The organism is Pseudomonas sp. B21-021 (genome assembly GCF_024749205.1).
Taxonomy (GTDB): Bacteria; Pseudomonadota; Gammaproteobacteria; order Pseudomonadales; family Pseudomonadaceae; genus Aquipseudomonas; species Aquipseudomonas paraglycinae.
Map to the genome: position 1 here is coordinate 127501 of NZ_CP087192.1, position 115343 is coordinate 242843.

80 protein-coding genes, 3 tRNA genes and 4 rRNA genes (2 of these 87 only partly in view) are annotated in these 115343 nt (G+C 61.9%); 63 read left to right on the top strand and 24 right to left on the bottom strand.

Translation table 11 applies throughout. The annotated features are described in order from the left end of the window. The 6 genes from LOY31_RS00620 to rrf (LOY31_RS00645) all read left to right on the top strand — a co-directional run. A 16S ribosomal RNA gene (locus tag LOY31_RS00620) occupies positions 1 to 86 on the top strand; it begins 1451 nt to the left of the window's first position. An 81-nt stretch (positions 87 to 167) separates the two neighbouring features. Further along, positions 168 to 244, top strand: a tRNA-Ile gene (locus LOY31_RS00625). 30 nt (positions 245 to 274) lie between these two features. Continuing rightward, positions 275 to 350 (top strand) — tRNA-Ala (locus LOY31_RS00630). A gap of 244 nt (positions 351 to 594) precedes the next feature. Continuing rightward, a 23S ribosomal RNA gene (locus tag LOY31_RS00635) occupies positions 595 to 3485 on the top strand. 168 nt (positions 3486 to 3653) lie between these two features. Then, a 5S ribosomal RNA gene (gene rrf, locus LOY31_RS00640) occupies positions 3654 to 3769 on the top strand. A gap of 106 nt (positions 3770 to 3875) precedes the next feature. Further along, positions 3876 to 3991 (top strand): 5S ribosomal RNA (gene rrf / locus LOY31_RS00645). Together the 16S, 23S and 5S rRNA genes with 2 tRNA genes alongside form the textbook arrangement of a ribosomal RNA operon. A gap of 73 nt (positions 3992 to 4064) precedes the next feature. Here the strand turns inward: rrf (LOY31_RS00645) and LOY31_RS00650 are convergent. The 4 genes from LOY31_RS00650 to LOY31_RS00665 all read right to left on the bottom strand — a co-directional run bounded on the left by LOY31_RS00650 (position 4065) and on the right by LOY31_RS00665 (position 9410). Next, on the bottom strand, positions 4065 to 5243 hold the full coding sequence (locus LOY31_RS00650; protein ID WP_221535753.1) for a PepSY domain-containing protein: 1179 nt from the start codon (positions 5241 to 5243) through the stop codon (positions 4065 to 4067). A 76-nt stretch (positions 5244 to 5319) separates the two neighbouring features. Beyond that, positions 5320 to 7821 carry a TonB-dependent siderophore receptor gene (locus tag LOY31_RS00655; RefSeq protein ID WP_221535752.1) on the bottom strand — a complete coding sequence of 834 codons (2502 nt, stop codon included), beginning with the start codon at positions 7819 to 7821 and terminating at the stop codon, positions 5320 to 5322. A gap of 87 nt (positions 7822 to 7908) precedes the next feature. After that, positions 7909 to 8910 carry a FecR domain-containing protein gene (locus LOY31_RS00660; protein WP_221535751.1) on the bottom strand — a complete coding sequence of 334 codons (1002 nt, stop codon included), beginning with the start codon at positions 8908 to 8910 and terminating at the stop codon, positions 7909 to 7911. Continuing rightward, positions 8910 to 9410 carry a sigma-70 family RNA polymerase sigma factor gene (locus tag LOY31_RS00665; protein ID WP_221535750.1) on the bottom strand — a complete coding sequence of 167 codons (501 nt, stop codon included), beginning with the start codon at positions 9408 to 9410 and terminating at the stop codon, positions 8910 to 8912. Before LOY31_RS00665 ends, LOY31_RS00660 begins: the two co-directional genes overlap by 1 nt. 311 nt (positions 9411 to 9721) lie before the next feature. Here LOY31_RS00665 and LOY31_RS00670 point away from each other — a divergent pair, with 311 nt between their 5' ends. Continuing rightward, the gene (locus LOY31_RS00670) at positions 9722 to 11602 is read left to right on the top strand and encodes a methyl-accepting chemotaxis protein (RefSeq protein WP_258712702.1); all 1881 of its coding nucleotides are present in this window, start codon (positions 9722 to 9724) and stop codon (positions 11600 to 11602) included. Between the two features lie 58 nt (positions 11603 to 11660). On the opposite strand, the gene LOY31_RS00675 is transcribed toward LOY31_RS00670, so the two are convergent. The 5 genes from LOY31_RS00675 to LOY31_RS00695 form a co-directional block, all read right to left on the bottom strand. Continuing rightward, complete coding sequence (locus tag LOY31_RS00675) at positions 11661 to 12128, bottom strand: SRPBCC family protein (RefSeq protein WP_085608524.1); 468 nt, start codon at positions 12126 to 12128, stop codon at positions 11661 to 11663. Between the two features lie 23 nt (positions 12129 to 12151). Beyond that, positions 12152 to 15541 (bottom strand): non-ribosomal peptide synthetase, encoded by a 3390-nt coding sequence (locus LOY31_RS00680; protein ID WP_258712703.1) that lies wholly within the window; start codon positions 15539 to 15541, stop codon positions 12152 to 12154. Between the two features lie 13 nt (positions 15542 to 15554). Then, positions 15555 to 16484 carry a diiron oxygenase gene (locus tag LOY31_RS00685; RefSeq protein ID WP_258712704.1) on the bottom strand — a complete coding sequence of 310 codons (930 nt, stop codon included), beginning with the start codon at positions 16482 to 16484 and terminating at the stop codon, positions 15555 to 15557. Continuing rightward, the gene (locus tag LOY31_RS00690; RefSeq protein WP_085684382.1) at positions 16481 to 17254 is read right to left on the bottom strand and encodes a DUF3050 domain-containing protein; all 774 of its coding nucleotides are present in this window, start codon (positions 17252 to 17254) and stop codon (positions 16481 to 16483) included. Before LOY31_RS00690 ends, LOY31_RS00685 begins: the two co-directional genes overlap by 4 nt. Before the next feature lie 755 nt (positions 17255 to 18009). Beyond that, on the bottom strand, positions 18010 to 18720 hold the full coding sequence (locus LOY31_RS00695) for a GntR family transcriptional regulator (protein WP_230734589.1): 711 nt from the start codon (positions 18718 to 18720) through the stop codon (positions 18010 to 18012). A gap of 193 nt (positions 18721 to 18913) precedes the next feature. Between LOY31_RS00695 and lapG the strand changes: the two genes are divergently transcribed. After that, positions 18914 to 19606 (top strand): cysteine protease LapG, encoded by a 693-nt coding sequence (gene lapG / locus LOY31_RS00700; protein WP_258712705.1) that lies wholly within the window; start codon positions 18914 to 18916, stop codon positions 19604 to 19606. A gap of 14 nt (positions 19607 to 19620) precedes the next feature. Next, positions 19621 to 21567: a cyclic di-GMP receptor LapD gene (gene lapD, locus LOY31_RS00705; RefSeq protein WP_258712706.1), complete on the top strand. Its 1947-nt coding sequence runs from the start codon at positions 19621 to 19623 to the stop codon at positions 21565 to 21567. A gap of 157 nt (positions 21568 to 21724) precedes the next feature. Here lapD and LOY31_RS00710 read toward each other — a convergent pair whose 3' ends face one another. Next, the gene (locus tag LOY31_RS00710) at positions 21725 to 22063 is read right to left on the bottom strand and encodes a hypothetical protein (RefSeq protein WP_007960236.1); all 339 of its coding nucleotides are present in this window, start codon (positions 22061 to 22063) and stop codon (positions 21725 to 21727) included. A 144-nt stretch (positions 22064 to 22207) separates the two neighbouring features. Continuing rightward, positions 22208 to 39340 (bottom strand): immunoglobulin-like domain-containing protein, encoded by a 17133-nt coding sequence (locus tag LOY31_RS00715; RefSeq protein ID WP_258712707.1) that lies wholly within the window; start codon positions 39338 to 39340, stop codon positions 22208 to 22210. A 359-nt stretch (positions 39341 to 39699) separates the two neighbouring features. On the opposite strand from LOY31_RS00715, the gene LOY31_RS00720 reads away from it, so the two are divergent. The 11 genes from LOY31_RS00720 to LOY31_RS00770 all read left to right on the top strand — a co-directional run bounded on the left by LOY31_RS00720 (position 39700) and on the right by LOY31_RS00770 (position 53741). Further along, positions 39700 to 41052, top strand: coding sequence for a TolC family outer membrane protein (locus LOY31_RS00720; protein WP_192563030.1), 1353 nt, complete (start codon positions 39700 to 39702; stop codon positions 41050 to 41052). A gap of 34 nt (positions 41053 to 41086) precedes the next feature. Further along, positions 41087 to 43243 carry a type I secretion system permease/ATPase gene (locus tag LOY31_RS00725; RefSeq protein ID WP_085608532.1) on the top strand — a complete coding sequence of 719 codons (2157 nt, stop codon included), beginning with the start codon at positions 41087 to 41089 and terminating at the stop codon, positions 43241 to 43243. Then, the gene (locus LOY31_RS00730) at positions 43233 to 44600 is read left to right on the top strand and encodes an HlyD family type I secretion periplasmic adaptor subunit (RefSeq protein WP_007957729.1); all 1368 of its coding nucleotides are present in this window, start codon (positions 43233 to 43235) and stop codon (positions 44598 to 44600) included. Before LOY31_RS00725 ends, LOY31_RS00730 begins: the two co-directional genes overlap by 11 nt. Positions 44601 to 44887: 287 nt before the next feature. Further along, positions 44888 to 45784, top strand: coding sequence for a TauD/TfdA family dioxygenase (locus LOY31_RS00735; RefSeq protein ID WP_085608533.1), 897 nt, complete (start codon positions 44888 to 44890; stop codon positions 45782 to 45784). Positions 45785 to 45802: 18 nt separating this feature from the next. Beyond that, positions 45803 to 46828, top strand: coding sequence for an ABC transporter substrate-binding protein (locus LOY31_RS00740; protein WP_007957722.1), 1026 nt, complete (start codon positions 45803 to 45805; stop codon positions 46826 to 46828). A 5-nt stretch (positions 46829 to 46833) separates the two neighbouring features. Then, positions 46834 to 47694: an ABC transporter ATP-binding protein gene (locus LOY31_RS00745; RefSeq protein WP_221535755.1), complete on the top strand. Its 861-nt coding sequence runs from the start codon at positions 46834 to 46836 to the stop codon at positions 47692 to 47694. 20 nt (positions 47695 to 47714) lie between these two features. After that, on the top strand, positions 47715 to 48581 hold the full coding sequence (locus LOY31_RS00750; protein WP_085608535.1) for an ABC transporter permease: 867 nt from the start codon (positions 47715 to 47717) through the stop codon (positions 48579 to 48581). Between the two features lie 58 nt (positions 48582 to 48639). Then, the gene (locus LOY31_RS00755) at positions 48640 to 49557 is read left to right on the top strand and encodes a LysR family transcriptional regulator (RefSeq protein ID WP_007957716.1); all 918 of its coding nucleotides are present in this window, start codon (positions 48640 to 48642) and stop codon (positions 49555 to 49557) included. 102 nt (positions 49558 to 49659) lie between these two features. Further along, entirely contained in the window at positions 49660 to 51195 is a 1536-nt protein-coding gene (locus LOY31_RS00760) for an MFS transporter (protein ID WP_258712708.1), read from the top strand. An 18-nt stretch (positions 51196 to 51213) separates the two neighbouring features. Next, complete coding sequence (locus LOY31_RS00765) at positions 51214 to 52284, top strand: HlyD family secretion protein (RefSeq protein ID WP_007957704.1); 1071 nt, start codon at positions 51214 to 51216, stop codon at positions 52282 to 52284. After that, positions 52281 to 53741, top strand: a complete 1461-nt coding sequence (locus LOY31_RS00770; RefSeq protein WP_221535784.1) for an efflux transporter outer membrane subunit — start codon at positions 52281 to 52283, stop codon at positions 53739 to 53741. Before LOY31_RS00765 ends, LOY31_RS00770 begins: the two co-directional genes overlap by 4 nt. Here the strand turns inward: LOY31_RS00770 and LOY31_RS00775 are convergent. Then, positions 53722 to 54411, bottom strand: coding sequence for an NYN domain-containing protein (locus LOY31_RS00775; RefSeq protein WP_221535785.1), 690 nt, complete (start codon positions 54409 to 54411; stop codon positions 53722 to 53724). The genes LOY31_RS00770 and LOY31_RS00775 overlap by 20 nt on opposite strands. Before the next feature lie 479 nt (positions 54412 to 54890). Here LOY31_RS00775 and LOY31_RS00780 point away from each other — a divergent pair, with 479 nt between their 5' ends. Genes LOY31_RS00780 through LOY31_RS00795 form a run of 4 tightly spaced genes read left to right on the top strand, consistent with a single transcriptional unit; the run spans position 54891 to position 59583 of the window. Beyond that, positions 54891 to 55670 (top strand): efflux RND transporter periplasmic adaptor subunit, encoded by a 780-nt coding sequence (locus LOY31_RS00780; RefSeq protein WP_085608539.1) that lies wholly within the window; start codon positions 54891 to 54893, stop codon positions 55668 to 55670. Continuing rightward, a complete protein-coding gene (locus LOY31_RS00785; protein WP_221535786.1) occupies positions 55667 to 56986 on the top strand; it encodes an efflux RND transporter periplasmic adaptor subunit in 1320 nt (439 codons plus the stop codon). Before LOY31_RS00780 ends, LOY31_RS00785 begins: the two co-directional genes overlap by 4 nt. Then, positions 56987 to 59083 carry a biotin/lipoyl-binding protein gene (locus tag LOY31_RS00790; protein ID WP_258712709.1) on the top strand — a complete coding sequence of 699 codons (2097 nt, stop codon included), beginning with the start codon at positions 56987 to 56989 and terminating at the stop codon, positions 59081 to 59083. Between the two features lie 11 nt (positions 59084 to 59094). After that, positions 59095 to 59583: a GNAT family N-acetyltransferase gene (locus LOY31_RS00795; protein WP_408980460.1), complete on the top strand. Its 489-nt coding sequence runs from the start codon at positions 59095 to 59097 to the stop codon at positions 59581 to 59583. A gap of 9 nt (positions 59584 to 59592) precedes the next feature. Here LOY31_RS00795 and LOY31_RS00800 read toward each other — a convergent pair whose 3' ends face one another. Together LOY31_RS00800 and LOY31_RS00805 are read right to left on the bottom strand one after the other, a co-directional pair. Then, entirely contained in the window at positions 59593 to 59904 is a 312-nt protein-coding gene (locus LOY31_RS00800) for a DUF6916 family protein (RefSeq protein WP_221535789.1), read from the bottom strand. A gap of 56 nt (positions 59905 to 59960) precedes the next feature. Further along, a complete protein-coding gene (locus tag LOY31_RS00805; RefSeq protein ID WP_085608544.1) occupies positions 59961 to 60548 on the bottom strand; it encodes a phage tail protein in 588 nt (195 codons plus the stop codon). A gap of 243 nt (positions 60549 to 60791) precedes the next feature. On the opposite strand from LOY31_RS00805, the gene LOY31_RS00810 reads away from it, so the two are divergent. The 7 genes from LOY31_RS00810 to LOY31_RS00840 all read left to right on the top strand — a co-directional run bounded on the left by LOY31_RS00810 (position 60792) and on the right by LOY31_RS00840 (position 73712). Then, complete coding sequence (locus LOY31_RS00810; RefSeq protein WP_258712710.1) at positions 60792 to 62387, top strand: glycosyltransferase family 39 protein; 1596 nt, start codon at positions 60792 to 60794, stop codon at positions 62385 to 62387. A 137-nt stretch (positions 62388 to 62524) separates the two neighbouring features. Next, positions 62525 to 63370 carry a sulfotransferase gene (locus LOY31_RS00815; RefSeq protein ID WP_221535791.1) on the top strand — a complete coding sequence of 282 codons (846 nt, stop codon included), beginning with the start codon at positions 62525 to 62527 and terminating at the stop codon, positions 63368 to 63370. 55 nt (positions 63371 to 63425) lie between these two features. Then, a complete protein-coding gene (locus LOY31_RS00820) occupies positions 63426 to 69818 on the top strand; it encodes an Ig-like domain-containing protein (protein WP_258712711.1) in 6393 nt (2130 codons plus the stop codon). A gap of 46 nt (positions 69819 to 69864) precedes the next feature. Then, entirely contained in the window at positions 69865 to 71379 is a 1515-nt protein-coding gene (locus tag LOY31_RS00825; RefSeq protein ID WP_007957681.1) for a TolC family protein, read from the top strand. Further along, positions 71363 to 71968: an adenylyl-sulfate kinase gene (cysC, locus tag LOY31_RS00830; protein ID WP_221535455.1), complete on the top strand. Its 606-nt coding sequence runs from the start codon at positions 71363 to 71365 to the stop codon at positions 71966 to 71968. Before LOY31_RS00825 ends, cysC begins: the two co-directional genes overlap by 17 nt. After that, positions 71965 to 72750 (top strand): aspartyl/asparaginyl beta-hydroxylase domain-containing protein, encoded by a 786-nt coding sequence (locus LOY31_RS00835; protein ID WP_221535456.1) that lies wholly within the window; start codon positions 71965 to 71967, stop codon positions 72748 to 72750. Before cysC ends, LOY31_RS00835 begins: the two co-directional genes overlap by 4 nt. Then, positions 72738 to 73712: a sulfotransferase family protein gene (locus LOY31_RS00840; protein WP_221535457.1), complete on the top strand. Its 975-nt coding sequence runs from the start codon at positions 72738 to 72740 to the stop codon at positions 73710 to 73712. Before LOY31_RS00835 ends, LOY31_RS00840 begins: the two co-directional genes overlap by 13 nt. Here LOY31_RS00840 and LOY31_RS00845 read toward each other — a convergent pair. Beyond that, positions 73678 to 74436, bottom strand: a complete 759-nt coding sequence (locus LOY31_RS00845; RefSeq protein WP_007957673.1) for a slipin family protein — start codon at positions 74434 to 74436, stop codon at positions 73678 to 73680. The two genes, LOY31_RS00840 and LOY31_RS00845, sit on opposite strands and share 35 nt — an antisense overlap. A gap of 2 nt (positions 74437 to 74438) precedes the next feature. Continuing rightward, positions 74439 to 74966 carry an NfeD family protein gene (locus LOY31_RS00850; RefSeq protein WP_221535458.1) on the bottom strand — a complete coding sequence of 176 codons (528 nt, stop codon included), beginning with the start codon at positions 74964 to 74966 and terminating at the stop codon, positions 74439 to 74441. Between the two features lie 196 nt (positions 74967 to 75162). Here LOY31_RS00850 and LOY31_RS00855 point away from each other — a divergent pair, with 196 nt between their 5' ends. From LOY31_RS00855 to pgaD, 15 genes are all read left to right on the top strand, one after another. Beyond that, positions 75163 to 75624, top strand: coding sequence for an aminoacyl-tRNA deacylase (locus LOY31_RS00855; RefSeq protein WP_221535459.1), 462 nt, complete (start codon positions 75163 to 75165; stop codon positions 75622 to 75624). A gap of 129 nt (positions 75625 to 75753) precedes the next feature. Further along, positions 75754 to 75996, top strand: a complete 243-nt coding sequence (locus tag LOY31_RS00860; RefSeq protein WP_221535460.1) for a DUF2789 domain-containing protein — start codon at positions 75754 to 75756, stop codon at positions 75994 to 75996. A gap of 95 nt (positions 75997 to 76091) precedes the next feature. Beyond that, positions 76092 to 76337, top strand: a complete 246-nt coding sequence (locus tag LOY31_RS00865) for a type II toxin-antitoxin system Phd/YefM family antitoxin (protein ID WP_039773014.1) — start codon at positions 76092 to 76094, stop codon at positions 76335 to 76337. After that, positions 76327 to 76608 carry a type II toxin-antitoxin system RelE/ParE family toxin gene (locus LOY31_RS00870; protein ID WP_115076110.1) on the top strand — a complete coding sequence of 94 codons (282 nt, stop codon included), beginning with the start codon at positions 76327 to 76329 and terminating at the stop codon, positions 76606 to 76608. The genes LOY31_RS00865 and LOY31_RS00870 overlap by 11 nt, the downstream gene beginning before the upstream one ends. A gap of 124 nt (positions 76609 to 76732) precedes the next feature. Continuing rightward, positions 76733 to 77161: a MarR family winged helix-turn-helix transcriptional regulator gene (locus tag LOY31_RS00875; protein ID WP_011331882.1), complete on the top strand. Its 429-nt coding sequence runs from the start codon at positions 76733 to 76735 to the stop codon at positions 77159 to 77161. Continuing rightward, on the top strand, positions 77158 to 79221 hold the full coding sequence (locus tag LOY31_RS00880) for an FUSC family protein (protein ID WP_221535461.1): 2064 nt from the start codon (positions 77158 to 77160) through the stop codon (positions 79219 to 79221). Before LOY31_RS00875 ends, LOY31_RS00880 begins: the two co-directional genes overlap by 4 nt. Further along, positions 79218 to 79427 (top strand): DUF1656 domain-containing protein, encoded by a 210-nt coding sequence (locus LOY31_RS00885; protein ID WP_007957657.1) that lies wholly within the window; start codon positions 79218 to 79220, stop codon positions 79425 to 79427. The genes LOY31_RS00880 and LOY31_RS00885 overlap by 4 nt, the downstream gene beginning before the upstream one ends. Continuing rightward, the gene (locus tag LOY31_RS00890; protein ID WP_007957655.1) at positions 79424 to 80311 is read left to right on the top strand and encodes an HlyD family secretion protein; all 888 of its coding nucleotides are present in this window, start codon (positions 79424 to 79426) and stop codon (positions 80309 to 80311) included. Before LOY31_RS00885 ends, LOY31_RS00890 begins: the two co-directional genes overlap by 4 nt. Beyond that, positions 80308 to 81750, top strand: coding sequence for an efflux transporter outer membrane subunit (locus LOY31_RS00895; protein WP_085608556.1), 1443 nt, complete (start codon positions 80308 to 80310; stop codon positions 81748 to 81750). The genes LOY31_RS00890 and LOY31_RS00895 overlap by 4 nt, the downstream gene beginning before the upstream one ends. Before the next feature lie 93 nt (positions 81751 to 81843). Then, positions 81844 to 82479 (top strand): NADH:ubiquinone oxidoreductase subunit N, encoded by a 636-nt coding sequence (locus LOY31_RS00900; RefSeq protein ID WP_085608557.1) that lies wholly within the window; start codon positions 81844 to 81846, stop codon positions 82477 to 82479. 199 nt (positions 82480 to 82678) lie between these two features. Next, positions 82679 to 84184, top strand: a complete 1506-nt coding sequence (locus LOY31_RS00905) for a YdgA family protein (protein ID WP_085608558.1) — start codon at positions 82679 to 82681, stop codon at positions 84182 to 84184. Between the two features lie 258 nt (positions 84185 to 84442). Continuing rightward, the gene (gene pgaA / locus LOY31_RS00910) at positions 84443 to 86923 is read left to right on the top strand and encodes a poly-beta-1,6 N-acetyl-D-glucosamine export porin PgaA (protein ID WP_258712712.1); all 2481 of its coding nucleotides are present in this window, start codon (positions 84443 to 84445) and stop codon (positions 86921 to 86923) included. A gap of 12 nt (positions 86924 to 86935) precedes the next feature. Continuing rightward, positions 86936 to 88933: a poly-beta-1,6-N-acetyl-D-glucosamine N-deacetylase PgaB gene (pgaB, locus tag LOY31_RS00915; RefSeq protein WP_258712713.1), complete on the top strand. Its 1998-nt coding sequence runs from the start codon at positions 86936 to 86938 to the stop codon at positions 88931 to 88933. Position 88934: 1 nt separating this feature from the next. After that, positions 88935 to 90290, top strand: a complete 1356-nt coding sequence (gene pgaC / locus LOY31_RS00920) for a poly-beta-1,6-N-acetyl-D-glucosamine synthase (RefSeq protein WP_007957644.1) — start codon at positions 88935 to 88937, stop codon at positions 90288 to 90290. Beyond that, entirely contained in the window at positions 90287 to 90820 is a 534-nt protein-coding gene (pgaD, locus tag LOY31_RS00925) for a poly-beta-1,6-N-acetyl-D-glucosamine biosynthesis protein PgaD (RefSeq protein WP_085608561.1), read from the top strand. The genes pgaC and pgaD overlap by 4 nt, the downstream gene beginning before the upstream one ends. On the opposite strand, the gene LOY31_RS00930 is transcribed toward pgaD, so the two are convergent. Continuing rightward, positions 90813 to 92342: an FAD-dependent oxidoreductase gene (locus LOY31_RS00930; protein WP_221535465.1), complete on the bottom strand. Its 1530-nt coding sequence runs from the start codon at positions 92340 to 92342 to the stop codon at positions 90813 to 90815. The genes pgaD and LOY31_RS00930 overlap by 8 nt on opposite strands. 139 nt (positions 92343 to 92481) lie before the next feature. On the opposite strand from LOY31_RS00930, the gene LOY31_RS00935 reads away from it, so the two are divergent. The 5 genes from LOY31_RS00935 (at position 92482) to LOY31_RS00955 (ending at position 96334) form a co-directional block, all read left to right on the top strand. Further along, positions 92482 to 93042: a YbhB/YbcL family Raf kinase inhibitor-like protein gene (locus tag LOY31_RS00935; protein WP_129973830.1), complete on the top strand. Its 561-nt coding sequence runs from the start codon at positions 92482 to 92484 to the stop codon at positions 93040 to 93042. 88 nt (positions 93043 to 93130) lie between these two features. Next, positions 93131 to 94822 (top strand): VWA domain-containing protein, encoded by a 1692-nt coding sequence (locus LOY31_RS00940; protein ID WP_258712714.1) that lies wholly within the window; start codon positions 93131 to 93133, stop codon positions 94820 to 94822. Between the two features lie 29 nt (positions 94823 to 94851). Beyond that, positions 94852 to 95433 (top strand): RNA polymerase sigma factor, encoded by a 582-nt coding sequence (locus LOY31_RS00945; protein WP_258713582.1) that lies wholly within the window; start codon positions 94852 to 94854, stop codon positions 95431 to 95433. Further along, positions 95430 to 96044, top strand: coding sequence for a hypothetical protein (locus LOY31_RS00950; protein WP_258712715.1), 615 nt, complete (start codon positions 95430 to 95432; stop codon positions 96042 to 96044). The genes LOY31_RS00945 and LOY31_RS00950 overlap by 4 nt, the downstream gene beginning before the upstream one ends. A 20-nt stretch (positions 96045 to 96064) precedes the next feature. Further along, positions 96065 to 96334, top strand: a complete 270-nt coding sequence (locus tag LOY31_RS00955; RefSeq protein WP_011331897.1) for a hypothetical protein — start codon at positions 96065 to 96067, stop codon at positions 96332 to 96334. 65 nt (positions 96335 to 96399) lie between these two features. Here the strand turns inward: LOY31_RS00955 and LOY31_RS00960 are convergent. Continuing rightward, positions 96400 to 96476: transfer RNA gene (locus LOY31_RS00960), tRNA-Arg, on the bottom strand. Between the two features lie 443 nt (positions 96477 to 96919). Between LOY31_RS00960 and gabD the strand changes: the two genes are divergently transcribed. The 3 genes from gabD to LOY31_RS00975 all read left to right on the top strand — a co-directional run bounded on the left by gabD (position 96920) and on the right by LOY31_RS00975 (position 101179). After that, the gene (gene gabD / locus LOY31_RS00965; RefSeq protein ID WP_127796572.1) at positions 96920 to 98362 is read left to right on the top strand and encodes an NADP-dependent succinate-semialdehyde dehydrogenase; all 1443 of its coding nucleotides are present in this window, start codon (positions 96920 to 96922) and stop codon (positions 98360 to 98362) included. 186 nt (positions 98363 to 98548) lie between these two features. Beyond that, a complete protein-coding gene (gabT, locus tag LOY31_RS00970) occupies positions 98549 to 99826 on the top strand; it encodes a 4-aminobutyrate--2-oxoglutarate transaminase (protein ID WP_007957613.1) in 1278 nt (425 codons plus the stop codon). 141 nt (positions 99827 to 99967) lie between these two features. Further along, positions 99968 to 101179 carry a response regulator gene (locus LOY31_RS00975; RefSeq protein WP_085608567.1) on the top strand — a complete coding sequence of 404 codons (1212 nt, stop codon included), beginning with the start codon at positions 99968 to 99970 and terminating at the stop codon, positions 101177 to 101179. Between the two features lie 27 nt (positions 101180 to 101206). Here the strand turns inward: LOY31_RS00975 and LOY31_RS00980 are convergent, their stop codons facing one another. Together LOY31_RS00980 and desA are read right to left on the bottom strand one after the other, a co-directional pair. Then, on the bottom strand, positions 101207 to 102196 hold the full coding sequence (locus LOY31_RS00980; protein WP_085608568.1) for a sensor domain-containing diguanylate cyclase: 990 nt from the start codon (positions 102194 to 102196) through the stop codon (positions 101207 to 101209). Positions 102197 to 102342: 146 nt separating this feature from the next. Continuing rightward, positions 102343 to 103527, bottom strand: a complete 1185-nt coding sequence (gene desA, locus LOY31_RS00985) for a delta-9 fatty acid desaturase DesA (protein WP_085608569.1) — start codon at positions 103525 to 103527, stop codon at positions 102343 to 102345. A 146-nt stretch (positions 103528 to 103673) separates the two neighbouring features. Between desA and dibA the strand changes: the two genes are divergently transcribed. From dibA to LOY31_RS01015, 6 genes are all read left to right on the top strand, one after another. Then, positions 103674 to 105593 carry a phosphodiesterase DibA gene (dibA, locus tag LOY31_RS00990; RefSeq protein WP_085608570.1) on the top strand — a complete coding sequence of 640 codons (1920 nt, stop codon included), beginning with the start codon at positions 103674 to 103676 and terminating at the stop codon, positions 105591 to 105593. Positions 105594 to 105783: 190 nt separating this feature from the next. After that, complete coding sequence (oscA, locus tag LOY31_RS00995; RefSeq protein WP_007952821.1) at positions 105784 to 105966, top strand: sulfur starvation response protein OscA; 183 nt, start codon at positions 105784 to 105786, stop codon at positions 105964 to 105966. Positions 105967 to 106098: 132 nt separating this feature from the next. Beyond that, entirely contained in the window at positions 106099 to 107112 is a 1014-nt protein-coding gene (locus LOY31_RS01000; protein ID WP_007952819.1) for a sulfate ABC transporter substrate-binding protein, read from the top strand. Between the two features lie 70 nt (positions 107113 to 107182). Continuing rightward, positions 107183 to 108001: a sulfate ABC transporter permease subunit CysT gene (gene cysT / locus LOY31_RS01005; protein ID WP_007952818.1), complete on the top strand. Its 819-nt coding sequence runs from the start codon at positions 107183 to 107185 to the stop codon at positions 107999 to 108001. Positions 108002 to 108014: 13 nt separating this feature from the next. After that, the gene (gene cysW, locus LOY31_RS01010; RefSeq protein ID WP_007952817.1) at positions 108015 to 108887 is read left to right on the top strand and encodes a sulfate ABC transporter permease subunit CysW; all 873 of its coding nucleotides are present in this window, start codon (positions 108015 to 108017) and stop codon (positions 108885 to 108887) included. A gap of 3 nt (positions 108888 to 108890) precedes the next feature. Beyond that, on the top strand, positions 108891 to 109880 hold the full coding sequence (locus LOY31_RS01015; protein WP_064382696.1) for a sulfate/molybdate ABC transporter ATP-binding protein: 990 nt from the start codon (positions 108891 to 108893) through the stop codon (positions 109878 to 109880). Positions 109881 to 110003: 123 nt separating this feature from the next. Here the strand turns inward: LOY31_RS01015 and LOY31_RS01020 are convergent, their stop codons facing one another. Next, positions 110004 to 110528, bottom strand: a complete 525-nt coding sequence (locus LOY31_RS01020) for a DUF962 domain-containing protein (protein WP_085608571.1) — start codon at positions 110526 to 110528, stop codon at positions 110004 to 110006. Positions 110529 to 110613: 85 nt separating this feature from the next. Between LOY31_RS01020 and LOY31_RS01025 the strand changes: the two genes are divergently transcribed. Beyond that, positions 110614 to 111297, top strand: coding sequence for a Crp/Fnr family transcriptional regulator (locus LOY31_RS01025; protein ID WP_207984673.1), 684 nt, complete (start codon positions 110614 to 110616; stop codon positions 111295 to 111297). A 123-nt stretch (positions 111298 to 111420) separates the two neighbouring features. Here LOY31_RS01025 and uraH read toward each other — a convergent pair whose 3' ends face one another. Further along, a complete protein-coding gene (uraH, locus tag LOY31_RS01030; protein ID WP_221535472.1) occupies positions 111421 to 111831 on the bottom strand; it encodes a hydroxyisourate hydrolase in 411 nt (136 codons plus the stop codon). 16 nt (positions 111832 to 111847) lie between these two features. Next, positions 111848 to 112330, bottom strand: coding sequence for a heme-binding protein (locus tag LOY31_RS01035; RefSeq protein ID WP_221535473.1), 483 nt, complete (start codon positions 112328 to 112330; stop codon positions 111848 to 111850). 137 nt (positions 112331 to 112467) lie between these two features. Here LOY31_RS01035 and LOY31_RS01040 point away from each other — a divergent pair, with 137 nt between their 5' ends. After that, positions 112468 to 113148: a heavy metal response regulator transcription factor gene (locus tag LOY31_RS01040; RefSeq protein WP_007952810.1), complete on the top strand. Its 681-nt coding sequence runs from the start codon at positions 112468 to 112470 to the stop codon at positions 113146 to 113148. Next, entirely contained in the window at positions 113138 to 114523 is a 1386-nt protein-coding gene (locus LOY31_RS01045) for a heavy metal sensor histidine kinase (protein WP_221535474.1), read from the top strand. The genes LOY31_RS01040 and LOY31_RS01045 overlap by 11 nt, the downstream gene beginning before the upstream one ends. Positions 114524 to 114656: 133 nt before the next feature. Here the strand turns inward: LOY31_RS01045 and LOY31_RS01050 are convergent, their stop codons facing one another. Beyond that, positions 114657 to 115343 carry the 3' portion of an AraC family transcriptional regulator gene (locus LOY31_RS01050; protein ID WP_085608575.1) on the bottom strand. It continues 318 nt past the right edge of the window, so 687 of the gene's 1005 nt are visible here — the last part of the coding sequence; its start codon lies beyond the right edge, outside the window — the gene reads right to left on this strand; it ends in the stop codon at positions 114657 to 114659.

Genomic DNA, 115343 nt, shown 5'->3' on the forward strand with positions numbered 1-115343 from the left:
GGACGGTTACCACGGTGTGATTCATGACTGGGGTGAAGTCGTAACAAGGTAGCCGTAGGGGAACCTGCGGCTGGATCACCTCCTTAATCGACGACATCAGCTGCTCCATAAGTTCCCACACGAATTGCTTGATTCATTGAAGAAGACGAAAGAAGCAGCCCGAAATTGGGTCTGTAGCTCAGTTGGTTAGAGCGCACCCCTGATAAGGGTGAGGTCGGCAGTTCGAATCTGCCCAGACCCACCAATTTTGTGTGGGAAACGCCTGTAGAAATACGGGGCCATAGCTCAGCTGGGAGAGCGCCTGCCTTGCACGCAGGAGGTCAGCGGTTCGATCCCGCTTGGCTCCACCACTACTGCTTCTGAAGTAAGAGCTTAGAAATGAGCATTCCATCGTTGTGATGGTGAATGTTGATTTCTAGTCTTTGACTAGTTCGTTCTTTAAAAATTTGGGTATGTGATAGAAAGATAGACTGAGATCCACTTTCACTGGTGGTGATCAGGCTAAGGTAAAATTTGTGAGTTCTCTTAGTTGAGAAATTCGAATTTTCGGCGAATGTCGTCTTCACAGTATAACCAGATTGCTTGGGGTTATATGGTCAAGTGAAGAAGCGCATACGGTGGATGCCTTGGCAGTCAGAGGCGATGAAAGACGTGGTAGCCTGCGAAAAGCTTCGGGGAGTCGGCAAACAGACTTTGATCCGGAGATGTCTGAATGGGGGAACCCAGCCATCATAAGATGGTTATCTTGTACTGAATACATAGGTGCAAGAGGCGAACCAGGGGAACTGAAACATCTAAGTACCCTGAGGAAAAGAAATCAACCGAGATTCCCTTAGTAGTGGCGAGCGAACGGGGACTAGCCCTTAAGTGGCTTTGAGATTAGCGGAACGCTCTGGAAAGTGCGGCCATAGTGGGTGATAGCCCTGTACGCGAAAATCTCTTAGTCATGAAATCGAGTAGGACGGAGCACGAGAAACTTTGTCTGAATATGGGGGGACCATCCTCCAAGGCTAAATACTACTGACTGACCGATAGTGAACTAGTACCGTGAGGGAAAGGCGAAAAGAACCCCGGAGAGGGGAGTGAAATAGATCCTGAAACCGTATGCGTACAAGCAGTGGGAGCAGACTTTGTTCTGTGACTGCGTACCTTTTGTATAATGGGTCAGCGACTTATTTTCAGTGGCGAGCTTAACCGAATAGGGGAGGCGTAGCGAAAGCGAGTCTTAATAGGGCGTCTAGTCGCTGGGAATAGACCCGAAACCGGGCGATCTATCCATGGGCAGGTTGAAGGTTAGGTAACACTGACTGGAGGACCGAACCGACTACCGTTGAAAAGTTAGCGGATGACCTGTGGATCGGAGTGAAAGGCTAATCAAGCTCGGAGATAGCTGGTTCTCCTCGAAAGCTATTTAGGTAGCGCCTCATGTATCACTGTAGGGGGTAGAGCACTGTTTCGGCTAGGGGGTCATCCCGACTTACCAAACCGATGCAAACTCCGAATACCTACAAGTGCCGAGCATGGGAGACACACGGCGGGTGCTAACGTCCGTCGTGAAAAGGGAAACAACCCAGACCGTCAGCTAAGGTCCCAAAGTTATGGTTAAGTGGGAAACGATGTGGGAAGGCTTAGACAGCTAGGAGGTTGGCTTAGAAGCAGCCACCCTTTAAAGAAAGCGTAATAGCTCACTAGTCGAGTCGGCCTGCGCGGAAGATGTAACGGGGCTCAAACCATACACCGAAGCTACGGGTATCACGTAAGTGATGCGGTAGAGGAGCGTTCTGTAAGCCTGTGAAGGTGAGTTGAGAAGCTTGCTGGAGGTATCAGAAGTGCGAATGCTGACATGAGTAACGACAATGGGTGTGAAAAACACCCACGCCGAAAGACCAAGGTTTCCTGCGCAACGTTAATCGACGCAGGGTTAGTCGGTCCCTAAGGCGAGGCTGAAAAGCGTAGTCGATGGAAAACAGGTTAATATTCCTGTACTTCTGGTTATTGCGATGGAGGGACGGAGAAGGCTAGGCCAGCTTGGCGTTGGTTGTCCAAGTTTAAGGTGGTAGGCTGGAATCTTAGGTAAATCCGGGATTCCAAGGCCGAGAGCTGATGACGAGTTGCCTTTAGGCGACGAAGTGGTTGATGCCATGCTTCCAAGAAAAGCTTCTAAGCTTCAGATAACCAGGAACCGTACCCCAAACCGACACAGGTGGTTGGGTAGAGAATACCAAGGCGCTTGAGAGAACTCGGGTGAAGGAACTAGGCAAAATGGCACCGTAACTTCGGGAGAAGGTGCGCCGGTGAGGGTGAAGCACTTGCTGCGTAAGCCCACGCCGGTCGAAGATACCAGGCCGCTGCGACTGTTTATTAAAAACACAGCACTCTGCAAACACGAAAGTGGACGTATAGGGTGTGACGCCTGCCCGGTGCCGGAAGGTTAATTGATGGGGTTAGCTAACGCGAAGCTCTTGATCGAAGCCCCGGTAAACGGCGGCCGTAACTATAACGGTCCTAAGGTAGCGAAATTCCTTGTCGGGTAAGTTCCGACCTGCACGAATGGCGTAACGATGGCGGCGCTGTCTCCACCCGAGACTCAGTGAAATTGAAATCGCTGTGAAGATGCAGTGTATCCGCGGCTAGACGGAAAGACCCCGTGAACCTTTACTATAGCTTTGCACTGGACTTTGAATTTGCTTGTGTAGGATAGGTGGGAGGCTTTGAAGCGTGGACGCCAGTTCGCGTGGAGCCATCCTTGAAATACCACCCTGGCAACTTTGAGGTTCTAACTCAGGTCCGTTATCCGGATCGAGGACAGTGTATGGTGGGTAGTTTGACTGGGGCGGTCTCCTCCTAAAGAGTAACGGAGGAGTACGAAGGTGCGCTCAGACCGGTCGGAAATCGGTCGTAGAGTATAAAGGCAAAAGCGCGCTTGACTGCGAGACAGACACGTCGAGCAGGTACGAAAGTAGGTCTTAGTGATCCGGTGGTTCTGTATGGAAGGGCCATCGCTCAACGGATAAAAGGTACTCCGGGGATAACAGGCTGATACCGCCCAAGAGTTCATATCGACGGCGGTGTTTGGCACCTCGATGTCGGCTCATCACATCCTGGGGCTGAAGCCGGTCCCAAGGGTATGGCTGTTCGCCATTTAAAGTGGTACGCGAGCTGGGTTTAGAACGTCGTGAGACAGTTCGGTCCCTATCTGCCGTGGACGTTTGAGATTTGAGAGGGGCTGCTCCTAGTACGAGAGGACCGGAGTGGACGAACCTCTGGTGTTCCGGTTGTCACGCCAGTGGCATTGCCGGGTAGCTATGTTCGGGAAAGATAACCGCTGAAAGCATCTAAGCGGGAAACTTGCCTCAAGATGAGATCTCACTGGAACCTTGAGTTCCCTGAAGGGCCGTCGAAGACTACGACGTTGATAGGTTGGGTGTGTAAGCGCTGTGAGGCGTTGAGCTAACCAATACTAATTGCCCGTGAGGCTTGACCATATAACACCCAAGCAATTTGCATGCTCCGAGCTGAAAAGCGAGAGAGACCAGATTGCGGTGTGTGAAGACGAAAATGAACCGAAAGTTCGATGCTCACAAAACACCATAGCTGTCACATACCCAATTTGCTGAAGCGAGGCCTCTGGTCACGACTCAGTACCCGAATTTCTTGACGACCATAGAGCGTTGGAACCACCTGATCCCATCCCGAACTCAGAAGTGAAACGATGCATCGCCGATGGTAGTGTGGGGTTTCCCCATGTGAGAGTAGGTCATCGTCAAGATTAAATTCCGAAACCCCAATTGCGAAAGCAGTTGGGGTTTTGTTTTAGTAGAAGTCACCGATTTTTGCCGGAACGTTACTGCGGTAACGGGCTGGTCACAGAATTTCTTGACGACCATAGAGCGTTGGAACCACCTGATCCCATCCCGAACTCAGAAGTGAAACGATGCATCGCCGATGGTAGTGTGGGGTTTCCCCATGTGAGAGTAGGTCATCGTCAAGATTGAATTCCGAAACCCCTGTCTGCTAACGCAGACAGGGGTTTTGTCGTTTCAGTACCCACAAAAATCCGATTTTCAAACCGCTCTGCGTGCCTTGCTGCTCCGACGAGCCTGCCATTTGCGCCACCAGATGTAGACGCCAGTCCCCGACAATCCCGCAATCAGAACACCCAATACCGCGATCATCACTTGTCCGGTGAAGCCTATGATCCGTCCCCCGTGTATCGGCAACTGCAACCGATAAAACCGCTCTCCCAACGTCCCTTTTCCTGCGATCTCCTGCCCCAGTAATCGTCCGTCAGTACCGTGGAAGAACAACCAGGATTTACCGTGGGCCTCGGTGTCATGCTGTCCAAACCCCGCACCGTAGAAGTTGTATTCAAAGCTGTAATACAACTCGCCGATCGCCGCTGTCAGCCCCAACCTTTTCCCCTCCTGCTGTGCCCTTTCGTATGCTTGTTGATAACTCAATCGGGTGATCCCCAGCTCTTCGGCAGGCATCCGCCCTCGAGCCTCATACACGCTCGGTTCAATCGGAGAAAACAGCGACACCGCGGGTTTGAAGACCTGGCTCGGCAGGTTCATCGCCACGCTGCTGACGGCTATCGGCAGCAACAACAACCACAGCCACAAGCCCCCTGCCCGATGCAGATCGAAGTTGAGTCGATAGGCATGCCCGCCCTTGATCTTCCAGGCCTTCGACCACTTCTTCCAGAACGGTTTACCCCGCGGTAACGTCAGCCAGAGGGCGATGAAGCAATCGATTACCCAGGCGATGGCCACCAACCCCATCAACAGCAAACCCCAGTTACCGGGCAGTGTCAGGTTGTAGTGAAACTCGAGAATGAACGGAACGAAGTTCTCACGCTGGAAACAGCACTCGCCCCAGTAACGCTGACCTTTTTGCTCTCCGCTGACCGGGTCGAGGTAGAACACTTCATTGCGTTCTTTGAAGGGTTCACCCGTCGCCGGATCATTTCGCGGAACCGCCGCCAGCAATGCCGTGTGGCCTGCCTCATTCGGGTACTCCATGTACCAGACCTGCAACTTCGGATGGGCCGATTGCACCGCATCAACCAGCCCACCTGGCGGCAGACGCTCCCCCTCGGCCGAAGCCGCGTAAAACTCCGGATTCAACCACTCATCCAGCTCATGGTTGAACGCCAGAATGCTGCCCGTGATCCCGGCCAGCAGCAGAAAAACCGCCGTGGCCAACCCGATATACCGGTGCAATAAAACCAGAAACGAACGCATGAAAATTTCCCCCACAGATACCACAAAGCCAGCCCCTGAAATCAGGGGCTGGCTTTTTTATGCACAAGACAAAGGCTTAGAACTGGTAACTGACCGTCGCGGCGACGTTGCGCTCTTCGCCCATGTAGCAGAAGTCCAGACTGGCGCAGGAGGCCACGTAGGATTCGTTGGTCAGATTGTTTGCATTCAGGCGTACGTCGACACCCTTCAGACCGACCTTGCCGAGGTCATAGCCAATCGATGCGTCGAACAATGTGTAGGACGGCACCTTCATGGTGTTCTCTGCATCCGCCCAGCTATAGCCGACATAACGCACACCGCCGCCCAGTCGCAGACCATCGAGTGCCGCGCTGTCGAACTTGTAGTCGGCCCACAAGGACGCCATATGTCGCGGTGCCTGAGTTGGCGAATTGCCTTTGTTCTCGATCACATTGGTCGGTGTGCTCAAGGTGCTGGTCATCGACTTCGAGTATTCAATGTCGGTGAAGGTGTAGCTGCCGAGCACTTTCAGGTTGTCGGTCAACTGCATGTGCGCTTCCAGTTCCAGACCCTGAGAGCGGACAGCGCCTACAGCGCGATAGAAGTTTTCCTGCGGCAGTTTGGTTGCCAGGTTCTCCTGATCGATGCGGAACAACGAGGCGGTGAACAGATTGTCGGTACCTGGCGGCTGATACTTCAGGCCCATTTCCCACTGCGTTCCATCGGTCGGTGCGAGCGGATTGCCGGCGCTGTCCGCGTAGGAATTCGGGTTGAACGACTCGGAATAGCTGACGTACGGCGCGAGGCCGTTATCGAACAGATACAGCGCGCCGGCACGACCGGTGAGCTTGGTGCGTCGATCGTTGATCTCGGTGCCGACCGGACGGCCCGCTTCGGCGATACGGTTTTCGTCGGAGGTTTCCACCCAGTCCTGGCGCAGTCCCAGCGAAAAGCGCCACTTGTCCATCTCGATCAGGTCTTGCAGGTATACGCCGGTCTGCTCCAGGCGCCGCAGATAGCTGGTCTCGCCGTATGGCGTAATAGCCGAATTGCCATACACCGGGTTGAACGCATTGATTGGCGCCAGGCCACCACTGGTCCAGTCAACCACGGTTTTGCGTCGCTGGTAATCCGCCCCCATCAGCACCGTGTGCTTGGTCGCGCCGGTGAAGAATTCAGCCTGGAGCATGTTGTCGACGATAAACGCGTGCAGACGCTCGTCACCGCCGGTGTAGTAGCGATTGAGCTCATTGCTGGTCGGTGACGTCCAGCCATAGGCGTACACCTGATCCATGTTCACTTTGGAGTCGAGGTAACGGAAGTTCTGCCGCGCGGTGAAGACGTCGTTGAAGCGGTGTTCGAACTGATAACCGAACGACTGCTGATCACGGGAGTAACCGTCGATACCCGGCTCGCCTTCGAAGAAGTGCGGCGAGATGCGATTGCCGTTGCGCTGATGAATCGTGCCGTCGGCCGGCACGCCACCGTGGTAGCCGCCATCCGGGTCATGCTGCAGATACGCTTGCAGCGTCAGCGAGGTGTCCTCGCTGAAATCGATGCTGACGGTTGGTGCGAGGGCGAAGCGCTTTTCCTTGTTGTGGTCGAATTGCGTGTCGGACTGATCCGTCAAACCGATCAGACGATAGGCGATACGCTTGTCGTCATCGACCGGTCCGCTGAAGTCAAAACCGACACCGCGCTGGCCCTGAGTGCCGACGGTGGCCTGTACCTGATGATAGGCCTCGTACAGCGGTTTCTTGCTGGTCAGTGCCACCAGACCGCCCGGCGAGCTACGGCCGTAGAGCACCGACGAAGGGCCCTTCAGAATATCGACACGCTCAAGGAAATATGGGTCCACCTGCATAGTGCTGTAGGTGCCGCTGTCGCCCATCGACTTGAGGCCGTCGAGGTAGATGTTGTCCACCGAACCGTCGTTGAAGCCGCGCATCGCCACATAGTCGTAACGGTGCGTGGCGCCGTAAGGGTTGGTCAGCACACCGGGGGTGTAACGCATGGCCTGGGACACGGTTTGCGAGCCCTGGTCGTCCATTTGCTCACGGGTAACCACGGACACGCTTTGCGAAGTTTCCAGCAGCGCGGTACTGGTCTTGGTGGCGATCTGGCTGTGCGTCGCGTTGTAGCCGTCCATGCTGCCCAGCGCGTTGCCGAGGGCGAAGCCTTTGATGTCGGTGGTCGGCAGGGCCAGTGCTTCGGTTTCTGCGACGGAGCGCAACACATAGCTGCTGCCGTCCTGGCTGACCGCCTCCAGACCTGATCCGCCGAGCAAGTGGCTCAAGGCCTGATCGGTCGAATACTCACCCTGTACACCCGGTGACTGCCGGCCTTGGGTTTGCTGCGGCGTCATCGACAACGTGATGCCCGCCTGGCGTGCGAACTGGTTGAGCGCATCGCCCAATGGCCCTGCGGCGATGTTGTAGCGGTGGCTGCTGACCTCGCTGGCATTGGCCGCGACGCTCAGGTTCGGCAACACGCCAACACCCAGGGCGGTAGAAAACAGCGCCGCCCGAACGGCGTGGCGCAACAGGCCCGATTCGGCAGAGAAATTCAGAGGGTTCTTACAGGTAACGCGTGCAGTCATTGTAGGTTTCCGTAGGCAGTCGCGAAGGCTGAGTTGAAGTGCTTACTGACTAAGCCGGACTTGCCACGAAACCCCGCCAAAATAATTTCAGGCCACAGACTCCAGCGTCACCCACCAACGGGTGCGGTAGCGCAATTGCACCGGCAGGGTCTGCGGCAGGATCGCCAGCAGCTTGTCGGTGTCCTCAAGACGGAACACGCCGGACAGGCGCAAATCCGCAATGTCCGACGCACAGCTCAGAAATCCCTGACGATACCGGCCGACTTCGCTGAGAAAGTCGCCCAGCCGCATGTTGCGAGTCACGATCAGCCCGTCGACCCAGGCACCGGCGTCCATGTCCAGCGGCGGCGCCGGGCGAATTTGATGGTGATCGATCAAGTAGCTCTGACCGGCGATTGCTTCCGTCGAGTTGCCGGCGGAGTGAATCGCGACCCGGCCACTGGTGACGCTCAGGCGCGTGCATCCATCTTCCTGGCGCAGAATGAATCGCGCCTTGAACGGCTCGTAACTGCCATGACGACTCTGCACCCGCAGTGGTCGGTCAAAGGACGCACCTTCATCGGCACCGCCACAGGTGACGATGATTTCGCCACGGGTCAGTTTGATCAGTCGTTGCTGCGCGGTGTAATCGAGATCCACGCTGCTGGCAGTGTTGAGTTCGATCCGTGTGCCGTCCGGCAACTGGAAGCCACGGCGCTCGCCGGTGGCGGTGGCGTAGTCGGCGCTCCACTGTTGCCAGGCGGAAGTGTCGCTGGCCAGCCATCCTGCGGAGCCCATCAGCAGCGCGCCGGACAACAGCTTCAACGCCTGACGTCGACCCAACCCCTGCGCACTGTTTTCCAGCGTGTTGAACGCCACCTGCGCAGCGGGCACGGCGCGCAGATTGTGGGTCAGTTCGGCCTGCAGTGACTGCACCCGTTGCCAGGCCAGTTCGTGATCATGGTGTTCAGCGCGCCATTGTTCGCACTGGCGATTCAGGCGCGGATTGCCATGGTTGTTGCGCAGGCGCAGGAGCCAGTGAATGGCCTGTCGGACGACTTGTTGCGGTGGCTCGGCGCGTCGGCCAAGCGAGAGGTTATCCACCGGCATCAGTTTTCGTACCGCAGCACGTAGCAGTGATACAGCGCATCGGCGACGTAGCGTTCCACCGAGCGCAAGGACAGGCCCATTTGCTCGGCGATCTGCTTGTGGGTCAAACCTTCGCACTGCGCCAGCAGAAATGCCTGACGCACTTTCGGCTTCAAGCCTTCAAGCATGCGGGCAATGCTTTCGAGCAGTTCGATCACCAATGCGCGGGATTCGGCACTCGGGGTTTCGGCTTCAGGCAAATGGGCGATGGTTTCCAGATAGGCGCGTTCAATTTCTTCACGGCGCCAATGATCGATCAACAAACCCCGAGCAACCGTGCGCAAGAATGCGCGAGGTGCCTTGAGTTCCAGACGCTCGGTGCGTTGCAGCAAACGCACGAACGTGTCCTGGGCCAGATCCGCCGCATCGGCGGCATTGCCCAGCCGCGCGCGCAACCAGCCGTTGAGCCAGCCGTGATGACTACTGTAAAGCGCCTGTACTGCAAACTCAGGAGAGGACATGAACGCGACAGCCCGAACGTCACAAATGATAATTAGTCGCATTGTCATCAAGGGTTACAGAATTTGCAACCGGCGCTGCAAAACAGTCATCAAAAAATGACAGGCGAACGCTCTGGCACGCCGTTCGGCGGGAATCTGGCAGAAATGCCGTCCATTTCCTGCAAAGCCCTAAGTTTTCTCCAAAGCGTGCCGACAGACTGGTGAGACATGCGTGCACCAAAGTAGAGCAGCCCTCAGAACGCTGCCTGCGCTGTACATGGAATGTTGCATCCGGAACGCATCCCCACTTTTCGCATAAGAAGTCCCATGAAATGAATCTCAAGTTCAGCCATAAAATCCTGCTGGCCGCCTCGGGCGTCGTGGTCCTGGCGTTCGCGCTGTTCACTTTGTACAACGACTATCTGCAGCGAAACACCATTCGCCAGAACCTACAGTCCTCGGTCCAGCAGGCCGGTGACCTGACCGCCAGCAGTGTGCAGAACTGGATGAGCGGGCGGATTCTGGTACTGGAAAACCTCGCGCAGAACGTCGCCCATCAAGGCAAGAATGCCGACTTCCCGGGCCTGGTCGATCAACCGGCCTTCACCTCGAACTTCCAGTTCACCTACGTCGGCCAGGCCAACGGTGTGTTCACCCAGCGCCCGGACGCGAAGATGCCGGACGGCTACGACCCGCGTCAGCGCCCGTGGTACAAGCAGGCCGTGGCCGCTGACCAGACCATGCTGACCCCGCCATACATGGCCGCCGTTGGCGGTCTGGTGGTGACCATCGCCATGCCGGTGAAAAAGAGCGGCGAGCTGCTCGGTGTGGTGGGTGGTGACCTGAGCCTGGAAACTCTGGTGAAGATCATCAACTCGGTGGACTTCGGCGGCCTGGGCCACGCGTTCCTGGTCAGCGGTGACGGTCAGGTGATCGTCAGCCCGGATAAAGACCAGGTGATGAAGAACCTCAAGGACATCTACCCGAACGCCGATGTGCGTATCCAGAAGGGCAACCAGAACGTGGTGCTCAACGGCCAGGAACGCATCCTGTCGTTCACCCCGGTCACCGGTCTGCCGAATGCCGAGTGGTACATCGGTCTGTCGATCGACCGCGACAAGGCCTACGCCGCACTCAGCCAGTTCCGCACCTCGGCACTGATCGCAATGTTCGTCGCAGTGGGCGCGATTGCGGTGTTCCTGAGCCTGTTGATCACCGTACTGATGCGTCCGCTGATCACCATGGGCCGCGCGATGCAGGACATCGCTCAGGGTGAAGGTGACCTGACCCGTCGTCTGGTAGTGGAAAGCAAGGACGAGTTCGGTGAGCTGGGCAGTTCGTTCAACCAGTTCGTGGAGCGGATTCACGCTTCGATCTCCGAAGTGTCTTCCGCGACTCGCCATGTACACGACCTGTCGCAACGGGTGATGGCATCGTCCAACGCCTCGATCATCGGCTCCGACGAGCAAAGCGCGCGCACCAACAGCGTGGCCGCCGCGATCAATCAATTGGGTGCCGCCACCCAGGAAATCGCCCGCAACGCCGCCGATGCTTCGCAACACGCCAGCGGCGCGAGCGAGCAGGCTGATGATGGTCGTCAGGTGGTCGAGCAGACGATTCAGGCGATGACCGAGCTGTCGCAGAAGATCAGCCTGTCGTGCACCCAGATCGAAACCCTGAACGCGAGCACCGACAACATCGGCCACATTCTCGATGTGATCAAAGGCATCTCCCAGCAGACCAACCTGCTGGCGCTCAACGCGGCCATCGAAGCGGCCCGTGCCGGTGAAGCCGGACGCGGTTTTGCGGTGGTGGCGGACGAAGTGCGTAACCTCGCTCACCGCACCCAGGAGTCGGCGGAAGAGATCCACAAGATGATCACTTCGCTGCAGGTCGGCTCCCGCGAAGCGGTGACCACCATGAACGCCAGTCAGGCGTCCAGCGAGGAGACCGTTGAAGTGGCGAACCAGGCCGGTCTGCGCCTGGTCAGCGTGACCCAGCGCATCGGCGAAATCGACGGCATGAACCAGTCGGTGGCAGCCGCTACCGAAGAGCAGACTGCGGTGGTGGAAACCCTCAACGTCGACGTCAACCAGATCAACCTGCTGAACCAGCAGAGCGTGGCCAACCTCAATGAAACGTTGAAGGATTGCGATGCGTTGTCGCAGCAGGCCAACCGTTTGAAACAGCTGGTGGACAGCTTCAAGATCTGATCGCTTGCGGTCAAAAACAGCCCGCTGCGGAGTAATCCGCAGCGGGCTTTTTCATGCCTTACACAAACAGCTTCAGCACATTGCTCATCGCATCATCGGCGAACCCCTGCACGAAATCCTTGAACCCCGGCAGTGCCTCGGGCCCGCCGCTTGCCGGCTCGGCGATGATCGTCCAGGTCGCCCGCGATTTGCCCGCGCCCAGCGATTCCACATTCATCGCCGCCCACAGGTTGGCCACGCCCAGCGTGTTGTAGATTGTGGTCCAGGTCATGCTCAGCGCCTGGTCGTCCCGGGAGTTGAGTTGCTCGACCACCACGTTGCCATCCTTGAAGAACTTCTTGCGCAGCGAAGACACGCCTTCGCCGGTCATTTCGATGTGCGACAGGGCCGGAATGAAACGGTCGAAACCGTCGAACTTGCCGACGACCGCCCACGCTTGTCTGGCGTCCACCGGCACTTCCACCGAAGACACGACGTGGCAGCCGTGAGGGTTTTTGATCAGGGTGTCGGGTTGAAGATCGCTCATGGTGTTGCTCCTTGGTGGTTGAGTCAGATGAAGTTGATTTCTTTCAGGTAGTCGCAGCCGCGACGCAGCAGCGCCGGGGATTTTTCCGGGTAGTGCGCGCCCATTTGCTGCACGCCGGCCTGGGCATTGGCGTGGCCGATCAGGGAGATGTCGCCGATGTCTTCCTCGAAGCCGTTGAGGTAGAAACCAAGCACGCCGAACAGCGCGTTATCGGCATCGACCCGGCCCAGTTGCTGTTGCCAGTCGGCGACGCTGACCAGCGAAAATTCGCTGCCGGTTTCGCGGAACGACGCAACGTAGGCATCCCAGCTCAGGGGCTCCGGGTTGTGCAGGTTGAACACCGCCCGTTCGGCCGAATAACGGCTGGCGTGGAAGGCGATGAAGCGGGCGAGAAAGTCCACCGGCATCAGGTCGAAATTCAGCGCGAAGGCCGGCACCTGACCGAGCTGGATCGAGCCCTTGAGCATCAGCATCAAACGGTTCTTGTGCGGCTGGCACACGCCGCTGAGGCTGTTGAAACTGATGTTGCCGGGCCGATACAGATTGACCCGCCCCCCACGCTCCCGCGCCCGTTCGAGGATGCGTTCGCCGACCCATTTCGACAGGTTGTAGCCGTTGCGGATGTAGATCGGCGGCGTCGGTGCGGCCGGCAGTTCCAGCACCCGGCCTGCGTCGTCGACGGTGCTGGAGGCCGACAGTGTCGAGACGAAATTGAACACCTTCTTGCTGCGCCCTTCGCACAGTCGAAGCAGTTCGAAAATCGGCTCGACGTTGTCCGCCGCCAACGACTCGTAATCGAGCACGTGATTGACGTTGGCCGCGTTGTGCACCAGTGCGCCGAACTCGCGATCCAGTCGCTCGAAATCGTCATCGGCCAGGCCCAGTTGCGGCCGTGCGATGTCCGCCGAATAGACCCGCACCCGACTCAGGTCCAGATGCTCCAGCCGGTTCTCTCGCAACGACTGGGCAAAGCGCTGCGCCGCCGTTTGCCCGTCGCCATCGCGCACCAGACACGCCACCTCGCTGGCGCCCCATCCCAGCAACGCCTCGACGATGTGCACGCCGACAAAACTGTTGGCGCCGGTGACGATCACCTTGTGCACATCGCCCATGCGGCTGATCGGCAACGGCTCGATGTCCAGCGCTCGCTCGGCGTCGGCCATCGCCTGGGCGCTGAGCACCGCGCTGTCATCGGTGCCGCGCACCAGGGTGGCGAGCTTGATGATGGTCGGCAGTTCAATGAAGCGGTTGATCGAAATGCTGCGGCCGAATTCCTCCCGCAGACGCAGGAGCATGCGTGACAGCAGAATCGAATGACCGCCGAGATTGAAGAAACTTTCATCGGTGGAAATGTCGCTGGTCGGCAGCTCCAGCAACTCGCCCCAGATCTCCAGCAGCAGCGCTTCGTCGGCGTTGGCCGGCAGGCATTTCGGGCCGCTGTCCTGCACGCTGACCGGCAGTTCCAGCAAGGCCTTGCGGTCGACTTTGCCATTGGCGGCGAACGGCATGTTCGGCAATTCCATCCACGCCACCGGTTGCATGTAGTCGGGTAAGAACTGCTGTGCGTGAGCTTTCAAAGACTCGCGCGCGGCATCCGATTGCGGCTGGGCGAGGAACGCCAGAATCCGTCGCTGACTGTCGATCACCACGGCGATTTGCCGATACAGCTGACTCTCGCGCAGGCAGCGCTCGATCTCTTCCGGCTCGACCCGGAAGCCGCGGATCTTCACCTGATTGTCGCGGCGCCCGCACAGCTCGATGCCATCCTCGCCCCACTTGGCCATGTCGCCGCTGCGGTAGGCACGCAGGCGCTGGCCGTCCGGTAATTCCAGATCCAGATAGCGCTCCGATGTCTGCTGTGGATTGTTCAGGTAACCCAGGCATACGCCGGGGCCGACGATGAACAATTCGCCCACCGTTTGCTCCGGCACCGGTTGCAGATCGTCATCGAGGATCAGCACCTGACTGTTGGCAATCGGCCGGCCGAGGGTGCGATTGCTGTCGCCCGGTTGCAGTTGCCGCGCGGTGATCAGCACCGTGGCTTCGGTGGGGCCGTAGAGGTTGTGCAGCTTGCCCTGGCGCGTCAGTTGCTCGATCACGAACGGCTCGCAGACGTCGCCGCCAGTCATGATTTGCCCGACGCTTTGCAGTTGCTCCAGCGGCAGGATGCTCAACAGTGCCGGCGGCAGGAACGCGTGGGTCAGTTGCCGACGGCGAATCAGCGCCACCAGTTGCAGCGGATCACGGCGCTGGTTGTCGTCGGGCACCACCAATTCTGCGCCTTCGAGCAGGGTCGGGAAGATGTCGATCAGCGACGAGTCGAAGCTCAGCGATGAGAACTGCAACACCCGGCTCTCGGCGCGCAACTGCACATAGTCGGCGTACCACGCGGTGAAGTGCGCGAGGTTCGCCTGACTCAGCAGCACACCTTTCGGATGCCCGGTAGTACCCGAGGTGTAGAGCGCCATGCACGGCGCATCGAGCTCGGGCCGACGACGCATCAACGGTTGCGACAGATCGGCGTCGGTGCGGTTGATGCGACAGACATCCAGCCCTGGCATCGAACCGCTCAGCGGATGTTCGCCGTCGTGCAGCAACAGCACCGCCCCGGCGTTTTCCAGAATGTACTGCTGGCGCTGAAGCGGATGGCTCGGTTCCAGCGGCAGATACACCGCGCCGCTGCCGAGAATGGCCAGAATCGAAGCAAACAGCGCATCGCATTTCGGCAGGCAAATCCCCACCACCCATGGTTGCGGTTGTGTCTCCAGCATTGCCAGCAAGCGTTGCTGGATTGCACGGCTGTGAGCATGCAACTGGCGGTAGCTGATCGACTGCTCGGCGAGGTGCAGCGCCGGGCGTTCAGCGTGCTCGATCAAGCTCTGTTGCAGCCGCTCGATCACCGGGATCTGTGCCTGTTGCAGCAACCCCGGATTGGCCGTGGCATTCAGGCGATGGACGTAGGCCAGGCTGTCGAGAAACAACAGGTTTTCCACCTGTTCGAAGTCCGGCGCACGGGCCGTCGTCGCATGCTGGAAATACTCGGCATCGCGGGAAAAGCGGCTGACCAGCAGCGCCACCTCGTCCACCACCTGCGCCAGTGTTCGCTGGCGCAGGGCCTGACCGTTGCCGGACGGTTCGTCGGCGATCGGCACGCGGCTCAGCAACGTCGAGTTGTACAGGCACAGCAGATCAAGCACCGGCAAACCGCCGGCGCCCGTTGCACCGATTCCCAGGCGCAAAGTCAGGTGCGGTGTCACGCCGTGATCCTGCGGCGCAAGACTGCCGTCATCGATCACCAGATCCACCGACGGAGCAGTCCCTGTCAGCAATGAATGACCGTGTTGTTCGAGCTCCTGCGCCAGGTCGGTCAAGGCCTGGCTGCGGCCCCTCAGCAAAATGTCGAGACGTCTCATGTCAGCCTCCTTGTCAAACCAGGTAGTCGCGCAGGGCGTGCTGCACGCACGGTGTGTCGAGCAGCGAGCTGTTGTGGAAAAACCGCACGATGTTGCCCACCAGCGGGTGGTGGCGATTGATCGGGAAGGCCAGCCCGGCCATCTCGTCTTTCAGTGCGCGGCGGGTTGCCTCGTTGACTGGCAGGGCGTCGATCAGGCGCAGGTCGAAGGACTTCTGGATGTCGTTGGTCAGGTAGTGGCCGATGAACACCGGCAGGATCTGCGCGATGCATTCGCGATCCGCATCGCTCGCGGTGTGCCAGTAGATGCGCACCATCCGCGCCCAGAAACTCGAGTGCCGGCCCTCGTCGAGCAAGTGGTCGGCCATCAGGCCCTTGATCGACGGCTTGACCGTGTCGTCCCGGGCGAACGCCGCGACATCGCCGGTCACGGTGTTTTCGGCGATGGCGACGCAGATCAGTTCCACGGCGCTGCGCAGATGTTGCGGGGCCAGCTCGACGGCGGCCGGAATCGCCCGGCTCAGTTCGATTTCATTCGGCAGCTCGATCGGCTCGATGCCGGTCATGGCCACCGTTTGCTGCATGAAATCCATCGCTACCAGTGCGTGGTAATCCTCGTCCACGACCACGGTCATGGCGTCGTAGCGACAGGCGAACGGGAAGGGCACAGCGAAGCGGTTCTTGGCGATGCTGCGCGCGGTCTTGTCGACGATCTCGGTTTCGAAAATCACCACGTCGTTGATGAACTTGTACAGCGTCTGCACCAGGGCGAAATCACGCTGTTCCGGGCATTCGCGCAGGAAGGTTTCGCTGAGCACCAACGGCTGGCGGCTGAGCGGATAGATCAGCCGCGCGTCATCTTCCAGCACGCGGCGCGGCCGGGTGCGAATGGTCGCGCGGCTTTCCCAGGCATCGGCGAAAGAATGGTAGTCGGCGGCGTTCATTGGGCCACCTCCGCCAGCGGTTCGCGCATGCTCAGGCGCAGGCCGTCCCACAGGGCGATGCGGCTTTCCACGGCGGCGATGGCGCTGGCGTAGACCTCGGCTTCGCGCTGCGGATCGCCGTCCACCAGTCGGTCCAGCAGTTGTTCTGCGGCCGGGCCGTGGTCTTCGGAGTCGACTTCGATGTGTCGCTCGAGGTAGTAACGGAAGGTCGGCGCCTGTTCGACGCCGATGCCCCAGGCATCGAGCATGCGCTGGAACATGGTCGGAATCACGCTCTCGCGACCGTGCAGGAAGGCGGCGGCGACGCTGTGACCGGGTGCATGTAGCGCGGTGTGCAAAGTGTCACGGACGAACCGCGCAGCCGCCGGATCGACCTCGACGCTTTGCAGGGCGACGTCGTAACTCACGCCTTCCTGCTGCAGCGTCACGAAGCGCTCCACCGCTGTCGTGTCCGCACCGACTTCGCGCATCGCATCGAGGTACAGTTCGAAGTGACTGTAATGCCCGTGTGACAGCCGATCGTCAGATTCTTCCCCGAGCACGATTTCGTTGATCAGTCGTGCCGCGTGCGGATCTCGTGGCGGCAACCACGGCAGACGCGTGCAAGTCAGTTCCTGCTGCAGGCGCTTGGTCAGCGACATGAAGTCCCAGACAGCAAATACATGGGACTCCATGAAACGGCGCAATGTCGCCAAAGAATCGATTTCGGAGAAGATCGGATGAACGCTGAGTTCGGCTTTCTTTAGTGTAAGTTGCTCTTTAGTTGGCATGGTTGCGAGACTCTGGCTAATAGGGAAGTAGGGATTGCTCAATCAATCGCTAATAACGCTGAACAAGTTTCTCCAGGCGAACGACAGCCTCATTCGGTTTCGATGAAAGCAGGCAATGTCTGAAGGGCCCGAGACAGCAGCGGACGGTCAAACCGTCGCAATCGAGGCCGTACTGCAAGGTTGTGCCGGGTTTGTCATTTCGGATCCAAACTCGGCGAAGAAAAACTAATACATCGCAAAACAACTTAACAAGTTTATTTTTAATTATTTTTAGTTGACTGTTTTTGAAGTATGAGTGGGTCTGATAAAACTTATAAGTTAAGTTTTATTTGGGCGTAGTTACTCCTTTCGGCGTTTAATGGCCAAAATTGAACGACAAGAGTGAATGCCTCACTCGAAGCAACTTTCCAATTGAGTAATTGAATGAATATGAGGGGATGAAGTCGGGCTGTAACGGCGCCGTTTCTTCCTGTTCCCGTGACAAGGCTCCTTCCGTAGGTTCCTGGTGCGGGGACTGCTGCCGGGGCGGCGCGTCCCCGTTCTATATTGGGTTGGCGATTCAAGGGTGCGCGTAAATCGGCGCCGCGGCTATCGTCGAAAATGACTTCCTTGCGGTGCAAATTCCGGGCTGTTCAAAGCAGGGGGGAGGTTAGAGCGCAGGCGCCGATGTGCCACGGCAAATGACCGTGACCGGTGGGGGGATTTGTAAGCGGGTTATTCGCCGGGTGAGTGGAGGCTCACCCGGGAGGGAGGATTCAGCGCGCCGCTTTGCGGCTTTGGCCGGCGGAGCTGGCGAGGTAACGGGTGATCACTTCGACACCGCGATTGAGGTGCTGCTCCAGCAGTGTCACGGCGTGCGGGGTGTCACGCTCTTTCACGGCCTGCAACAACGCACGGTGATCGTCCTGGGAGAGCTTGCCCAGGCCCATGGCCTCGAGGTTGAAGCGCAGGAAGCGTTCTTCTTCATTCAGGCCGTCTTCCACCAGCCGCAACAGCCGGCCATTGGGCGCCTTGCTGTAGAGCGCCATGTGAAACAGACGGTTGAGCCGACCGATTTCGGTGTAGTCGTGTTCGATTTCCAGCTCTTCGATGTAGCCGGCCGCGCGCTCGTGATCGGCCGGGGTCAGCAACGGGATCGACTGGCGCAGTGCTTCGGACTCCAGCAGGATGCGCAGTTCGTAGGTTTCCGTTGCATCGCCCTGGATCAGCGGCGCCACCACCGCGCCTTTGTGGGCAATCACGCTGAGCAGGCCCTGAGCCTCGAGCTGACGCAAGGCTTCGCGCACCGGCATGCGGCTGACACCGAACAGGTCGGCCAGATCCTGCTGGCGCACGGCGGTGCCGCAGGGCAGACGCCCGTCGAGAATCGCGGCGCGCAGGGTTTCTTCGATGACCGAGCGCGCCAGATGCGCGGGAATCGGGCCGTCGACTTTGATGCTGTGGAGTGGCTTGGGCTTCTGGGTCACAACTGCACACCCTATGACTGCGGATTTGGATCCAAAGGACACTAGTGATTGCTCTACAGGTTGTCAAACCGTGTAGAAGAACCCTGTCACATCTGAAGTTTAGCGCGCCAGCGATGATCTCAGGGTGCCATTGTTTTTTGCTGGGCTAACCTTCACCATCAAGCGCTTTCCTCTCTGCCCTGGATGCCTTGCATTGGCGGTACGTTTCGCAATCCCACGGATTGCGCGCTGGCTTGCCTGCGCGCTGCTGCTGGCCGGCATCATGCTGGGCGGCCTGCATGCCGATTGGGATTTTTCCGCGATCAGCCGCAAGGCCACGGCACTGTACGGGCCGTTGGGCGCGGGGCAACAGCGGATCGATGCCTGGCAGAATCTGCTGGCCACGCAGAAGCAGGTCAGCGAGATGGAAAAGCTCAAAGTGGTGAACCTGTTTTTCAACAAACAGATGCGCTACGTCGAAGACATCGATCTGTGGCACGAGGTCGATTATTGGGAAACCCCCATCGAAGCCTTGTGGAAAGGCGCCGGCGACTGCGAAGACTATGCGATCGCCAAGTATTTCAGCCTGCGCCACCTCGGTGTGGCCAGTGACAAGTTGCGCATCACCTACGTAAAGGCGCTGCGCCAGAAACGCGCGCACATGGTCCTGACTTACTATTCCAGCCCTGACGCCATGCCGCTGGTGCTCGACAGCCTGATCGATCCGATCAAACCGGCCGCCGAGCGAACCGATTTGCTGCCGGTCTACTCTTTCAATGCCGAGGGTTTGTATCTGCCGGGAGCGAAGGGCAACAAGAAGGTCGGTGACACCAAACGCCTGTCACGCTGGCAGGATGTGTTGAAGAAAATGCAGGCCGAAGGATTTCCGGTCGAGACGACTAACTAGGAGCACGCGCTCAGATGTCTTTGTTCAAACAGCTGTTGATCGCTATCTGTCTGTTCCTGGTGGTCGCCTTCACCGGCAGCTTCATGGTCAGTCTGGAGAGCTCGCGCACCCAGTACGTCAACCAGTTGCGCTCCCACGCCCAGGATGCGGCCACGGCGCTGGCGCTGTCGTTGACGCCGAACATCGATGACCCGGCGATGGTCGAGCTGCTGGTCAGTTCGATCTTCGACAGCGGTTATTACTCGAGCATCCGCGTGGTCGACCTGAAGACTGACCAGACCATCGTCGAGCGCAATGGCATTCCGGCGGTCACCAACGTGCCGGACTGGTTCGTCAAACTGATCGGCCTGGAGCCGGCCGGTGGCGATGCGCTGGTCAGCCGTGGCTGGGAGCAGGCGGCGCGGGTCGAGGTGGTCAGCCACCCGATGTTCGCCCTGGCCAAACTCTGGCAGAGCGCACTCGGCAGCCTGGGCTGGTTGCTGGTCTGTGGTGCGGTGAGTGCGGTGCTCGGCGCGTTGTTGCTGCGCCGGCAATTGAAGCCGCTGGATTACATGGTCAAGCAATCCCACGCCATCGCCCGTCGTGAATTCCTCAGCCTGCCGGACCTGCCGCGCACGCCTGAATTGCGGCGCGTAGTGCTGGCGATGAACCAGATGGTCGAGAAGCTCAAGGCACTGTTTCAGGAGCAGGCCGAGCGCAGTGAAAAACTGCGCACCGAGTCTTATCAGGACAACCTCACCGGGTTGGCCAACCGGCGTTATTTCGAGATGCAGTTGAATGCGCGGGTCAGCAACCCGGAGCAGGCCAGCTCCGGATATCTGCTGCTGTTGCGGGTCAAGGATCTGGCTGGGCTGAACCAGCGCCTTGGCGGTCAGCGCACCGATGAATTGTTGAAAGCGGTTGGCGAGCAACTGTCCCGCGAGTGCGCCAAATACCCGGAAACCCAGAACCTCGTCACCCGGATTCGCGGTGGTGAATTCGCCGTGCTGGCGCCGGGGCTGACCCGCGAAGAAGCGCTGCAACTGGCGCAGAGTCTCGACAGTGCGCTGAGCAGTCTGCACGCGACAGGCGCCACCGACGTGGCCGCCGTGGCCTCCATCGGCCTGGCACCGTTCGCTCACGGAGATTCGCCGCAAGCGGTCCTCAGCCTTGGTGATCAGGCGCTGGCCCAGGCCGAAGGGCAGGGCGAGCAGAACTGGGCGTGCCTCGATCAAAGCCTGGTGGCGGACGTCGGTGACGATCACCACGCCTGGCATCGCTTGCTCGATCAGGCGCTGAACCAGCGGCGTTTCGAGCTGTTCTTCCAGCCGGTAGTGGCGGCGCAGGACACGCAACTGGTGCTGCATTACAAAGTGCTGTCGCGCTTGCTCGACGAGCAGGGCCAGACCATCCCCGCCGGGCGCTTCCTGCCTTGGCTTGAACGCTTCGGCTGGACTGCGCGACTGGACCGGTTGATGCTCGAGCGGGTGCTGGAGCAAATGGCCGTTCATGAAGAATCCCTGGCGCTGAATCTGTCGTCGGCGACCCTGGCCGATCCGCAGGCGTTGAACAAAGTGTTCGAGATCCTGCGGGCGCATTCCAACCTCGGTGCGCGCCTGACCCTGGAAATCGGCGAGGAACAATTGCCGGAGCAAGCGGTGCTGGAACAGCTGACCCGGCGCCTGCGCGAACTCGGTTTCTCCCTGAGCCTGCAGCGCTTCGGCGGACGCTTCAGCATGATCGGCAACCTGGCGCGGCTGGGGCTGGCGTACCTGAAGATCGATGGCAGCTACATCCGGGCGATCGATCAGGAAAGCGACAAGCGCCTGTTCATCGAAGCGATCCAGCGCGCGGCGCACAGCATCGATCTGCCGTTGATTGCCGAGCGGGTCGAGACGGAAGGGGAATTGTCGGTGATTCGCGAGATGGGGTTGTATGGGGTGCAGGGGCAGCTCTTCGGTGAGCCCAAGCCTTGGCGGTGAGCCTGATCGTTCCCACGCTCTGCGTGGGAATGCCGCCCGTGACGCTCCGCGTCACAACGGTGTCCGACGCAATGCCGATGGTGTGACTGGAACGCGGAGCGTCCCTTGATGCATTCCCACGCGGAGCGTGGGAACGATCAACTCGACTTCAAACGGATCAGATCAACCCGCCCTCATCCTCATCAATCAACTGACTCAACCCGCCCAGCGCTTCCCGCGCCTGGGTCCGGTCCATCAACTTGGCCTGGGCTGCCGGCGGCAGGTCGGTGACGCGGATCACGCCTTTGCTGGTCAGCACCTGAATCAGGTCGTCGAGTACCCGGATCATTTCCAGGTCGCTCTGCTTGAGCTGTTTGAGGCTGTTCTCCACGGCCTCGTTGGCGTACCAGGCCTGGATTTCGTGGTGGTCGGCCGGCAGCGTTTCCGTGGCCTCGGCGTAGGCCGCAGCTTCCACGCGAATCAACTGACCCTGCGCATCGCGTTGCACGTAAAACATTGAGCATCCCTCGGAAATGGACCAGCGTCATGCTGTCAGCATAGCCAACTGCGCGCGAGTATGCGGTGCGCCGACGCAATCGTCACCGGTTCAAGCACCGCAAACGTGACGGCCGCCCCAAGTGGGGCGGCCGTTGTTCACGCATCAGCTGTTGTTGTGGTCGACCTTGATGGTCGGATCGCTGCCGGCAATCAGGTTGTGAATGTTGGCCGTGGACCAGTTGTTGCCTTCCAGCTTGATCGTCACGTCCGGTGTGGCGGCTGCGGCATCGCCCGAGTTGAACTTGCCGCCCGAGCTGACTTGCAGCGACGACACGCCGTCGACCGTGGTGATCTTCAGGAAGTTGTCGATGGTGCTGCCGGTCTCGCCCTGCAATAGGTCGCGCAGGTCGATGCGGTCGCCTTCGCTGGCCTTGAAGTCCTTGATCACGTCGTTGCCGGTGTCGCCCGCTTTCCAGACGAAGGTGTCGGCACCCGAACCACCGATCAGGATGTCGTTGCCCTGACCACCGATCAGCGTGTCGTTGCCGGTACCGCCGAGCAGGATGTCATTGCCCTTGCCGCCGTCGAGCAGGTCGTTGCCGCCCGAGCCGAACAGGATGTCGTTGCCCGCGCCGCCCAGCAGTGTGTCGTTGCCATCGTGGGCACCAGACACATCAAACGCCTGATAGTGCTCGGTGATGTACTGGTGCACGTTGCTGGTGGTGACTTTACTGACGTCGACCCCGGTTTCCTTGGCCACGAACGCCTGCATCGCCTGATAACCCTCGCCGGCAATGCCGTTGAAGCTCACCAGGTCGCCGAACAGGATGTCGTTGCCGTCGCCACCGCTGACGGTGTCGTTGCCCGGCATCGTCGCTTCGGTGTGGCCGATGATCGAGTTGGCCAGGTCCTTCGGATCGATGTTGGTCTGCGGCGCGTGGTCCGAGTCATACGGCTTCAGGTCGTTGAGGCTGACGCCGTTGTTGATGCCGATGGCCTCGACGGTCGACAGTTTGTCCAGCAGTGCGAAGCTGCTGGTGGAGTTGTCGGTGGTGGTCGAGCCGGTACTGTTGCCCGAACCTGCCAGGCTTGAGAACTCGTAAGTACCGTCGCCCTGGGCATGCAGGGTGCCGAAGTTCTGGTACGACCAGCTGCCGCCGGACTTGGTCCAGACCGTCACGTAGCCCGAGGCACTGATGTCGATCTGGTGCGTGCTGTCCGGGTACAGGCTGATGGCTTTGCCCAATTGATAGTTGCTGGTCGTGATCAGGCTATCGAGGGTTTTGTTGCCGTACAGCGTCGGGTTGGTCGCCTCGTTGCTCTGGTAGTAGGTCGGCTGGCCGTCGGTGATGAAGTACGTAAGGTTCTTCGCCCCGGTATTGGCCACGGCCTCGGCACTCTGGAACCAGTTGGCGGTGGTCTTGAACACGTCTTCGTAGTTGGTGCCGCCGCCGGACGACATCGAGTCCAGCACGGCCTTGAGCAAGGTCAGCGCGTTCGGGTCGTTGAGGTTCACCGACACCGACTTGTTGACCTGGGTATCGAAGTCCACCAGGAAGATGTTCACCGTGCCGGAGTTGCTGCCCAGGCTCTGCTTGAGGGTATTGAACACCGACGTCAGCGAGTCCTTGGCGGCGTTGATCGACGAGGCGCTCATACTGCCCGAGCTGTCGACCATGAACGCGATGTTGTAGTTGGTGCCCGGCACCACGGTCAGGCCGCCGATGTCGGCGACGATGATGTCGTTGCCGTCGGTGCCGGTGACGGTATCGTCGGCCGAGGTGGCGACAATCGAGTTGTAGACCGCCGGCACCACGGTGACCGGAATGGTCGCGGTGGTGCTGGCCGAGCCGCCCACGGCCTCGGTGGAAGTCGAGGTCACGGTCAGGTTGAACTGGCCGTTGTAGTAGGTCGGCGGGGTCACGGTTAGGGTGCCGAGGTTCCAGCCGGTGACGTTGGCGTCGCCGCTGGTGGCGGTCACGGTGAAGCTGTGGCCTGCGCCGTCGCTGAGCACCGAACCGACCGGTGCGCCGCTGATCTTGATGCTCAGGGTTTCCGAGCCGTCGGTGTCGGTCAGCGCGGTGCTGATCGACGACAGTTTCACCGTGGTGCCTTCGGCGCCGGTGTTGAGTTTGTAGCCGTCGTAATAGCCTTCGCCGTTGTTGCCGTGCAGATCGGAGACGGTCACGCCGGCATTCACCAGATCCTGCACGCCGGTGTAGATCGGCACGCCGGCACTGCTCAGGTCGATCGGCGTGCTGCCGTTGACCGACAGGTTGACGTCGTAGCTGCCCGGGCCGCTCTGGTTGTGGTGGTAAATGTCCAGGGTGTAGTAACCGCTGGTGGTCGGGGTGAACGAACCGTTGAGGTTGCCGCCCGCGCCCCACGTCGTGGACGCCACGTTCTTGCCGCCGATGGTCACCAGCAGGCTGTCGTCACCGGTACCGCTGAAGGTGTAGGTCTTGCCGGCTTCCAGATAGATCAGGCCCGAGGTTTTCGACGCAGTACCGGCGGTCACGCTGCCGTCGGACTGCACGTTGTTCACGGTGCCGCTGGTGTTCGGCTTGCCCGCGCCGTCGATCACGTTTTTCAGGGTGGTCGAATTCGCGCCGCTGCCGTCGGTGCCCAGGCCCGACAGACCGGTCCAGACTTCCTTGATCAGCCCGGTGGACTTCACGCTGTTGTCGGCGACCGACAGGGTCGGTGCATCCGCCACCGGCGTGATGTCGATCTTCACGGTGCCGGTGTTGCCCAGCAACTGGCCGTCGGTTGGCTGGAACTTGATCTGCGCGTAGTCAGCCTGGTTGTTGCCCAGGCCGGTGCCGCCGTAACCGTTCACGCCCGACTCGTTGGCATCCGGCAGGAAGCGCAGCTTGCCGGCGTCGATATCGGCCTTGCTGAAGGTCTGGTTGGTGGCGACGTCTTTCCAGGTCGAGCCGTCCAGGTACTGCAGTTTGCCTTCGCCCGGCAGCTGGGTGATTTTCACGCCCAGGCTGCTGGCCGGGCTGTCGACGTCGCTGACGCCGAAGGTCGACCAGCCGAGAACCAGCGGGGTGTCTTCGGTGCCGGTGACGTTAACCGGTGCAGCGACCGGCGCATCGTTGACTGCCACCACGTTGACCGTGGTGGTCGCAGTGTTGGAGTAGTTGCCGCCATCGGTCACGGTCACGGTGATGATCCGCGGCACGGTGCTCGGGTCTTCACTGCTGTTGGTGAAGCTGATGTTCTTGATGGCCTGCATGTAGTCGGCGAGCGTTGCGTTGCCGGACAGGGTCAGGGTGACGGTGCCGTTGGTGCTGTTGGCATTGATGGTGATGCCGTTGACGCTGTTGCCCAGGTTCAGCGCATCGCCGTCCTGACGGTTGGTCAGCACGACGGTGGCGCCGGTCAGCATGGTGCTGTCCGGGTCGGTGATCTTGATATCGGTGTCGGCAATTGATACGCCTGCGCCCGGGGTGTTCTCGGTGAAGGTCACCTTGTAGTCGGCACCCGTTGCACCGCTGGAGTTGTTGGCGTCGAGGTCGATGACCGGCGGTGCATCGTTGTCGATGATCGAGGTGCTGACGCTGCCATTGGTGCTGCTGACCGCCAGGTTTTCGAAGTTGCCGCCGGTGGCCGAGTCGATCTTGACCACGAAGTTTTCGGTGCCTTCGGTGATCTTGTCGTCGATGGTCGCAACGTTGAACTGCGCGCTGCTGGCACCGGCCGGGATCTTCACGGTGTACACGCCGGTGAAGTCCGAACCGTCGGCGGCGGTGCCGCTGTAGACGATTTTCAGGGTCACTTCGGTCTGCGCCGGGTGGGTCAGGCTGACGGTGTAGCTGGCGGTCTGGCCTTCGGTCACCGAGGTGCTGCCGGTGATGCTGACGGTGGTGGTGTCGATGGTATCGGTGACGCTGGTCACGGCTGGTGTGTTGCTGGTCACCAGGTTTTCGAAATTGCCGCCGGTGGCGTTGGTGATCGTGGCCTGCACGTTGCCGGCGTCCTTGTAGACGTCGTCGGCTGGCGCAGGAACGGTCACGGTGCCGGTGGTCTTGCCCGCTTCGATGGTGATCACCGAGCCGTTGCTCAGGGTCACGGTCACTGGTGAACCAGCGGCGTTGGTCAGGGTTGCGGTGTAAGTGATCGAACCACCTTCAGCCACGGTGCCGGTCGCGCTGAGCGACAGGTTGGTGGTGTCGATGGTGTCGGTGACGGTGGTGCTGACTGGAGTCTTATCAGCCACCAGATTCTCGTAGTTGCCGCCAGAAACGTTGGTGATCGAGTTGGTCAGCGGCGCGTGGCCGGTCAGCGCGTCGTTCGGCGCGGTGGTGGTCACGGTGCCGGTGGTTTTACCCACTTCGATGGTAATCGACTGACCGTTGGCCAGATTCACGGTTACCGGCGAGCCAGTCACCGGCGCACCCACGGTAGCGGTGTAGGTGACGGTTCCACCTTCAGCTGCCGTCGTGGTCGCGGTCAGTTTCACGGTGGTGGTGTCGATGGTGTCGGTGACGCTGGTCACCGCTGGCGTGGTGCTGGTGACCAGGTTCTCGAAATTACCACCGCTGGCGTTGGTGATCGTGGCCTGCACGTTGCCGGCGTCCTTGTAGACGTCGTCGGCTGGTGCAGGAACGGTCACGGTGCCAGTGGTTTTGCCCGCTTCGATGGTGATCACGGCGCCGTTGCTCAAGGTCACGGTCACCGGAGTGCCCGCAGCGTTGGTCAGTGTCGCGGTGTAAGTGATCGAACCACCCTCGGCCACGGTGCCGGTCGCGCTGAGCGTCAGGTTGGTGGTGTCGATGGTGTCGGTGACGGTGGTCGAGACCGGTGTCTTGTCGGCTACGAGGTTTTCGTAGTTGCCGCCAGAAACGTTGGTGATCGAGTTGGTCAGCGGCGTGTGGCCGGTCAACGCGTCGTTCGGCGCGGTGGTGGTCACGGTGCCGGTGGTTTTACCCACTTCGATGGTGATCGACTGACCGTTCGACAGATTCACGGTCACAGGCGAGCCAGTCACCGGCGCACCGACGGTGGCGGTGTAGGTGACGGTGCCACCTTCGGCCGCCGTCGTGGTCGCGGTCAGCTTCACGGTGGTGGTGTCGATGGTGTCGGTGACGCTGGTCACTGCTGGTGTGGTGCTGGTGACCAGATTCTCGAAGTTGCCACCGGTGGCGTTGGTGATGGTGGCCTGCACGTTGCCGGCGTCTTTGTAGACGTCGTCGGCTGGTGCTGCGACGGTCACGGTGCCCGTGGTTTTGCCGGCTTCGATGGTGATCACGGCGCCGTTGCTCAAGGTCACGGTCACCGGGGTGCCCGCAGCGTTGGTCAAGGTCGCGGTGTAAACGATCGAACCGCCCTCGGCGACCGAATTGGTGGCGCTGAGGGACAGGTTGGTGGTGTCGACGGTGTCGGTCACGGTGGTGCTGACCGGGGTCTTGTCGGCCACCAGATTCTCGTAGTTACCGCCGCTGACGTTGGTGATCGCGTTGGTCAGTGGCGCATGACCATTCAACACGTCGTTAGGCGCGGTGGTGGTGACGGTGCCGGTGGTTTTACCCACTTCGATAGTGATCGACTGGCCGTTGGACAGGTTTACGGTCACTGGCGAGCCAGTCACCGGCGCCCCCACGGTAGCGGTGTAGGTGACGGTGCCACCTTCAGCAGCTGTCGCGGTCGCGGTCAGCTTCACGGTGGTGGTGTCGATGGTGTCGGTGACGCTGGTCACCGCTGGTGTGGTGCTGGTGACCAGGTTCTCGAAGCTGCCACCGCTGGCGTTGGTGATCGTTGCCTGTACGTTGCCGGCGTCCTTGTAGACGTCATCGGCTGGCGCAGGAACGGTCACGGTGCCGGTGGTTTTGCCGGCTTCGATGGTGATCACGGCGCCGTTCGACAAGGTCACGGTCACTGGCGAGCCAGCGGCGTTGGTCAGGGTTGCGGTGTAGGTGATCGAACCACCTTCTGCCACGGTGCCAGTCGCGCTGAGCGACAGGTTGGTGGTGTCGACGGTGTCGGTGACGGTGGTCGAAACCGGGGTTTTATCAGCCACCAGATTTTCGTAGTTACCACCACTCACGCCGGTGATTGCGTTGGTCAGCGGCGCATGACCGGTCAACACGTCGTTCGGCGCGGTAGTGGTCACGGTGCCGGTAGTTTTGCCGACTTCGATGGTGATCGACTGACCGTTCGACAGGGTCACGGTGACTGGCGAGCCAGTTACTGGCGCGCCGACGGTGGCGGTGTAGACAACGTTGCCACCTTCAGCAGCTGTTGCGGTTGCAGTCAGCTTCACCGTGGTGGTGTCGATGGTGTCGGTGACGCTGGTCACCGCTGGCGTGGTGCTGGTCACCAGGTTTTCGAAGTTGCCGCCCGTCGCGTTGGTGATCGTGGCCTGCACGTTGCCGGCGTCTTTGTAGACGTCATCGGCTGGCGCTGCGACGGTCACGGTGCCCGTGGTTTTACCGGCTTCGATGGTGATGACAGCGCCATTGCTCAAGGTCACGGTCACCGGGGTGCCCGCAGCGTTGGTCAGGGTCGCGGTGTAGGTGATCGAACCACCTTCGGCCACGGTGCCGGTCGCGCTCAGCGACAGGTTGGTGGTGTCGACGGTGTCGGTCACGGTAGTGCTGACCGGGGTCTTGTCGGCCACCAGATTTTCGTAGTTGCCGCCCGTCACGTTGGTGATCGCGTTGGTCAGCGGCGTGTGGCCGTTGAGCGCATCGTTAGGCGCCGTGGTGGTCACGGTGCCGGTGGTTTTACCCACTTCGATGGTGATGCTCTGGCCATTCGACAGGTTCACGGTCACTGGCGAACCGGTCACAGGCGCGCCCACGGTCGCGGTGTAGGTGACAGTGCCGCCTTCAGCCGCCGACGCGGTCGCGGTGAGTTTCACCGTGGTGGTGTCGATGGTGTCAGTGACACTGGTTACTGCTGGCGTGGTGCTGGTGACCAGGTTTTCGAAGTTGCCACCGCTGGCATTGGTGATCGTCGCCTGCACGTTGCCGGCGTCTTTGTAGACGTCGTCGGCTGGCGCGGCAACGGTCACGGTGCCAGTGGTTTTGCCGGCTTCGATAGTGATCACGGCGCCGTTCGACAGAGTCACGGTCACTGGCGAGCCAGCGGCGTTGGTCAGGGTCGCGGTGTAGATGATCGAACCGCCCTCGGCAACCGAATTGGTGGCGCTGAGGGTCAGGTTGGTGGTGTCGACCGTGTCGGTGACAGTGGTCGAAACCGGGGTTTTGTCGGCGACGAGGTTTTCGTAGTTGCCGCCCGTCACGCCGGTGATCGCGTTGGTCAACGGCGTGTGGCCGGTCAGCGCATCGTTCGGTGCGGTGGTGGTGACGGTGCCAGTGGTCTTGCCCACCTCGATGGTGATCGACTGACCGTTCGACAGAGTCACGGTGACTGGCGAGCCGGTCACAGGCGCGCCCACGGTGGCGGTGTAAGTGACAGTGCCGCCTTCTGCCGCCGACTCGGTCGCGGTCAGTTTGACCGTGGTGGTGTCGATGGTGTCGGTGACTTCCGTTACGGCTGGGACAGTGCTCGGAACAAGGTTCTCGAAGTTGCCACCGGTGGCGGTCGAAATGGTTGCTTCGACTTTGCCGGCGTCTTTGTAGACGTCGTCCTTCGGCGCATCGACGGTCACAGTGCCGGTGGTTTTACCCGCCTCGATGGTGATCACGGCGCCGTTGCTCAAGGTCACGGTCACCGGGGTGCCCGCAGCGTTGGTCAGGGTGGCGGTGTAAGTGATCGAACCGCCTTCGGCCACCGAGTTGGTGGCGCTGAGGGTCAGATTGGTGGTGTCGACGGTGTCAGTGACGGTGGTCGAAACCGGAGTCTTGTCGGCTACGAGGTTTTCGTAGTTGCCGCCAGTCACACCCGTGATCGAGTTGGTCAGCGGCGTATGGCCGTTGAGTGCATCGTTCGGCGCGGTGGTGGTGACGGTGCCAGTGGTTTTACCCACTTCGATGGTGATCGACTGACCATTGGCCAGGGTCACGGTCACAGGTGAGCCGGTCACTGGCGCGCCAACAGTCGCGGTGTAAGTGACGGTGCCACCTTCAGCGGCCGTTTCGGAAGCGGTGAGCTTCACGGTCGTCGTGTCGATGGTGTCGGTGACTTCCGTTACGGCTGGAACGGTGCTCGGAACCAGGTTCTCGAAGTTGCCACCGGTTGCGTCCTTGATGGTCACTTCGACTTTGCCGGCGTCTTTGTAGACGTCATCGGCTGGCGCGGCAACGGTCACGGTGCCGGTGGTTTTACCGGCTTCGATGGTGATGACGGCGCCGTTCGACAGAGTCACGGTCAGCGGGGTGCCGGCCGGGTTGGTCAGGGTCGCGGTGTAAACGATCGAGCCACCTTCGGCCACGCTGTCGGTCGCGGTCAGCGACAGATTGGTGGTGTCGACGGTGTCGGTCACGGTGGTGCTGACCGGAGTCTTGTCGGCTACGAGGTTTTCGTAGTTTCCGCCAGTCACGCCCGTGATTGCGTTGGTCAGTGGTGCGTGACCATTCAACGCATCGTTCGGCGCGGTGGTGGTGACAGTGCCGGTGGTTTTGCCCACTTCGATGGTAATCGACTGACCGTTGGACAGCGTTACGGTGACTGGTGAACCGGTCACAGGCGCGCCCACGGTGGCGGTGTAAGTGACGTTGCCGCCTTCAGCTGCCGATTCAGTCGCGGTCAGTTTGACGGTGGTGGTGTCGATGGTGTCGGTGACTTCGGTCACGGCCGGAACGGTGCTCGGCACCAGGTTCTCGAAGTTGCCACCGGTGGCGGTCGAAATGGTTGCCTCGACTTTGCCAGCATCTTTGTAGACGTCGTCTTTCGGTGCATCGACGGTCACGGTGCCGGTGGTTTTGCCGGCTTCGATGGTGATCACAGCGCCGTTCGAAAGGGTCACGGTCACCGGAGTGCCGGCCGGGTTGGTCAGGGTCGCGGTATAAACAATCGAACCGCCCTCGGCCACCGAGTTGGTGGCGCTCAGGGTCAGGTTGGTGGTGTCGACGGTATCAGTGACGGTGGTCGAAACCGGCGTTTTGTCGGCCACGAGGTTTTCGTAGTTGCCGCCAGTCACGCCAGTGATCGCGTTGGTCAGCGGCGCGTGGCCGTTGAGCGCATCGTTCGGCGCGGTGGTGGTGACGGTGCCCGTGGTCTTGCCGACTTCGATCGTGATCGACTGTCCGTTGGACAGCGTCACGGTCACAGGCGAACCGGTCACAGGTGCGCCGACGGTAGCGGTGTAAGTGACGTTTCCGCCTTCAGCCGCCGACTCGGTCGCGGTCAGTTTCACCGTGGTGGTGTCGATGGTGTCGGTGACGTTGGTCACGGCCGGAACGGTGCTCGGCACCAGGTTCTCGAAACCGCCACCGGTGGCGGTCGAAATGGTTGCCTCGACTTTGCCGGCGTCTTTGTAGACGTCGTCTTTCGGCGCATCGACGGTCACGGTGCCGGTGGTTTTACCGGCCTCGATGGTGATGACGGCGCCGTTCGACAGGGTCACGGTCACCGGCGTACCCGCCGGGTTGGTCAGGGTCGCGGTGTAAGTGATCGAACCGCCCTCGGCAACCGAATCGGTGGCCGTCAGGTTCAGGTTGGTCGTGTCGACAGTGTCCGACACCGAGGTGTCGGCGGACTTGCCGTCCACCGCCAGATGTTCGTAGTTGCCACCGGTGGCCTTGTCGATGGTCACGCTCAGCGAGCTGCCGCCCGCCAGCGGGCTGTTCGGCGCGACGAAGTTCACGGTGCCGGTGGTCTCGCCGACGGCGATGGTGATGGTCTGGCCGTTGGACAGGGTCACGACGACCGGCGAGCCCGTCACTGGCGCCGTCACGGTCGCGGTGTAGACCACGGTTTCGCCTTCGGCGACGTTGGCGGTGGCGGTCAGCGACACGGTGGACGTGTCGATGGTGTCATTGACGGTGGTGACCGCCGGGGCGGTGCTGGTGACCAGGTTTTCGAAGTTGCCACCGGTGGTGGTCGAAATGGTCGTCTCGACTTTGCCGGCGTCCTTGTAGACGTCGTCCTTCGGTGCATCGACGGTCACGGTGCCGGTGGTTTTGCCGGCCTCGATGGTGATCACGGCGCCGTTGCTCAAGGTCACGGTCACCGGAGTGCCGGCGGCGTTGGTCAGGGTCGCGGTGTAGGTGATCTGGCCACCTTCGTTGACTTCCGGCGTGGCGCTCAGGGTCAGGTTGGTGGTGTCGACGGTGTCGGTCACGGTGGTGCTGACCGGCGTTTTGTCGGCCACGAGGTTTTCGTAGTTGCCGCCGCTCACGCCGGTGATCGAGTTGGTCAGCGGCGTATGGCCGTTGAGTGCATCGTTCGGTGCGGTGGTGGTGACGGTGCCGGTGGTCTTGCCGACTTCGATGGTGATCGACTGACCGTTGGCCAGGGTCACGGTCACAGGCGAACCGGTTACCGGGGCGCCGACGGTGGCGGTGTAAGTGACAGTGCCACCTTCAGCCGCCGACTCGGTCGCAGTCAGTTTCACCGTGGTGGTGTCGATGGTGTCAGTGACTTCGGTCACGGCCGGAGCAGTGCTCGGCACCAGGTTCTCGAAGTTGCCACCGGTTGCATCCTTGATGGTCACTTCGACCTTGCCGGCGTCTTTGTAGACGTCGTCTTTCGGCGCATCGACGGTCACGGTGCCGGTGGTTTTGCCGGCTTCGATGGTGATCACGGCGCCGTTCGACAGGGTCACGGTCACCGGCGTACCCGCCGGATTGGTCAGAATCGCGGTGTAGATGATCGAACCGCCTTCGGCCACCGAGTCAGTGGCGCTCAGGGTCAGGTTGGTCGTGTCGACGGTGTCGGTGACGGTGGTCGAAACCGGGGTCTTGTCGGCTACGAGATTCTCGTAATTGCCGCCAGACACGCCAGTAATCGCGTTGGTCAGCGGGGTGTGGCCGTTCAACGCGTCGTTCGGCGCAGTGGTGGTGATGGTGCCGGTGGTTTTGCCCACTTCGATGGTGATCGACTGACCGTTGGCCAGGGTCACGGTCACAGGCGAACCGGTTACCGGGGCGCCAACGGTGGCGGTGTAAGTGACAGTGCCGCCTTCAGCTGCCGACTCGGTCGCGGTGAGTTTCACCGTGGTGGTGTCGATGGTGTCGGTTACATCGGTGACAGCCGGAACAGTGCTTGGCACCAGATTCTCGAAGTTGCCGCCAGTTGCATCCTTGATGGTGACTTCGACTTTTCCGGCGTCTTTGTAGACGTCATCTTTCGGCGCATCGACGGTCACGGTGCCGGTGGTTTTACCGGCCTCGATGGTGATGACGGCGCCGTTGCTCAGCGTCACGGTCACCGGGGTGCCGGCCGGGTTGGTCAGGGTCGCGGTGTAAACGATCGAACCGCCCTCGGCCACCGAGTCAGTGGCGCTGAGGGTCAGGTTGGTCGTGTCGACGGTGTCGGTGACGGTGGTCGAGACCGGCGTTTTGTCGGCTACGAGGTTTTCGTAGTTACCGCCAGACACGCCAGTAATCGAGTTGGTCAGCGGGGTGTGACCGTTCAGCGCGTCGTTCGGCGCAGTGGTGGTGATGGTGCCGGTGGTTTTACCCACTTCGATGGTGATCGACTGACCATTGGCCAGGGTCACGGTCACAGGCGAACCAGTGACAGGTGCGCCAACAGTGGCGGTGTACGTAACGGTACCGCCTTCAGCTGCCGACTCGGTTGCGGTGAGTTTCACCGTGGTGGTGTCGATGGTGTCAGTGACTTCGGTAACGGCCGGAACATTGCTCGGCACCAGGTTCTCGAAGTTGCCACCAGTCGCATCCTTGATGGTGACTTCAACCTTGCCGGCGTCCTTGTAGACGTCGTCTTTCGGCGCATCGACAGTCACGGTGCCGGTGGTTTTACCGGCCTCGATGGTGATGACGGAGCCGTTGCTCAACGTCACGGTCACTGGAGTGCCAGCCGGATTGGTCAGGGTGGCGGTGTAGGTGATCGAGCCACCTTCGGCCACGGTGCCGGTCGCGGTCAGTGTCAGATCGGTGGTGTCGACGGTGTCGGTCACGGTGGTGCTGACCGGCGTCTTGTCGGCCACCAGGTTTTCGTAGTTGCCGCCGCTCACGCCAGTGATCGAGTTGCTCAGCGGTGTGTGACCGTTGAGTGCATCGTTCGGCGCGGTGGTGGTGATGGTGCCGGTGGTCTTGCCGACTTCGATGGTGATGGTCTGACCGTTGGCCAGGGTCACGGTGACCGGCGAACCAGTCACTGGCGCACCAACAGTGGCGGTGTAGGTGACGGTGCCACCCTCAGCCACCGACGTATCGGCGCTCAGCTTCACGGTCGACGTATCGATGGTGTCAGTCACTTCAGTGACGGCCGGAACGGTGCTCGGAACCAGATTCTCGAAGTTGCCGCCGGACGCATCCTTGATGGTCACTTCGACCTTGCCGGCGTCTTTGTAGACGTCATCGGCCGGAGCCGGAACGGTCACGGTGCCGGTGGTTTTACCCGCTTCGATGGTGATCACCGAGCCGTTGCTCAGAGTCACGGTCACTGGCGTGCCAGCTGGATTGGTCAGCGTGGCGGTGTAAACGATCGAACCGCCTTCGGCCACGGAACCTGTAGCGCTCAAGGTCAGGTTGGTGGTGTCGACGGTGTCGGTGACTGACGTCACGGCCGGAGTCTTGTCGGCGACCAGGTTTTCGTAATTGCCGCCGCTGGTGCCGTCGATCTTCACGCTCAGCGTGTTGCCGCCGGCCAGTGCATCGTTCGGTGCGGTGTAGTTGACGCTGGCGCTGCTGGCGCCGACCGGGATGGTGATGGTCTGGCCGTTGGACAGGGTCACGACCACTGGCGAACCGGTCACCGGTGCGGTGACGGAGGCGGTGTAAACCACCACGCCGCCTTCAACAGTGCTGGCCGTGGCGCTCAGGGAAACGGTGCTGTTGTCGATGGTGTCGGTGACGTCGGTCACCGCCGGGGTCTTGTCGACCACCAGGTTTTCAAAATTGCCGCCCGTGGTCTTGGTGATGCTGGCGTCGACTTTGCCGGCGTCCTTGTACACGTCGTCGCCCGGTGCGGCGACGGTGATGGTGCCGGTGCTCGCGCCTTTGGCGATGTTGATCACCGCGCCGTTGCTCAGGGTCACGGTCATGGCCGTGCCGGCCGGGTTGGTCAGGGTCGCGGTGTAGACGATCGAACCGCCCTCGGCGACCGAACCGGTGGCGCTCAGGCTGATGTTGGTGGTGTCGACGGTGTCGGTGACCTTGGTCACCACAGCCGTACGGTTGGCATCGACCTGTTCGAAGTTGCCGCCGCTGTGGCTGGCAATCGCGGTCTGCACCTTGCCGCCATCGATGTAAGGCGTGTTGGCCGGCGCAGGGAAATTCACCGAACCGCTAGTGGCACCGGCGGCGATGTTGATCACCGCGCCGTTGGCCAGGGTCACGGTCATGGCGGTGCCGGCCGGGTTGCTCAGGGTCGCGGTGTAGGTGATCTGGCCACCTTCGCTGACGGTGTCGCTGGCGCTCAGGGTCAGCGTGGTCTTGTCGATGGTGTCGTTGACCGTGGTGCTGACCGGCGTCTTGCTGACGTCGAGTTTCTCGAAGTTGCCACCGCTGGCATCGGTCATGGTCACGGTGAGCTTGCTGACATCCTTGTAGACGTCATCGCTCGGCGCCGGGATGGTCACCGAACCGCTGGTCTTGCCGGCCTCGATAACGATCGTCTGGCCGTTGCTCAGATTGACGGTCACCGGCGTCTGCGCGGCGTTGGTCAGGGTCGCGGTGTAAGTGATCGATGTGCCTTCGAGCACATAGCTTTCGGCGCTGAGAGTCAGGTGCGTGGTGTTGATGGTGTCGGCGACGTTGGTCACCGCTGGTGTCGGGTTGGCCACCAGGTTTTCGAAGTTGCCGCCGGAAGTGTCCTTGATGGTCACTTCGACTTTGCCGGCGTCTTTGTAGACGTCATCGGCTGGTGCGGGAACGGTCACGGTGCCAGTGGTTTTGCCGGCTTCGATGGTGATGACGGAGCCGTTGCTCAACGTCACGGTCACCGGGGTGCCGGCCGGGTTGGTCAGGGTGGCGGTGTAGACGATCTGCCCGCCCTCGTTGACGTTGCCGGTGGCGGTCAGCGATACGGTGGTGGTGTCCACGGTGTCGGTGATGGTGGTGCTGACCGGGGTTTTGTCGGCCACGAGGTTTTCGTAGTTGCCGCCGCTGACGTTGGTGATCGAGTTGGTCAGCGGTGCATGGCCGGCCAGTACGTCGTTCGGCGCTGTGGTGGTCACGGTGCCGGTGGTTTTACCGACTTCGATGGTGATCGACTGACCGTTGGCCAGGGTCACGGTCACCGGCGAGCCGGTTACCGGGGCGCCGACCGTCGCGGTGTAAGTGACGGTGCCGCCTTCAGCCGCCGATTCGGTCGCGGTCAGTTTGACGGTCGAAGTGTCGATGGTGTCGGTGACCTGGGTCACGGCCGGAACAGTGCTTGGCACCAGGTTTTCGAAGTTGCCGCCGGTTGCGCCGGAAATGGTCGCTTCGACTTTGCCGGCATCCTTGTAGACGTCATCTTTCGGTGCATCGACAGTCACGGTGCCAGTGGTTTTGCCGGCCTCGATGGTGATGACCGCGCCGTTGCTCAAGGTCACGGTCACCGGAGTGCCGGCCGGATTGGTCAGCGTCGCGGTGTAGATGATCGAGCCGCCCTCGGCCACGGAATCGGTGGCGCTCAGGGTCAGGTTGGTGGTGTCGACGGTGTCAGTGACGGTGGTCGAAACCGGAGTTTTGTCGGCGACCAGATTCTCGTAGTTGCCGCCGCTCACGCCGGTGATCGCGTTGGTCAGCGGTGCGTTGCCGGCCAATGCGTCGTTCGGTGCGGTGGTGGTGACGGTGCCGGTGGTTTTGCCGACTTCGATGGTGATCGACTGACCGTTAGCCAGGGTCACGGTGACCGGCGAGCCGGTTACCGGGGCGCCAACTGTCGCGGTGTAAGTAACGGTGCCACCTTCAGCTGCTGACTCGGTCGCGGTCAGTTTGACGGTGGTCGTGTCGACGGTATCGGTCACGTCGGTAACAGCCGGAACGGTGCTTGGCACCAGGTTCTCGAAGTTGCCGCCGGAGGCGTCCTTGATGGTCACTTCGACTTTGCCGGCGTCTTTATAGACGTCATCGGCAGGGGCCGGAACGGTCACGGTGCCAGTGGTTTTGCCCGCTTCAATGGTAATGACGGAGCCATTGCTCAACGTCACGGTCACCGGGGTGCCGGCCGGATTGGTCAGGGTCGCGGTGTAAACAATCGAACCACCCTCGGCGACGGTGCCGGTGGCGCTCAGGGTCAGGTTGGTGGTGTCGGCAACGTCTGTCACCGTGGTCGAAACCGGAGTCTTGTCGGCCACCAGATTTTCGTAATTACCGCCGGAAACGCCGGTGATCGAGTTGGTGAGTGGTGCATTGCCGGTCAACGCATCGTTCGGCGCAGTGGTAGTCACGGTACCGGTGGTTTTGCCCACTTCGATGGTGATCGACTGACCGTTGGCCAAGGTCACGGTGACCGGCGAACCGGTCACTGGCGCGCCGACAGTAGCGGTATAAGTGACAGTGCCACCTTCAGCTGCCGACTCGGTCGCGGTGAGTTTCACCGTGGTGGTGTCGACGGTGTCAGTGACTTCGGTAACGGCCGGAACAGTGCTTGGCACCAGGTTCTCGAAGTTGCCGCCGGTGGCGTCCTTGATGGTGACTTCGACTTTGCCGGCGTCTTTGTAGACGTCATCGGCTGGTGCCGGAACGGTCACGGTGCCGGTGGTTTTGCCAGCCTCGATGGTGATGACGGAGCCGTTGCTCAACGTCACGGTCACCGGGGTGCCAGCAGGATTGGTCAGGGTTGCGGTGTAGACGATCGAACCGCCTTCGGCCACGGAACCGGTAGCGCTCAGCGACAGGTTGGTGGTGTCGATGGAGTCGGTGACGGTGGTGGTCGCTGGCGTCGTGTTCGGCACCAGATTCTCGAAATTGCCGCCGGTAGCACCGGTAATAGTGGTGCTGACGGTGCCGCCGTTGTTGTAGACGTCATTCGGTGCGGTCGGCACGTTGACGCTGCCGGTGGTCTGACCGGCGCCGATGGTGATGGTCGAGCCGTTCGACAGGGTGACGGTCACCGGCGTCTGCGCCGGGTTGGTCAGGGTCGCGGTGTAGGTGATCTGGCCACCTTCGACCACGGTGCCGGTAGCGGTCAGGGTCAGGCCGGTGGTGTCTCGCGAATCGACGATCGTGGTAACGGCCGGTGTCGGGTTCGGCACCAGGTTCTCGAAGTTGCCGCCGGTGGCACCGGTGATGGTGGTGGTGACGGTGCTGCCGTTGTTATAGACGTCATTCGGCGCGGTCGGCACGTTGACGGTGCCGGTGGTCTGGCCGGCGCCGATGGTGATGGTCGAGCCGTTGGACAACGTGACGGTCACCGGCGTCTGCGCCGGGTTGGTCAGCGTGGCGGTGTAGGTGATCTGACCGCCCTCGGTCACGCTTGGCCCCGCCGTCAGAGTGACGGTGGTGGTGTCGATGGTGTCGGTGACCTGGGTCGTGGCCGGGGTGGTCGGCGGGGTCACGGTGATGCCGCCGCCGCCGGTGGTGCCGGTGACCGTCACGTCGATCTGGGTCGGGTCGTTATAAACAGTGTCGTTCGGTGCCAGTGGCACGTTGACGGTGCCGGTGGTGGAACCGGCCGGTATCACGATCACCGCGCCGTTGGACAGGGTGATGGTCAGGTCGGTCAGCGGCGCCTGGGTCAGGGTCGCGGTGTACACCAGCACGCCGCCGGCTTCGGTGATGCTCGGCGTGGCGCTGAGGCTCAGGGTCGATTCGCGCAGGGCATTGGCGTTGGTGTCGGTGGTCTGGCCGCCGGTGATGTTCTGCGCGGCTTGGCCGGCAGCGTTGATGCCCGCAGTCGGGAAACCGATGGTTGGGTCGACGCGGCCGGCGGTCGCATCGAGCATCACGAAGCTGTGACCGCCACCGGCGGCACCGCCAGTCCCCGCGGCGCTCGGGCCGGCAGCGGTGGCATCAAGAGCGGTGGTCGGGTCGACGCCCGCGGCGATGGCTTGTTGCAGTTCTTCTACCGACGGCGCGGCTTGCGCGGTGGCTTCGGCCAGGTCGGTGCTGGAGTCCGGGGTATCGGCGCTCCACTGGGTGTCACGGCCCAGATCGATCGTGCGGCCATCGGCCAGTTCCAGGGACACGGCGCCGGAAACGCCGGTGTCGACCTGATCGCCGGCAAACAGTCGGTCGCCTTCAACGAGTACGCGACGGACGCCCTCTGGGGACACCACGAAAACCTGACCGACAATGCTTTTGACGATGGCAACAACACTGCTCATTGAAGACTCTCCGGGTGTCACGTTCAGTTGACTTCCATAGACCTGATGGCTGTCTGCGCCGATTCAGTCTGGACGTACTTTTTAAAAAAGATGAAACAAAGTTGACGCTGCTGTTCGTCAATATTTTGGCTAGATTCTTTCGCTATTAACTTTATGCCAAACTATTGACCTTCTGGGTGCCATCCTAAACAATCGTCCCAGTAATGTCACATTGATATTTATGCGGCGACCTGCCCTTCAGCGTGTGATCCAGTTCCGGTTTTAAACTTTCCGACATACGGTCATTCCGGTTGCCATCTTCCGACGCAGCTCACCAATTTGCTGTGATTCAAGACAAGAAGTTCTGGGAAATCTTTACCATGCGTTCGCACCTGTTCAAGGCTCTACCCTTCGCTCTCGCCGCCTCTTTCGTACAAGCACAATCCTTACCAGAAGCCATGCAGCAGGCGCTGGATGTCCATCCGGAAATCCAGGCAGGGGTCAACAGTCGGCTGGCCGCGGATTATCAATTAAAGGCTGCAAAAGGTGGATACCTGCCCAAGGTCGATCTGCTGGGCGGTTATGGTCGTGAAGGCACCGACAGCGTGACCACCCGCGCCAATGGTGGCGGCAATCACTGGGAAACCCTGAACCGCAGCGAGTCAAGTTTACGTCTGTCGCAAATGGTTTTTGACGGTTTTGCGACGTCCAGCGAAGTCGGGCGTCAACAAGCCACCGTCAACTCCCGCGCGTATTCCCTGCTCGGCACTTCCGAACGCACCGCGCTGACCGTGGCCCAGGTTTATCTGGATGTGCTGACCCGTCGCGAATTCGTGCGTCTGGCCGAAGAAAACCTCAAAAGCCACCAACGCATCTACGACCAGATCCAGCTGCGCACCCAGCGCGGCGTCGGCAGCGGTGCCGACCTCGATCAGGCCGAAGCGCGGATGGCCCAGGCCCGCAACAACCTGATCACCGAGCAGACCAATCTCGCCGACTCGGAAACCAACTTCCTCAGCGCCGTCGGCCAGATGCCCGATCAACTGGAGCGTCCGGCGCCGTTCATGGCGATGATGCCGGCCAACCTGAATGAAGCCCGCGCGCAGATGCTGGAAAACAGCCCGATCCTGCGCTCGGCCGAGTCCGATATCGCCGCTGCCGAGAAGCAGTACGAGACCGCCAAGTCGACCTTCTACCCGCGCTTCGACGCCGAGCTGGGCCGCACTGCCGACAACGACCTCGACGGCCAGAACGGTCACAACAACGAATGGCAGGCCATGTTGCGCATGCGCTTCAACCTGTATTCGGGCGGCAGCAACAAGGCGGATCTGGAATCCAAGTCCTACCTGTCGAACCAGGCGCTGGACATCCGCAACAACGCCTTGCGCCAATTGAATGAAGAACTGGGCCTGGCCTGGAACGCCCTGAACAACGCCAATGCCCAGGTGCCGATCGCTCAGCAGTACGTTGATCACAGCACCTCGGTGCGCACTGCTTACCAGCGCCAGTTCAGCCTCGGCGAACGGACCCTGCTGGATTTGCTCGACAGTGAAAACGAGCTGTTCACCGCTTCGCGGCGTCTGGCTGAAATCAAAAACATTCAGTTATTTACTCAGTATCGAATCAAGGCGACCATGGGCGAATTGCTCAAGAGCCAGGGAGTGGTCGCACCATTGGCATCCGTTGTGCAGAACGACGTGAAGCCCAAGGTCCAGCTGCCTGGGATGAATTGAGTTGTCCCTTTTCAACTGCTAAAGAGTGTCGAGCGTGGAATCAGAAGTCAGTCGAGTTCATCTCAGTCATGATCCACGCGCGTTGCACGACGATCCGTTACTGGATGGTCTGCTCGCTCTTTGCATGCTCCACCAGAAACCCGCCAGCGCGGCGATGCTGACCACCGGCCTGCCGCTGCCCAAACAACGCCTGAGTGTCGAGCTGTTGCCCCGTGCAGCGGCGCGCGCCGGGCTGCAAGGGCGGGTGCTGCAGCGCAAGCTGGAAGAAATTCCGACGATTGCCATGCCGGCGCTGTTGCTGCTCAAGGATGGCCGCAGCGCTGTCCTGCTCGGCTGGCAGGGTGAGAACGACGCGCGGGTGCTGCTCAGCGAAAGCGACGGCGGCGAGTCCCTGGTCAGCCGCGAGCTGCTGGCCGACGACTACACCGGCAAAGTGTTCTTCGCCCAGCCCCAGCACAAATTCGACGTCAACCACGGCACGCTGATCCCGCGTGCGCGCTCGTGGTTTCGCGACACCCTGAAGCGTTCGCGCTGGCTGTACGCCGACGCCATCGCCGCCAGTTTCCTGATCAACATCATCGCCATGGCCGCGCCGCTGTTCGTGATGAACGTCTACGACCGCGTGGTGCCGAACCAGGCCGAAGCGACCCTGTGGGTGCTCGCGCTGGGCATCACCGGCGCCTATATGTTCGACCTGATCCTCAAGAGCCTGCGCAGCCTGTGCCTGGATCTGGCCGGCAAGAAAACCGACCTGATCATCTCCGCCACGCTGTTCGAACGCATCGTCGGCATGGCCATGAAATACCGCCCGGCGCGGGTCGGCAGCTTTGCCCAGAACATCCACGAGTTCCAGAGCCTACGCGACTTCCTCGCCTCGCTGACCCTGACCAGCCTGATCGACCTGCCGTTCACCATCCTGATCTTCATCGTCATCGCGATTCTCGGCGGGCATCTGGTGTGGATTCCGGTGCTGGCCTTCCCGATTGCGCTGCTGATCGGCTACGCCTTGCAGAAGCCGCTGGTGGCAACCATGGAACGCACCATGGCCCTCGGCGCCGAGCGTCAGTCGAGCCTGATCGAAACCCTCGCCGGCCTCGACGCGGTGAAGGTCAACAACGCCGAAAGCGAACGCCAGTATCAGTGGGAACAGACCATCGGCACCCTCAGCCGTCTCGAGCTGCGGGTGAAAATGCTCTCCGGTCTGGCGATGAACATCACCCTGCTGATCCAGCAACTGGCCGGGGTGATCATGATCGTCTTCGGCGTGTACCAGATCATCGCCGGCAACCTGAGCATGGGCGGCCTGATCGCCTGCTACATGCTCAGTGGCCGCGCCCTCAGCCCGCTGGCATCGCTGTCCGGTCTGCTGACCCGCTACCAGCAGGCGCGGGTCACCATGACCTCGGTCGACCAGATGATGGAGTTGCCGCAGGAGCGCAATTTCGAAGAGCGCCCGTTGAGCCGCAAGGTTCTGCAAGGCGCCATCGAATGCCGCCAGCTCAACTTCACCTACCCGGAACAACAGAACCCGGCGCTGAAGAACATCAACCTGGTGATTCGTCCCGGCGAGAAGATCGGCATCATCGGCCGCAGCGGTTCCGGCAAAAGCTCACTGGCGAAACTGCTGGTCGGCCTGTATCAGCCGGACGACGGCGCGTTACTGGTGGATGGCGTCGACATCCGCCAGATCGACGTCAGCGAGCTGCGCTACAACATCGGCTATGTGCCGCAGGACATCCAGCTGCTGGCCGGCACCCTGCGCGACAACCTGGTTTCCGGCGCCCGTTACGTCGAGGACGAGCTTGTCCTGCAGGCCGCCGAATTGGCCGGCGTCCACGAATTCGCCCGTCTGCACCCGCAGGGTTATGAGCTGCAAGTCGGCGAGCGCGGGCAGAACCTGTCCGGCGGTCAGCGCCAGAACGTCGCCCTGGCCCGGGCGCTGTTGCTCAATCCGCCGATCCTGTTGCTCGACGAACCGACCAGTGCGATGGACAACACCGGCGAAGAACGCCTCAAGCAACGCCTCGCGGCGGTGGTGGAAAACAAGACCGTGGTGCTGGTGACGCACCGGGCATCGCTGCTGTCGCTGGTCGATCGCCTGCTGGTGGTCGACCGTGGACAGATCCTCGCCGACGGCCCGAAAGCGGCCGTCATGGAAGCGTTGAAGAAGGGGCAGATCAGTGTTGCTTAAGTCGGGTTTCAAGGATTCGATCCGCCGCTACTTCAAGGGCTCGGCATCGCTGCAGGGCCAGCCGCTGCCGGAGGTCAACAAGGCCTTGATCGAGGACGCGCCGCGCGTGGTGCGGCTGACGATCTGGGCGATCATCGGTTTCTTCGTGTTCCTGATGCTCTGGGCCAACTTCGCCGTCATCGACGAAGTGACCAAGGGCGACGGCAAAGCGATTCCCTCGTCGAAGATCCAGAAAATCCAGAACCTCGAGGGCGGGATCGTCTCCGAGCTGTTCGTCAAGGAAGGCCAGATCGTCGAAGCCGGCGCGCCGCTGGTTCGCCTGGACGACACGCGATTTGCGTCCAACGTCGGTGAGACCGAGGCTGATCGACTGTCGATGTTGCTGCGGGTCGAGCGTCTGAGCGCCGAGGTCGATGACCGGCCGCTGAATTTCCCCGAGGACGTGCTCAAAGCCGTGCCGGGTCAGGCGAAAAGTGAAGAATCGTTGTACATCAGCCGTCGTCAGCAATTGCACGACGAGGTCGGTGGTTTGCAGGAACAGTTGATCCAGCGTCAGCAAGAACTGCGCGAGTTCACCTCGAAGCAGGCGCAATATCGCCAGCAACTGGGCCTGCAACGCCAGGAAATCAACATGTCCGAGCCGCTGGTGGCCCAGGGCGCGGTGTCGCCGGTGGAAGTGCTGCGACTCAAGCGTGCCGAAGTGGAAACCCGTGGTCAGCTCGACGCCACCACCCTGGCAATTCCGCGCGCCGAATCGGCGATCAAGGAAGTGCAGCGCAAGATTGACGAGACTCGCGGCAAGTTCCGCAGCGAAGCCCTGACTCAGCTCAACGAAGCGCGCACCGACCTGAACAAGGCCCAGGCCACCGGCAAGGCGCTGGAAGACCGGGTCAGCCGTACGCTCGTCACCTCGCCGGTGCGGGGCATCGTCAACAAGATGCTGGTCAACACCATCGGTGGCGTGATCCAGCCGGGCAGCGACCTGCTGGAAATCGTGCCGCTGGATGACACTCTGCTGGTCGAAGCGAAGATCCGCCCGCAGGACATCGCGTTCCTGCATCCGGGCCAGGAAGCCACGGTGAAATTCACCGCGTATGACTACACCATCTACGGTGGTCTGAAGGCCAAGCTGGAACAGATCGGCGCCGACACCATCACCGACGAAGACAAGAAAACCACCTACTACATCATCAAACTGCGCACCGAACGCAGCCATCTCGGCACTGACGAGAAACCGTTGCTGATCATCCCCGGGATGGTGGCGTCGGTGGACATCATCACCGGCAAGAAGACGGTGCTGAGCTATCTGCTCAAGCCGATCATCCGGGCGCGGGCAGAGGCGCTGCACGAGCGGTAAATCTTCACGGACGCCTTCGCGGGACTCGCGGAGGCGTTCGTCGCACCAACACATTCCGTCCAGAAGTGACATAAATGGTCACTCACCATCCAGTCCATTCCTAAGCAATCGCCATATCGTTATTCGTTAACAGTATTTAAATTCCGCTTCTTATAGCTATAAAGTCAGCCTCCTGCGTACCTGCCGACCAATCGGCGCGCCGCACGACACGAACCAACACGCAATCCAGCGTGAGTTTCTGATCGACGCGCGCGCCCTTGAGCGCGCCGTGCGTGGGAGATTGATTGATGTCCGCAGCTACTGCTACCCCAAGCGCCGCGACTGTCGCGACGCAAACTTTCGAGATCCGCCCGTTCAGCGGTGCCGTCGGCGCCGAAATCATCGGCCTCGACCTGACCCGCCCGGTCAACGATGAAGACTTCGCCCGCATCCACCGCGCGCACCTCGATCACCACGTCGTGGTGTTCCGCGACCAGCGCATCACCCCGCAACAGCAGATCGATTTCAGCCGCCGCTTCGGCGTGTTGCAGATCCACGTGCTCAAGCAGTTCCTGCTGGCCAATCACCCGGAAATCCTCATCGTTTCCAACATCGTCGAGAACGGCCAGAACATCGGCCTCGGTGATGCCGGCAAGTTCTGGCACTCGGACCTTTCCTATAAAGAGCTGCCGAGCCTCGGCTCGATGCTGCACGCCCAGGAGCTGCCGTCCGAAGGCGGCGACACCCTGTTCGCCGACATGCACAAAGCCTGGGACAGCCTGCCCGACGCGCTGCGCAAAGCCGTCGAAGGCCGCTCGGCCGCGCATTCTTACACCGCGCGCTACAGCGAAACCAAATTCGAAGGCAACTGGCGCCCGACCCTGACCCCGGAGCAATTGGCTCAGGTCGCCGAAGTCGTGCACCCGGTGGTCCGTACCCATCCGGAAAACGGCCGCAAGGCGTTGTTCGTCAGTGAAGGCTTCACCACTCGCATCGTCGGCCTGCCGGAAGACGAGAGCAAACAACTGCTCGACGAGCTCTACGCCCACAGCGTGCTGCCGCAGAACATCTATCGCCATCAATGGCAGCCCCACGACATGGTGTTCTGGGACAACCGCTCGCTGATCCACCTTGCCGCCGGTTGCCCTGCGCACCTGCGCCGCAAGCTGTATCGCACCACCATCCAGGGCGACGCGCCTTTCTGATTTGCCGGAGATCCGATCATGTCCAAACGTCTTCCATTCGCACCGCTGGCGGCGGCCATCGGCCTCGGTTTCAGCCTGATCGCCGGCAGCCTGGTGGCGCCGACCGTGGCCCATGCCGAAGGTGAAATCCGTATCGCCGAACAGTTCGGTATTGTCTATTTATTGCTCAATGTGGTGCGCGATCAGGGACTGATCGAGAAGTACGGCAAGCAGGAAGGGCTCGACATCAAGGTGGACTGGACCCAGCTGTCTGGCGGCGCGGCAGTCAATGATGCGCTGCTCTCCGGTTCCATCGATATTGCCGGCGCCGGCGTCGGGCCGTTGCTGACCATCTGGGATCGCACCCATGGCAAGCAGAACGTCAAAGCCGTGGCCTCGCTCGGCAACTTCCCGTACTACCTCGTCAGCAATAATCCCAAGGTCAAAACCATCGCCGACTTCACCGAGAAGGACCGCATTGCGGTGCCGGCGGTAGGGGTGTCGGTGCAGTCGCGGTTCCTGCAATACGCGGCGGCCAAGCAGTGGGGCGACAAGGAATTCAATCGCCTCGACAAGTACACCATCGCCGTTCCGCACCCGGACGCCACTGCTGCGCTGATTGCCGGCGGCACCGAGCTGACCGGGCATTTCTCCAACCCGCCGTTCCAGGATCAGGCGCTGGAAAATCCGAACGTGCACGTGGTGCTCAACTCCTATGACGTGCTCGGCCCGAACTCGCCGACCGTGCTGTTCGCCACCGAGAAATTCCGCAACGAGAACCCGAAAACCTACAAGGCGTTCGTCGAAGCCCTGACCGAAGCCGCGCAATTTGCGCAGAACGATAAAGGCGCGGCGGCGGACACCTACATCCGCGTGACCAAGGCCAAGATCGACCGCGCCGCGTTGCTGAAAATCATCGACAACCCGCAGTTTGAATTCAGCGTCACGCCGAAAAACACCTACCCGCTCGCCGAATTCCTCTACCGCGTCGGCGCGATCAAGAACAAACCCGAATCGTGGAAGGACTACTTCTTCCAGGACGCCAAACCGTTGCAGGGGAGCTGATCGACATGAACGCCCCTTTGCAAGGCCACGCGGCCAGCAACCCGATCGCCACCGCGCAAGCGCTGTTGGCGGTCGACCAGGTCAGCCTCGAATACCGCACGCCGCAGCGCGTCGTGCGCGCCACCCACCAGGTCAGTTTTGAAGTCGATCAACAGGATCGCTTCGTGCTGCTCGGCCCGTCCGGCTGCGGTAAATCCACCTTGCTCAAAGCTGTCGCGGGGTTCATTGCGCCGTGTGAGGGCGAGATCCGTCTGCAGGGCCAGCGCGTCGACGCGCCGGGGCCGGACCGGATCGTGGTGTTTCAGGAGTTCGATCAGCTGCCACCGTGGAAAACCGTCAAACAGAACGTGATGTTTCCGCTGCTGGCCTCGCGCACTTTGAAGAAAAAGGAAGCCGAAGAGCGTGCGCTGCACTATCTGGAAAAGGTCGGTCTGGCGGCGTTCGCCGATGCCTATCCACACACCTTGTCCGGTGGCATGAAGGCGCGGGTGGCGATCGCCCGGGCGCTGGCGATGCAGCCGAAAATCCTGCTGATGGACGAGCCGTTCGCCGCGCTGGACGCCCTGACCCGGCGCAAGATGCAGGAGGAATTGCTGCTGCTCTGGGAGGAGGTGCGTTTCACCTTGCTGTTCGTCACCCACTCGATCGAAGAAGCGCTGGTGGTCGGCAATCGCATCCTGCTGTTGTCGCCGCACCCGGGCCGGGTGAGGGCGGAAGTGCACAGCCATCAGTACGATCTGCACAGCCTTGGCGGCGTGGCGTTTCAAGAGTCGGCACGGCGCATTCACCGTTTGCTGTTCGATGAAGGGCAGTCGCTGGAAACCGAGCGCGAGCACGATTTCAACGACATTCGCATCGCTTATTGAGCCACCCGGAGGATTGCCCGATGAGCCATTCATCATCCGTACGTCAAGAATTCGAAAATGATCTGCAACCGCTGACCAGCGTCCCGGTGGAGCGCGAGCTGCCGCTGGGCCAGCGCCTGTGGCAACAGGGCTGGCTGCGTAAAAGCGTGATTCTGATTTTGCTCGCTGTGCTCTGGGAAGTGGTGGCCCGGGTGCAGAACAACGATCTGCTGCTGCCGAGCTTTTTGCAAACCAGTCATGCGCTGTACGACGGCCTGCTCAGTGGCGAACTGCTGGGCAAGGTGTGGATCTCGCTGGTGGTGCTGCTCAAGGGTTATCTGATCGGCATCGTCCTGGCCTTCGCCCTGACCACGCTGGCGGTCTCGACCCAATTCGGCCGGGACTTGCTGAGTACGCTGACCTCGATGTTCAACCCGCTGCCGGCCATTGCGCTATTGCCGCTGGCATTGCTGTGGTTCGGGCTGGGACAGAACAGCCTGATTTTCGTGCTGGTGCATTCGGTGCTGTGGGCGCTGGCGCTGAACACGTATGCCGGATTTCTCGGCGTCTCGGAAACCTTGCGCATGGCCGGCCGGAACTACGGTTTGAAGGGCATGCGCTTCGTGCTGTTCATCCTGATTCCGGCGGCGCTGCCGTCGATCCTCGCCGGGCTGAAAATCGGCTGGGCCTTCGCCTGGCGCACCCTGATCGCCGCCGAACTGGTGTTCGGCGCCACCAGCGGCAAGGGTGGTTTGGGCTGGTACATCTTCCAGAACCGTAATGAGCTGTACACCGACAAGGTGTTTGCCGGTCTGGCGGTGGTGATCCTCATCGGTTTGCTGGTGGAGAACCTGGTGTTCGACACGCTGGAGCGGGTGACGGTGAAACGCTGGGGCATGCAGCGCTGATTTTCTGATCTGCTAGCATTGCGTGCGAATCAATCCTGATCGGTCACGAGTGCTCAGCATGCAACTCCCGGACATGAACCTGTTGGTCGCCCTCGACGCCTTGCTCGACGAGGGCAGTGTGGTCGGCGCCGCGCGGCGGATGAACCTCAGTTCGGCTGCCATGAGCCGCACGCTGACGCGGATTCGCGAAGCGATTGGCGATCCGATTCTGGTGCGCGCCGGTCGCGGTCTGGTGCCGACGCCCAAGGCGCTGGAGTTGCGCGAGCAGGTGCGCGATGTGGTCGAACAGGCGGCGTTGCTGTTCCGCTCGGCGGACGCCGTGGAATTGGGGACGTTGCGCCGGCGCTTCAGCATTCGCGCCAACGACTTCTTCGTTGGCGTGTACGGCGGCAAGCTGTTCGACACCCTCGATCAACTGGCGCCGCACTGTGAGTTGCGTTTCGTCCCCGAGGGCGACGGCGATGATGAAGCCCTGCGCGAAGGGCGGATCGACCTGAGTGTCAGCAACACCCGCCCGGTGACCCCGGAAGTCAAAATACAGAACCTGTTTTCCACCCACTTCGTCGGCCTGGTACGCGAGGATCACCCGCTGCTGGATGGCGAGATCACCGCCGAGCGCTATGCCGGGTTCTCCCACATCAGCATGTCCCGCCGGGGCATCGCCCGTGGGCCTATCGACACCGCTTTGAATGCCTTGGGGTTGGAGCGGCGAGTCGCGGTGATCGCGCCGAGTTTCCATGCGGCGATGTTCGCCCTGCCGGATTCCGACCTGATTCTGCCAGTACCCAAGGAAGCGTTGCTCAGCGTGCGGCGGCTGGGCTTGAAGCTGCGCTCGTTCGACCTGCCGATTCCGCTTCCGACCCTGATGCTGACCCAGGCCTGGCACCCGCGCTTCGACAAGGATCCGGCCCACCGCTGGCTGCGCGAAACCCTCAAGACCTGCTGCGACGAAACCTGGCTGGCGGCACAGCCCTGACGATTGCGTCTGATGCACTTATAAACTGCCGAGAAGTCAATTTTCGTCAGCACTAAGCCCTACTACTATGCTCCGGTATTTTTCCCTCCGGAGTTTGCCTGCATGACATCCCTGACGGTCACGGCGCCGATGGCCGCTGCCGCTCCGATGGCAGCCGCGCCACCGGTGTTCGGGGCGCGGATCATCATCGGTCTGGTCGGCGTGCTGCTGGCGGTGCTGGTGTCGGGTCTCAACGAGATGGTGACCAAGGTCGCCCTCGCCGACATTCGCGGCGCCCTGAGCATCGGCTACGACGAAGGCACCTGGCTGGTCGCCAGCTACACCGCGACCTCGGTGGCGGCCATGGCATTCGCGCCGTGGTGCTCGGTGACCTTTTCCCTGCGTCGTTTCACCCTGTGCGCCATCGGCGTGTTCACCCTGCTCGGGGTGCTCTGCCCGTTCGCCCCGAACTACGAAAGCCTGCTGCTGATGCGCATCCTGCAAGGCCTGGCCGGCGGTGCGTTGCCGCCGATGTTGATGACCGTTGCGCTGCGGTTTCTGCCGGCCAACATCAAGCTTTACGGTCTCGCCGGTTACGCCCTGACCGCCACCTTCGGCCCAGGTCTTGGTACGCCGCTGGCCGGGTTGTGGACCGAATACGTCGGCTGGCAGTGGACGTTCTGGCAAATCATCGTGCCGTGCCTGATCGCCATGGCCGCTGTCGCCTATGGCTTGCCGCAGGATCCGCTGCGTCTGGAACGCCTCAAAACATTTAACTGGAAAGGCCTGCTGCTGGGGTTTCCGGCGATCTGCATGCTGGTGATCGGTCTGTTGCAGGGCAATCGGCTGGACTGGTTCGAGTCGAACCTGATCTGCGCTTTGCTCGGTGCCGGTTCGCTGTTGCTGGTGGCGTTTCTGATCAATGAATGGTCGCAGCCGATTCCGTTTTTCAAGTTGCAGATGCTCGGCATTCGCAACCTGTCGTTCGCCCTGATGACCCTGGCCGGCGTGCTGGTGGTGCTGCTGGCAGTGGTGCTGATTCCGTCGAGTTACCTGGCTCAGGTGCAGGGTTACCGACCGGTACAGACCGCGCCGATCATGCTGATCGCGGCATTGCCGCAGTTGATCGCGCTGCCGCTGGTGGCGGCGTTGTGCAACTTGCGTTGGGTCGATTGCCGCTGGGTGCTCGGCATCGGTTTGAGCATGTTGACGCTTTCGTGCCTCGGCGGCTCGCAGCTGACCTCGGAATGGATTCGCGACGATTTCTACGTGCTGCAATGGCTGCAGATTTTCGGCCAGCCGATGGCGGTGCTGCCGTTGCTGATGCTGTCGACCGGCAGCATCCAGCCGCAGGACGGGCCGTTCGCTTCGGCGTGGTTCAACACCGTGAAAGGCCTGGCGGCGGTGGTCGCCACCGGCGTTATCGAAGCGCTGACCACTTCGCGCCTGCATTTTCACTCGACGATGCTGGTCGATCGCCTCGGCAACTCGCCGCTGGCCGCGAGCAACGACCCCGGCCTCGCCCATCGCCTGCACGAACAGGCGGTGGTGCTGACTTCTTCGGATCTTTATCTGTGCATGGCTGGCGTCGCGGTGGCGCTGATCCTGCTGATTTTCTGGCTGCCGACGCGGATCTTTCCGCCGCGCGCGCCGACCTGACTGAAATAGAAGGTTCTTATGACGACTCAAGCAAAGCAAAAACTCGCGGTGGCTGTGGCCGCTGCGCTGGCGGTCGGTGTGCTGGTGTATCTGGCGATGCCCGGCCTGTTCGGCAAGCGTACTCAGCAGAACACCAACGATGCGTTCGTCTCCGCCGATTTCACCCTGGTGGTGCCGCGTGTGGCCGGGTTTATCAAAGAGGTGTTGGTGGAAGACAACCAGCAGGTCAAGGCCGGGCAGTTGCTGGCGCTGATCGATGACCGCGACCTGCGCGCTGCTGCCGAGGCCGCCGACGCGCAAACCCTGGTTGCCCGCGCGCAGTTGCAGAACGCCAAGGCCACGCTGGAGCGCCAGACTTCGGTGATCGCTCAGGCGCAGGCTTCGGTGGTTTCGGCCAAGGCTGAAATGGCTTTCGCCCAGCAGGAATTGAACCGCTACAACCACTTGGCCGGCGTCGGTGCCGGCACCGTGCAGAACGCGCAACAGGCGCGGACCCGGATCGATCAGGCCTCTGCGCGGCTGGACACGGCCACCGCGAAACTGGCGGCGGAACGTAAACAGGTCGAGATTCTGACGGCGCAACGCGATGCCGCCGAGGGCAGTTTGAAACACGCTCAGGCTGCGCTGGAAATCGCCAGTTTCGAGCTGTCCTACACGCGCATCACCGCGCCCCAGGACGGCATGATCGGCGAGCGCGCGGTGCGGGTCGGCGCCTATGTGACACCGGGCAGCAAACTGCTGGCGGTGGTGCCGTTGAAGCAGGCCTATGTGGTCGCCAACTTCCAGGAAACCCAGCTCACCGACGTACAGCCGGGGCAGGACGTTATCGTGCGGGTCGACAGCCTCGGCGGCGAAGCCCTCACCGGCCGCGTCGAGAGTATTGCCCCGGCCACCGGCGTGACCTTCGCGGCGGTCAAACCGGATAACGCGACCGGCAACTTCACCAAAGTCGTGCAGCGGATTCCGGTGAAGGTTTTGCTGGATCCGGGCCAGCCATTGGCCGAACGCTTGCGGGTGGGCATGTCGGTGGAGGCGAGCATCGACACCGAAAGCTCGATGACGTCGGTGCGTGAGGTGACGCAGCGATGAAGCGCTTTCAGTCCATGACGGTTGTCCTGAGTCTGTCGGCGTTGGCGGCCTGCACCGTCGGCCCGGATTTCCAGAAACCCGAAGCCACCCAGATTGCCGAGTGGGCCAAACCGTCAAAAAGCGCCCCCAGCCAGGCCGTCAGCGAACCCTTGAACGAGCGCTGGTGGGAGGTCTTTAACGACACGCAGCTCTCGGCCCTGACCCAGCGCGCCTTGCGCAGCAACCTTGACCTGCAACTGGCCAGCAGCCGCCTGCAACAAAGCCGCGCCGCCCGTCAGGTGATCAGCGCCGACCGCTATCCGACGACCGCCGCCACCGGCAGCTACGCCCGCAAACGCAACAGTGGCGAAGGCCTGAACGACCCGTCCGGGCACAACGGCGATTCCGCGTTCAACCTGTGGGATGCCGGTTTCTCGGCCTCCTGGGAGCTGGACTTCTGGGGTCGCGTGCGCCGGGAAACCGAAGCCGCCGACGCCAACCTCGAAGTCGCGGAAAACGACCGTCGCGGCGTGCTGCTGGCGGTACTCGCGGACACCGCGCAGAACTACATCCAACTGCGCGGCGTGCAAAACACCCGCGCGGTCACCGAGCAGAACCTCGATGTGGCGCGGCACAGCCTGAAGCTTTCGCAACTGCGCCTCAACGATGGCGTAGCCACCGATCTCGACGTCGCCGAAGCGGCCGCGCAAGTGGCGGCCATCGAATCGCGGCTGCCGGCACTGGAGCAGCGTCAGGCGCAACTGATCAATGCCATCAGCCTGTTGATGGGCGAACCGCCGCAGGCGCTGGCGAAAGAGTTATCCACAGATGCGCCGGTGCCACAGTCGCCGCTGACCGTCGCCATCGGCCTGCCGTCGCAACTGGCCGAGCGCCGGCCGGATATCCGCCAGGCCGAAGCCCGATTGCATGCCGCCACCGCCAACATTGGCGTAGCGAAGGGCGATTTCTATCCGCGCATCACCCTGTCCGGCAATCTCGGCTCGCAAGCCATGCAGCTCAGTGATTTCGGCTCCTGGGGCTCACGCGCCTTCGGCATCGGCCCGCAATTCAGCCTGCCGCTGTTCGACGGCGGCCGCCTGCGCGGCGTGCTGCAACTGCGCGAAGCCCAGCAACAGGAAGCGGCCATCGGTTATCAACAGACCGTCCTGCGCGCCTGGCACGAAATCGACGACCAGTTGACCGCCTACAATGCCAGCCAGCGCCGCCGCGACAGCCTCGCTGAAGCCGTGCGCCAGAACCAGATCGCCCTGCGCACCGCGCAACAGCAATATGTCGAAGGCGTGGTCGACTTCGTCAACGTCCTCACCGTGCAAGGCGCACTGCTCGCCACCCAGGAACAATGGGTGGAAAGCTCCACCGGCGTTTCACTGGCGATGGTCGGGTTGTACCGGGCGTTGGGTGGGGGATGGGAGTCGGTGTATCCGGAGGGCGCTCTCGCTACCAGTAATCCGGTTTGATTGCTGGTTTTTTATGAGTTGCGACGCGATTTGGAAATTGGTGAAGCAACAATTCCTCAGTTGTGATGACGCGTCGTAACCAGTGAGAATGATCTTTCAGTGATCCGGGAGGTGGCCGGGTAGATCCTGCGCGATGGGGAAGGATGATCCCGAGAACCATGTCGGGAAAGTCGGCACGTATAGCTTTCAGCACGGGCGTCATGTCGGTATCGCTGGACACAAGAATAATTTGTTCGATGCGCTCGTGAATATCAAACATAGTCTGTCGGCTTGCTGTGCGGTACATGCTGATTGCGATATGAACGTCTGTCTCCTTCTCCTCAAGCTTCCAGATATCAACTTTGTCTTGGCGGGAAACATCAGTATTTTTGTCTATAAATCGGGGTGCTTTTGCGGGCTTAAGCTGATGGCGACCAAAATGCACCGTGATATTGGAGGCACGCAATGCTCTTACATAAGAATCTTGCGCCTCTTTGGAGACTCGGCCCCGAGTTGCAAGTTGGGGTTTGATTGGCGAAGTGAAGTAATCAATGGAGACAACCGCATTCCGTGGGTTTTCCACATGCGCGATATGTGTGAGCAGGCTTTTAAGATCCAGCCATTTATAGGGCGTACCAGCAAGCAGTCCATAGAAAATGTTGTAGCCATCAACAAAAAAAGCTGTGCGCACAAAAATAATTCCTCAGAAACGAAAAAACCGGCCTTGGCCGGTTTCTTCTTCCCCAACTGCCAGCGAACTGAATCGCTACGTACGGGGCTGAGTAAGGCAATCCTAGATTGAGTACATCATGTTGGTCAACCTTGGTCTGATCATCACCTCGCTCGTCTGGTGAGTTTCCAGCGCCGGCTCTTCAGTGTTGTTAATTTATCTCGGCAACGGTCAAGTCCTTTGGACGCTGCTGTATTAGCGATTGTTGCAATGTAGGCAGATGATTCGGTCAGTTCGTCGTAGCGTTCGCATTTCACCGAGAGATTGTTTCCTCTGCTTCTGTAGGAAAAATTCGTAGGCTTAAACTCTTGTACGAACGCGAGAGATGAGGGGAAAAGTACGGCATTTTTGAAACAATGTATTTCCAGACGTGATGGCCTTTCGCTTGACGCTAATCCCCGCTGTCGTAGACTCCGAGCATCCGTCAGGGAGTAACGGTTATGCGGCGTTTTCGTGGTTGGGTTGTCGGATTGACCTTTGTAACGTGTGCAGTTCAGGCTCAAACGCCCGCGCCAGACGATCCGCTGCTGGATAACGGCGGGGCGGCGAATGCGTCGGCCAGCAGTGAAGCGCGCGGTGTGTTGCGGGCGCGGGATCAGGCGACGCTGGCCAGCGAGTTGTCGGGGCGGATTGTCGAGTTGCCGTTCAGCGAGGGCGAGTCGTTCAAGAAGGGCGATACCCTGGCGCGGTTCGACTGTTCGGCTTATCAGGCCCAGTTGAATGCCGCGCAAGCGGCCAGCCGTGGCGCCGGTGAAGAGTTGGCGCACAACCGGCAACTGGCGGCGCTCAATTCCGTCGGGCGTTTCGAAGTGGCCCGGGCCGAGGCCAAGGTCAGCGAGACCCAGGCGCAATCTCAGGTTTATCAAGTCCAGGTCAAACGCTGCAGCGTGGTCGCGCCGTTCGACGGGCAAGTGGTCGAGCGTAAGGTGCAGCGTTATGAAAGCGTGCCGGCCGGTGCGCCGCTGCTCGATGTGGTCGACAACCGCACCCTGGAAATCCATCTGCTGGTGCCGTCGCGCTGGATGGCCAGGCTCAAGCCCGGTCAGTCGTTCAGCTTCGTGCCTGATGAAACCGGTCAGGCCATCGACGCCACGGTCAAACGTCTCGGTGCGCGGATCGATGAAGGCAGCCAGACCCTGTTGCTGGTCGCCACACTCCCCGAAGCCAAAGGCTTGCTCGCCGGCATGAGCGGCACCGCGCGTTTTCCGGAGCTTAAGTGAACGCCCCGGTGAGCGGCGCCGCCGAGCAAGTTTTCGCGCGGTTTCTCGATCTCGAACGGCAGACCCGCGCCGCCCATGATATTTCGCAACTGGCCTACAGCCTGGTCAATGACGGCCAGTCGTTGTTCGGTTTTCGCCATGCCGCGCTGCTGATCGCCGGCAAGGTGCAGGCGGTGACCGGGGTCAGCGCAGTGGAGCCGAATGCGCCGTTCGTGGCGTTCGTCGAGCAGGCCGTGGCGCAGTTGTTCAAGCAGGATGTGCTGAAACAGGCGCGGGTGATCACGCCGGAAATGGTCGGCGAATCGATCCAGGCCGACTGGCGCAGTCTATCGGCCATGCAAGTGTTCTGGTTGCCGTTGATTGATCGTCAGGGTCAGGTGTTCGGCGGTTTGTGGCTGGCCCGTGATCTGCCGTGGAACCCTTCTGAACAAGTGTTGCTGTCGCAGCTGGGCGACACCTACAGCCATGCCTGGCTGGCGCTGCAACCGCGCAAGCCATGGCGGCTGCGCTGGACCCGCAAACGCCAGGTGGCGCTGGTCGCCGTGTTGTTGCTCGGGCTGTTGATCCCGGTGCGCCAGTCGGTGCTGGCGCCTGCCGAAGTGGTGCCTCAGGGCGGGCGGGTTGTCGCCGCGCCGCTGGACGGAGTAATCGCAGAGTTTCTAGTCAAACCCAACCAGAGCGTGAAAACCGGTGATTTGTTGCTGCGCTTTGAAAGCACGACGCTGAAGGCTCAGGCCGATGTCGCCGAGCGTGCACTCGGAGTTGCCGAGGCGGAACTCAAAGCCAACTCCCAACGCTCGTTCGTTGACGCCGAATCCAGCTCCCGGGTCGATCTGCTGGCCGCCCGCGCCGAACAGAAACGCGCCGAACGCGACTACGCTCGCGAACTGCTCAACCGCAGCGAAGTGCGTGCCGAGCGCGACGGTATTGCGGTGTTCGCCGATGCTGAGCGCTGGACCGGCAAACCAGTGCAGACCGGCGAACGGCTAATGGAAATCGCCGACCCGAGCCAGGCCGAACTGCGTATCGAACTGGCCGTGGGCGACGCGATCTCGCTGGAACCGGGCGCTGAGGTTGCATTGTTTCTCGACAGCGATCCGCTGCAACGCCACCTCGCCAGCCTCGAACGTTCGGCCTACGAGGCGCAGCCCACCGCCGGCGGCCAATTGGCCTATCGACTGGACGCCAATTTCACCGACGCCCCGCCGCGCATCGGCCTGCGCGGCACCGCGAAAATTTTCGGTGACCGCGCGCCGTTGGCCTTGTACCTGCTGCGGCGTCCGCTCGCCGGGCTGCGCCAGAGCGTAGGCCTTTAAATGACCCTGCCGAGCCTGCGTGCCGACCTGCAATTGTCGCCCGCGGCGCCGGCATTGGACGGTTCGCCTCGCTGGACCCTGGCCGACCCGGTGCGCGGGCGCTACTTCAAACTCGGCGCGGCAGCGATGCGCCTGTTGCGCCACTGGTCGCTGGGCGATCCCGAACAAGTACTGCGGGCCGCCAATCGTGAACCGGGTTTACCTCTGGACGGCAACGAGCTGGCGCAACTGCTGGAGTTCCTGCGCGGTCACGATCTGATCAGCGCCCTTGATGAGCAACAGCGTGCCAGTTATCGGCTCAAGGCCCTCGTGCAACGCCAGAGCCTGTGGAAAATCCTGCTGCATCAATACCTGTTCTTCCGCATTCCCCTGTGGCGGCCGGACGCTTTTCTCAACCGTGCCTGGCCGTGGCTGGAACGCTTCGGTCCGAAGGTTTTGCGCTACGGTCTGCCGGCGACGCTGGCGCTCGGGGTGTTTCTGGTGTCGCGGGACTGGCAGCGGTTCGTCGGCACTTTTCCGCACCTGTTTAGCCTCGGCGGCGCGATCGCGTTCGGCATCTCGCTGTTTTTCGCCAAGCTCTGTCACGAGTTCGGTCATGCATTCATGGCCAAGCGCGCCGGGTGTCGGGTGCAGAGCATGGGCGTGGCGTTCATGGTCTTGCTGCCGATGTTCTACACCGATGTCAGCGATGCCTGGCGGGTCAATGATCGACGTGCGCGACTGTTGATCGGTGCCGGTGGGGTGCTGGCGGAATTGCTGCTGGCGAGCGTCGCGCTGCTGGTGTGGTCGTTCCTGCCGGACGGGCCCGGTCGCACGGCGGCGTTCATGCTCGCCAGCGCGACGTGGATCACCACGCTGGTGGTCAATCTCAACCCGTTCATGCGTTTTGATGGGTACTTTCTGCTCAGCGACTTATGGGAAGTCGACAATTTGCAGGGCCGGGCCTTTGCCCTGTGTCGCTGGCGGCTGCGGGAATTTCTGTTCGGCTATGGCGCTCCGGCGCCGGAGCCTTGGTCGCCGAAGATGCAACGGCGTTTGCTGATCTGGGGGTATGGCTCGTGGTTATGGCGTGCGGCGTTGTTTTTCGGGATCGCGCTGGCGGTCTATCACCTGTTCTTCAAGGTGTTGGGGATCTTCCTGATGCTGGTGGAATTGGTGTGGTTCATCTTTCTGCCGATCATGAGTGAGTGGCGCCAGTGGTGGAGCCGCCGCGAACAGGCTCACGGCCCCCGGGTGTTGCTCAGCAGCCTGGCGGTACTTGGCCTGTTGCTGGTGCTGATCGTGCCGTGGCGCAGCTCGGTCGAGTTGCCGACGATGCTCGAGGGCGGTCGCGCCAGTGCCTTGCACGCACCGACGGCGGCGCGGGTCAAAGCCGTGAAGGTGGAGGATGGTCAGACCGTTGCTCAGGGCGACGTGCTGATCGAACTGGAATCGCCTGATCTCGATTCGCGGCAGGCCATCGTCCGCCGGGAAATCCGCATCCAGCAATTGCTGATGCGCCGCCAGGCTGGTCGCAGTGAAACCGCTGCCGACGCCGGCATCGTCGAACAGCGTCTCGCCGAAGCAGTGGCGGAATATCGCGGCCTGACCGCCCAACGCGAGCGCCTGCTGTTACGTGCGCCCCACGCCGGCACCGTGCGTGACCTGCTGCCGAACCTGACGCCGGGCCGCTGGCTGTCGAGCAAGGATGCGCTGGCGCGGGTGGTCGAGGACGGCACGCGACTGCGCGGTTACTTGGCCGAAGCCGAACTGTGGCGGGTCAAGCCCGGTGCCACTGGGCGGTTTATCGCCGACGACCCGATGCATACCGCTATCGCGGTGCAACTCAATGAAATCGACACCAACGGTGTGGCCTATGTCGATCAGGAGGCGCTGACTTCCGATCACCACGGGCCGATTGCCGTGCGCCGCGATCAGCAGCAACGGGCGGAACCGGTGCAGGCGCAATACGGCGTACGTTTGACTACGCTGGATCAGGCACCGACCCCGGTGCAGCCGCTGCGCGGCGTGGTGGTGTTGCAGGGCAGCGGCGAATCGGTGCTCGGCGTGGCCTGGCGCCGGATGGCGGCGCTGGGGGTCAGGGAAAGCGGTTTCTAGGGAGCATGAAGATGACGGACAACCTGGCGGCGGACGGATTGGTGGTGCGGCCTTCGCGGGCGACTGACGGACCCTTTCTGCAGAGCCTGTATCAATCGGCGCGGCCGGATCTGCAATGGATCGACGGCGAGCAGGAACAGGTGCAGCAAATCGTTGCCCAGCAGTTTCAGGTGCAGGAGCAGGGCATGGGTGAAAACCATCCGAATGCCATGCACTACATCGTGGAAAAACTCGGCACGGCCATCGGCGCACTCAGCACCGATTTCGGCGTCAATGAAATCCGCGTGTTGTACCTCGCGTTCATTCCACAGGCGCGGGGCAAAGGTTACGGACGAACCGTGCTGCAAGGCGTGCAAAAAGCCGCGCAGCAAGTGCGCTGCCCGGTGGCGACGGTGGTCTGGGCCAACAACCCTCATGCGCGCCAGCATTACCTGGCGCTGGGGTTTGCCGTGGAGGAGTGCAATCCGGCGGCGGAGCGGTTGGTGTGGTACCCGCAGTGAGGCGGGATGTCAGTTGAAGGAAATGCAGAAATAACCCAGTTGCGGATCCCGCCCCATCGCCGGCACCCGCGACACGAAAATGTCCTCCACCCGGCCGAGTTCCGGCAGCTCCAGCGCGCATAAACCGTCGACGAACTCGGTCGGCACCAGGCTGTTGAATTCGAGGCAGAAGGGCATGCGTTCGCTGTAGCGGGTTTTCGCCGCGGGGACCTCATCCAGGTGTTCGATCCGGATCGGCAATGCCGTGCCATCGGGCAGGTGCAGCGTGCGTTGCTGTCCGAGCAACGGCTGGACGTGTTGAATCTGAACCGCTTGCAGCATGGTTTGACTCCAGTGAAAAAAGAACGGCCGGGGGCGGTGAAGCCCCCGGCGTTTGCTCAGTTGCGCGACGGGAACAGGCCGTTCAGGGCAACGCTGAAGTTGAGGACCAGGGCCGGGTTCAAGACTTGCAGTGGCTGACTGCCGCCGGTGGAGGAAATGTCCCCGGTGACGGTGGTGGTCACACCCTTGAGTGGCACCGGTGTGGCGCCTTGGGCGTCGGAGTAAATGTTCGCCGAACCCGGGCCGCCGCCGGACGCGCCGAGGTACGAGTTGGTGGCGGTCGGCACGGTCGCCGGATTGCTGGCGGGTACTGCCAGGGACAAGGCCGTGTTGGCGGTGAGGCCGGTCATCGCGTGAGTGTGGTTGGGCATGTTGGCGATGGTGGCGGTGACGCTTTCGGTGCCGTACACCTGACCGATGACGCGCGGCGTCAGGCCCAGTCCGGTGCCTTGTGCGACGGGCACGCGACCTTGCAGGTTGGGCAGTTGAAAGTTGGTCGTGCCATTGCCGCCGTAGTAAGTGCCGAGCAAGGCGAACAGCGCCTGGTATTGCGAGATGCCCAGGATTTGCCCGTTGCACAAGGCCCAGCCACTCGGGGCGAAGTTGAAGGCGAACGGTTGAATCGTACCCATAAAGACTTCCATGGTTCCTCATCCTTCTGTTGTGTGGTCGGCGCGCCGCGCGGTCGCCCTTGTTGTCGGGCCGGTCGAAACGTTTTTGCTGACTCCTTCCTTTTGCGCGGGCAGGTCACGCCAAGCCGTAGCGTAGACCCGGATCGACGGACTTGCCGGACGTCGTCACGGCCGCGCGTCGACTTCGGCGCTGGCCTACAGTGTTCGCAGTCAATGACGCAAATCGAGTTCGCAAAAAACGCTGAGGGGAGGTTGATGGAGGTCCTTCGCGAGACGCCGCTGGGGGATACCCAGGATCCGTTCGCTGCACCGAATGCCGGTGTCCGGCGCCTGTTGCGCTGGGCGCGCGAGCATTGGCTGATACCGATCCTGTTGCTGGCTACGGTGGTGCGTTTTTATGACCTGACCGCTGCCGCGATCTGGGGCGATGAAGGTTCGAGCCTGCTGCTGGCGCGCTATTCGCTGGGCGGAATCTGGGAGCACGCCGCGTTCGACGTGCACCCGCCGCTGTACTTCATGCTGCTGCACGGCTGGATCGGCGTGTTCGGCGACGGCCTGCTGGCCATCCGCAGTTTCAGTGCACTGGCCGGTATCGCCACGGTCGGGCTCGGCGTGAGCCTGGTCGACCGGCTGGCCACCCGCCGCGCTGCGATCATCGCCGGGGTGTTGCTGGCGCTGTTACCGACGGCGGTGCGCTACAGCCAGGAAGTGCGCATGTATGCGTTGCTTGGCTTGCTACTGATTGGCGCGACGCTGGTGCTGGTCAAGTGGATCCGGCGCCCGCAGCGTCACCGCTATCTGCTGATCTACGCGCTGCTGATGACGGCGGCGTTGTACACCCACTATTTCGCCGTGCTGGCGGCGCTGAGCCATTGGCTGTATCTGGGGCTGATCCGCCTGTTGCCGGGTTATCGCCTGAAGCATCTCCAGCGCAAGGACTGGTGGCTGGCCAATCTGGCCATTGTCGTGCTCTACCTGCCGTGGCTGCCGAACCTGCTTGACCTGCTGCAACACATGGACGCGCTCAAGGCCGGCGGCGATGTGGGCTGGGAAGATCCGGTGACCCTGTCTTCGCTGCCGTCGATGATCTGGCTCTGGCTGATCCAGGATGAGGGCGAGCAGTTGCCGTTGCTGCTGTTCGACGGTGTGCCGCTGGCCTTGCTGGTGCTGGCGGCTGTCGCCGTCGCCCGGGATCGCAGCGTGAACCATGGCAGCGTCCTGCTGGCGCTCTACACCGGCGTGCCGTTGTTGCTGGTGTTCGCCGTGTCCTTCGTCACGCCGGTGTTCATCGAGCGTTACCTGACTGCCTACGCGCTGGGGCTGCCGATGCTGGCGGCGCTGGCCATCGACCGGCTCTACAGCAGCGTCCGCGTGCTGGCGATGGCGGTGCTGCTGTCGCTGGTCGGGGTCGAGATGATCGGGTTGAACAACAACGCCATGGTCGACCGCAACGACCAGTTCAACGTCATGGTCGATTACGTCAACCGCCACTTCACGAGCGGCGACCGGATCGTTACCAGCGACATGCTCTGGTACCTCAGTTACGTCTATTACAACCGTACAGACGCTCAAGTCCGGCTGTTTACGCCGCCCACCGTCGAGGGGCGCTCGACCCGCCCGAACCACTACGGCTTCGGCACGCTGGTGTCCGATGAGGTTTACCTCGATCGGTTGGGAGACCTGCCGAAGGACAGTGCCCGGGTCTGGTTGATCGGTGATCTGGACATGGAAGTACCCGATCCATTTCTGCCCTTGCCTGCGACCTGGCAACTGCGGGATCAGGTGCACGCGGGCGGGGCGAAAGCGCGACTTTTCTCGTTGCAGGCGCCCAATGGATCGGGAGAAAACTGACTTAAACGCTTCACCATTTTATTCGCGATAAAAGCTAAGTTTTTAAGTCCGTTTTGCTCTTTTCTGATATCAAAACACTACTAGTCGAATGGGTATTGTTGGATTACGCTCATCAGACAAAAGGACTTACAAATACGGTGAAGGGATTGCAGCAGTTCCACTTTATCTCCGGCTTGCCGCGCTCAGGTTCTACCCTCCTTTCTGCAATCCTCCTGCAGAACCCGCGTTTTCATGCCGGCATGACCAGTCCGGTCGGCGCGCTGTTCTCCGGGGTCCTTGAACAGTGCAGCGCCGGCAGCGAATTCGGCGCGGTGATCGACACCGACATGCGCCGCCGCCTGTTGCGCGGCCTGTTCGATTCCTACTACGCCGACAAGGCCGACAAACCGGTGGTATTCGACACCAACCGCCAGTGGTCTGCGCGACTGCCGGCCATCAACGACCTGTTCCCTCAAGCCAAGGTCATCGCCTGTGTGCGCAACGTCGCCTGGGTGATGGACAGCCTGGAGCGGCTGTACCGCGCCAATCCTTTCGAAAACACCAAGCTGTTCGGCGATGCGGTCGAGCGCAACACCGTCTACAGCCGCTGCGAAACCCTGGCCCAGCGCAACCGTCTGGTGGGTTTTGCCTGGGCGGCGCTCAAGGAAGCCTATTACGGCGAGCACGCCGATTCGCTGCTGATCGTCGATTACGACCTGCTGACCCAGGCCCCGGAGCGGGTGCTGCGGCTGGTCTACAACTTCATCGGTGAACCCTGGTTCGAGCACGATTTCGAGCACCTGGCCTACGACGCGCCGGAGTTCGACCAGGCCCTGGGCGTGGCCGGCCTGCACAAGGTCAAACCCAAGGTCGCCCTTGAGTCGCGGCGCACGATCCTGCCGCCGGACCTGTTCAAGCAATACGCCGATTTGTCCTTCTGGCTCGATGGCTCAGCCAGCGCTGCCAATGTCATTCGTATGAAGTCCGACGCCGCGATCAGCTGATCGCGGCGTTTTTCATTGATGCGTCAACAACTGTGTTCGAGTCCGGGTGAGCAACATGTGGTGGAGCAAGCAGAAGTCGCGGGTTACCGAAGGCCAACGGACGCTGGCGGCGCCCATGATCATGTCGCTGGAACCGCGCATGCTGTTCGACGGCGCCGTCGCGGCCACCGTGGCCGACACCGCCGCCCAGGCTGACAGCCATGCCGCCGATGCCGCGAAAGCGCCGGCCGCCGACCACCCGAGCGCCAGCAAGGACACCCACGGCCAGGCCGATGCCACGCCCGCCGCCAGCCCGGTCGCGGTGCCGGGGCAGAGCGTGGTGTTCGTCGATTCCCGGGTCAAGGATGCCGACAGCCTGCTCAAGGGCGTGGCCCCCGGCACGCAAGTGGTCAAGCTCGATGCCGGCAAGGACGGCTTGCAGCAGATCGCCGATTACCTCGACCAGCATCAGGGCGTGAGTTCGGTGCAGATCATCGCCCACGGCAACGCCGGTGACCTGTGGCTGGGCAACAGTTACCTGTCGGCCGACAACGTCGCCCAGCGCAGCGCGATCCTGGCGGAAATCGGCAAGGACATGAACGTCGGCGGCGACATCCTGATCTACGGCTGCTACACCGCCGAAGGCGATCGTGGCCTGAGCTTCGTCGACTCGTTGGCGCAATTGACCGGCCGCGATGTGGCCGCCTCGAACAACCGCACCGGCGTGGGCGGCGACTGGGCTCTGGAGATCGCCACCGGCAACATCGAAAGCGCCAACGTGCTGTCGACCCGGGCGATGAGCGAATACCAGTGGGGCCTGGCCACCTGGACCGCCACCAACAATGCCAACACCGGGGTCGGCTCGCTGCGCGCAGCGCTGGCGTCGGCGCAGAACGGCGACATCGTAACCTTCAGCAGCGGCATGACGGTGCAGCTCACCTCGGAATTGCTGATCAACAAGAACGTTACCGTGGATGGCGACCTGAACAACGACGGTGTCGCCGACGTCACGCTCGATGGCCAATACCGGACCCGAGTGGTGGAAATTACCTCCGGCAGCACGGTGACCCTGGATGGTCTGGTCATCACCCGGGGCCTGGTCTCGGGCAACGGTGGCAATGGCGGCTATGGCGCAACCGGCGCCATGGGCGGCGGGATTTTCAACGCCGGCATCCTGACCCTGAACAACGTTTCGGTCACCGGCAACGCGGCGGCCGGCGGTGGTGGTGGCGGTGGTGTCACCGGTGCGTTTTACGGCGGTGGTGGCGGCGGTGGCGGTGGTCTTGGCGGTCAGAGCGGCGGTCATGGCGGCACGGCCGGGCCGGGCACCGGTACGCTGGGCGGCCAGGCCGGCAGCGGCGGTGTCGGCGGTTACGGCGGTGGCTACGACGCGACGCACATGGGCGGGCGCGGCGGCTCGACCACGGGCGGCGCGGGCGGTGTGGGCGTGTCCTATTACAGCAACGGCGGCAATGGCGGCACGGCCAGCAACGGCACGATTTCCATCGGTGGCGGCGGTGGCGGCGCTGGCTGGGACAAGGTCGGCGGTGCAGGCGGCAATGCCGCCGGCGGCATTTACAACGCTTCCACCGGCACGCTGAAAATCGTCGGCACCTCGGTCATCAGCAACAACATCGGCGCGGGCGGCGGTGGCGGTGGCGGCAGTGGCCAGGGCAGCAACAACCTGAACGGCGGCGACGGCGGACGAGGTGTCGGCGCGATCTGGAACCAGGGCGGCACGGTACTGATCACCGCTGCCAACTTCAGCGCCATCAGCGGCAACGCGGCCGGCAGCGGTTCCGGCGGCGCAGAACTGGGCGGCGGTGTGACGGGCTCTGTCCCGCTGGCCTTCGCGGCGATCTACAACAACGGCGGCACACTCAACACCGCCTATGTGGAACCACCGACCGCGACCATCGTGATGGCCGACACGGCCCTGAAAATCGGCGAAACCTCGCTGGTCACCATCACCTTCAGCCGGGCAGTCACCGGGTTTACCAACGCCGACCTGACCATCGCCAACGGCACGCTGACATCGGTCAGCAGCAGCGACGGCGGCCTGACCTGGACCGCGACTTTCACGCCGACCAACAACATTACCGACAGCACCAACCTGATCACCCTCGACAACACCGGTGTGACCGCCATCAGCGATGGCGTGGCGGGCGTCGGCACGACCAGCTCGGTCAATTACGCGATCGACACCGCACGGCCGACCGTGACTATCGTGATGTCCGACACGGCGTTGAAGATCGGCGATACCTCGCTGGTGACCTTTACTTTCAGCGAGGCGGTGACCGGCTTCACCAACGCCGACCTGACCATCGCCAACGGCACGCTGAGCGCCGTGAGCAGCAGCGACGGCGGCATCACCTGGACCGGAACGTTCACCCCGACGGCCAGCATCACGGACACCACCAACCTGATCTCCCTGGACAAGACCGGTATCGCTGACCTTGCCGGCAACGCCGGCAGCGGCACCACCGATTCGGCCAATTATGTGATCGATACCGTGCGCCCGACCGCGACCATTGTTGTGGCCGACACCAATCTGGCAGTGGGTGAAACGTCGCTGGTGACCATCACCTTCAGCGAAGCGGTCAGCGGCTTCACCACCGCCGACATGACAGTGGCCAACGGCACCCTGACCGGCCTGAGCAGCAGCGACGGCGGCATCACCTGGACCGCCACGCTGACGCCGACCACCAACATTACCGACACCACCAACCTGGTCACCCTGGATAACACCGGGGTCGTCGATCTGGCCGGCAACGCCGGCAGTGGCACCACCAATTCCAACAATTACGCGATCGACACCGCGCGTCCGACCGCGACCATCGTGGTGGCCGACAACGCCCTGAAAATTGGCGAAACCTCACTGGTGACCATCACCTTCAGCGAAGCGATCACCGGTTTCACCAACGCCGACCTGACCATTGCCAACGGCACGCTGACTGCCGTGAGCAGCAGCGACGGCGGCATTACCTGGACGGCGACGTTCACGCCGACCGCCAGCATCACCGACGCGACCAACCTGATCACGCTGAACAACACCGGCATCGCGGATCTGACCGGCAACGCCGGCAGCGGCACAACCGACTCCAACAATTACGCCATCGATACCGTGCGCCCGACCGCGACCATCGTGGTGGCCGACAACAACCTGCGGATCGGTGAAACCTCGCTGGTGACTATCACCTTCAGTGAGGCGATCAGCGGTTTCACCAACGCCGACCTGACGGTCGCCAACGGCACGTTGAGCGCGGTCAGCAGCAGCGACGGCGGCATCACCTGGACCGCGACGTTCACCCCGAGCGCCAGCATCACTGACACCACCAACCTGATCACCCTGGACAACACCGGCATCGTCGACCTGTCGGGCAACGCCGGAAGCGGTACTACCGATTCCAACAATTATGCGATCGATACGGTGCGGCCAACCGCGACCATCGTGGTCGCCGACAGCAACCTCACTGCCGGCGAAACCTCGCTGGTGACTATTACCTTCAGCGAAGCGGTCAGCGGCTTCACCAACGCCGACCTGATCATTGCCAACGGTACGCTGACCGCCGTGAGCAGCAGTGACGGCGGCATAACCTGGACGGCAACGTTCACGCCGAACCTGGGCGTCAACGACGCGACCAACCTGATCGTGCTGGCCAATACCGGCATCGCCGACCTTTCGGGCAACGCCGGCAGCGGCACGACCAACTCCAACAACTACACCATCGACACCGTGGTGCCGACCGCGACCATCATCATTGCCGACAACGCGCTGAAAATCGGCGAAACCTCGCTGGTGACCATCACCTTCAGCGAGGCGGTGACCGGTTTCACCAACGCCGACCTGACGATTGCCAACGGCACGCTCAGCGCGGTGAGCAGCAGTGATGGCGGCATTACCTGGACGGCCACCTTCACGCCGACCACCAACATCACCGACGCCACCAACCTGATCACGCTGGACAACTCCGGCGTGCAGAACCTGTCGGGTAATGCCGGCAGCGGCACCACCGATTCGAACAATTATTCGATCGATACCGTGCGTCCGACCGCCACCATCGTGGTCGCCGACACGGCGCTCGGCGTCGGCCAGACCAGCCTGGTGACCATTACCTTCAGCGAAGCGGTGACCGGTTTCACCAATGCCGACCTGACCATCGCCAACGGTACGCTGAGCGCGGTGAGCAGCAGCGACGGCGGCATCACCTGGACCGCGACGTTCACGCCGGCGGCGGGCATCACCGACACCACCAACCTGATCACCCTGGACAACACCGGCATCTCCGATCTGGCGGGAAACGCTGGCAGCGGCACCACCGATTCCAACAACTACGCGGTCGACAGTCAGCGTCCGACGGCGACCATCGTCATGACCGACAGCGACCTGCGGCCCGGCGAAACCGCGCTGGTGACCATCACCTTCAGCGAGGCGGTCACCGGTTTCGACAACTCCGACCTGAGCGTTGCCAACGGCACCCTGAGCAACGTTTCGTCGAGCGACGGCGGCATCACCTGGACGGCCACCTTCACGCCGAACATCGGCGTTACCGATCTGACCAACCTGATCGTCCTGAACAACACCGGCATCACCGACCTGGCCGGTAACACCGGCACTGGCACCACCAACTCGGCCAATTACCAAGTGCAGACCCAAGTGCCGACTGCCACCATTGTGGTTGCCGACACTGCGCTCAAGGCCGGGGAAACTTCGCTGGTGACCATCACTTTCAGCGAAGCGGTCAGCGGGTTCGACAACAGCGACCTGACCATCGCCAACGGCACGTTGAGCAACGTCAGCAGCAGCGACGGCGGCATCACCTGGACCGCGACCTTCACGCCGACCAACAACATCACCGACAGCAGCAACCTGATCACCCTGAACAACGCCGGGGTGGCCAACCTGTCGGGCAACAGTGGCGTCGGCAACACCGATTCCAACAACTTCGCGATCGACACCGCGCTGCCGACCGCCACCATCGTGGTCGCCGACAATCGGCTGGGCATCGGTGAAACTACCACCGTAACCATCACCTTCAGCGAAGCAGTGAGCGGGTTCGATCTGTCGGACATCAGCGTCGCTAACGGTTCGCTGTCGAACCTGACCAGCAGCGACGGCGGCGTGACCTGGACCGCGACCTTCACGCCGACAGCCAACGTCAACGACCCGACCAACCTGATCCTGATCGACACCGCCGGTGTTCAGGATCTGGCCGGCAACCTCGGGGCGAGCATCGCCATCTCCAACAACTACATCCTCGATGCGACCCGGCCGACGGTAAACATCGTGGTCGCCAATCCGAATCTGGGCATCGGCCAGAGCACCACGGTGACCTTCACGTTCAGCGAGGCGGTGAGCAATTTCGACTTGTCCGACCTGAGCGTGACCAACGGCGACCTGAGCAACCTGACCAGCAGCGATGGCGGCAAGACCTGGACCGCGACCTTCACGCCGACCGCGAATGTCACTGACCCGAGCAACTTCATTGCGCTGGACACCAGCAACGTCACCGACCTTGCGGGCAATGCCGGCAGCACGGTGGCGGTGTCGAACAACTACGCCCTCGACAGCGAGCGGCCGACCGCCACGGTGGTGATCGCCAATCCGAACCTGGGCGTCGGCCAGACTTCGCAGGTGACCATCACCTTCAATGAAGCGGTGAGCGGTTTCGACCTGTCGGACCTCAGCGTAGCCAACGGCACCTTGTCCAACCTGAGCAGCAGCGACGGTGGCAAGACCTGGACGGCGACCCTGACGCCGAACGCCAACGTCAACAGCGCCAGCAATGCGATCAGCCTCAACACGGCCGGGGTCAGCGACCTGTCGGGCAACAGTGGCAGCAGTGTCAGCAGCTCCGCCAATTACGTGATCAACACGGTGCCGGTGGTGCCTGTGCCTCCTGTGATACCGACTTCTCCGCTGATCGTCGTGACGCCGGATCCGGAATTCCGCAGCAGCGATCCGGTCGCGCCGCCACCACCGCCGAACGTTCCGCTGCAACCGATCGTCTTCACGCCGCCCACCGGCGACCTCGGTTCGCCGCTGACTTTCGCGCCGTTGTTCGAGCAGCGGGTGATCGGCAACGGCATCCGTCCGCTGGGGGATATTTTCATCAATCGCGGTGCGCTGAGCCCGAGCTTCATTGCCCAGGTCTTCAGCAGCAGCGACAACCTGGGTGACGGTTCCGGTCATGGCTTCCTCGGATTCGGCGGCGGCGATGGCGGGGTGTTCGGCAGCAGCACGCTGTCGAGCCTGTTCAATCAGGACAGCAGCACCGAGCGCGATTCGCTGAATGCCTTCGGCAGCCAGTCGATCAAGGGCGGCGATATTTCCCAAGGCCTGCGCGGTGTGTTCGGCGCGCCGACCCTTGGCCAGCAACTGCAACAGATCAAGGACAGCGAGCAGCACCGGGTCGACAACCTGGCGGCGGCGCTGCAACAGGTCGGCATCAGCGAAATGCCGGCCTGACCAACATTACAACTCAATATATGCGGGACCTAGGGGCGATCCAGGGATGAAGAAAAGTCAGAAGTTGTTCGGCGCCAGCCTGCTGGCGCTGGCGATCAGCGGATGTGCAGTGACCAGTGAACCGATCGAACGCAGCGTCAGCGAGCAACGGGCCCGGGCCGACCTGCAGAGCATGTACAAGGGCCAGGAGCCGCTGAGCGGTCCGCTGACCCTGCACCAGGCCATGGCCCGCGCGGTGAAATACAACCTCGAAGGCCGCTTGAAAATCATGGAGGAAGCGCTGGCCAAGCGGCAGCTCGACCTCGCCAGTTTCGACATGCTGCCGCGCATGGCGCTGGACGCCGGTTACGTCGGGCGTAACAACGTCAGCGCCTCCAGCAGCCAGAGTGTGCGCACCGGCACCCAGTCCCTGGAACCGTCGACCTCTCAGGACCGCGACCGCGACGTCGCCGACCTGACCATGGTCTGGAACGTCCTCGATTTCGGCGTCAGCTACATCAGCGCCAAGCAGCAGGGCGACCAGCGCCTGATCGTTCAGGAACGCCGGCGCAAGGTGATCAACACCATCGTTCAGGACGTGCGCTCGGCCTATTGGCGGGCGATGGCCGCCGAACGCCTGCTCAAGCAGATCGACAGCCTGATGGCGCGGGTCGACACCGCCCGGCGCAATAGCGAAAGCATGAGCGAACAGCGCATCGGCGATCCGGTGCAGTCCCTCGGCTACCAGCGTTCGCTGATCGAAGCGACCCGGCAACTGGAAGAACAACGCCGCGCGCTGTCGCTGGCGAAAACCGAACTGGCGACGCTGATCAACCTGCCGCTGGGCACCAACCTGACGTTGGCCACCGATGACGGTTATCAGATCCCGGAACTCAAGGTCGATCTGAGCAAACTCGAACAGGAAGCCCTGACCAGCCGTCCGGAACTGCGCGAGCAGGATTACCAGACCCGGATCAGCGCCGCCGAAACCCGCAAGGCCATGCTGCGTCTGCTGCCGGGCCTGGAGTTCTCCGCCGGCGGACATTACGACAGCAACTCGTTTCTGGTCGAGCAGGGCTGGGCCGACTACGGCGTGAAGGTCACCTGGAACCTGTTCAACGTGATCTCTGCCCCGGCGGCCATCGACGTGGCCAAGGCCGGTGAAGAAGTCGCTGCTGCACGGCGCCAGGCGATGTCGATTGCAGTGCTGGCGCAGCTTTACGTGGCGAACGCCAACTATCAGGAGGCGCTGCGCCAGTTCAAGACCAACCAGCAACTGTCGGACATCGACGGGCAAATCGTCGGTCAGTTGCGTAACCGTCGTCAGGCCGACGGCATTGGTGAGCTGGACCTGATTCAGGGCGAGCTCAACACCTTGCAGGCCGATCTGCGGCGCGATCTGTCCTACGCCGATCTGCGCAATGCCTACGGCCAGATTTTCGCCAGCGCTGGCCTCGACCCGCTGCCGGATCAGGTGCAGTCGACCGAAGTCCAGTCGATTGCCACCGCCCTGGCCAACCGCGAAGCTGCGTGGGCCTCGGGGAATATTTCGGTGCCGGTGGCCCATGCCTCCGCGCAGTGACGTATTGGCGCCGACCGCCAGTATCAGCCGTGCCCAACGCGAGGCCCGCAACGGCCATCGCGGCACGGCGATGCTGCTGACCGGTCTGCCGGCGGCGGGCAAGTCGACCCTTGCCCAGGCGTTGCATGCCGAGTTGTTCAGTCGCGGTCTGCAAAGCGTGGTGCTTGATGGCGATGGGTTGCGGGTCGGGCTCAACCGCGACCTGGGTTTTACCGATGCCGACCGCCTGGAAAACATCCGCCGCGCCAGTGAGCTGGCAGCGTTGCTGGTGGAGAACGGGCAGATCGTGATTCTGGCGATGATCGCGCCGCTGGCGGATCTGCGCGAAGTGTTTGCCCGCCGTTTGGACGAGGACTATCGCGAGGTCTGGTGCAGCGCCGCGCTGGCGGTGTGCGAGCAGCGCGATCCGAAAGGGCATTACGCCCGGGCCCGACGCGGCGAGTTGGCCGGGTTCACCGGCGTATCGGCACCTTACGAGGCGCCGGCCCAGGCTTCGCTGGTGCTCGACACCGGCACGCTGACGGTCGAAGCCTGTCTGGACCGCTTGCTGACCTGGCTCGGCGAAACTGCGGTGTTGCCCAAGGCATGAGCCGGCTGGCGTTCTCACGGTTGCCGGTGACGGTGGACCTGCCGTTGCTGTTGCAGGCGCTGGCGGCGATTGACGACGCTGCCTGGCGCGGTCATTTCAACACCGCTTATTTCGCCGGCGACTGGAGCGGCGTGGCGCTGATCTCCGCCGCCGACGCGCTGACCGAACTGTCCCCCGGCAGTGCCGAACCCGTGCAACGCACCCCTTGGCTGAATGATCGTCGCTGGCAGCAGGCGCTGCGGGATCTGCCGCTGGAAATCGTCAGTGCGCGGCTGCTGCGACTAGGGCCGGGCGGGCAGATTCATGAGCATCGCGACTACGATCTTGAGGGTGCGGACGCCGATTTGCGCCTGCATATTCCACTGCTCAGTCCGCCCGCCGTGGACTTCTGGCTCGACGGCCAGCGGATGCCGATGACGGCGGGAGAATGCTGGTTTCTCGATCTCGCCCGGCCGCATCGGGTCGACAATCGCGACAGCACGGCTCGGGTTCATCTGGTGCTCGATTGCCGCCCCGCGCCCTGGCTGGAGCAGATGATTGTTGACGGTTTGCCGAGCACTCCGCTGCCCGATGGCGCGGAGACGGCGCTGCAGCGATTTCAACGGTTGCTGGTCTCGGATCCGTTGCTGTCCGCAACGTTGCAGGCATTGCACGACCCCGAAACCTTCATCGACCAGACGCTGGCGTTGGCCACTGAGCGCGGTCTGCATTTTTCCCGTGAAGAACTGCTGGCGGCGATGCGTAACGGCCGTCGCTCATGGAACGAACAATGGCGTCTGTGAATTTCGACGGCTGGTTGCCGATCCGCATCTGGAAAACTGCCGGGCAATGGCAGGTCGACTGGTGCTGGTTTGGCGACACGCCGCTGTATCAGCCGTTCTTTCGTGAGGCCGTCGAAGACGCGTTGCGTCTGCCGTTCAATCAGGCGTTCCGCCGGCAAACACCCTTGTCGACGCTCATGGATTGGCAAGCGCTCAGTCCGGGTCTGCCGCCGAGTGCCTTTATCCTGCACGCCTCGCGATGCGGTTCGACGCTGATCAGCCAGATGCTCGCCCGGCTCGACGATCACATCGTGGTCTCGGAGCCGCCGCCCCTAGATGCCTTGCTGCGTAGCGCTCTGCCGGACGAAGAACGCCGTGCGGCCATCGCCGGATTGCTTTCGGCGTACGGTCAGCGGCGGTGCGGTACGGAGCAGCGACTGGTGATCAAACTCGACGCCTGGAGCATCGGTGAATGGCCGTTGCTGCAGCAATGCTTCCCCGATACGCCGTGGCTGTTTGTCTATCGCGATCCGCTGGAAATCGCCGTCTCGCACCTGCGTCGCCCCGGCCTGCACATGGTGCCGGGTGCGCTCGGCGATTGTGTGCTGGACGATGATTTGCCGTTCGTGGGCCGCGAGGATTTCATCGCCCGGCGGCTGGGGCGCCTGTTGGAGGCCGGGTGGGTGCATTGCCGTGATTCTGCCGGGCTGGTGCTCAATTACAGCGAATTGCCCGACGCGATAAGCGGGCGGCTGGCGCGGTTTTTCAAGCTGAGCGGCGCGCAGTGTGAACAGGCGCTGGCGGCGACGGCGCAGCACGCGAAGCAGCCGTCACAACCCTTTGTCGTCGATGGCGAACACAAGCGCCGCGAAGCATCGGCGCTGTTGCAGGCACGGGTGGAACATTGCGCCCGTGCGCCCTATGCCGCGTTGGAACGCTTGCGCGCGCTCACGATTTCGCCGACAGATCCGCCATCCCCTTGAGCAGTTCGATCGGTAACGGAAAGACGATGGTCGAGCTCTTGTCGCCGGCAATCGAACTCAGGGTCTGCATGTAGCGCAGCTGCATGGCGCCGGGCTGGCGACCGAGCATTTCGGCGGCCTGCATGAGTTTTTCCGAGGCCTGCAATTCGCCTTCGGCGTGGATCACCTTGGCGCGCCGCTCCCGCTCGGCTTCGGCCTGCTTGGCGATGGCGCGCACCATCGACTCGTTGAGGTCGACGTGCTTGATTTCGACATTGGCGACCTTGATTCCCCAAGCGTCGGTCTGGGCGTCGAGCACTTGCTGGATGTCGATGTTCAGGCGTTCGCGCTCGGCCAGCAGTTCGTCCAGCTCATGTTTGCCGAGTACCGCGCGCAGGGTGGTCTGGGCCAGTTGGCTGGTGGCCATGAGGAAATCTTCGACCTGGATGATCGCTTTCTGTGGGTCGAGCACGCGGAAATACAGCACCGCGTTGACCTTCACCGACACGTTGTCGCGGGTGATCACGTCCTGTGGCGGCACGTCGAGGACGATGGTGCGCAGATCGACCCGGACCATTTGCTGCACCACCGGAATCAGCAGGATCAGCCCCGGCCCCTTGACCTGCCAGAAGCGTCCGAGCTGGAACACCACGCCGCGTTCGTATTCGCGCAGGATGCGGAACGTCGAGCCGGCCAGGGCGATCAGCAACAGCAGCAGCGCGACAAAACCGATTTGCAGACCCATGATCACTCTCCGAGCGGTGCCGCGTCAGTCGCGGACACTTGCAGCAACAGGCCCTTGCGCCCGACCACCCGCACCGGTTGCCCGGTGTGCAGCGGCGTGGCGCTCAGCACCTGCCAGCGTTCTCCTTGTAATTGCACCCAGCCGTTGCGGCTGTCTTCCGGTTGCACCACCGTCACCGCCGTGACACTGCCGAGCAGGCCGGCATCGCCGCTGACCGGTTGGCGCGGTCGGGTTTTCAGGGCACGGATCAGCAATGCGATCAGCAACAGGGCGCTGACCAGCCCGAGGCCGATCATCATCGGCACCGGCAGTTCGGCGTTGCTCAGGATCAGCGCGCCGATCACGAACATGACGATGCCGCCGAGGCCGATCACCCCGTAGTTGGGCAGTGCGGCTTCGGCGATCAGAAACGTGATGCCCAGGATGATCAGCCACAGGCCGACCGGGCTGACGGCGGTAAACGGACTGTCTGCCGCAACCACCGATCCACTCAGCAGAAACAGGGCAAGCGCACAGCAACGGATGTTCACGTGACCCTCCGCGAGAGTCAGGGCTTGTTCTTACAGTCTAGTTGAGGCTGCGGCTGGATGATTTTTGATCAATTCGCCTGCCTCGCCAGTGGGCGGATTTCCCGGTGTTTGCAGCTCGCCGGACTAGACTTTCAAGGACAGCCACAGCGTTTCATTACCGTCCGCCGCGCCGCGTCGGCGGGCACCGAGGTGCATCATGCGTATGGCCAAGAAAGTGCAGAGCAGCCTCAACCGGGCGCAATGCGAATATGACATCGTCACCCACCCGCACTCGTCCAGCAGCCTGGAAACGGCGCGGGTCTCCGGGATTGCCGCAGAACGGGTGGCCAAATCGGTGATCCTGGACGACCGTCACGGGCACTACCTGATGGCGGTGCTGCCCGCCAGCTGCCACCTGGACTTGAGCAAAGTGCGCAGCAGCGGCGAATGGCAAATCACCCGCGAAAGCAATCTGGCGCACATCTTCGACGACTGTGAGCGCGGCGCGGTGCCGCCATTGGGCGATTCCTACGGCCTGGACATGGTCATCGACCCGCTGCTGACCCGGCAGAAGGACATCTACCTGGAAGCCGGCAACCACAACAACCTGCTGCACATGAGCATGCCCGAATTCCTGAAAATGGTGCCGCATGCGCAGGTGCGGGAGTTGAGTCAGTAGGTTTTTTAGCGTCTGTGCCGACGCCAATCGCGAGCAAGCTCGCTCCCACAGGTTCTGCGCCAAACCTGTGGGAGCGAGCTTGCTCGAGAAAAATCTTTCACACCCTATAAATCTCGCAGGAGTTCCGACATGGAAAACCCGACGCACAGCCTCCCATCCCTGTTCAAGCAACTCGGCCTGGACAGCGACCCGGTCAGCATCGACCAGTTCATCGCCACCCATTCCCCGCTCAAGCCCGAACTGCACCTGTGCGACGCGTTTTTCTGGACCAAGAGCCAGGCGGATTTCCTGCGGGACGAGATTCTCGATGATGCGGATTGGGCGGAGGTGGTGGATCAGTTGGATGTGATGTTGAGGAAGGGGCGGGGGTAATTATCAGCTTGCCGTTCGTAAGCTGAATCAACTCACCCGGTTGCCAGTAATGCTTCCTTAGACCAGAATTACGACCTCAATTGAGGTCTTTTATTATGCAAAGTGTTCTGGCCGATATGGCTGTCAGTGTTTCTGAACTGAAGAAAAACCCCTCCGCAGTGCTAAACGGCGCGCACGGAGGAGCAGTTGCTGTCCTGAATCACAACCGGGTCATGGGCTACATGGTGCCGGCTGACGTTTACGAAGCCATGATGGAGCGGCTCGATGATCTCGAGTTGGCAGAAATCGTTCGTTCTCGCAGTCACGAGACTCCCATACCGGTAAGCCTGGATGACCTATAAGCTCGAATTTCTGCCTTCCGCTCACAAAGAGTGGAACAAACTGGGTCATACGTTGCGTGATCAATTTAAAAAGAAGTTGGCTGAGCGTCTTGAGCGTCCCCGTATTCCGGCTGACTCCCTCCACGGCATGCCTGATTGCTACAAGATCAAACTCAAAGCGTCCGGTTATCGACTGGTTTACCAAGTGATCGAAGAGCGAGTGGTTGTCTCGGTAGTCGCCGTGGGTAAGCGCGAGCGAGGCGACGTCTACGAAAACGCGAAAAGACGCTGAGCTGAAGCACGCAACCCAATTTGTTTCAAAACTTGACTGAATTTCCCCACCAATGCGATATTGATAGTTAGCAAACTAACAGTGTGTGCATTCCCTCGTGCCGAATAACCTCGACGCTCTCCAGATGAACATCAGCAGTGCCATGGTGGTGGCCGCCAGGCATTGGCGGAAGATCTGCCAGACCACGCTGGTCAACTATGGAATTTCCGAAGCCTGCGCCGTCCCGTTGTTGATGATCGGGCGGCTGGGCGAGGGTGTGCGCCAGGTGCAGGTGGCGCAGGCGGCGGGGATGGAGTCGCCGTCGCTGGTGCGCCTGCTTGACCAGTTGTGTCACGCCGGTTTTGTCTGCCGCACCGAAGATGCCCAGGATCGTCGCGCCAAATGCCTGAGCCTGACCGACACCGGCCGTGAGCTGGTGCAAGCGGTCGAAGCGCAACTGGTGCGCCTGCGTCATGAAGTGCTCGAAGGCATCGACCAGCGCGATCTGGAGGCTACGCTTCGGGTACTGAGAGCTTTTGAGGCGGCCACTCCGCCAACGGTGATCAATCCGTGAACGGGTTCTTTTCCGGCATGCCCCCGGCGCGGGACTGGTTCTACGGGATCCGCACGTTCGCGGCCTCGATGATCGCGCTGTACATCGCCTTGCTCATGCAAATGCCGCGTCCTTATTGGGCGATGGCCACGGTGTACATCGTTTCCAGCCCGTTCCTCGGCCCGACCAGCTCCAAGGCGCTGTATCGCGCGATCGGCACGTTTCTCGGTGCGGCGGCGGCAGTGCTGTTCGTGCCGATGTTCGTCCAGAGCCCGTACGTGCTGGTGGTGGTCATCGCCCTGTGGACGGGGATTTTGTTGTTCTTGTCCCTGCACCTGCGCACCGCCAACAACTACGCGCTGATGCTGGCCGGCTACACCTTGCCGCTGATCGCCCTGCCGGTGGTGGATAACCCGCTGGCGGTGTGGGACGTGGCCGAGTCGCGGACCGAAGAGATCTTTCTCGGCATCGCCGTGGCGGCGGTGGTCGGTGCGATGTTCTGGCCACGGCGCCTGGCACCGGTGTTCAACGATGCCGTGGGCAAATGGTTCGCCGACGCCACGACCTACAGCCTGAAATTCCTCAGCCGCGACGTCCAACCCGAAGAAGTCACCGCCCTGCGCATGGCCATGGTTGGCAGTTTCAACAGCCTGGAATTGATGATCGGCCAGTTGCCGCACGAAGGCGCGCGGCCGCAGACGGTGCGCAACACCAAGGAACTGCGTGGGCGGATGATCCACCTGCTGCCGGTGATCGATGCCCTTGAGGATTCGCTGTACGCCCTCGAACGGCGCACGCCGGAGCTGGTGGAAAAGTTCGCGCCGCTGCTCACCGCGACCCGCGAATGGCTCGGCCACAAAGACGCCGATCTCGACCGCTGGCAAGCCCTGCGGGATCAGCTCGAAGCGCTGCAACCGAGCGCCGAAGCCCTCGAAGATCGCAAACAGTTGCTGTTTTCCAATGCGCTGTACCGCCTCGGCGAATTCATCGATCTGTGGCAGGACTGCCGCAGTCTGCAGGACTCGATCCTGTGCGAGCGCCAGGATAGCTGGCGCGCGGTTTATCGTCACTGGCGCCTCGGTCGCCTGACGCCATTCATCGACCGTGGGCTGATGCTGTATTCGGTGGCCTCGACCATCCTGGCGATTATCGTCGCCTCGGTACTGTGGATCCTGTTGGGCTGGACCGACGGCGGCAGTGCGGTGATTCTGGCGGCTGTGTCGTGCAGCTTCTTCGCCTCGATGGACGACCCGGCGCCGCAGATCTACCGGTTCTTTTTCTGGACCGGGATGTCGGTGCTGTTTGCCAGCCTTTACCTCTTTCTGGTGCTGCCGAACCTGCATGACTTCCCGATGCTGGTGCTGGCGTTCGCGGTGCCGTTCATCTGTGTCGGCACCCTGACGGTGCAGCCACGTTTCTACCTCGGCATGCTGCTGACGCTGGTCAACACCTCGTCGTTCATCAGCATTTCCGGTGCTTACGACGCGGACTTCTTCGCCTTCGTCAATTCCAACCTGGCGGGCCCGATGGGGCTGTTGTTCGCGTTCATCTGGACGCTGATCGCCCGGCCGTTCGGCGCCGAGCTGGCGGCCAAGCGCCTGACCCGTTTCAGCTGGAAAGACATCGTCAGCATGACCGAACCGGCCAACCTCGCCGAACACCGGCAACTGGGCGTGCAACTGCTCGACCGCCTGATGCAGCACCTGCCGCGTCTGGCGCTGACCGGCCAGGACACCGGCATCGCCATGCGCGAAGTACGCGTGGGGCTGAACCTGCTCGACCTGCTCGCCTATACACCGCGAGTGACGGGCGCGCCCAACGCATTGCTCAAGCAAGTGGTGGCAGAGGTCGGCGAATATTTCCGGGCCTGCCTCAAGGCCGGGGAACGCTTGCCGGCGCCAAGCGCCTTGCTGATGACCATGGATCGCACCCGTCGTGCGCTCAACGGCCACGGCGATGAAGAAACCCGACTAAACCTGTTGCACGCCTTGAGCGGTTTGCGCCTGGCGCTGTTGCCCGGCGTGGAATTCGTTTCCAGTGCCGAGCCCGAAGAACCGCTGCCCGAAGGAGCGCCCCTATGATCGGTGATCTGGACATCAGCGGCATTTTCCTGCCGACCCTGCTGGTGTTGATGGGCATCACTTATGTGCTGTTTGTTTTGGTACACGGCGTGCTCACACGCCTGCATTTCTACCGTCTGGTCTGGCACCGGGCATTGTTCAACGTGGCTCTCTACGCCGTGATGCTGTACGGCGTGGATTCACTCAGTCGATACCTGATGACATGAAAAAACCGTTTCTGACCCTCGGTCGCGTCGTCCTGACGCTGCTGATCGTGACTTTCGCCGTCGTCGTGGTCTGGCGCATGGTGATGTATTACATGTTCGCGCCCTGGACCCGCGACGGCCACATTCGCGCCGACATTGTGCAGATCGCTCCGGACGTGTCCGGGCTGATCCAGCAGGTCGAAGTGAAGGACAACCAGTTGGTGAAACGCGGCCAGGTGCTGTTCAGCATCGACCAGGACCGTTTCAAACTGGCGTTGCGCCAGGCCAAGGCGGCGGTCGCTGATCGCGAAGAAACCCTCGCCCAGGCGCAGCGTGAAGCCAAGCGTAACCGTGGTCTGGGCAATCTGGTGCCGGCCGAACAGCTGGAAGAAAGCCAGTCGAAAGTGGCCCGCGCGCAATCGGCCCTGGCCGAAGCGCTGGTGGCGGTGGACAGCGCTCAGCTCAACCTCGATCGCTCGGTGATCCGCAGCCCGGTGGACGGCTACGTCAACGACCGTGCACCACGCTCGCAGGAGTTCGTCACCGCCGGGCGTCCGGTGTTGTCGGTGGTCGACAGCAATTCGTTTCACATCGACGGCTATTTCGAAGAGACCAAACTCGACGGCATCCACATCGGGCAGTCGGTGGATATCCGCGTGATCGGCGACCGTGCTCGCCTGCGCGGGCATGTCGAAAGCATTGTCGCCGGCATCGAAGATCGTGACCGTTCGAGCGGCAGCAACCTGCTGCCCAACGTCAATCCGGCGTTCAGCTGGGTGCGTCTGGCGCAACGGATTCCGGTGCGTATCGCCTTTGACGACGTGCCGGATGACTTCCGCATGATCGCCGGGCGCACCGCCACCGTGTCGATCATCGACGATCAACCGCAGGAGCCCGCCAAATGAGCAGGGCCCTGATGATCGCCGGTTTGGGCATGATGCTGTCGGCCTGCTCGATGGTCGGGCCGGACTACCACGTGCCCGAAGACGCGGCGATCCAGCGCAAGGATTTCCAGGGCGACCTGGCGGTGGCCGGCAAGCCGGTGGTGTCGGCCCCGGTGCCGGCGGACTGGTGGCGGCTGTATCAGGATCCGCGCCTGGATCAACTGGTGCAGCAGGCCATGGCGTCCAACACCGATCTGCGGGTGGCAGCGGCGAACCTGTCGCGGGCCCGTGCGCAGGTCGATGAAGCCGAGGCGGCCGGTGGCTGGAGCGGCGGCGTGAAGATGGGCGCGCAACGCTTGCAGGAATCCGGCGAGGCATTCCTGCTGCCGGAGAAAGTACCGGTGGCCAACATCGGCGATATCGGTATCAGCGCGTCCTACCAGTTCGACCTGTGGGGCACGCTGCAACGCGGGATCGAAGCGGCAAAGGCCAACGCCGACGCAACCCAGGCCGCGGCCGATACCGCGCGCATCACCCTGGTCGCCGACGTGGTGCGGGCCTACACCCAGGTCTGCGCGGCGAACGAGGAACGGGAAATCGCCCAGCATTCCCTCGACCTGCAATCCCAGAGCACCACCCTGATCCAGCGTCTGCGCGATGCCGGGCGCGGCGACGAAACCCAGGTCACCCGTTCGCAGACCCAATTCAAATCCCTACGCGCCGACATGCCGCGCTATGAGGCGGCGCGGCAGGCCGGGTTGTTCCGGCTGTCGATGCTGCTGGCCAAGCCTGTCGATCAATTGCCGGCCGGCACCGCGACCTGCGCCGAACTGCCGAAAATCGCTCAACTGGTGCCGGTCGGCGATGGCGCTGCGCTGCTCAAGCGTCGGCCGGACATCCGCCAGGCCGAGCGGCGTCTGGCGGCCGCGACGGCTGGAGTCGGTATCGCCACCGGCGAGCTGTACCCGGACATCAGTTTCGGCGCGACAATCGGCACCGTCGGTATTCTGGACAACCTTGGCAAACCGTCCACCAACCGCTGGGGCTTCGGTCCGTCGCTGAGCTGGAGTGTGCCGACCAACGGCGCCCGGGCCCGTATCCGCGAAGCCGAAGCCACAACCCAGGGCGCGCTGGCGCACTTTGACGGTGTCGTGCTGAACGCTATCCGCGAAACCCAGACCGGCCTGTCCCAGTACTCCGCGCTGCTGCAACGCCGCGATGCGCTGGCCGATGCCGAGCAGTCGGCGAAACTGGCGGCCGACCAGACGCACCGCTTCTTCCAGGCCGGCCGCGAGTCGTTCCTCGCCGACCTGCAGGCCACCCGCACCTACACCGACGTCACCGCGCAACTGGCCGCCGCCAACACCCAGGTTGCCATGAGCCAGATCGATTTGTTCCTCGCCCTGGGCGGCGGTTGGGAAAGCGGACGAACGCAAGCCTCGAGCGCCAGCAAACCCTGAGGCCGTTGCTATGCTTTGAAGTATTGAAAGGGCGCCCCGAACCAGGCGCCTTTTCAGTGCACATCGCTAGCGCAGGTCTAGGGGAAACCAATAATGAAAAACCCTTACGCTCTCGGCTTCTGGTGCGCCCTGGTAGCCTTGGTGCTGCTGTCGGCCACCTATTTCTACGGCATCATGCTGGCCCACCAGATCGACAAGGCAATGGTCTTCCTCGACAGCACCGTGGCGCTGATCGCGGTCATGGCGATCGTGGTCGTGGCGTCGGCGCTGGTGCAAAGCCAGCGACTCAAGAAACGCCAGCTTGAGCAGAGCAAGACGCTGCTGCTGATCTGGGACACCAAAGTCGCGCTGCGCAAAGTCGAAACCGTGTTCGACCGCTACTTCTGGGGCAGCTACTGGCAACCGGGGCGGACCTTCGCCGAAGTCATGGGCGAACTCACCGGCACGCCGCTGGAAAAAAGCCTCGAAGCCCTGAAAAAACAATGTCTGGCCCTCGACCGGCAAGTCGCCGGCGACGGCTGGCACTGGCTCAACAACGCCCGCGAACTGTCGGACGTCGCCACGGCCATGGCCCGCGAGCGCTATCAGCTGGACTTCTGCGACCCGCGCAGCGACGGGCCGGGCGGGGCGGTGATCGACCGGGATTTCGAAGTGCTGGTGTACACCTGGACCGCGCGGCTGAAAAGCTTCGACCATCAGCTCGATGAGATCGAGGTGCAATATTCCTGATCCCGAAAAGATCGCCGAACCCGGCGATCTTTTTGTTTGTCCATGACTTGTCGACACTCTTTAACCTTTAAACATTGGGCCGCGTCGCACTGCCAGTGCTAATCTCCACCGCTAAATTCAGCGGAGTCGCGCCACGGCCCGGTCACGGGTTCAGGGAAGACGACCACACTTTCAGCCACGGAAATCGATCAGGTCATTCATGAATAAATCAGCAGGCGTGCTTCTCGGAATTGTTGTGGCCATCGGCGCCATCAGCGTAGGCGGGGCCTGGTACACCGGCACCAAAATCGAAGGCGTGCTGAACAATGCCGTCGCCAACGCCAACAGCGAGTTGCAGACCGCCATGGCCGGCTCCAACGGCAGTGCGTCGCTGGAACTGGTATCGCTTGAGCGCAACACCTTCAGCAGCACCGCGCACTATCGCCTCAAGGGCGAGGGTGAAATGTTCGGCGAGGCGCCGGTCGAGTTGCTGTTCGTCGATCACATCGAACACGGCCCGCTGCCGTTCTCGCGTCTGGTGTCGCTGAAGTGGCTGCCGGTCATGGCCACCAGTCACTACGAACTGGAAAAGACCCCGATCACCGAAAAATGGTTTGCCGCCACCAAGGGCGCCGCGCCGCTCAAAGGCGTGGTCAACATCGGTTACGACCAATCCACTACCGGCAACCTCGAGCTGCTGCCGCTGGAAGCCGCGCTGGACGACAAGTCGAGCCTGAAGTTTTCCGGCCTGAACATGGACATTTCCGCCAGCGCCCAGGCCCAGAAGGTCAAGGCCGACGGCTACATGGACAGCCTGCACCTGACCACGGTCGCCGAAGATCAGGCGCCGGTGCAGATCGAACTCAACGGCCTGACCCTGGCCAGCAACCTCGCCAAGAGCACCTACGGCTATTACACCGGCGAGAACACCCTGGAACTGACCAGCAGCAAGACCACCTTCGGCGTCAAACAATCGGTGCTGGGCGTGAAGAACTTCGAAATGAAGAACCGCACCGAAGAGAACGGCAGCAACGCCTCCGGCCGTGCCGACTACAAGGTCGGCGAAGTGACCCTCAACGACAAGAAAATCGGTTCGGCCAACCTGGCCATGAGTCTGAAAAACCTCGACATTCCGTCGGCCATGTCGCTGATGCAGATCTACCAGACCAAGCTCCAGCCTTACGAAAAAGCTGCTGCCGAAGCCACCGCCGCCGGCCTGCCGGCACCGGAGCTGAACCTGACCGAGGCCGAGTCCACCCAGGTCAAGGCCGACCTGCAGAAACTGCTGGCAGCCGGGCCGCAACTGGCGCTGGAAGACCTGTCGCTGAAAACCGCCAACGGCGAAAGCCGGGCGAGTCTGGTGCTCGATCTGGCCAAGCCACAGTCAATGGACCTGCCGCCGGATCAACTGGGCAAACAGCTGATCGCGCTGCTTGACGTCAATGTGCTGGTGTCCAAGCCGATGCTGGTCGATCTGCTCAGCGTCCAGGCGCAAATCGACGGTCAGACCGATGCCAAGGCCATCGTTGACCAGGCCAGCGCTGGCGCCGACATGTTCGCCGGCATGGCCGTCGGTTCGCAGCTGGCGACCCTGGATGGCACCAACGTTGTCACCAAACTGCATTACGCCGCCAATCAGGTGGAATTCAACGGCCAGAAGATGACCGTCGAGCAGTTCGTCGGCTTCCTGATGAGCAAGTTCGGCAGCATCGAACAGCCTCAGTAAACGCCCCGCGCTACACCGAAACGCCCGGCCTCTGCACCCGCAGACGCCGGGCGTTTTGCTGTCTGGAGTCCGGGTTTGCGGCCGGTCGGAAAAACCATCGTCACGAATCTGAACAATTATTGTGTTCTGAATATTGATCTACGCTTGCGTGCAAGACTGCTTGGATAAGCTTGGCTGAGCGTTTTTTGCTTGGCCTCCGTTACGAAATGGGCAAGGGGGGGCGTTGCTACCCGGCTGGCCATGTAAGGATGCTGACGAATGCCGCGTATTGATGTTCCTGTATTACATCGTGGTTTACGCCCTTTGTTTCGAGTCGCGCTGTGCAGCCAGTTGCTCTGGCCGGCGTTCGCGTTCGCCGATACGGCCTACGATCAAATGGTGCTCGATGCCCGGGCAGGGCATTACACGCCCGCGCTGACTGCTTTGCGTCAGGTGCCGCCGGCCCAGGCCACCACCGGCCAGGTCAGCGATCACCTGCAAATTGCCGGTTGGGCCGGGCTCGACGCCGAAGTAGTGCAGGTCTACGAGACTCAGGGTCGTGGCCGGGCACTGCCGGTTCAGGCGCTGACCGCCACCGCCCGGGCCTACCGCAACCTCAAACGCTGGGATCAGGCGATCCAGGTCTACAACAAGGCCCTGACGCTGGAGCCGGACAACGCCGACCTGCAACTCGGTCTCGCGCTGACCCAGGCCGATTCCGGCAAGCCTGACGAAGGGGTGATCCGCGCCCGTTCGCTGGTCGCCGCCAAACCCGATGATCCGTCCCGCCGACTGGCGCTGGGCTACGCCCTGAATCGCGCCGGCAAGCCGTACGACGCGCTGTTCGAATACGATCAGGCCTTCATTCGCGCCGGCAATAAACCGGAAGTCGCCCGCGAATACGTGGTCGCCCTGCAAAAGGCGCGTCTGCCGGAGCCGGCATTGCGTCTGGCGAAACAACGTCCGGGGCTGATCGATCCCGTCACCTTGCGACGTCTGGAAGGCGATCTGGCTGCCGAACGCGTGCGTCTCGCCGAACTGGCCACCCGCAGCGAAAAAGAACGCTACGTGATCGCCGATCGTGCCTTGGCCGACTACGACCAGTTGCTCGCCACCTGGACGCCGGACGCCACTGCCCACGACGACGTGACCCGCTGGCGCATCGACCGCATGGGCGCGCTCAAGGCCCGGGCGCGCACCGCTGAAGTCATCAGCGAATACCAGAAGCTGCAAGCCGAAGGCGTGAAGATCCCGACCTACGCCCTACGCTGGGTGGCGGCGTCCTATCTGGATCAGCGCCAGCCGGAAATCGCCACCGATCTTTACCGTCAGGTGCTGGCAGCGCCGGACGCCGATGTCGGCGACCGACTCGAAGACACCACGGCGCTGTATTACGCGCTGCTGGAAAGCGACCGCGCCGAAGAGGCGCGCAAAGTCGCTGAAGATCAGGCCAGGGCGCAGAAGCCGCGCGTCGAACTCAAGGGCCTGCCGATCGGCAACCCCAACGACGAATGGATGGACGCCCAGCAACTGGCGGCGCAGGCCGGAACTTACGGTTCCGACCTGCCTCACGGCGAAGAACGCTTGCAGACCCTGGTGGATCAGGCGCCGGGCAACATCGGCCTGCGCTTGGCCCAGGCCGATCTGTACCTGGCCCGTAACTGGCCGCGCCGCGCGGAAAACCAGCTCAAGGAAACCGAGAGCATCGCACCGCGTGACATGGGCCTGGAAGTCGCGCAGGCCCGCACCGCCATGGACCTTCAGGAATGGCGGCAGATGGATGCGCTGACCGATGACGTGGTGGCGCGTTTCCCCGACAACCGTCAGGTCCAGCGTCTGGCCCGTGAGCGCGAAGTGCACGACATGTCCGAGCTGCGCGTCGAGGCCTACGGCGGCAAGGCCAACGGCGGCAACGGTGGCGATGCCGGTGCGGTTACCGGCAGCCGGGATTTCGGCATCCAGACCACCCTTTACAGCCCGCCGATCAATGAAGACTGGCGAGTGTTCGCCGGGGCCGGATACGCCACTGGCGATTTCGCCGAAGGCACCGGCCACCATCGCTTCCAGCGTGTCGGTCTGGAGCGTCGCACCCGCGACATGACCCTCGAAGCCGAAGTGTCGAACCATTCCTATGGTTTCGGCGACAAGCAGGGCGCGCGTCTGGCGATTGCCCGCGACATCGACGATCACTGGCAATACGGAGGCAGCCTCGAATACCTGTCGGCCGAGACCCCGCTGCGGGCACTCAACAGCGACATCAAGGCCAACGGCGGCAGCGGTTTCATCCGCTGGCGCGCCAACGAGAGCCGCGAGTGGCGGCTGGCGGTAAGTCCGTCGCACTTCAGCGACGGCAACAACCGCGTCGAAGCCTTGCTGACCGGAAAAGAGGGCGTCTACAGCGCGCCGAACCTGCAAGTCGACGCGGGCCTGGAAGTGGGCACCAGCCACAACTCCAAGTCCGATGACGTGCCGTACTTCAACCCGAAGTCGGACTTCAGCGTCATGCCGCTGCTGAACGTCAACCACGTGCTGTACCACCGCTACGAAACCGTCTGGAGCCAGCAATTCCAGGCCGGTGCGGGTACTTACAGCCAGCGTGATCACGGCACCGGCGGCATGGCATTGCTCGGTTACGGCCAGCGCTACGCCTGGAACGACGTGTTCGAGGTGGGCGGTTTGTTCAGCGTGATCAACCGGCCCTACGACGGTGACCGGGAAACCGATCTGCGTCTGCTCGTCGACCTCACTTTCCGCTTCTAGAAGAGTTTGAAGATGCCTTTGATTTCGCGTTTCATCCTTCTGCTGGGAGTGCTGCTGGTCAGCGCCTGCGCCCAGCAAGCCCCGGCCTTCGTGCCGCCGTCCGAGCGACCGCTGGCAGCCAATGAAAAGCCCTGGCCGAAAAACCACGTGCTGGGCATTGCCTACCACGACGTCGAAGACCGTGACCCCGATCAGGCGGTGGTGGCGGTGCGCACCGAGCGCCTGCTCGAACAGCTCGCCTGGTTGCGGGAGAACAACTACAAACCGGTGACGGTCGACCAGATCATGGCCGCGCGCAAAGGCGGGCCGGAACTGCCGCCCAAGGCGATCCTGCTCAGCTTCGACGACGGTTACTCAAGCTTCTACACCCGCGTACTGCCGGTGTTGCGCGCCTACAACTGGCATGCGCTGCTGGCGCCGGTCGGCACCTGGATCGATACGCCGCTGAACCAACCGGTGGACTTCGCTGGCACGCCGCGTCCGCGCTCGGACTTCCTGACCTGGGCTCAAGTGCGGGAAATCTCCCAATCGGGCTTGGTGGAAATCGCCGCCCACACCGACGCCAGCCACAAAGGCATCCTCGCCAACCCGCAAGGCAACCTGCAGCCGGCGGCCGCGACCCGACGCTACGATCCGGTGAGCAAACGCTACGAATCCGAAACCGATTTCCAGGCGCGGATCCGCGCTGACGTGCAGGCCATTTCGGAAAAAATCCGCAAGAACACCGGTAAAAAGCCGCGCATCTGGGTCTGGCCTTACGGGACGGCGGACGGCACATCGCTGACCGTGGTCAGCGAAGAGGGCTATGAAATGGCCCTGACCCTCGATGACGGCCTCGATGCTCTCGACAACCTGATGAGCGGGCCGCGTTTCCTGGTGGCTTCCGACCCTGACGGCGAGCACTTCGCCAACAGCGTGGTCGGCGTGCAATCGGACTTCACCATGCGTGTGGTGCATGTGGATCTGGATAACGTCTACGACCCGGACCCGGCGCAGCAGGAAATCAACCTCGGCAAACTGATCCAGCGCATGGCCGACATGGGCGCCAACACCGTGTTCCTGCAAGCCTTCGCCGATCCGAAGGGCGATGGGCTGGTGCATTCGTTGTACTTCCCCAACCGTCATCTGCCGATGCGCGCCGACCTGTTCGACCGCGTCGCCTGGCAATTGCGCACCCGGGCTCACGTGAAGGTCTTTGCGTGGATGCCGGTGCTGAGTTTCGAACTGGATTCGAAGCTGCCACGGGTAACGCGCTGGGATCCGAAGACCGGCACGACCGCTGTCGATCCGGATCAATACAAGCGCCTGTCGCCGTTCGATCCCGAGGTACGGCGGATCATTGGCGAGATCTACGAAGACGTGGCGCGCCTGACTTCGGTCGACGGCATTCTCTACCACGACGACGCGGTGCTTTCGGACTTCGAAGACGCCGGCCCTCAGGCGCTGAAGGCCTATGCCGCCAACGGTCTGCCGGGCTCGATCGCCGCCCTGCGTGACGATCCGGCGGCGATGCAGCGCTGGACGCGCTTCAAGAGTCGCTACCTGATCGACTTCACCAATGAGCTGACCGCCAAGGTGCGCGCGATTCGTGGCCCGCAAGTGCTCACCGCACGGAACATCTTCGCCGAGCCGGTGCTCAATCCGCACAGCGAAGCGTGGTTCGCGCAGAACCTCGACGACTTCCTCGTGAGCTACGACTGGACGGCGCCGATGGCCATGCCGCTCATGGAAAAACAGACCCATGCGCAATCCGGTCCGTGGCTTGAAGAGCTGGTAGCGAAGATCAAACAGCGCCCCGGTGCGCTGGATCGCACGGTGTTCGAATTGCAGGCCCGGGACTGGACGAAAAAGGACCAGGCCGACATCGACGGCGCACAACTGGCCGACTGGATGGGCCGCCTCAAGCGTCAGGGCGCCACCAGTTTCGGCTACTACCCGGACAACTTCCTCGAGAACCTGCCGGACATGAAAACCGTGCGGCCTGCACTCTCCAACAAATGGAACCCATGACATGCTGGATAGACTGCTGGCCCTGCTTGTTCTGGCGATCGTCCTCGGCGTCCCGCTGGGGCTGATCTTCCTGGTCACCGGGCAATTCCTGATGGACTTCGTGTTCTTCTACCCGCTGTTCATGTCCGGGTTGTGGATTTCCGGTGGCCTGTATTTCTGGCTGCACTGGGAACGGCACTGGCCGTGGAAGGACGACACCCTGCCGCCACCGCTGGAAGGCGAACCGCTGATTTCGATCCTGATTCCTTGCTACAACGAGGGCGACAACGCCGCCGACACCATCCACGCGGCGCTGGCGCAGCATTACCCGAACATCGAAGTCATCGCGATCAACGATGGCTCCAAGGACAACACCGCCGAAGTACTGGATGCGCTGGCCAAGGAAGATCCGCGATTGCGGGTGCTGCACCTGGCGGAAAACCAGGGCAAGGCCGTGGCCCTGCGCATGGGCGCCATCGCTGCGCGCAGCGAATATCTGGTGTGCATCGACGGTGACGCGCTGCTGGCGCCGAACACGGCGGCTTATCTGGTGGCGCCGATGCTCGACAACGCACGACTGGGTGCGGTGACCGGCAACCCACGGATCCGCACGCGTTCGACTCTGGTCGGGCGGGTTCAGGTCGGCGAGTTCTCGTCGATCATCGGGCTGATCAAGCGCACTCAGCGGGTGTTCGGGCGGATCTTCACCGTGTCCGGTGTGATCGTCGCGTTCCGTCGCACCGCTCTGAACCGGGTTGGCTACTGGAGCCCGGACATGATCACCGAAGACATCGACATCAGCTGGAAGCTGCAACTGGACCACTGGAGCATCTTTTACGAGCCCCGTGCCCTTTGCTGGATCCTGATGCCGGAAACCCTGCGCGGTCTGTGGAAACAGCGTCTGCGCTGGGCCCAGGGCGGCGCCGAAGTGCTGTTCAAGAACATTCGCGGGATCTGGCAGTACCGCCACCGTTACCTGTGGCCGCTGCTGTTCGAATACTGCCTGTCGACCGGTTGGGCATTCACCTTCCTGTTGTCGGTGATCTTCTGGGGCGTCGGCAAGTTCGTGGTCATGCCTGAAGCCATTGCCGTCGACCACCTCATGCCGCCGGCGTTTACCGGATTGCTGCTGGCGTTTGTCTGCCTGGTGCAGTTCGCGGTCAGCATCATCATTGACCGGCGTTACGAACCGGGCCTTGGCAAGACCATGTTCTGGGTGGTGTGGTACCCGATCGCGTTCTGGTTCGTCAGCCTGCTGACCACGCTGGTCAGTTTCCCCAAAGTACTGTTCGGCCAACACCAGAAGCGTGCGCGCTGGGTCAGTCCCGACCGGGGTATCAAACCGATCGGGGACGACGAAGAGGAGGTTATCAAATGAAAATCATCCGGACCCGCCAACGGCCGTTTCTGGTGGTGGTCGATGCGTTCTTCACCGTGCTGGCCTGGGTCGGCCTGTTGTATCTGCTGGTGCGCGGCCTGTGGCCGTTGATCGAGACCCACGAAGGCGGGCCGCGCATCGACAACTCGGCGTTCGAAGCCCTCGGCACCTTGCAGATTTATCTGTGGGTGGCGCTGGTCAACGCGGTGATCCTGATCGGCTGGGCGCGCTATCAGCAACGCAAGAGCCGAAGCTTCGCCCAGCGTCGCCTGCCGTCACCGGTGGTCGACGATGAAGGGCTGAGCCGCAGCTTCAAGCTGTGCGACGAGCGCTTTCAGAAACTGCGCGGGCCGGGCGTGATGACCATCCACAACGATCAGGACGGTGACGTCAGTCACGTGGTGCCGCATCTGTGGCCGGTCCACCCCGAAGAGCTGCCGCCACCGCTGGCGCCACTGGAACATCCTCGGGTGATTTTTCTGCACGCCGAGGACGACGACAACCGCGAGCCGCTGAACCGGATCACCTGACGGCGCGAATCAGTCGCCAGGCTTCATCCATCGGCAGCGGTTGCTTCATGCGTTCGGCCAGCAGGGCCATCGCTCGTTCCTCTTCGCAGGCGACTGCTGCCACCACCACGCCCTTGCTCCCGAACAGCCCGATAAACGGCGGCTGTTCGGGTTCGCCGATAAATTCGACCGCATCCCACGCCTCGGCGTGGCCGAGATAGTCGTAGTTGCGGCCGAAATGCCAGGTCCAGAAATATGGCACGTCGAGGTAATGCTCATCGCCACCGAGCAGGTTGGCGGCGGCGATCCGCGCGTGCTGCTGGGCCAGGCGCCAGTGTTCGATGCGTTGTGGCTGGCCGTTCAGCGGGAAGGTGGCGATATCGCCAATCGCCCACAGGTTGTCGGTGACGCGCAGGCTGGCATCGACCAACAGTGATTGATCGTCCTCGCGCGGCAAGTCGCCGAACGCTTCGGTGGCCGGATGTACGCCGATTCCCGCCAACACCAGATCTGCCGACAGACGCAGGCCGTTGTCGAGCAACACCGCCTCGACCTTGCCATCGCCGGTGATCTCCCTGGCTTCGTGATCAGTGATGAATTTCACGCCGTTTTCTTCATGCAGCGCGCGGATCGCCTTGCCGACGGCTTCACCGAATTGCGCCGCGAAGGGAATCGCATGGCGCGCCAGCACCGTCACCTCGAGACCGTGCTGGCGCAGGGCCGAAGCGCATTCGAGCGCAATGAAACTGTCACCGATGATCACCGCGCGTTGGCCGGGTCGGGCGGCGTCCATGATGGATTGCGCCTGAGCTTTGGAGCGCAGGACAAACACCTGGGGCAGGTCGGCGCCGGGCAGTTTCAGCGCGTTTGGCGTTGCGCCGGTGGCCAGCACCGCCGCGCTGTAATGCAGTGTGCGGCCATCGCTCAGGTGAAGGGTTTTGGTATCGGCATCGAGCCCGCTGACCTCGCCTGAAACCCGGTTGATGTGCTGTTCGCGATAAAAATCGTCATCGCGCAGAGGCGGGGTTTCCGGCGCCGGCATTTCCCCGGACAACACGAATTTGCTCAGCACCGTGCGGTCGTAGCCGGCGTCCGGCTCGCGGTCGATCAGCACGATTCGCCCGCCGAAGCCTTTTTCCCGCAGAGCGGCAGCGCAGGCGGTTCCCCCGGCACCGGCGCCGACGATGACAAAGGTGCGCGGATCGTCCTGCGGCGGGGTGTGCGGATCCGGCAGCGGCTGGTCATCGACCCACACCTCGTCGCCGCGCAGTTCCAGCGGATAACGCTTGAGGCTGTCCAGCGCCGGAGGCTCGCACAACGCGCCATCCTCGGCGCGAAAGGCTGCCTTGTGCCACGGGCAGATCAGCCGGCCGTGACACAACGCGCCTTCCGCCAGCGGCGCGCCGGCGTGCGGGCATTCCCCCTGAAAGGCGCGCAACTGGCCGGCGGCGCGCAGCAGGACGATCTTGCAGTCGCCGATTTGCACCTCCAGCCCACGGTCTTCAGGCACATCGGCGAAACGGGCGACACGGTGCAGGGTCATGGTCGTGCTCCTCACAGGCATTTCTCTTACGAGTTTGGGCCGCATTGCGAGGTTCAGCCATTTCCCACTGCCACGGCACGAACGGTACGGCTATAGTTTGCAGGCCGACGAAGGCCCAACTGCACAAGGTGCTCCCGGAATGACCCGATTGACCTCTCTCAACCCTTGGCTGGCGGCCGTTGCCGTCGCCCTTTGCGTGCAGTTTCCTGCGCAGGCCCAGGAGCGTTTCACCCTCAGCATTCCCGGCGTGTCGGATAACCGCCTGTTCACCTCGGCGGCGGCCAGCGATGCGGCCGGTTGCGGCGGCAAGAACCAGTCGCCGGCCCTGAGCTGGAATGCCGGCCCGAGCGGAACCCTGAGCTACGCCATTGTCATGCACGATCCGGACGGCCAGAAAGGTTCGGGCGTCGATCACTGGGTTCATTACGGGATCAAGGCCACGACCCGGCAGATTCCGGCCGGCGTCGGCGCCAAATCGGCCCTTGAAGGCGTCGGTGGCACCAACAGCAAAGGCACCACCAGCTACATCGGCCCATGCCCGCCGGTTGGCGACAGCGCCCACCACTACATCATTCAGATCTACGCCCTGGATCTGGCCCCGGACGCCTTGCCCGCCGGCCTGACCCGCGCCCAGCTGATGGAAAAAATCAAAGGCCACGTGCTGCGCAACAGCAGTGCGGTGCGGCGTTATCACCGCTGAAAAAATTTTCGGCGAGGTTTAACCCGAACTGACAGGGCTGCCCGTCTCAGGGGATGAATGGATCAATTCTTCCCCGAGGTCAGCCCCCATGTCCCTTCCTTCCACGCTTCTGCGCCCCCTTGCTGCCAGTGTGTTGCTGGTGGTTGCCGGTTGCGGTGTTTCCTCCAGCCCGGAAACCACCGTCGCGCCGCCTCCGGCGCAGACCGAACTGAAATCCTCCGTGCAGCCTGAAGCGGTGATGGCTGATAGCGCGATGGCCAAGCGCAGTGCACTGGCGGCGCCGATCGCCAGTTTTGCACCGATGCCGGCCGGTGAAAGTTATCCACAAGGCTATCGCGACGAACAGCGCGAGCAGTACGCCAAGCTGGCCGACAACCCGATCCACAGCGTCGCCGAAACTCCGGTCTCGACCTTTAGCGCCGATGTCGACACCGGCGCCTATGCCAACGTGCGGCGACTGCTCAATCAGGGTCGACTGCCGCCGGAAGGCGCGGTGCGGCTGGAGGAGATGGTCAATTACTTTCCCTACAACTACGCGTTGCCGAGCGATGGCTCGCCCTTTGGCGTGACTACCGAACTGGCTGCCTCACCGTGGAACCCGCACACCCGCTTGCTGCGTATCGGCATCAAGGCGTCCGACCGCGCGGTGGCGGAACTGGCCCCGGCCAATCTGGTGTTTCTGGTGGATGTGTCCGGCTCGATGGACCGCCGTGAAGGCTTGCCGATGGTCAAAAGCACCCTGAAGTTGCTGGTCGATCAATTGCGCGAACAGGATCGGGTGTCGCTGGTGGTGTATGCCGGCGAATCCAGAGTGGTGCTGGAGCCGACTTCCGGACGGGAAAAGGCGAAAATTCGCACAGCCATCGAGCAATTGACCGCGGGTGGCTCGACCGCCGGCGCTTCGGGCATCGAGCTGGCTTATCAGATGGCGCAGCAGGCGTTCATCCCCAAAGGCATCAACCGCATCCTGTTGGCCACCGATGGTGACTTCAACGTTGGCATCAGCGACTTCGACAGCCTGAAACAAATGGCTGTGGATAAACGCAAGACCGGGATTTCCCTGACCACACTGGGTTTCGGTGTGGATAACTACAATGAACACCTGATGGAACAACTGGCCGATGCCGGTGACGGCAACTACGCCTACATCGACAACCTGCGCGAAGCGCGCAAGGTGCTGGTGGATCAACTCGGTTCAACCCTCGCCGTGGTGGCGAAAAACGTCAAATTGCAGGTTGAGTTCAATCCGGCGCAGGTCAGCGAATACCGGCTGCTCGGCTACGAAAATCGCGCACTGAAGCGTGAGGATTTCAGCAACGACAAGGTCGATGCCGGTGAAATCGGTGCAGGCCATACGGTGACGGCGTTGTATGAAATTGTCCCGACAGGCGAGAAGGGCTGGCTGGAACCGCTGCGTTACGGAAAAACCGACGCGGTTGTTTCCGAGAAGAAAGGAGAATTGGCAATGCTGCGTGTGCGATATCAAAAGCCTGAGGGTGGGAAAAGTCTGCTGATCGAGCGGCCGATTGCCAGTCAGGTTGCGCCGGCCAGTGAGGATCTGCGTTTCGCTGCCGCCGTCGCCGCGTTTTCCCAGCAACTCAAGGACGGTCGCTACACCGGCGATTTCAGCTTGAAGGACACCGAAGCCTTGGCCCGAGGTGCGCGCGGCGATGACCGCTTCGGCCTGCGCAACGAATTCGTGCAACTGGTTGAACTGGCGCAGAGCCTGCGTACCTCCACTGCCTCCAACGCAATGTCCACTGAGCGACGGATTGAATAGTGAGCCGCCTCAAAGGCTTCATCACACAGCTGTTTGCCTCCGCCGACCGCCTTGAGGCCAGCAGCGACGAATCGCTGCTGGCCCGTTATCGCGAGGGTGACGGCAAGGCGTTCGAGATCCTGTACGCGCGCCATCGCCAGAGCCTTTACCGGTTTCTGCTCGGTTTGAGCGGCAAACCGGAACTGGCCGACGAGGTTTTCCAGGAGACCTGGCTGAGCCTGATCCGCAGCGCCAGTCAGCCACAAGGCCGGGCGACCTTTCGTACGTGGTTGTTCCAGATTGCCCGCAATCGCCTGATCGACCACTGGCGCAAACACGGCGCCCGGCAACCGCTGCATGACAGCTACGACGAGCAATTCCACGCCGTCAGCGACGACGCCTCCGATCCCGAACAACTGCTCAACCTCAGCCGCGATAGCCAGCGCCTGGAGAGCGCCCTGCAATCCTTGCCCGCCGACCAGCGCGAAGTGTTCCTGCTGCGCGCCCACGGCGACCTCGACCTGGCGCAAATCGCCAGCCTCACCGAAACACCGCTGGAAACCGTCAAGAGCCGCTTGCGCTACGCCCAGCAAAAACTGCGTCGGCTGCTGGCCGAGGAGGTACTGACATGACGGACGCCCGCCCGACACCCGAAGAGCAAGTGCTCAAGCACATGCGCGAACAGCACACCGCCGAACCGCCGGCGCATCTCGATGCGCTGATCCTCGACGCCGCCCGCCGTGAAACCCCGGCGCCACGGCAAAACCTGTGGCAACGCTGGCTCAAGGCCTGCCAGCAACCGCGCTACCAAGTGGCTTTTGCCAGTCTGGTCGGCATCGCGCTGATGCTGTCGCTGGTGCAGCGCGCGCCGGAACCCGTGGCTCAATACGATTTCGCCCCTGCTGCCAAACCGGCCGCGCCTGTGCTCCGTCAGGAGGCCCGATCGTTGTCGGCTCCCGCCGGCGCACTTTCCGCGCCTGCACCCGCAATGGCTCCCGCGCCAATGGCGGAAATGGCTGCACCGATGCAGAGCGAATCGATCAGCGCCGACACGGCGGACGAAGCCAAGGTCAGCAAGCGCGTCGCGGCCCCGGTCAACGGTCTCGACGAGCAACTGCGCGAAGTCCTGCGCCTGCGCGAGTCCGGCCAGTCGCAAGCGGCCGACAGCCTGTTCAACAACCTGCACAAGCGCTACCCGAACGTGAATCTCGACCTGCGACTGGAAAAAATCCGCAAGAACTGACCGTATCAGCCATCCGCCATTTGGCATTGACCCGCAAAAACGCGCACTATCGGGTCATTGCCGATGCGCTGGAGGATGCCGTGGCCCAAAAAATCGACCGCATCGCCCAAATGCTCAACTGCCCGGTGAAGGGTGAGGAACTGCGGCGGGCAGTGACGGAGAGTCGCAAGGAGTTTCTTCTGGCCAAACAGGCTGAAGAGGATCTGGAGGAAGACGTTCTCGATGATGACTTGATCGAGGACGAAGAAGACGATGATGAATATGACGAGTTTGACTGGACGACGGAGTGAGTCGCCAGTCAGCAGGCACAAAAAAGCCCCGGACCTTGCAGTCCGGGGCTTTTTCGTCTTGTTCATGGCGCACCAGGCGGGATTCGAACCCACGACCCCTGCCTTCGGAGGGCAGTACTCTATCCAGCTGAGCTACTGGTGCAGCGGGCGACATCATACCTAGGTCGGCTCGGGGCGTCCATGCCGGGTTTGGGCGTGGATTGTCAGCATGCATGTCGGTAAGAAAACCCTGCATTCCATAAAGCTGTAACGTCCTGCAAAAGGCTCGCTTGGCGCTTTGGGGAGGCTGTTCTATGGTTTCCATGCGATCGGGGCTGTTGGTACGTTGATCTGAAATGTTCAGCAAAAGCGGCGTTTTTGTTCTTTTTTTCGAACGCCCTATTGTCCTTCAACCCCTTTGAACCTAGGATTCGTTTGAGATTTCAAACGCTCCTTATCCAGGTGCTGAGCCGCACGCGTTTTGAGTCGTGCGCTATTTATGTGCCAGCCCGGTAAATGATTTCCCTGACGGCAGCCTTGCGAGGCGCCTTTCTACAATCATAATTTTGCTCCGCGCCTTGCGCGGTGCTGTTAAGGAAAGCCGACATGCAGCTTAAAGACACCCAGTTGTTCCGCCAGCAAGCCTTCATCGATGGCGCATGGGTCGACGCGGACAACGGTCAGACGATCAAGGTCAACAACCCGGCCACCGGCGAGATTCTGGGCACCGTGCCGAAAATGGGCGCTGCCGAAACCCGCCGTGCCATCGAAGCCGCCGACAAGGCGCTGCCGGCCTGGCGTGCACTGACCGCCAAGGAGCGTGCAGGCAAACTGCGTCGCTGGTTCGAACTGATGATCGAGAACCAGGACGACCTCGCTCGCCTGATGACCCTCGAGCAAGGCAAGCCACTGGCCGAAGCCAAGGGCGAAATCGTTTACGCCGCTTCGTTTATCGAGTGGTTCGCCGAAGAAGCCAAGCGCATTTACGGCGACGTGATTCCGGGCCACCAGCCTGACAAGCGCCTGATCGTGATCAAGCAACCGATCGGCGTTACCGCTGCCATCACCCCGTGGAACTTCCCGGCGGCGATGATCACCCGTAAGGCAGGTCCTGCGCTGGCCGCCGGTTGCACCATGGTGCTCAAGCCTGCTTCGCAAACCCCGTTCTCCGCATTCGCTCTGGCCGAACTGGCCCAGCGCGCCGGCATCCCTAAAGGCGTGTTCAGCGTGGTGTCCGGCAGCGCCGGCGACATCGGCAGCGAGCTGACCAGCAATCCGATCGTGCGCAAACTGTCCTTCACTGGCTCGACCGAAATCGGTCGTCAGTTGATGTCGGAATGCGCCAAGGACATCAAGAAAGTCTCCCTGGAACTGGGCGGCAACGCGCCGTTCATCGTGTTCGACGACGCGGACCTGGATAAGGCCGTTGAAGGCGCGATCATTTCCAAGTACCGCAACAACGGCCAGACCTGCGTTTGTGCCAACCGTCTGTACATTCAGGATTCGGTCTACGACGCGTTCGCCGAGAAGCTGAAAGTGGCAGTCGCCAAGCTGAAAATCGGCAACGGTCTGGAAGACGGCACCACCACTGGCCCGCTGATCGACGAGAAAGCCGTGGCCAAGGTACAAGAGCACATCGCTGACGCGGTGAGCAAAGGCGCAACCGTTCTGGCCGGCGGCAAGCCGATGGAAGGCAACTTCTTCGAGCCGACCATCCTGACCAACGTGCCGAAAGACGCTGCCGTGGCCAAGGAAGAAACCTTCGGTCCGCTGGCGCCGCTGTTCCGCTTCAAAGACGAAGCCGACGTGATCGCGATGTCGAACGACACCGAGTTCGGTCTGGCCTCGTACTTCTACGCTCGCGATCTGGGCCGTGTGTTCCGTGTGGCTGAAGCCCTGGAGTACGGCATGGTCGGCGTCAACACCGGGCTGATCTCCAACGAAGTCGCGCCATTCGGCGGCATCAAGGCCTCGGGCCTGGGCCGTGAAGGCTCCAAGTACGGCATCGAAGATTACCTGGAAATCAAATACCTCTGCCTGGGCATCTAAGCCTCGGTAGAAGATCGCTGTAAACGCAAAGGGCACGAGAGCGCTGTCCCTTTGCGTCGTTTCAAACCGGAATTTTCTCTGCGGCCGGGAACGCCGTGGCAGTCGATCATCGCATGCTGCCACCGCCGATTCCTCCCGCTTTATCCTTGAACCACGCCGCCCGATGAGCGGCGAATGAGGACTGTAATGAGCAAGACTAACGCTGAACTGATGGCCCGTCGTACCGCAGCTGTTCCACGTGGTGTTGGCCAGATTCACCCGATCTTCGCCGAGTCCGCGAAGAACGCGACCGTGACCGACGTTGAAGGTCGTGAATTCATCGACTTCGCCGGCGGTATCGCCGTACTGAACACCGGCCACGTGCACCCGAAAATCATCGCCGCCGTGACCGAGCAGCTGAACAAGCTGACCCACACCTGCTTCCAGGTTCTGGCCTACGAGCCGTACGTCGAGCTGTGCGAGAAAATCAACGCTCGCGTACCGGGCGACTTCGCCAAGAAAACCCTGCTGGTGACCACCGGTTCCGAAGCCGTTGAAAACGCCGTGAAAATTGCTCGTGCTGCCACTGGCCGCGCTGGCGTGATCGCCTTCACCGGCGCTTACCACGGTCGCACCATGATGACCCTGGGCCTGACCGGTAAAGTCGTGCCTTACTCGGCCGGCATGGGCCTGATGCCAGGCGGTATCTTCCGCGCGCTGTACCCGAACGAACTGCACGGCGTGAGCATCGACGACTCGATCGCTTCCATCGAACGCATCTTCAAGAACGACGCCGAGCCGAAAGACATCGCCGCGATCATCATCGAGCCTGTTCAGGGTGAAGGTGGTTTCTACGTCGCGCCGAAAGAATTCATGAAGCGTCTGCGCGCTCTGTGCGACCAGCACGGCATCCTGCTGATCGCTGACGAAGTGCAGACCGGCGCTGGCCGTACCGGCACCTTCTTCGCCATGGAACAGATGGGTGTTGCTGCCGACCTGACCACCTTCGCCAAATCCATCGCTGGCGGCTTCCCGCTGGCCGGTGTGTGCGGCAAGGCCGAATACATGGACGCCATCGCTCCAGGCGGCCTGGGCGGCACCTACGCCGGTAGCCCGATCGCTTGCGCCGCGGCCCTGGCCGTGATGGAAGTGTTCGAAGAAGAAAAACTGCTGGACCGCTGCAAGGCTGTCGGCGAGCGTCTGGTCACCGGCCTGAAAGCCATCCAGGCCAAGTACCCGGTGATCGGCGAAGTCCGTGCCCTGGGCGCGATGATCGCGGTCGAGCTGTTCGAAAACGGCGACAGCCACAAACCAAACCCGACCGCCGTCGCGGCTGTCGTGGCCAAGGCGCGTGACAAGGGCCTGATCCTGCTGTCCTGCGGCACCTACGGCAACGTTCTGCGCGTCCTGGTACCGCTGACCTCGCCGGACGAGCAACTGGACAAAGGCCTGGCGATCATCGAAGAGTGCTTCTCGGAGCTGTAATCCGTAGCACCGTGTGATCGGATCGACAAAAAACCCGCTTCGGCGGGTTTTTTCATGCCTGGAGAAACACTTGCGCGGTTTTCAGGTTGTACCGAAACGCCAGCATTGGCTAAGGTTCAAGCATTGCAAGGGAGGGCGAGCATGACTGCCGTCGATTTACCCGCTGTACCCCGAGTGCTGATTGCCGAGGCCGATCTCTGGTCGCGTGACCTGCTCAAACAAGTGTTGCTGAATGTGCGCTGCGACGCGCGGCTGGACCTGTGCGCCGATGGCCAGGAGGCAATGACGCTGCTCAGCGAAGTCCCCTATGACCTGGCGATCGTCGACTGGGAGTTGCCCGGCGTCGATGGCTTGAGCGTGTTGCGCAGTGTCCGCCAGCGCAAACGCAATCCGCCGCTGCCGTTCATTCTGATGAGCAGTCGCAACGACAGCGCCAGCGTGCGCGAAGCCCTGCCGCTGGCGCCGACCGCCTACCTGGCCAAACCCCTGAACATGGAAAGCCTGACCGAACGTTTGCAGGGTCTGCTGCTGAACGCCGGTGAAGAAGTGTTCTGTGAAGTACCGGCGCTGGCGCCGGGCATGACCCTCTCGGTATTCCTCGAACGTCGCCGCGAGCAGGCCGATGGCGCGCCGCTGATGACCGACGTGCAAGTGGCGGTCAAACGCAGCCTCAACCCCAACGGGCTGGACTTGAAGCTGCTGGAAGAGGAAATCCGCACCGATCCGCAGATCACCGCCGTGTTGATCGCAGCGTCGAACAGCGCCGCTCAGCATCATGGCGCGCCAGTGCAGACTCTGGCGCAGGCGCTGCATCGCCTGGGCACCGGGCAAAGCATGAACCTGATTCTTGGCCTTGCACTCAAACGCAGCGCCCGACTCAGCGACCCATGCCTGGCGGATTACGCCGAGCGTTATTGGGGCCTGTCGCTGCACACCGCCGAGTACGCCCGCACCTTGGCGCGGCTGCTCGATCTGGATCAGGAGCGCTGCTACTGCGCCGGGATGCTCCATCGCCTCGGTGATCTGGCGTTGCTGCGTTGTCTGCAGGAATGGAAGCAGGCCGGCGGCGAGCTGGATGAACTGGAGGAAGTCGGCGATGCGCTGGCGGAATTCGGTGCGGCTTACGGCTCGGCGTTGCGCACCCGCTGGCGTTTGCCACTGGAGCTGCGCGAGTTGATTGCCTCGGTCTACCAGCTCGGTGGCGGGGTGTACTCCCGCGAGGCGCTGGTGATGAACATGGCGGCGCAGATGGCCCGGCTGACCGAGCATGAAGGCGTTGAGGAGTTGGCGAAGAGCCGCACGGCGCGCTTGCTCAAGATCGGGTTGCCGGAGCTGACGCGGATGCGCAAATAGCGGCTTGATTGCGCATCCGGTCTGGAATCAGGCGGAAATGATCCGGTTCTTGCCCTGCCGTTTGGCCTCGTACATCGCCGCGTCCGCGCGGGCGAACAGTGTGTCGAGGCTTTCGTCTTCCGGGGTGAGGCTGGTCAGGCCTTGGCTGACGGTGATGCCGAACGTCTGATCGGCGTGATTGAAGCTCAGCCGCTGGATTTCCCGTTGCAGCCGTTCGGCCACCTGCATCGCCATGTCCGGCGCACAGCCCGGAAAAACCGCAGCAAATTCCTCACCGCCAATCCGCCCGAACAGGTCTCCCCGGCGTAACGAAGCACGACCGCATTCGGCAATTCGTTGCAGCACATTGTCGCCTTCCGGGTGGCCGTAGGTGTCGTTGATCACTTTGAAGTCATCGATGTCCAGCAGCAGGAACGCCAGTGGCGCACCCTGCAGGCGGGCGTTTTCGAATTCGCGGTGGGCGCACTCGAAGAAGTGCCGGCGATTGCTGCTCTGGGTCAGCACGTCGGTGGTGGCCAGGCGTTGCAGCTCGGTTTCCATCTGCTTCTTGTCGGTGATGTCTTCGGCGATGCCGACGATGATCACCGGTTGCCCCGGTTCGTCCTGACGGTTGATGAAGCACTTGTCGCTGATCCAGCGCACCTGGCCGTCGGCGTCGATGATCCGGTATTCGCGGTCTTCCACGGCGCCTTTGTGCAGCACTTCGGCGAGGCTGCGTTCGGCGTATTCGAGGTCATCGGGGTAGATGCTGTCGCGCCACTGGTTGTAGTCGGCCAGCAGCAGGGCGGCGGAGCGGCCGAAAATCCGTTCGTAGGCGGGGCTGACGTACAACACCTGACGGGTTTCCCAGTTAAAGGCCCAAAGCACGGCGTTGACGCTGACCAGTAGCGAACTGAACAGCTGTTCACGTTCGCTCAGTCGGGCGACTTCGCCCTGGGCGTGCATCAACGCCATCAGGGTCTGCGCGGCCTCGGGCCACTGGGGAGGGGATGAGTCTTTTTGATTGTTGTTGACCATCGACACGAATCTCAAAGGGCGTGCCGGGAAGTCGACAACGGCCACGGGAAAGCCCGCCGGGGGTGGCGAAGTGTCTTTGAGATAGGGGATCGGGGGTGAAGTTCCGAAGGGTGCGCCCTGGAATGGGGGCGCACCGATCAACGGCATCAGACGGCGGCAGGGCGCAGCGAGTAGGTTTTCAACTGGTCGGCGAATTCACGCAGAGACTGGATGCCACTGGCCTCGGCCTCGTGTACCCATTCCTTGATGGCGGCGAGCATGTCGTGGCCATTTGCGCTGGTCTTGACCCAGATCTGCTGCAGGGCCAGACGTTTCTCGTAGATTACCTTCAGCGCCTGGCTGTGCTCGAGCATGCTCTGGATGCGCGCGTGGTGGCGATCTTCCAGCAGGCTGGTTTCCCGCGACAGTAGACGCTTGGCGCGATGGAACTGGTGGCGTACCGAATGATCGACCTTGGCCAGTTCCTGTTTGACCAGCGGGCCGATCACCAGCTTGCGGTACTGGGCCATGATCTGGAAGCGGTTGTTGAGGATCGCCATGGCGGTGTCCATGTCCAGGCTGCCCTTGCCTTCGACGCGGTGGGCGATCGGGGCAACACGCTGAACCTTGGCCAGACGCAGGAAGCTGAAGACCTGGATCCAGGCCCAGCCGAGGTCGAACTCCCACTTCTTGACCGACAGCTTGGCCGAGTTGGGATAGGTGTGATGGTTGTTGTGCAGCTCTTCGCCGCCGATCAGGATGCCCCATGGCACCAGATTGGTCGCCGCGTCGCGGCATTCGAAGTTGCGGTAACCGACGGCATGGCCGAGACCGTTGACCACGCCGGCCGCCCAGACCGGGATCCACATCATCTGGATTGCCCAGATGGTGATGCCGATGGTGCCGAACAGCAACAGGTCGACGACGGCCATGATCGCTACGCCCAGCAGCCGGTAGCGGCTGTAGAGGTTGCGCTCGATCCAGTCTTCGGGGCAGTTCTTGCCGTAGATGCGCAGGGTTTCCGGGTTCTGCGCTTCTTCGCGGTACAGCTCGGCACCTTTGCGCAGGACAGTGGACAGACCCTTGACGACCGGACTGTGCGGGTCGTCTTCGGTTTCGCATTTGGCGTGGTGCTTGCGGTGGATGGCGGTCCACTCGCGGGTGTTCTGCGCTGTGGTCAGCCACAGCCAGAAACGGAAGAAATGCTTCAGCCCGGCATTCAGCTCCAGAGAGCGATGGGCCGAGTAGCGGTGCAAGTAGACCGTGACGGCAACGATCGTCACGTGGGTCATCACCAGGGTGACGGCGACCAGTGACCAGGCCGACAAGCCAAGAAAACCTTCGTACCACATAGGCTATAGGGCCCTCGATAAAGAAAAAACAGCCGTTGCATTATCACCAAGCACACAGATAAAACCAGTCGCCCTTTCAGATAAGAGATGGCTGGATGTTTCTTGACCTATAATCCCGACATTTTTGTAGGGACATGGACGGCCGAATGTCTGCCACATACCGCGATGCTGTGCGTGCAGCGCTGCTTTACCTGGTCCTTGCCGTTGTCTGGCTGCAAGGCACTGGCTATTTATTGAACAGTTTCTTTGATAACTCTGACGAACTGCTGCGCTGGCAACTGATCAACGGCTATCTGTTCGTAGCGCTCAGCGCCGGGTTGATCTTCCTGGCCCGGTCGCGGCTGTTCGAATGCCTGGGCATCGGCGCCCGATTGCGTGAGCGCCAGGCGGATCGCGAACGCCTGCGTCAGGCCGCTGCGGTATTCGATTGCACCCGCGAGGGCGTGCTGGTCACGGACCGGCAGGGGCTGATCGTGCACGTCAATCGCGCCTTCATGGAAATCACCGGCTATCAGCGTGAAGAAGTGATTGGCCAGCAGCCCAGCCTGTTCAAGTCCGGGCACCATCCGCCGGGTTTTTATCAGGCGATGTTCGCTACGTTGCAGGCGCAGGACGAGTGGAGCGGCGAGATCTGGAACCGCCGTAAAAGCGGCGAGATCTACCCGCAGTGGCAGACGATCCGGGTGATCCGCGACGAAGACGGTCGGCTCAGCCACTACGTCGCGGTGTTCTCCGATATCAGCGCGATCAAGGATTCCGAACACGAACTCAAACACCTGGCCCACCACGATCCGCTGACCGACCTGCCCAATCGCCTGCTGTTCAGCGACCGCGCCGAACAGGCGCTGGCATCGGCGCAGACCCACAAGCGCGGCTGCGCATTGCTGATGATCGATCTGGACCATTTCAAACTGATCAACGACAGCCTCGGCCACACCATTGGTGACCGTTTGCTCAAGGCAGTCGCGGCGCGTTTGCAGGCGTTGTTCGGGCCGGGCATCACCCTGGCGCGGCTGGGCGGCGATGAATTTGCGGTCCTGCTGGAAAGTTGTCCACAGCCGGCACAGGCGGCAGCGCTGGCTCAGCGTATTCTCGATGCGCTCAAGGAGCCATTCTGCCTCGACGGCCATGAACTGTTCATCAACGCCAGCCTCGGCATCAGCCTGTTTCCCAGTGATGCACTGAGCGCCGAACAGCTGTTGCGCAACGCCGATGCGGCGCTGTTCAAGGCCAAGAGCAGCGGCCGCAATGGCTACGCGCTGTACACCGAAGAGCTTACGGCTCACGCCCAGCAGCGGGTCGAAATCGCCTTCGAGTTGCGCCGCGCGCTGGAGCAGCAGGAACTGCGGGTCTACTACCAACCGGTACACGACCTGCAAACCAGTCGCCTGATCGGCGTCGAAGCGCTGGTGCGCTGGGAGCATCCGCAGCGTGGCCTGGTGTCGCCGGCGGAGTTCATCCCGATTGCCGAGCGCACCGGGCTGATCTCGGAAATCGACGCCTGGGTCATGCAGCAGGCCTGCCGGCAGATGTGCCAATGGCAGCAGGCGGGAGTAGTGCTGTCGTTTGTCGCGGTGAACGTGTCGTCACGTTTGTTCGCCCGTCGCGAGTTGTACGAGCAGGTTGCGCAGGTGCTGCACGAGACCGGCCTGGATCCGGCCTATCTGGAACTGGAGGTCACCGAAAGTGCGGTGATGGACGATCCGGAAGTCGCGCTGGAACAGATGCATCGTCTGCGCGAGCTGGGCATTCGTCTGGCCATCGATGACTTCGGCACCGGTTATTCGTCGTTGCTGCGGCTCAAGCGCCTGCCGGTGCAGAAGCTCAAGATTGATCAGGGCTTCGTTGCCGGCCTGCCGTGGGACGAGGACGATGCGGCGATCGTCCGGGTGATCATCGCCCTAGCCCGCAGCATGGGCATGCAGGTGCATGCCGAGGGTATCGAGCAGGCGGAACAGGCGGCGTTCCTGCTGGGGCAGGCCTGTGATCTGGGGCAGGGCTACTGGTTCGGACGGCCGGTCCCGGAAGCGCAAATCGACTGGAACCGGGCGCCCTTGATCGGTTGAGGGCGGCCTACGGCGGGTTTGCCGACGGGCAAATCCGCCGCAAACCCTTGCTGCACCACATAATGTTTTCCAGTTATATAAACATTCTTAAATAGTCTTTTTAAGAATATCCAAAGCTCTCTTATATTGCTCCCACGCCGAACGCAGTGCCGCCCACTGCCAGGCATATCCCATACAAAGGAGCAGCACCATGAGCGCATCCCTGCGTAGCGTTGACGGTCAGGACGAAAGCACCATCTTGCGCGAAATCCAGAGCGCCTTGCGCGACCTGCGTTTCGGCGCGGTGGAAATCACTGTGCATAACGCCCAGGTGGTCCAGATCGAACGCAAAGAGAAATTCCGTCTGCAGCAACCGGGTAACAAACCGGCCTGATTCGTAGTCTGCGGCAGCTCCTGCGGGGAGCTGTTGGCAGAAGCTGCCACAGGCTGCGGTCGTTGAACGAGCAACCCGATTCCAGCAATCCATAAGAAAAAGCCACCACCAAGAATTCCAGGAGCTTTCACCATGTCGTCGATTCGCCGTTACGCTTTGGCCGCCCTGGCCAGTGCTGTGTTTGCCGGTTCCGCGGTTGCCAAGGATTACGAACTGCTCAACGTGTCGTATGACCCGACGCGCGAGCTGTATCAGGATTACAACGCCGAGTTCGTGAAGTACTGGCAGTCGGAGCACGCCGGCGACACCGTGAAAATCCAGCAATCCCACGGCGGTTCGGGCAAGCAGGGCCGTGCGGTGATCGACGGTCTGCGCGCCGACGTCGTGACCCTGGCCCTGGCTGGCGACATCGACGAAATCGCCAAGCTCGGCAAGACCCTGCCGGCTGACTGGCAGAAGCGTCTGCCGGAAGCCAGCACTCCGTACACCTCGACCATCGTGTTCCTGGTGCGCAAGGGCAACCCGAAAGGCATCAAGGACTGGGGCGACCTGGTCAAGAACGACGTCTCGGTGATCACCCCGAACCCGAAAACCTCCGGCGGTGCGCGCTGGAACTTCCTCGCGGCATGGGCCTACGGCCTGAAAGCCAACGGCGGCAACGAAGCCAAAGCCAAGGAATACGTACAGACCCTGTTCAAGCACGTTCCGGTTCTGGACACCGGCGCCCGTGGCTCGACCATCACCTTCGTCAACAACGGTCAGGGTGACGTGTTGCTGGCCTGGGAAAACGAAGCCTTCCTGGCGCTGAAAGAAGACGGCGGCAAGGACAAGTTCGACATCGTCGTGCCTTCGCTGTCGATCCTCGCCGAACCACCGGTGGCCGTGGTCGACAAGAACGCCGAGAAGAAGGGCAACGAGCAGATCGCCGAAGCCTACCTCAAGCACCTGTACAGCCCGGCCGGCCAGGAAATAGCGGCGAAGAACTTCTACCGCCCGCGTGACAAGGACGTGGCAGCCAAGTACGCCCAGCAGTTCCCGAAACTGGAACTGGTGACCATCGACAAGGACTTCGGCGGCTGGAAAACCGCACAGCCGAAATTCTTCAACGACGGTGGCGTGTTCGACCAGATCTATCAGGCGCAGTAAGTTTCAATAGCCTAAAACGAGCCCCGGATTTATGTTCGGGGCTTTGCGCGTTCTCAAACCAAGGACTTTTATGTCGCGTCGTATCTCCCCCGTCATACCCGGCTTCGGGCTGACGCTGGGCTACACCTTGGTGTACCTCAGCCTGATTGTGCTTATCCCGCTGGCGGCGATGTTCGTCCACGCCGCCCAACTCACCTGGGACCAGTTCTGGACGATCATCTCCGCGCCCCGCGTTCTCGCCGCATTGAAGCTGAGCTTCGGCACCGCGCTGTGCGCCGCGATCATCAACGGCATCATCGGCACGTTGCTGGCCTGGGTGCTGGTGCGCTACACGTTCCCGGGGCGCAAGGTGATCGACGCGATGATCGATCTGCCGTTCGCCCTGCCGACCGCCGTGGCCGGTATTGCGCTGACGGCGCTGTACACGCCGACCGGGCTGGTCGGGCAGTTCGCCGCCGACCTCGGTTTCAAGATCGCCTACACCCCGCTCGGGATCACGCTGGCGCTGACCTTCGTGACCTTGCCGTTCGTGGTGCGCACGGTGCAGCCGGTGCTGGCCGACATCCCGCGTGAAGTCGAAGAAGCCGCGGCGTGCCTCGGCGCGAAACCTTTGCAGGTATTTCGTCACATCCTGCTGCCGGCGCTGTTGCCGGCCTGGCTGACCGGTTTTGCCCTGGCGTTTGCCCGGGGCGTCGGCGAGTACGGTTCGGTGATTTTCATCGCCGGCAACATGCCGATGAAAACCGAGATCCTGCCGCTGCTGATCATGGTCAAGCTCGACCAGTACGATTACACCGGCGCTACCTCCATCGGCGTGTTGATGCTGGTGGTTTCCTTCGTCCTGTTGCTGCTGATCAACTTGCTGCAGCGGCGCATCGAAACCCCATAAGGAGGCGCGAACCATGTCCCAATCGTCTATTGCGGCCGCTTCCTCGGCCAACGCCGCCCGCCGTGGCAGCGCCACTTCGCGGCGGATCCTGATCGGCCTCGGCTGGCTGATTTTCTTCCTGTTTCTGGTGCTGCCGCTGTTCATCGTGGTGTCGCAGGGTTTGAAGAACGGCCTCGGCGCGTTCTTCACGGCGATCTTTGAACCGGATGCCTTGTCGGCCCTGAAACTCACCGTGATTGCGGTGCTGATTTCGGTGCCGCTGAACCTGGTGTTCGGTGTCAGCGCCGCGTGGTGCGTGAGCAAATACTCGTTCCGCGGCAAGAGTATGCTGGTGACCCTGATCGACCTGCCGTTCTCGGTGTCGCCGGTGATCGCGGGTCTGGTCTACGTGTTGATGTTCGGCGCCCAGGGCCTGTTCGGGCCGTGGCTGCAGGATCACGATATCCAGATCGTCTTCGCCCTGCCGGGCATCGTGCTGGCGACAATCTTCGTCACCGTGCCGTTCGTGGCCCGTGAGCTGATCCCGCTGATGCAGGAACAAGGCACTCAGGAAGAGGAAGCCGCGCGCCTGCTCGGCGCCAACGGCTGGCAGATGTTCTGGCACGTGACCGTCCCCAACATCAAATGGGGCCTGATCTATGGCGTGGTGCTGTGTACCGCGCGGGCCATGGGTGAGTTCGGTGCGGTGTCGGTGGTTTCCGGGCACATTCGCGGGGTGACCAACACCTTGCCGCTGCACGTCGAGATCCTCTACAACGAATACAACCACGTGGCCGCGTTCGCTGTGGCGAGCCTGTTGCTGATCCTGGCGCTCTTCATCCTGCTGCTCAAGCAGTGGAGCGAAAACCGTATCAACCGCCTGCGCGCCAGCGCCGCGGAGGAATAATTCATGTCGATCGAAGTGCGTAACGTCAGCAAGAATTTCAATGCGTTCAAGGCGCTGGACAACATCAGCCTGGACATCCACAGCGGTGAACTGGTGGCGCTGCTCGGCCCGTCCGGCTGCGGCAAGACCACCCTGCTGCGCATTATTGCCGGTCTGGAAACCCCGGATAACGGCAACATCGTGTTCCACGGCGAGGACGTTTCCGGCCATGACGTGCGGGATCGCAACGTCGGTTTCGTGTTCCAGCACTACGCTTTGTTCCGCCACATGACCGTGTTCGACAACGTCGCATTCGGCCTGCGCATGAAGCCGAAAAACCAGCGCCCGACTGAAAGCCAGATCGCGACCAAGGTTCACGAGCTGCTGAACATGGTGCAACTGGACTGGCTGTCGGATCGTTATCCGGAGCAACTGTCCGGCGGCCAGCGTCAGCGTATCGCTCTGGCCCGTGCGCTGGCGGTAGAGCCGAAAGTGCTGCTGCTCGACGAGCCGTTCGGTGCCCTCGACGCCAAGGTGCGTAAAGAGCTGCGCCGCTGGCTGGCGCGCCTGCACGAAGACATCAACCTGACCTCGGTGTTCGTGACCCACGACCAGGAAGAGGCGATGGAAGTGGCCGACCGCATCGTGGTGATGAACAAGGGTGTGATCGAGCAGATCGGCTCACCGGGCGACGTCTACGAAAACCCGGCCAGCGATTTCGTCTATCACTTCCTCGGCGATTCGAACCGTCTGCATCTGGGCGATGACAATCACGTGCTGTTCCGCCCGCACGAAGTGTCGCTGTCGCGGCATGAGCTGGAGGATCACCACGCCGCTGAAGTCCGCGATATCCGTCCGCTGGGCGCGACCACGCGGGTGACGTTGAAGGTTGAAGGCCAGACGGATCTGATCGAGGCGGAAGTGGTGAAAGACCACGACAGCCTGACCGGGTTGGCGAAGGGGGAGACGTTGTTCTTCAAGCCGAAGGTCTGGCAGAAAGTCGCCAACGTTTGATCTCGCTCGTTCCCACGCTCCGCGTGGGAACGCCGCTATAGACGCTCCGCGTCCACTGTGACGCGGAGCGTCACGGGATTCATTCCCACGCAGAGCGTGGGAACGAGCGAGCCGGGCAGTGGTTCAGACAGCCGCACGATTCGGATTGACCCGCACCACACCCGCCCGCGCCTCGATCTGCTCTTTCAGCTCATGGCGCATCCCGAGCATGAACGCCAACTCGGCCACCACAAACAGCGGCCCGACAATCAACCCGCTCAAGTCATCCACAAACGCTGGTTTGCGCCCTTCATAGTGGTGCCCGACAAACTGGATCACCCAGCCAATCAAAAACATCGCCAGACCGCTGCTGAGCCAGACCATGGTGCTCTGCTGCGCCAGGACATGCCCGGCCCACACCGACAGCCCCATCAACACGGTCATCAGAACCCCGAGCTTCAGCTCCAGGCGCAGGTAAAACCACGCCGAAGCGAGGGCCGCGATCACCGCCGGGGAAATCCACAAGCCGCCCACCGACCATTCCGGCCGCGACAACAGCACGGCCACCGCCACCACAATCAGCGGAATCCCGATAAAGTGGCTGGCGATGTTGCGCGGGTCACGGTGGTAAGCGGCGTATTGACTCAAATGATCGACGAGGCTTTTCATTGTTGTTCCTCCTGTAGGGTGATCGAATCATGCCCCGGGTTCACGGCTCGCTCTGTCAGGCAGGCGACAATCTTTAGGAGAACGCATGGATAAGGTCTGGCGCGAGCGTCTGTTGACCGGGCAATGGTTCAGTCATCTGCCTTCGTCCTTTCAGGATAGTCTGCTGGCGGCGGCCCGGGAGCGGCGGCTGGCGGCGGGACAGCGCTTGTTCCAGCGCGGCGATGCACCATGCGGGCTGTACGCGGTGCTCGACGGCGCGGTGCGCATCGGCGCGGTCAGCGAGCAGGGCAAGGAGGCGTTGCTGAGCCTGGTGGAGGCGCCGCACTGGTTTGGCGAAATCTGCCTGTTCGACGGCCAGCCTCGCACGCACGATGCCTACGCGGTCGGGCCTTGTACCCTGCTGAACATTCCCCAGGCCACGCTGCTGAAACTGCTCGACGAACATCCCGTCTACTGGCGGCATCTGGCCTTGCTGATGAGCCACAAATTGCGCCTGACCTTCATCAATCTCGAACAGCTGAGCCTGCTGCCGGCCCCGGCGCGTCTGGCTCATCGCCTGCTGATGATCGCCGAAGGCTACGGCGAACTCGATCCGCCACGCCGCGTGCTGCAACTGCCCCAGGAACAGCTGGCGTCGATGCTGTCGCTGTCGCGGCAGACCACCAACCAGATCCTCAAGGAGTTACAGGGGCAGGGGATTATCGGCTTGAGTTATGGCGAAATCGAAATCCTCGACACTGATCGCCTGCGGGCACTTGCCACACTTTAGTGTTCACTACTATCCCTGTGGGAGCGGGCTTGCCCGCGATTGGGGGCTGTCAGTTGTCCTCTATGTCGATTGACACGACGCCATCGCGGGCAAGCCCGCTCCCACAGGGGAATTGTATGTGGCTTACGAACCGCGATAGGTCGAGAAACCATACGGGCTCAGCAGCAACGGAATGTGATAGTGCTGATCCGTCTGCTTCACTTTAAAGATCACCGGAATCTCCGGAAAAAACGTCTCGTGCTTCGCCTTTTCGAAGTACTCGCCGGTCTTGAACACCACCCGATATTCACCCGCCTCGAACGGTTTGTTCGACGGGAACAGTTCGGCGATCCGTCCCTGTTCATTGGTGGTGCCCTGCACCAGCGGCTGCCAGTCCTGGCCGACATGACGTTCCAGCGTCACGTTGATGCCCGGCGACGGCAGGCCGTTTTCCAGATTGAGTACGTGCACGCTCAGAGGGTTGCCGGCGGCCAGCGCCAGGCTCGAAAAAGCGCTCAAGCCAAGCGCGGCGAAAGTCATGCGCAGTGGGGTCATGGTGATGCTCCTGGGTTCAAGTACGGTTGAGGGACAGGCCGACGATTTCGGCAGCCTTGATCGCGCAGTTTTCGTCCTGCTCGCCGCCACCGGAACCGGCTACGCCCATGGCGCCAACCAGTTCCTTGCCAGCGAACAGCGGGATGCCGCCGCCGAGTAACAACAGCTCATCGAGGGTGTTGAGGTTGGCGGTTTCCGGGTTGCTGCGGGCGCGCTCGGCGAACAACCGGGTCGGGGTCTTCGTCGATAGCGCGGTGTAGGCCTTGCGTTGGCTGGCGGCGGTGTTGTGCGGGCCGATACCGTCGCCGCGCAAGGTCACCAACAGGTTGCCGCCACGGTCGAGCACCGACACCGTGCCGGTGCAGTTTTCCAGCGCTGTGTCGGCCAGCAGCCGTGCGGTTTTCAGATCGAGATCGGTGTGACGGGGCAGTTCAGGCGCAGCAAACGTAGCGCTGCTGAGGCCGATTGTCAGGCTGGCAACCAAGTATTTAACGGTCATGGGCAGGCTCCAAAAAGCGAAGGCCGCCACCTTATCCGCCGGTCCCCGTCGAAACCTCGTCAGCCGGATTACAAGTTTGTAATGGGCAACGGCGCCGAAGGGGCCTAGCCTGTGTCTCTGATCAATCGAGGTGTGCCATGCGTTTGCTGGTCGTAGAAGATGAAGCCAAAACCGCGAATTTCCTCGCCAAAGGGCTGGGTGAGTCGGGTTTTGCCGTGGACGTGGCGCTGAATGGCCTCGATGGACGCTACTTCATTGAGCAGCAGGCATATGACCTGATCATCCTCGACGTGATGCTTCCGGGCCTCAATGGCTGGCAACTGCTGCAGCTGATCCGTCAGCGCGGCGCCACGCCGGTGCTGTTCCTGACGGCGAAGGACGCCATCGAAGACCGCGTGCGCGGCCTCGAACTGGGAGCCGATGACTATTTGCTCAAGCCGTTTGCCTTCGCTGAATTGCTCGCGCGGGTACGGACGTTGTTACGGCGCGGGCCGATGCGCGAAGCCGAGTCGTACAGCATCGCCGATCTGGAAATCGACGTGCTGCGCCGCCGGGTCAGCCGTGGCGGTCAGCGCATCGCCCTGACCAACAAGGAGTTCGCCCTGCTGCATTTGCTCGCCAGCCGTCAGGGTGAAGTGCTGTCGCGTACGCTGATTGCTTCGCAGGTGTGGAACCTGAATTTCGACAGCGACACCAACATGGTCGAAGTCGCGGTGCGTCGGCTGCGTTCGAAAGTCGATGATCCGTACATGCCCAAACTGATCCACACCGTGCGCGGGGTCGGCTATCAACTCGAAGCGCCCGACGATGCGCGCTAGATCCATCGCCTGGCGCCTGGCCCTGGCGTTCGCCGCCGTCTGTGCGTTGGTACTCAGCGCGATCGGCGTGTTCCTGTATCGCTCGCTGGCCTCGGAAATCGCCTGGCGCGACGACATGGCGTTGCTCGGTCGTCTGGAGCAGGTGCGCGCGCTGCTCGCCGACAGCGACAGCCTCGACGCCTTGCAGGCGCGGCCACGGCTGTACCAGAACATGCTCGGCAACCTAGACAGTCTGCTGCTGGTGCAACGCGCGGATGGCTCGAATGTGATCACGATCAACCCTCGCCAACGCGCACTGCCGTCCGTGCAGGCCATCCCCCGGGATCAACCGCCGCAACGCCGCGATGTGCTGACCTGGCAGGCAACGGACGGTGTCGAGCTGGCCCTGTTGTCAGGTCAGGCTCAAGGGCCGAACGGCGAAGCGCTGACCGTGATCGCCGGCAAGGTATTGAGCGAGCGCGAACAGATGCTCGGCAGCTATCGCCTGCGCTTGTATCTGGCCGTCGGCCTGGGTGCCGTACTCGCTTTCACGCTGGGCCTGGCGCTGTTGCGCCGAGGCTTGCGGCCTCTGCGCAAGCTGAGTGAAGCACTGCGCGGCATCGACCTGCGCAGCCTCGACCAACGCGTCCCCACCGCCGGCACGCCAGCGGAATTGCTGGAACCGGTGCACGCGCTGAACGGCATGCTGGTGCGGCTGGACGACGGCTTCCAGCGCCTCTCACAGTTTTCCGCCGACCTCGCCCATGAAATCCGCACGCCGCTGCACACCTTGCTCGCCAGCAACGGCCAGGCACTGAATTACCCGCGCAGCAGCACCGAGTATCAGGAAGTGCTGGCCTCGAACATGGAAGAGTTCGAACGGCTCAAGCGCATGGCCGAAAACCTGATGTTTCTCGCCCGCGCAGAGCAGGCTGAGCGAGCGCTCGATCTGCGCACGCTGGAACTGCACGAAATCGGTGATGAGTTGTGCGACTACTTCGAAGCCCTGGCCGATGACCGGGAAATCCGCCTCGAAAACACGTTCAGTGGAGAGTTGCTGGCGGATCAGCAACTGCTGCAACGCGCGTTGGGCAATCTGTTGGCCAACGCCGTACGCCATGCCGACGCCGATTCGATCATCAGCCTGCGCCGACGCGATGAACCAGGCATGTGCTGGCTGCAGGTCCACAACCTCGGACCGGTCATCGCAGATGAACATCTGGGCAAACTGTTCGACCGCTTCTACCGCGTCGACCCGTCCCGCGCGGAGCCGGGAGATTCCGGCGGATTGGGACTGGCAATCGTGCAGTCGATCATGCAGTTGCATGGGGGGCGGGTGCGGGTGAGTAGTGATGCAAATCGCACTGTGTTTGAACTGGGGTTTGTGGTGACCTGACGGGCGCTTTCGCGGGCAAGCCCGCTCCCACAATGGTCGAGGTGTGACACGGATTTTTTTGTACGCCCCAATTCTTGTGGGAGCGGGCTTGCCCGCGAAGAGGCTGGTCGATTCAGTACAAATTCCAGGCCCGTCAGCGCAACTGATCCCGAAACTGCCCCGGCGTCATCCCCGTCCAGCGTTTGAACGCGCGGCTGAAGCTGCTGGTGTCGGCAAATCCCAACAGATAACTGACCTCGCTCAGCGAGCATTGCGGATCGCGCAGGTGCAGCAGCGCGAGGTTCTCGCGGCTTTCATTCAGCAGGGTGTCGAAGCGACAACCCTCGTCCGCCAGATGCCGTTGCAGGCTGCGCAGGCTCAAGTGCAGGGCCTGGGCGATGCGTTCGGCGCTGGGTTCGCCTTCGGGCAGTTGTTCTTCGATGGCGTCGCGCACCTTGCGCTCCCAGGTCAGCGGTTGGAGCTGGGCGAGGGTGCGTTTGAGCACTGCCTCGTTGTGCTCGGCCAGTTCCGGGTTGGCGTCGTCGAGGTGGCTGTCGAAGTCGGTGAGGGCGAATTCGATGCGGTCTTCTTCGGCGGAAAAATGCACCGGCGAGCGGAATACCTTGTGCCATTGATGGGCATCGGCTGGTTCCGGGCGACGCAGATAAACCGCCAGTGGTGCGTAGTCGCGGCCCAGGCGATTGCGACAGGTACGCACGTAGATCGCGGCGAAGGCGTCGATGGCTTCGAAGGCCGGAGCGGGGTTGTCGGTCGGGATTTTCAGGCGAAACCGATAGCGGTCTTCGGTGCGGGTCAGCTCCAGTTCCAGCGCGTCGCTGAC

Coding starts and splice junctions, on each gene's coding strand:
- LOY31_RS00650 (WP_221535753.1), bottom strand. CDS start 5,243: ATGCGTTCGTTTCTGGTTTTATTGCACCGGTATATCGGGTTGGCCACG.
- LOY31_RS00655 (WP_221535752.1), bottom strand. CDS start 7,821: ATGACTGCACGCGTTACCTGTAAGAACCCTCTGAATTTCTCTGCCGAA.
- LOY31_RS00660 (WP_221535751.1), bottom strand. CDS start 8,910: ATGCCGGTGGATAACCTCTCGCTTGGCCGACGCGCCGAGCCACCGCAA.
- LOY31_RS00665 (WP_221535750.1), bottom strand. CDS start 9,410: ATGTCCTCTCCTGAGTTTGCAGTACAGGCGCTTTACAGTAGTCATCAC.
- LOY31_RS00670 (WP_258712702.1), top strand. CDS start 9,722: ATGAATCTCAAGTTCAGCCATAAAATCCTGCTGGCCGCCTCGGGCGTC.
- LOY31_RS00675 (WP_085608524.1), bottom strand. CDS start 12,128: ATGAGCGATCTTCAACCCGACACCCTGATCAAAAACCCTCACGGCTGC.
- LOY31_RS00680 (WP_258712703.1), bottom strand. CDS start 15,541: ATGAGACGTCTCGACATTTTGCTGAGGGGCCGCAGCCAGGCCTTGACC.
- LOY31_RS00685 (WP_258712704.1), bottom strand. CDS start 16,484: ATGAACGCCGCCGACTACCATTCTTTCGCCGATGCCTGGGAAAGCCGC.
- LOY31_RS00690 (WP_085684382.1), bottom strand. CDS start 17,254: ATGCCAACTAAAGAGCAACTTACACTAAAGAAAGCCGAACTCAGCGTT.
- lapD (WP_258712706.1), top strand. CDS start 19,621: ATGTCTTTGTTCAAACAGCTGTTGATCGCTATCTGTCTGTTCCTGGTG.
- LOY31_RS00710 (WP_007960236.1), bottom strand. CDS start 22,063: ATGTTTTACGTGCAACGCGATGCGCAGGGTCAGTTGATTCGCGTGGAA.
- LOY31_RS00715 (WP_258712707.1), bottom strand. CDS start 39,340: ATGAGCAGTGTTGTTGCCATCGTCAAAAGCATTGTCGGTCAGGTTTTC.
- LOY31_RS00720 (WP_192563030.1), top strand. CDS start 39,700: ATGCGTTCGCACCTGTTCAAGGCTCTACCCTTCGCTCTCGCCGCCTCT.
- LOY31_RS00735 (WP_085608533.1), top strand. CDS start 44,888: ATGTCCGCAGCTACTGCTACCCCAAGCGCCGCGACTGTCGCGACGCAA.
- LOY31_RS00740 (WP_007957722.1), top strand. CDS start 45,803: ATGTCCAAACGTCTTCCATTCGCACCGCTGGCGGCGGCCATCGGCCTC.
- LOY31_RS00745 (WP_221535755.1), top strand. CDS start 46,834: ATGAACGCCCCTTTGCAAGGCCACGCGGCCAGCAACCCGATCGCCACC.
- LOY31_RS00750 (WP_085608535.1), top strand. CDS start 47,715: ATGAGCCATTCATCATCCGTACGTCAAGAATTCGAAAATGATCTGCAA.
- LOY31_RS00755 (WP_007957716.1), top strand. CDS start 48,640: ATGCAACTCCCGGACATGAACCTGTTGGTCGCCCTCGACGCCTTGCTC.
- LOY31_RS00760 (WP_258712708.1), top strand. CDS start 49,660: ATGACATCCCTGACGGTCACGGCGCCGATGGCCGCTGCCGCTCCGATG.
- LOY31_RS00765 (WP_007957704.1), top strand. CDS start 51,214: ATGACGACTCAAGCAAAGCAAAAACTCGCGGTGGCTGTGGCCGCTGCG.
- LOY31_RS00770 (WP_221535784.1), top strand. CDS start 52,281: ATGAAGCGCTTTCAGTCCATGACGGTTGTCCTGAGTCTGTCGGCGTTG.
- LOY31_RS00780 (WP_085608539.1), top strand. CDS start 54,891: ATGCGGCGTTTTCGTGGTTGGGTTGTCGGATTGACCTTTGTAACGTGT.
- LOY31_RS00790 (WP_258712709.1), top strand. CDS start 56,987: ATGACCCTGCCGAGCCTGCGTGCCGACCTGCAATTGTCGCCCGCGGCG.
- LOY31_RS00795 (WP_408980460.1), top strand. CDS start 59,095: ATGACGGACAACCTGGCGGCGGACGGATTGGTGGTGCGGCCTTCGCGG.
- LOY31_RS00800 (WP_221535789.1), bottom strand. CDS start 59,904: ATGCTGCAAGCGGTTCAGATTCAACACGTCCAGCCGTTGCTCGGACAG.
- LOY31_RS00805 (WP_085608544.1), bottom strand. CDS start 60,548: ATGGAAGTCTTTATGGGTACGATTCAACCGTTCGCCTTCAACTTCGCC.
- LOY31_RS00810 (WP_258712710.1), top strand. CDS start 60,792: ATGGAGGTCCTTCGCGAGACGCCGCTGGGGGATACCCAGGATCCGTTC.
- LOY31_RS00820 (WP_258712711.1), top strand. CDS start 63,426: ATGTGGTGGAGCAAGCAGAAGTCGCGGGTTACCGAAGGCCAACGGACG.
- LOY31_RS00825 (WP_007957681.1), top strand. CDS start 69,865: ATGAAGAAAAGTCAGAAGTTGTTCGGCGCCAGCCTGCTGGCGCTGGCG.
- cysC (WP_221535455.1), top strand. CDS start 71,363: ATGCCTCCGCGCAGTGACGTATTGGCGCCGACCGCCAGTATCAGCCGT.
- LOY31_RS00835 (WP_221535456.1), top strand. CDS start 71,965: ATGAGCCGGCTGGCGTTCTCACGGTTGCCGGTGACGGTGGACCTGCCG.
- LOY31_RS00840 (WP_221535457.1), top strand. CDS start 72,738: ATGGCGTCTGTGAATTTCGACGGCTGGTTGCCGATCCGCATCTGGAAA.
- LOY31_RS00845 (WP_007957673.1), bottom strand. CDS start 74,436: ATGGGTCTGCAAATCGGTTTTGTCGCGCTGCTGCTGTTGCTGATCGCC.
- LOY31_RS00855 (WP_221535459.1), top strand. CDS start 75,163: ATGCGTATGGCCAAGAAAGTGCAGAGCAGCCTCAACCGGGCGCAATGC.
- LOY31_RS00860 (WP_221535460.1), top strand. CDS start 75,754: ATGGAAAACCCGACGCACAGCCTCCCATCCCTGTTCAAGCAACTCGGC.
- LOY31_RS00865 (WP_039773014.1), top strand. CDS start 76,092: ATGCAAAGTGTTCTGGCCGATATGGCTGTCAGTGTTTCTGAACTGAAG.
- LOY31_RS00870 (WP_115076110.1), top strand. CDS start 76,327: ATGACCTATAAGCTCGAATTTCTGCCTTCCGCTCACAAAGAGTGGAAC.
- LOY31_RS00875 (WP_011331882.1), top strand. CDS start 76,733: ATGAACATCAGCAGTGCCATGGTGGTGGCCGCCAGGCATTGGCGGAAG.
- LOY31_RS00885 (WP_007957657.1), top strand. CDS start 79,218: ATGATCGGTGATCTGGACATCAGCGGCATTTTCCTGCCGACCCTGCTG.
- LOY31_RS00890 (WP_007957655.1), top strand. CDS start 79,424: ATGAAAAAACCGTTTCTGACCCTCGGTCGCGTCGTCCTGACGCTGCTG.
- LOY31_RS00895 (WP_085608556.1), top strand. CDS start 80,308: ATGAGCAGGGCCCTGATGATCGCCGGTTTGGGCATGATGCTGTCGGCC.
- LOY31_RS00900 (WP_085608557.1), top strand. CDS start 81,844: ATGAAAAACCCTTACGCTCTCGGCTTCTGGTGCGCCCTGGTAGCCTTG.
- LOY31_RS00905 (WP_085608558.1), top strand. CDS start 82,679: ATGAATAAATCAGCAGGCGTGCTTCTCGGAATTGTTGTGGCCATCGGC.
- pgaA (WP_258712712.1), top strand. CDS start 84,443: ATGCCGCGTATTGATGTTCCTGTATTACATCGTGGTTTACGCCCTTTG.
- pgaB (WP_258712713.1), top strand. CDS start 86,936: ATGCCTTTGATTTCGCGTTTCATCCTTCTGCTGGGAGTGCTGCTGGTC.
- pgaC (WP_007957644.1), top strand. CDS start 88,935: ATGCTGGATAGACTGCTGGCCCTGCTTGTTCTGGCGATCGTCCTCGGC.
- pgaD (WP_085608561.1), top strand. CDS start 90,287: ATGAAAATCATCCGGACCCGCCAACGGCCGTTTCTGGTGGTGGTCGAT.
- LOY31_RS00930 (WP_221535465.1), bottom strand. CDS start 92,342: ATGACCCTGCACCGTGTCGCCCGTTTCGCCGATGTGCCTGAAGACCGT.
- LOY31_RS00935 (WP_129973830.1), top strand. CDS start 92,482: ATGACCCGATTGACCTCTCTCAACCCTTGGCTGGCGGCCGTTGCCGTC.
- LOY31_RS00940 (WP_258712714.1), top strand. CDS start 93,131: ATGTCCCTTCCTTCCACGCTTCTGCGCCCCCTTGCTGCCAGTGTGTTG.
- LOY31_RS00950 (WP_258712715.1), top strand. CDS start 95,430: ATGACGGACGCCCGCCCGACACCCGAAGAGCAAGTGCTCAAGCACATG.
- gabD (WP_127796572.1), top strand. CDS start 96,920: ATGCAGCTTAAAGACACCCAGTTGTTCCGCCAGCAAGCCTTCATCGAT.
- gabT (WP_007957613.1), top strand. CDS start 98,549: ATGAGCAAGACTAACGCTGAACTGATGGCCCGTCGTACCGCAGCTGTT.
- LOY31_RS00975 (WP_085608567.1), top strand. CDS start 99,968: ATGACTGCCGTCGATTTACCCGCTGTACCCCGAGTGCTGATTGCCGAG.
- LOY31_RS00980 (WP_085608568.1), bottom strand. CDS start 102,196: ATGGTCAACAACAATCAAAAAGACTCATCCCCTCCCCAGTGGCCCGAG.
- desA (WP_085608569.1), bottom strand. CDS start 103,527: ATGTGGTACGAAGGTTTTCTTGGCTTGTCGGCCTGGTCACTGGTCGCC.
- dibA (WP_085608570.1), top strand. CDS start 103,674: ATGTCTGCCACATACCGCGATGCTGTGCGTGCAGCGCTGCTTTACCTG.
- oscA (WP_007952821.1), top strand. CDS start 105,784: ATGAGCGCATCCCTGCGTAGCGTTGACGGTCAGGACGAAAGCACCATC.
- LOY31_RS01000 (WP_007952819.1), top strand. CDS start 106,099: ATGTCGTCGATTCGCCGTTACGCTTTGGCCGCCCTGGCCAGTGCTGTG.
- cysT (WP_007952818.1), top strand. CDS start 107,183: ATGTCGCGTCGTATCTCCCCCGTCATACCCGGCTTCGGGCTGACGCTG.
- cysW (WP_007952817.1), top strand. CDS start 108,015: ATGTCCCAATCGTCTATTGCGGCCGCTTCCTCGGCCAACGCCGCCCGC.
- LOY31_RS01015 (WP_064382696.1), top strand. CDS start 108,891: ATGTCGATCGAAGTGCGTAACGTCAGCAAGAATTTCAATGCGTTCAAG.
- LOY31_RS01020 (WP_085608571.1), bottom strand. CDS start 110,528: ATGAAAAGCCTCGTCGATCATTTGAGTCAATACGCCGCTTACCACCGT.
- LOY31_RS01025 (WP_207984673.1), top strand. CDS start 110,614: ATGGATAAGGTCTGGCGCGAGCGTCTGTTGACCGGGCAATGGTTCAGT.
- uraH (WP_221535472.1), bottom strand. CDS start 111,831: ATGACCCCACTGCGCATGACTTTCGCCGCGCTTGGCTTGAGCGCTTTT.
- LOY31_RS01035 (WP_221535473.1), bottom strand. CDS start 112,330: ATGACCGTTAAATACTTGGTTGCCAGCCTGACAATCGGCCTCAGCAGC.
- LOY31_RS01040 (WP_007952810.1), top strand. CDS start 112,468: ATGCGTTTGCTGGTCGTAGAAGATGAAGCCAAAACCGCGAATTTCCTC.
- LOY31_RS01045 (WP_221535474.1), top strand. CDS start 113,138: ATGCGCGCTAGATCCATCGCCTGGCGCCTGGCCCTGGCGTTCGCCGCC.